Source organism: Hydrogenophaga electricum (assembly GCF_030160815.1).
GTDB lineage: Bacteria > Pseudomonadota > Gammaproteobacteria > Burkholderiales > Burkholderiaceae_C > Hydrogenophaga > Hydrogenophaga electricum.
On the sequence record NZ_BSPB01000013.1, the window covers coordinates 1 to 97,063 of the forward strand.

At 68.2% G+C, this 97,063-nt stretch carries 89 protein-coding genes and 1 riboswitch; of the genes, 25 read left to right on the forward strand and 64 right to left on the reverse strand.

The window, feature by feature from the left end; translation table 11 throughout:
• Positions 1 to 135 precede the first annotated feature (135 nt).
• The 7 genes from QQK43_RS09965 to QQK43_RS09995 all read right to left on the reverse strand — a co-directional run bounded on the left by QQK43_RS09965 (position 136) and on the right by QQK43_RS09995 (position 8,442).
• Entirely contained in the window at positions 136 to 831 is a 696-nt protein-coding gene (locus QQK43_RS09965; RefSeq protein WP_234263700.1) for an ABC transporter ATP-binding protein, read from the reverse strand.
• Between the two features lie 13 nt (positions 832 to 844).
• Entirely contained in the window at positions 845 to 1,639 is a 795-nt protein-coding gene (locus tag QQK43_RS09970; protein WP_284307705.1) for an ABC transporter ATP-binding protein, read from the reverse strand.
• 47 nt (positions 1,640 to 1,686) lie between these two features.
• Positions 1,687 to 2,973 carry a branched-chain amino acid ABC transporter permease gene (locus tag QQK43_RS09975; protein WP_284307637.1) on the reverse strand — a complete coding sequence of 429 codons (1,287 nt, stop codon included), beginning with the start codon at positions 2,971 to 2,973 and terminating at the stop codon, positions 1,687 to 1,689.
• A gap of 5 nt (positions 2,974 to 2,978) precedes the next feature.
• Positions 2,979 to 3,998 (reverse strand): branched-chain amino acid ABC transporter permease, encoded by a 1,020-nt coding sequence (locus QQK43_RS09980; protein ID WP_284307639.1) that lies wholly within the window; start codon positions 3,996 to 3,998, stop codon positions 2,979 to 2,981.
• Between the two features lie 141 nt (positions 3,999 to 4,139).
• A complete protein-coding gene (locus QQK43_RS09985; RefSeq protein WP_284307640.1) occupies positions 4,140 to 5,372 on the reverse strand; it encodes a branched-chain amino acid ABC transporter substrate-binding protein in 1,233 nt (410 codons plus the stop codon).
• Positions 5,373 to 5,513: 141 nt separating this feature from the next.
• Entirely contained in the window at positions 5,514 to 6,794 is a 1,281-nt protein-coding gene (locus QQK43_RS09990; RefSeq protein WP_284307641.1) for an ABC transporter substrate-binding protein, read from the reverse strand.
• Between the two features lie 4 nt (positions 6,795 to 6,798).
• Positions 6,799 to 8,442: a 3-(methylthio)propionyl-CoA ligase gene (locus tag QQK43_RS09995; protein ID WP_284307642.1), complete on the reverse strand. Its 1,644-nt coding sequence runs from the start codon at positions 8,440 to 8,442 to the stop codon at positions 6,799 to 6,801.
• Positions 8,443 to 8,648: 206 nt separating this feature from the next.
• On the opposite strand from QQK43_RS09995, the gene msrB reads away from it, so the two are divergent.
• The gene (gene msrB / locus QQK43_RS10000) at positions 8,649 to 9,059 is read left to right on the forward strand and encodes a peptide-methionine (R)-S-oxide reductase MsrB (protein ID WP_234263707.1); all 411 of its coding nucleotides are present in this window, start codon (positions 8,649 to 8,651) and stop codon (positions 9,057 to 9,059) included.
• Between the two features lie 23 nt (positions 9,060 to 9,082).
• Here the strand turns inward: msrB and QQK43_RS10005 are convergent, their stop codons facing one another.
• Positions 9,083 to 9,931 carry a helix-turn-helix domain-containing protein gene (locus tag QQK43_RS10005; RefSeq protein WP_284307643.1) on the reverse strand — a complete coding sequence of 283 codons (849 nt, stop codon included), beginning with the start codon at positions 9,929 to 9,931 and terminating at the stop codon, positions 9,083 to 9,085.
• Between the two features lie 204 nt (positions 9,932 to 10,135).
• On the opposite strand from QQK43_RS10005, the gene QQK43_RS10010 reads away from it, so the two are divergent.
• The 3 genes from QQK43_RS10010 to QQK43_RS10020 all read left to right on the forward strand — a co-directional run bounded on the left by QQK43_RS10010 (position 10,136) and on the right by QQK43_RS10020 (position 13,413).
• Complete coding sequence (locus QQK43_RS10010) at positions 10,136 to 10,870, forward strand: aspartate/glutamate racemase family protein (protein ID WP_234263709.1); 735 nt, start codon at positions 10,136 to 10,138, stop codon at positions 10,868 to 10,870.
• Complete coding sequence (locus QQK43_RS10015; protein ID WP_284307644.1) at positions 10,867 to 11,895, forward strand: asparaginase domain-containing protein; 1,029 nt, start codon at positions 10,867 to 10,869, stop codon at positions 11,893 to 11,895. Before QQK43_RS10010 ends, QQK43_RS10015 begins: the two co-directional genes overlap by 4 nt.
• Before the next feature lie 69 nt (positions 11,896 to 11,964).
• A complete protein-coding gene (locus tag QQK43_RS10020) occupies positions 11,965 to 13,413 on the forward strand; it encodes an alanine/glycine:cation symporter family protein (protein ID WP_284307645.1) in 1,449 nt (482 codons plus the stop codon).
• Positions 13,414 to 13,470: 57 nt separating this feature from the next.
• Here the strand turns inward: QQK43_RS10020 and QQK43_RS10025 are convergent, their stop codons facing one another.
• On the reverse strand, positions 13,471 to 14,292 hold the full coding sequence (locus QQK43_RS10025; RefSeq protein ID WP_284307646.1) for a hypothetical protein: 822 nt from the start codon (positions 14,290 to 14,292) through the stop codon (positions 13,471 to 13,473).
• Between the two features lie 49 nt (positions 14,293 to 14,341).
• Here QQK43_RS10025 and QQK43_RS10030 point away from each other — a divergent pair, with 49 nt between their 5' ends.
• From QQK43_RS10030 to QQK43_RS10055, 6 genes are all read left to right on the forward strand, one after another.
• Entirely contained in the window at positions 14,342 to 16,693 is a 2,352-nt protein-coding gene (locus QQK43_RS10030; protein ID WP_284307647.1) for an ATP-dependent DNA helicase, read from the forward strand.
• Positions 16,694 to 16,729: 36 nt separating this feature from the next.
• Positions 16,730 to 17,449 carry a two-component system response regulator CreB gene (creB, locus tag QQK43_RS10035; protein WP_284307648.1) on the forward strand — a complete coding sequence of 240 codons (720 nt, stop codon included), beginning with the start codon at positions 16,730 to 16,732 and terminating at the stop codon, positions 17,447 to 17,449.
• Positions 17,450 to 17,459: 10 nt separating this feature from the next.
• Positions 17,460 to 18,917 (forward strand): two-component system sensor histidine kinase CreC, encoded by a 1,458-nt coding sequence (gene creC / locus QQK43_RS10040; RefSeq protein WP_284307649.1) that lies wholly within the window; start codon positions 17,460 to 17,462, stop codon positions 18,915 to 18,917.
• Positions 18,918 to 19,019: 102 nt separating this feature from the next.
• The gene (creD, locus tag QQK43_RS10045; protein ID WP_284307650.1) at positions 19,020 to 20,381 is read left to right on the forward strand and encodes a cell envelope integrity protein CreD; all 1,362 of its coding nucleotides are present in this window, start codon (positions 19,020 to 19,022) and stop codon (positions 20,379 to 20,381) included.
• A gap of 146 nt (positions 20,382 to 20,527) precedes the next feature.
• Positions 20,528 to 21,010 carry a MarR family winged helix-turn-helix transcriptional regulator gene (locus tag QQK43_RS10050; RefSeq protein WP_370465255.1) on the forward strand — a complete coding sequence of 161 codons (483 nt, stop codon included), beginning with the start codon at positions 20,528 to 20,530 and terminating at the stop codon, positions 21,008 to 21,010.
• Between the two features lie 126 nt (positions 21,011 to 21,136).
• A complete protein-coding gene (locus QQK43_RS10055) occupies positions 21,137 to 22,180 on the forward strand; it encodes an aromatic ring-hydroxylating dioxygenase subunit alpha (protein WP_284307651.1) in 1,044 nt (347 codons plus the stop codon).
• 68 nt (positions 22,181 to 22,248) lie between these two features.
• Here the strand turns inward: QQK43_RS10055 and QQK43_RS10060 are convergent, their stop codons facing one another.
• The 4 genes from QQK43_RS10060 to QQK43_RS10075 form a co-directional block, all read right to left on the reverse strand.
• Positions 22,249 to 24,606: a nitric oxide reductase activation protein NorD gene (locus QQK43_RS10060; protein WP_284307652.1), complete on the reverse strand. Its 2,358-nt coding sequence runs from the start codon at positions 24,604 to 24,606 to the stop codon at positions 22,249 to 22,251.
• 133 nt (positions 24,607 to 24,739) lie between these two features.
• Complete coding sequence (locus tag QQK43_RS10065) at positions 24,740 to 25,543, reverse strand: CbbQ/NirQ/NorQ/GpvN family protein (protein ID WP_284307653.1); 804 nt, start codon at positions 25,541 to 25,543, stop codon at positions 24,740 to 24,742.
• A gap of 283 nt (positions 25,544 to 25,826) precedes the next feature.
• On the reverse strand, positions 25,827 to 26,180 hold the full coding sequence (locus QQK43_RS10070; RefSeq protein ID WP_234263722.1) for a ribulose bisphosphate carboxylase small subunit: 354 nt from the start codon (positions 26,178 to 26,180) through the stop codon (positions 25,827 to 25,829).
• A gap of 130 nt (positions 26,181 to 26,310) precedes the next feature.
• Positions 26,311 to 27,732, reverse strand: a complete 1,422-nt coding sequence (locus QQK43_RS10075; RefSeq protein WP_234263723.1) for a form I ribulose bisphosphate carboxylase large subunit — start codon at positions 27,730 to 27,732, stop codon at positions 26,311 to 26,313.
• Between the two features lie 113 nt (positions 27,733 to 27,845).
• Here QQK43_RS10075 and QQK43_RS10080 point away from each other — a divergent pair, with 113 nt between their 5' ends.
• Together QQK43_RS10080 and QQK43_RS10085 are read left to right on the forward strand one after the other, a co-directional pair.
• Complete coding sequence (locus tag QQK43_RS10080) at positions 27,846 to 28,808, forward strand: LysR family transcriptional regulator (RefSeq protein ID WP_234263724.1); 963 nt, start codon at positions 27,846 to 27,848, stop codon at positions 28,806 to 28,808.
• 7 nt (positions 28,809 to 28,815) lie between these two features.
• Complete coding sequence (locus QQK43_RS10085; RefSeq protein ID WP_284307654.1) at positions 28,816 to 29,646, forward strand: symmetrical bis(5'-nucleosyl)-tetraphosphatase; 831 nt, start codon at positions 28,816 to 28,818, stop codon at positions 29,644 to 29,646.
• 39 nt (positions 29,647 to 29,685) lie between these two features.
• On the opposite strand, the gene QQK43_RS10090 is transcribed toward QQK43_RS10085, so the two are convergent.
• The 4 genes from QQK43_RS10090 to dcd all read right to left on the reverse strand — a co-directional run bounded on the left by QQK43_RS10090 (position 29,686) and on the right by dcd (position 33,886).
• The gene (locus QQK43_RS10090; protein ID WP_234263726.1) at positions 29,686 to 31,155 is read right to left on the reverse strand and encodes a DEAD/DEAH box helicase; all 1,470 of its coding nucleotides are present in this window, start codon (positions 31,153 to 31,155) and stop codon (positions 29,686 to 29,688) included.
• A gap of 125 nt (positions 31,156 to 31,280) precedes the next feature.
• Positions 31,281 to 32,177 (reverse strand): KPN_02809 family neutral zinc metallopeptidase, encoded by an 897-nt coding sequence (ypfJ, locus tag QQK43_RS10095; RefSeq protein ID WP_284307655.1) that lies wholly within the window; start codon positions 32,175 to 32,177, stop codon positions 31,281 to 31,283.
• Positions 32,178 to 32,364: 187 nt separating this feature from the next.
• Positions 32,365 to 33,297 carry an STING domain-containing protein gene (locus tag QQK43_RS10100; RefSeq protein WP_284307656.1) on the reverse strand — a complete coding sequence of 311 codons (933 nt, stop codon included), beginning with the start codon at positions 33,295 to 33,297 and terminating at the stop codon, positions 32,365 to 32,367.
• A gap of 19 nt (positions 33,298 to 33,316) precedes the next feature.
• Positions 33,317 to 33,886, reverse strand: coding sequence for a dCTP deaminase (gene dcd, locus QQK43_RS10105; protein ID WP_234263731.1), 570 nt, complete (start codon positions 33,884 to 33,886; stop codon positions 33,317 to 33,319).
• 145 nt (positions 33,887 to 34,031) lie between these two features.
• Here dcd and QQK43_RS10110 point away from each other — a divergent pair, with 145 nt between their 5' ends.
• Positions 34,032 to 34,316, forward strand: a complete 285-nt coding sequence (locus tag QQK43_RS10110; protein ID WP_234263732.1) for a hypothetical protein — start codon at positions 34,032 to 34,034, stop codon at positions 34,314 to 34,316.
• A gap of 33 nt (positions 34,317 to 34,349) precedes the next feature.
• On the opposite strand, the gene QQK43_RS10115 is transcribed toward QQK43_RS10110, so the two are convergent.
• Both QQK43_RS10115 and QQK43_RS10120 read right to left on the reverse strand, forming a co-directional pair.
• The gene (locus QQK43_RS10115; RefSeq protein WP_234263733.1) at positions 34,350 to 35,309 is read right to left on the reverse strand and encodes a Bug family tripartite tricarboxylate transporter substrate binding protein; all 960 of its coding nucleotides are present in this window, start codon (positions 35,307 to 35,309) and stop codon (positions 34,350 to 34,352) included.
• Between the two features lie 31 nt (positions 35,310 to 35,340).
• Entirely contained in the window at positions 35,341 to 37,113 is a 1,773-nt protein-coding gene (locus QQK43_RS10120) for a CocE/NonD family hydrolase (RefSeq protein ID WP_284307658.1), read from the reverse strand.
• A gap of 149 nt (positions 37,114 to 37,262) precedes the next feature.
• Between QQK43_RS10120 and QQK43_RS10125 the strand changes: the two genes are divergently transcribed.
• The gene (locus QQK43_RS10125) at positions 37,263 to 37,943 is read left to right on the forward strand and encodes a GntR family transcriptional regulator (RefSeq protein ID WP_284307660.1); all 681 of its coding nucleotides are present in this window, start codon (positions 37,263 to 37,265) and stop codon (positions 37,941 to 37,943) included.
• A gap of 48 nt (positions 37,944 to 37,991) precedes the next feature.
• On the opposite strand, the gene guaD is transcribed toward QQK43_RS10125, so the two are convergent.
• The 9 genes from guaD to QQK43_RS10170 form a co-directional block, all read right to left on the reverse strand.
• Positions 37,992 to 39,272 carry a guanine deaminase gene (guaD, locus tag QQK43_RS10130; RefSeq protein WP_284307662.1) on the reverse strand — a complete coding sequence of 427 codons (1,281 nt, stop codon included), beginning with the start codon at positions 39,270 to 39,272 and terminating at the stop codon, positions 37,992 to 37,994.
• Between the two features lie 97 nt (positions 39,273 to 39,369).
• Complete coding sequence (locus QQK43_RS10135; protein WP_284307663.1) at positions 39,370 to 40,482, reverse strand: BMP family ABC transporter substrate-binding protein; 1,113 nt, start codon at positions 40,480 to 40,482, stop codon at positions 39,370 to 39,372.
• 96 nt (positions 40,483 to 40,578) lie between these two features.
• A complete protein-coding gene (locus QQK43_RS10140; RefSeq protein WP_234263739.1) occupies positions 40,579 to 41,586 on the reverse strand; it encodes an adenosine deaminase in 1,008 nt (335 codons plus the stop codon).
• A 126-nt stretch (positions 41,587 to 41,712) separates the two neighbouring features.
• Positions 41,713 to 42,780 (reverse strand): Rieske 2Fe-2S domain-containing protein, encoded by a 1,068-nt coding sequence (locus QQK43_RS10145; protein ID WP_234263740.1) that lies wholly within the window; start codon positions 42,778 to 42,780, stop codon positions 41,713 to 41,715.
• A gap of 157 nt (positions 42,781 to 42,937) precedes the next feature.
• The gene (locus QQK43_RS10150) at positions 42,938 to 44,083 is read right to left on the reverse strand and encodes a BMP family ABC transporter substrate-binding protein (protein ID WP_234263741.1); all 1,146 of its coding nucleotides are present in this window, start codon (positions 44,081 to 44,083) and stop codon (positions 42,938 to 42,940) included.
• A 52-nt stretch (positions 44,084 to 44,135) separates the two neighbouring features.
• Entirely contained in the window at positions 44,136 to 45,056 is a 921-nt protein-coding gene (locus QQK43_RS10155) for an ABC transporter permease (protein WP_234263742.1), read from the reverse strand.
• Positions 45,057 to 45,068: 12 nt separating this feature from the next.
• Complete coding sequence (locus QQK43_RS10160) at positions 45,069 to 46,124, reverse strand: ABC transporter permease (protein ID WP_284307664.1); 1,056 nt, start codon at positions 46,122 to 46,124, stop codon at positions 45,069 to 45,071.
• Positions 46,111 to 47,652 (reverse strand): ABC transporter ATP-binding protein, encoded by a 1,542-nt coding sequence (locus tag QQK43_RS10165; RefSeq protein WP_284307665.1) that lies wholly within the window; start codon positions 47,650 to 47,652, stop codon positions 46,111 to 46,113. The genes QQK43_RS10160 and QQK43_RS10165 overlap by 14 nt, the downstream gene beginning before the upstream one ends.
• A 34-nt stretch (positions 47,653 to 47,686) precedes the next feature.
• A complete protein-coding gene (locus tag QQK43_RS10170) occupies positions 47,687 to 48,640 on the reverse strand; it encodes a LysR family transcriptional regulator (RefSeq protein WP_284307666.1) in 954 nt (317 codons plus the stop codon).
• Positions 48,641 to 48,735: 95 nt separating this feature from the next.
• On the opposite strand from QQK43_RS10170, the gene xdhA reads away from it, so the two are divergent.
• From xdhA to QQK43_RS10195, 5 genes are all read left to right on the forward strand, one after another.
• Entirely contained in the window at positions 48,736 to 50,235 is a 1,500-nt protein-coding gene (gene xdhA / locus QQK43_RS10175; RefSeq protein ID WP_370465253.1) for a xanthine dehydrogenase small subunit, read from the forward strand.
• A complete protein-coding gene (gene xdhB, locus QQK43_RS10180) occupies positions 50,232 to 52,553 on the forward strand; it encodes a xanthine dehydrogenase molybdopterin binding subunit (protein ID WP_284307668.1) in 2,322 nt (773 codons plus the stop codon). Before xdhA ends, xdhB begins: the two co-directional genes overlap by 4 nt.
• Before the next feature lie 13 nt (positions 52,554 to 52,566).
• Positions 52,567 to 53,202: a LysE family translocator gene (locus tag QQK43_RS10185; RefSeq protein WP_284307669.1), complete on the forward strand. Its 636-nt coding sequence runs from the start codon at positions 52,567 to 52,569 to the stop codon at positions 53,200 to 53,202.
• Positions 53,203 to 53,265: 63 nt separating this feature from the next.
• Positions 53,266 to 53,604: a zinc ribbon domain-containing protein YjdM gene (locus QQK43_RS10190; RefSeq protein ID WP_234263749.1), complete on the forward strand. Its 339-nt coding sequence runs from the start codon at positions 53,266 to 53,268 to the stop codon at positions 53,602 to 53,604.
• 1 nt (position 53,605) lies between these two features.
• Positions 53,606 to 53,875, forward strand: a complete 270-nt coding sequence (locus QQK43_RS10195; RefSeq protein ID WP_284307670.1) for a DUF167 domain-containing protein — start codon at positions 53,606 to 53,608, stop codon at positions 53,873 to 53,875.
• 18 nt (positions 53,876 to 53,893) lie between these two features.
• On the opposite strand, the gene QQK43_RS10200 is transcribed toward QQK43_RS10195, so the two are convergent.
• The 7 genes from QQK43_RS10200 to QQK43_RS10230 form a co-directional block, all read right to left on the reverse strand.
• Positions 53,894 to 55,261, reverse strand: a complete 1,368-nt coding sequence (locus QQK43_RS10200; protein WP_284307671.1) for a sigma-54-dependent transcriptional regulator — start codon at positions 55,259 to 55,261, stop codon at positions 53,894 to 53,896.
• Positions 55,258 to 57,147 carry a sensor histidine kinase gene (locus QQK43_RS10205; RefSeq protein WP_284307672.1) on the reverse strand — a complete coding sequence of 630 codons (1,890 nt, stop codon included), beginning with the start codon at positions 57,145 to 57,147 and terminating at the stop codon, positions 55,258 to 55,260. Before QQK43_RS10205 ends, QQK43_RS10200 begins: the two co-directional genes overlap by 4 nt.
• A gap of 89 nt (positions 57,148 to 57,236) precedes the next feature.
• A complete protein-coding gene (locus tag QQK43_RS10210; RefSeq protein WP_284307673.1) occupies positions 57,237 to 57,971 on the reverse strand; it encodes an amino acid ABC transporter ATP-binding protein in 735 nt (244 codons plus the stop codon).
• Between the two features lie 12 nt (positions 57,972 to 57,983).
• A complete protein-coding gene (locus QQK43_RS10215) occupies positions 57,984 to 58,649 on the reverse strand; it encodes an amino acid ABC transporter permease (RefSeq protein ID WP_234263754.1) in 666 nt (221 codons plus the stop codon).
• A gap of 150 nt (positions 58,650 to 58,799) precedes the next feature.
• Positions 58,800 to 59,540 (reverse strand): amino acid ABC transporter permease, encoded by a 741-nt coding sequence (locus tag QQK43_RS10220; RefSeq protein ID WP_284307674.1) that lies wholly within the window; start codon positions 59,538 to 59,540, stop codon positions 58,800 to 58,802.
• A 262-nt stretch (positions 59,541 to 59,802) separates the two neighbouring features.
• Positions 59,803 to 60,702 carry an amino acid ABC transporter substrate-binding protein gene (locus tag QQK43_RS10225; RefSeq protein WP_284307675.1) on the reverse strand — a complete coding sequence of 300 codons (900 nt, stop codon included), beginning with the start codon at positions 60,700 to 60,702 and terminating at the stop codon, positions 59,803 to 59,805.
• A gap of 59 nt (positions 60,703 to 60,761) precedes the next feature.
• A complete protein-coding gene (locus QQK43_RS10230) occupies positions 60,762 to 61,652 on the reverse strand; it encodes a transporter substrate-binding domain-containing protein (protein WP_234263757.1) in 891 nt (296 codons plus the stop codon).
• Between the two features lie 217 nt (positions 61,653 to 61,869).
• Here QQK43_RS10230 and QQK43_RS10235 point away from each other — a divergent pair, with 217 nt between their 5' ends.
• Positions 61,870 to 62,817: a ketopantoate reductase family protein gene (locus QQK43_RS10235; RefSeq protein ID WP_284307676.1), complete on the forward strand. Its 948-nt coding sequence runs from the start codon at positions 61,870 to 61,872 to the stop codon at positions 62,815 to 62,817.
• On the opposite strand, the gene QQK43_RS10240 is transcribed toward QQK43_RS10235, so the two are convergent.
• Together QQK43_RS10240 and QQK43_RS10245 are read right to left on the reverse strand one after the other, a co-directional pair.
• Positions 62,789 to 64,294, reverse strand: coding sequence for an ATP-binding protein (locus QQK43_RS10240; RefSeq protein WP_234263759.1), 1,506 nt, complete (start codon positions 64,292 to 64,294; stop codon positions 62,789 to 62,791). The genes QQK43_RS10235 and QQK43_RS10240 overlap by 29 nt on opposite strands.
• Complete coding sequence (locus QQK43_RS10245) at positions 64,291 to 65,544, reverse strand: ABC transporter substrate-binding protein (protein WP_234263760.1); 1,254 nt, start codon at positions 65,542 to 65,544, stop codon at positions 64,291 to 64,293. Before QQK43_RS10245 ends, QQK43_RS10240 begins: the two co-directional genes overlap by 4 nt.
• A gap of 90 nt (positions 65,545 to 65,634) precedes the next feature.
• Between QQK43_RS10245 and QQK43_RS10250 the strand changes: the two genes are divergently transcribed.
• From QQK43_RS10250 to QQK43_RS10265, 4 genes are all read left to right on the forward strand, one after another.
• A complete protein-coding gene (locus QQK43_RS10250; protein ID WP_284307677.1) occupies positions 65,635 to 67,008 on the forward strand; it encodes an ABC transporter substrate-binding protein in 1,374 nt (457 codons plus the stop codon).
• A 68-nt stretch (positions 67,009 to 67,076) separates the two neighbouring features.
• Entirely contained in the window at positions 67,077 to 67,676 is a 600-nt protein-coding gene (locus QQK43_RS10255; protein ID WP_234263763.1) for a TetR/AcrR family transcriptional regulator, read from the forward strand.
• A 70-nt stretch (positions 67,677 to 67,746) separates the two neighbouring features.
• Positions 67,747 to 69,120, forward strand: coding sequence for an MFS transporter (locus QQK43_RS10260; RefSeq protein ID WP_284307678.1), 1,374 nt, complete (start codon positions 67,747 to 67,749; stop codon positions 69,118 to 69,120).
• The gene (locus QQK43_RS10265) at positions 69,120 to 69,968 is read left to right on the forward strand and encodes an alpha/beta fold hydrolase (RefSeq protein ID WP_284307679.1); all 849 of its coding nucleotides are present in this window, start codon (positions 69,120 to 69,122) and stop codon (positions 69,966 to 69,968) included. The genes QQK43_RS10260 and QQK43_RS10265 overlap by 1 nt, the downstream gene beginning before the upstream one ends.
• Here the strand turns inward: QQK43_RS10265 and QQK43_RS10270 are convergent.
• The 13 genes from QQK43_RS10270 to QQK43_RS10330 all read right to left on the reverse strand — a co-directional run bounded on the left by QQK43_RS10270 (position 69,949) and on the right by QQK43_RS10330 (position 81,769).
• Positions 69,949 to 71,229 carry an amidohydrolase family protein gene (locus QQK43_RS10270; protein WP_284307680.1) on the reverse strand — a complete coding sequence of 427 codons (1,281 nt, stop codon included), beginning with the start codon at positions 71,227 to 71,229 and terminating at the stop codon, positions 69,949 to 69,951. The two genes, QQK43_RS10265 and QQK43_RS10270, sit on opposite strands and share 20 nt — an antisense overlap.
• Before the next feature lie 76 nt (positions 71,230 to 71,305).
• Positions 71,306 to 71,533, reverse strand: a complete 228-nt coding sequence (locus QQK43_RS10275; protein WP_326491048.1) for a GNAT family N-acetyltransferase — start codon at positions 71,531 to 71,533, stop codon at positions 71,306 to 71,308.
• A gap of 41 nt (positions 71,534 to 71,574) precedes the next feature.
• Positions 71,575 to 72,024, reverse strand: a complete 450-nt coding sequence (locus QQK43_RS10280) for an HIT family protein (protein ID WP_284307681.1) — start codon at positions 72,022 to 72,024, stop codon at positions 71,575 to 71,577.
• Between the two features lie 106 nt (positions 72,025 to 72,130).
• Positions 72,131 to 72,970, reverse strand: coding sequence for a porin (locus QQK43_RS10285; RefSeq protein ID WP_284307682.1), 840 nt, complete (start codon positions 72,968 to 72,970; stop codon positions 72,131 to 72,133).
• A 72-nt stretch (positions 72,971 to 73,042) separates the two neighbouring features.
• Positions 73,043 to 74,047, reverse strand: a complete 1,005-nt coding sequence (locus QQK43_RS10290) for a 2-dehydropantoate 2-reductase (protein WP_284307683.1) — start codon at positions 74,045 to 74,047, stop codon at positions 73,043 to 73,045.
• The gene (locus QQK43_RS10295; protein WP_284307684.1) at positions 74,044 to 74,811 is read right to left on the reverse strand and encodes a class II aldolase/adducin family protein; all 768 of its coding nucleotides are present in this window, start codon (positions 74,809 to 74,811) and stop codon (positions 74,044 to 74,046) included. Before QQK43_RS10295 ends, QQK43_RS10290 begins: the two co-directional genes overlap by 4 nt.
• The gene (locus QQK43_RS10300) at positions 74,808 to 76,223 is read right to left on the reverse strand and encodes an MmgE/PrpD family protein (protein WP_284307685.1); all 1,416 of its coding nucleotides are present in this window, start codon (positions 76,221 to 76,223) and stop codon (positions 74,808 to 74,810) included. The genes QQK43_RS10295 and QQK43_RS10300 overlap by 4 nt, the downstream gene beginning before the upstream one ends.
• A 29-nt stretch (positions 76,224 to 76,252) precedes the next feature.
• On the reverse strand, positions 76,253 to 77,269 hold the full coding sequence (locus QQK43_RS10305; protein ID WP_284307686.1) for a TauD/TfdA family dioxygenase: 1,017 nt from the start codon (positions 77,267 to 77,269) through the stop codon (positions 76,253 to 76,255).
• Between the two features lie 56 nt (positions 77,270 to 77,325).
• Complete coding sequence (locus QQK43_RS10310; RefSeq protein ID WP_284307687.1) at positions 77,326 to 77,646, reverse strand: DUF4387 domain-containing protein; 321 nt, start codon at positions 77,644 to 77,646, stop codon at positions 77,326 to 77,328.
• A gap of 2 nt (positions 77,647 to 77,648) precedes the next feature.
• A complete protein-coding gene (locus QQK43_RS10315; RefSeq protein ID WP_284307688.1) occupies positions 77,649 to 79,019 on the reverse strand; it encodes an acyclic terpene utilization AtuA family protein in 1,371 nt (456 codons plus the stop codon).
• Between the two features lie 83 nt (positions 79,020 to 79,102).
• Complete coding sequence (locus QQK43_RS10320; RefSeq protein WP_284307689.1) at positions 79,103 to 79,894, reverse strand: amino acid ABC transporter ATP-binding protein; 792 nt, start codon at positions 79,892 to 79,894, stop codon at positions 79,103 to 79,105.
• Positions 79,895 to 79,908: 14 nt separating this feature from the next.
• Positions 79,909 to 80,820: an amino acid ABC transporter permease gene (locus QQK43_RS10325; protein WP_284307690.1), complete on the reverse strand. Its 912-nt coding sequence runs from the start codon at positions 80,818 to 80,820 to the stop codon at positions 79,909 to 79,911.
• A gap of 31 nt (positions 80,821 to 80,851) precedes the next feature.
• Entirely contained in the window at positions 80,852 to 81,769 is a 918-nt protein-coding gene (locus QQK43_RS10330) for a transporter substrate-binding domain-containing protein (RefSeq protein ID WP_284307691.1), read from the reverse strand.
• 147 nt (positions 81,770 to 81,916) lie between these two features.
• Between QQK43_RS10330 and QQK43_RS10335 the strand changes: the two genes are divergently transcribed.
• Positions 81,917 to 82,444 carry a MarR family winged helix-turn-helix transcriptional regulator gene (locus QQK43_RS10335; RefSeq protein WP_284307692.1) on the forward strand — a complete coding sequence of 176 codons (528 nt, stop codon included), beginning with the start codon at positions 81,917 to 81,919 and terminating at the stop codon, positions 82,442 to 82,444.
• 40 nt (positions 82,445 to 82,484) lie between these two features.
• On the opposite strand, the gene QQK43_RS10340 is transcribed toward QQK43_RS10335, so the two are convergent.
• The 14 genes from QQK43_RS10340 to QQK43_RS10405 form a co-directional block, all read right to left on the reverse strand.
• The gene (locus QQK43_RS10340; protein WP_284307693.1) at positions 82,485 to 83,408 is read right to left on the reverse strand and encodes an ABC transporter permease; all 924 of its coding nucleotides are present in this window, start codon (positions 83,406 to 83,408) and stop codon (positions 82,485 to 82,487) included.
• 3 nt (positions 83,409 to 83,411) lie between these two features.
• Positions 83,412 to 84,473, reverse strand: a complete 1,062-nt coding sequence (locus QQK43_RS10345) for an ABC transporter permease (protein WP_284307694.1) — start codon at positions 84,471 to 84,473, stop codon at positions 83,412 to 83,414.
• A complete protein-coding gene (locus QQK43_RS10350) occupies positions 84,463 to 86,208 on the reverse strand; it encodes an ABC transporter ATP-binding protein (RefSeq protein WP_284307695.1) in 1,746 nt (581 codons plus the stop codon). The genes QQK43_RS10345 and QQK43_RS10350 overlap by 11 nt, the downstream gene beginning before the upstream one ends.
• On the reverse strand, positions 86,196 to 87,176 hold the full coding sequence (locus QQK43_RS10355) for a 5'-methylthioadenosine/S-adenosylhomocysteine nucleosidase (protein WP_370465254.1): 981 nt from the start codon (positions 87,174 to 87,176) through the stop codon (positions 86,196 to 86,198). The genes QQK43_RS10350 and QQK43_RS10355 overlap by 13 nt, the downstream gene beginning before the upstream one ends.
• A gap of 39 nt (positions 87,177 to 87,215) precedes the next feature.
• Entirely contained in the window at positions 87,216 to 88,217 is a 1,002-nt protein-coding gene (locus tag QQK43_RS10360; protein WP_234263771.1) for a BMP family protein, read from the reverse strand.
• 73 nt (positions 88,218 to 88,290) lie between these two features.
• Positions 88,291 to 88,920: a uracil phosphoribosyltransferase gene (gene upp, locus QQK43_RS10365; RefSeq protein ID WP_284307696.1), complete on the reverse strand. Its 630-nt coding sequence runs from the start codon at positions 88,918 to 88,920 to the stop codon at positions 88,291 to 88,293.
• A gap of 30 nt (positions 88,921 to 88,950) precedes the next feature.
• On the reverse strand, positions 88,951 to 90,189 hold the full coding sequence (locus QQK43_RS10370; protein ID WP_284307697.1) for a URC4/urg3 family protein: 1,239 nt from the start codon (positions 90,187 to 90,189) through the stop codon (positions 88,951 to 88,953).
• A 2-nt stretch (positions 90,190 to 90,191) separates the two neighbouring features.
• Complete coding sequence (locus QQK43_RS10375) at positions 90,192 to 91,508, reverse strand: GTP cyclohydrolase II (protein ID WP_284307698.1); 1,317 nt, start codon at positions 91,506 to 91,508, stop codon at positions 90,192 to 90,194.
• 152 nt (positions 91,509 to 91,660) lie between these two features.
• Positions 91,661 to 92,134 carry a hypothetical protein gene (locus QQK43_RS10380; protein ID WP_284307699.1) on the reverse strand — a complete coding sequence of 158 codons (474 nt, stop codon included), beginning with the start codon at positions 92,132 to 92,134 and terminating at the stop codon, positions 91,661 to 91,663.
• Between the two features lie 4 nt (positions 92,135 to 92,138).
• Positions 92,139 to 92,918, reverse strand: coding sequence for an acyl-CoA thioesterase (locus QQK43_RS10385; protein WP_284307700.1), 780 nt, complete (start codon positions 92,916 to 92,918; stop codon positions 92,139 to 92,141).
• Positions 92,919 to 93,079: 161 nt separating this feature from the next.
• A riboswitch (cobalamin riboswitch) is annotated at positions 93,080 to 93,286 on the reverse strand.
• Positions 93,287 to 93,329: 43 nt separating this feature from the next.
• Positions 93,330 to 93,449, reverse strand: coding sequence for a cytochrome bd-I oxidase subunit CydX (gene cydX, locus QQK43_RS10390; RefSeq protein WP_284307701.1), 120 nt, complete (start codon positions 93,447 to 93,449; stop codon positions 93,330 to 93,332).
• Positions 93,450 to 93,477: 28 nt separating this feature from the next.
• Positions 93,478 to 94,632, reverse strand: coding sequence for a cytochrome d ubiquinol oxidase subunit II (cydB, locus tag QQK43_RS10395; protein WP_284307702.1), 1,155 nt, complete (start codon positions 94,630 to 94,632; stop codon positions 93,478 to 93,480).
• Positions 94,633 to 94,665: 33 nt separating this feature from the next.
• Complete coding sequence (locus QQK43_RS10400; RefSeq protein WP_284307703.1) at positions 94,666 to 96,249, reverse strand: cytochrome ubiquinol oxidase subunit I; 1,584 nt, start codon at positions 96,247 to 96,249, stop codon at positions 94,666 to 94,668.
• Positions 96,250 to 96,297: 48 nt separating this feature from the next.
• Positions 96,298 to 97,063 (reverse strand): ATP-binding cassette domain-containing protein (locus QQK43_RS10405; RefSeq protein WP_284307704.1); only part of this gene is annotated, 766 nt, incomplete at its 5' end.

Here is a 97,063-nt window from a genome sequence, read left to right on the forward strand (position 1 = left end):
CAACTTGCGTCCTTCGAAGGTGGTTCTGGCATTCTTGTGGCTGTTCATCCGGGGGGATTCCTCTGAGAGTTCTGAAGCGTCGTAACTCCAGTCTCCCAGACCCTTCCGGGTGAACAACCTATTGAGACATCACATCTAGACCTCCAGCCACTCCTTGCGCGTGTAAGGATCGGCGCGCAGGCTGTCGGGCGTGCCCTGGAAGACGATGCTGCCGTGGCCCATGACCAGCGCACGGTCGGAAATGGCCATGGCGATGGTCAGCTTCTGCTCGATCAGCAGCACCGAAATGCCGCGCGCCTTGAGCTTCTGCAGGTATTCGCCCACCAGTTCCACGATCTTCGGCGCCAGCCCTTCGGTCGGCTCGTCGATGATGATCAGGTCCGGGTCCCCCATCAGGGTTCGGCACAGGGTCAGCATCTGCTGCTCGCCGCCCGAGAGCACGCCCGCTTCGGTGTGCTGCCGCTCCTTCAGGCGCGGGAACATGGCGTACATGTCGTCAAAGTTCCAGCGCGAGTCTTTGCCGCTGCCCTTCTGCCCCAGCAGCAGGTTCTGGTGCACCGTGAGCTTGGGAAAGATGTCGCGGTTTTCCGGTACGTAGCCGATGCCCAGGTGCGCCACTTCGAACGGCTTGCGCCCGGCGATGGCCTTGCCCTTCCAGTCGATGGTGCCTTCGCAATCCACCAGCCCCATGATGGCCTTGGCCGTGGTCGATCGGCCCGAGCCGTTGCGTCCCAGCAGGGCCACGATCTCGCCGGAGCCCACGTCGAAGCTCACGCCATGCAGCACGTGGCTCTTGCCGTAGTAGGCATGGAGGTTTTCGATTTTCAGCATCCCCATTCCTCCTTCAATGGCCGGCTTCGGCCGCCTGCTGGTCGGCCAGCACCGAACCCAGGTAGGCCTCCTGGACCTTGGGATTGGCGCGCACGGCTTCCGGCGTGTCGAACGCGATCACCTCGCCGTAGACCACCACCGCGATCTTGTCGGCCAGGCCGAACACCACGCCCATGTCGTGCTCCACGGTCAGCAGCGTCTTGCCCACCGTGACCTCGCGGATCAGCTCGATGAAGCGGCTGGTCTCGCTCTTGCTCATGCCCGCCGTGGGCTCGTCGAGCAGGATCACGTTGGCTCCGCCAGCGATGGTGATGCCGATCTCCAGCGCGCGCTGCTCGGCGTAGGTGAGGTTCATCGCCAGGGTGTCGCGCTTCTTGTCGAGGCGGATCATCTGCATCAGCTCTTCGGCCCGCTGGTTGGCATCGTCCATGCCGGCCAGGAAGCGGAACAGCGTGTAGCGGTAGCCCAGGCTCCAGAGCACGCCGCAGCGCAGGTTCTCGAACACGCTGAGCTTGGGGAAGATGTTGGTGATCTGGAAGCTGCGCGAAAGGCCCAGGCGGTTGATCTCGAAAGGCTTCTTGCCGTTGATGCGCGCACCGTTGAGCAGCACGTCGCCGCTGGTGGGGGCGAAGCGGCCCGAGATCAGGTTGAACAGCGTGGACTTGCCAGCGCCGTTGGGGCCGATGATGGCCACGCGCTCGCCGGAGCGCACCGCCAGATTGGCGCCGCGGATGATCTCGGTCTTGCCGAAGCTCTTGCGCAGGTCGCGCAATTCCAGCGCGAACCCGCCCGCGTGGACGTGGCTCATCGCCTGTTCAAACCGCTGGCTCTCTGCGGTGGGGGGCATTGCCGTGCTCATTCCGTCTCCCGTCGCTTGATTTCTTTCTCGATGTCGGCCTGGATGGCCGACCACTGGGCGCGGAACTGGCGCCGCGCCAGCTCGAACACTCCGAGGCTGGTGAGGGTGGCGAACAGCGCGCCGAACCAGGTGCCCGCCGAGCGCACGTGCAGTTCCATGCCGAGGTACTTGATGGTGTCACCCATCGCGGCGTCGAGCTTGAGGTGGTAGATCATCTCGATCATCGACCCGGCCCCCAGCAGAACGAGCACGGCCCCCACCCCCAGCACCAGGTACGAGACCCACACCTCGCGCAGGCGCCCGAACGAGGCCACGCGCAGGTTCATCATGATCAGGCTGGCGATGCCGCCAGGCGCGTACATCACCATGAACAGGAACACCAGGCCCAGGTAGAGCAGCCAGGCCTTGGTCAGCTCGGAGAGCAGCACCGAAGCCAGCACCATCAGCACGCCGCCGATGATGGGACCGAAGAAGAAGGTGGCACCGCCCAGGAAGGTGAACAGCAGGTAGCCGCCCGAACGCACCGGCCCCACCACTTCGGCGGTCACGATCTCGAAGTTGATGCTCGCCAGACCGCCCGCGATGCCGGCGAAGAAGCCGGCAATCATGAACGCCAGGTAACGCACCATCTGGGTGTTGTAGCCGATGAACTCCACGCGCTCCGGGTTGTCGCGCACCGCGTTCAGGATGCGGCCCAGCGGCGTGCGGGTGAAGGCATACATCAGCGCCACGCACACGAAGGTGTAGACGGCGATGAGGTAGTACACCTGCACGGCCGGGCCGTAGGTGATGCCCATGAAGGGCTGGCCCGCCACCCGGTCGCCGGAAACGCCGGCCTCGCCGCCGAAGAACTCCGAAAACATGAGCGACATGGCGAACACCAGCTCGGCCATGCCGAGCGTGATCATGGCGAAGGTGGTGCCAGCCTTCTTGGTGGTCACGTAGCCGAACAGCATCGAGAAGAACAGCCCCGCCAGACCACCCACGATGGGGATCAGGCTCACCGGGATCGCCAGATCGCCCGCCGAGACGCTGTTGAGCGCGTGGATCGCCATGTACGAGCCCAGGCCCGAATACACCGCATGGCCGAAGCTGAGCATGCCGCCCTGCCCCAGCAGGATGTTGTAGGACAGGCAGGCGATGATGGCGATGCCCATCTGCGACAGCATGGTCACCGACAGGTTGCTGGTGAACAGCTTGGGCGACACCAGCAGCACGAGCGCAAACAGCGACCAGATGACCCAGCGGCCGACGTTCAGGGGTTTGAATTGGTAGTACTTCATGGCGTTCAGGTCTCCCGGGTCCCCAGCAGGCCCTTGGGCCGGAAGATGAGGATGAGCACCAGGAACAGGTAGGGCAGGATGGGCGCCACCTGCGACAACGTCAGTCGCAGCACGGAGTTGTTCTGCAGGCCTTCGGAGAGCTGCACACCCAGTTGCTGCGCGACGCTCACGAACGAATGGTCCATGCCGACCGCGAAGGTCTGGATCACCCCGATCAGCAGCGAAGCCAGGAAGGCGCCGGGCAGCGAGCCCATGCCCCCCACCACCACCACGACGAAGATCACCGAACCGACGGTGGCCGCCATGGCCGGTTCCGTCACGAACGTGCTGCCGCCGATCACCCCCGCCAGGCCGGCCAGCGCCGTCCCCACGCCGAACACCAGCATGAACACACGCGGCACGTTGTGGCCCAGCGCCTCCACCATCTCCGGGTGCGAGAGTGCCGCCTGGATCACCAGGCCGATGCGCGTGCGCGTCAGCAGCAGCCACAGCGCCACCAGCATCAGCACGGCCACCGCCATCATGAAGGCGCGCGTGGCCGGGAACGGCGAGCACAGTGCCCCTTCCACGCTGCACGCATCGCGTGCGGCCCCCCACACCAACTGGATCGAATCGTTGGCGTGGTGGACCAGCGTGAACGCCGGTCCACGCAGCAGCTCGGGCGGCGGGAACTCCACCGCCGTGCGGCCCCAGATGAGCTGCACCAGTTCCAGGATGATGTAGGAAAGGCCGAAGGTCACCAGCAACTCGGGCACATGGCCGAACTTGTGGACCTTGCGCAGGCTCAGCCGCTCGAACAACGCCCCCAGCACCCCCACCGCGACAGGGGCCACCACCAGCGCCGGCCAGAAGCCCAGCGTCTGCGAGGCTGTGTAGCCGATGTACGCGCCCACCATGTAGAAACTGGCGTGGGCGAAGTTGAGCACACCCATCATGCTGAAGATGAGCGTCAACCCCGAGCTCAACATGAACAGCAGCAAGCCGTAGCTCACCCCGTTGAGCATGGAGATGATGAAGAACTCCATGAGCAAAGCCTTTCACGCGCCGGCATCGCCGGCAAAAAAGATGACACCGCTTATCAGACGGTGTCATCGGTATTCGGCGGCCGCCCAGCGGCCCCCTTGACAACGCCCCGACGATAACCCGGGGTCCCTGTCAAACCGCCTTCAGCCCGGACGCTTCATCTGGCAGCTGGTGGGCGTGCTGGACACGTAGGAAGGGAATTCCTTGACCGGTGCCAGCGTCATGCCGGTGTTCTCCGGGCTGTACGGGTACTTGGCATCGGCCTTCTGCCAGACGGTCAGGTACAGCGGCTGCTGCAGTTGGTGGTCGGTCTTGCGCATCTCGACCTCGCCGTTGTAGTTGTTGACCTTCAGGCCTTCCATGGCAGCGGCCACCTTCACCGGGTCGGTGGACTTGGCCTTGGCGATGGCGGCACTGAGCACGTTGAACGCCGAGGGCACGGCGCCGGTGAACATGTCGTCGTTGTACTTGGCCTTGAAGTCAGCCATCCACTGGCCCATCTGGCCACCCATGTTGTAGTGTGAGTAGGCCACCTGATAGACCTTGCCGGCTCCCCCGGTGCCAAGGGCGGTCGGCGTGCCGGTCACCCCCGTGTAGTAGGTGTAGAACTTGCCGTTGTAGCCCCCTTCGTTGGCGGCCTTGATCAGCAGCGCCAGGTCCGAGCCCCAGTTGCCCGTGATCACCGTGTCGGCGCCCGAGGCCTTGATCTTGGCGATGTAGGGTGCGAAATCACGCACCTGGGCCAGCGGGTGCAAGTCCTCGCCGACGATCTGCACGTCGGGCCGCTTGCGCGCCAGATTCTCCTTGGCGAACTTGGCCACCTGATGGCCGTGCGAATAGTTCTGATTGAGCAGATAGACCTTCTGCACATCCTTCTGGTCCTTCATGAAGGTCGTCATCGCTTCGAGCTTCATGGAGGTGTCGGCGTCGAAGCGGAAGTGCCAGTAGCTGCACTTGCTGTTGGTGAAGTCGGGATCGACAGCCGCATAGTTCAGAAACACCACCTCCTTGCCCGGATTGCGCTCGTTGTGCTTGTTGATGGCATCGATCAGAGCGCCAGCCACCGACGACCCGTTGCCCTGGGCCACGTAGCGGATGCCCTGGTCCAGCGCGGCCTTGAAGGCGTTGAGACTCTCGGCCGGACTCAGCTTGTTGTCGAACGCCACGATCTCGAACTTCACACCCGACGGGTTGCTGGCAGTGAACTTGTCGGCGAAGAACTGCCAGCTCTTCATCTGGTTCAGACCCAGCGGCCCCATCAGGCCCGTCTGCGGATCGATCAGCGCGATCTTGACCGTTTCGCCCTTCTGGGCGAAGGCGCTGGAGAGCGTGAGTGCGAGCGCGGCAACGGCGATGGACTTGTAGGCGAATTTCACGGGCTTGTCTCCTGCATCGAGGTTGAGTAAGGAAGCAGTCAGCGTACCGGGAGTCCGCGCAGACCTACTCAGGGATTGCCCCTAGCACCTATCGCGCAGGCGACTGCGCTCGCACATCCGTAGCACTATATGCGCGCCGTTTCAGCCGCGGAGCATGCGGCACGCCGTGCCGACACTGGCCTGCTCGGGCGCCAGATACGCCACCGGTGCAAAGGTGTAGTCCGTGCCTTCGGCCCCCACCGGATGGGCCGCATCGGTGTGCTGCCAGCGCGAGATGAACAGCCCGGTCTGCAACTGGTGATCCTGCGCCCGCATGCGCACCGGCCCGTTGAACCCTTCGAACACCAGGTTCTCCAGCCGCACCCCCACCCTCTCGACATCGGTGGACGCGGCATCGTGCATGGCCTGCAGCAGCATGCGCACACCGTCGTAGGCCGCATGCACCACCAGGTCCTCGCCATAACGCCGCCGGAACTCCGCCGCCAGGGGCCTCATGGGACCGGGCAGGTTGGTGTGCCCGGTGGCCACCTGGTACACCGGCAAGCGCTCGCCGCCTGCGGCCAGCGCGGCGGGTGTGCCGTTGAGTGAGGGGTAGTAGCCGAACAGCGGAATGCAGGCCCCGCGCTGGTGCAGGGCCTTGACCAGGCCCAGCATGTCGACACCCCAGTTGCCGGTCGCCAGCGCCTGGGCCCCCGAGGCCAAGCAGCGGTCCACATAGGGACCGAAATCCTGCCGGGCAAACGGCGGATGCAGCTCGTCGCCGACCACCTCGACATAGGCCGACTGGTGCGCCATCTCGGTGCGGAACCAGCGCGAGAACTGCTGGCCGTGCGCGTAATTCTGGTTGATGAGATAGATGCGCCGCCATTCGGTATGCCCGGCGATGAAGCGGGTCATCGCGCGCATCTTCATCGCGGTGTCGGCATCGACCCGGAAGTGCCAGGGGGTGCACCGTTCGCTGGTCAGGGCCGGGTCCATCGCGGCGTAGTTGATCAGCAGCACCTGTTGCCGGGGAAAGCGCCCGTTGTGCCGGACGATGGCCTCCGACAGGGCCGCCGAGACGCCCGATCCATTGCCCTGCACGATGTAGCGGAAGCCGTGGTCGATGGCGGCCTTCAGGGCGTTCAGGCTCTCCTGCGGCGAGGCCTTGTTGTCGAAACCCGCCACCCGCAGTTGCAGCCCCGCGGGATGGGCGTTGCCGCCCAGTTTTTCGGCCAGAAACTGCCAGCTTCGCAGGCTGTTGCGGCCGATGTCACCAGCGGGCCCCGACAGGGGATCGATGAACGCCAGCCGGACTTCCCGGCGGGCCTGGGCCCTTACCCCCGGCGCCACGCCGCCGAGCCCCGCGATGCCGGCCGCCGGCAGGCCCGATGCCAGCCAGGCCAGCAACCGCCTGCGGCTCAGCGGTGCCGGCAGTGGCATGGTGTCAGAGCCCCGGCAGGCGGTAGTCGGCCAGTTGCTGCCGCAGCGTCATCTTCTGCATCTTGCCGGTTGCGCCCAACGGAATCGCGTCGACGAAGACCACGTCGTCCGGGATCTGCCACTTGGCAATCTTGCCGTCGTAGAAGTGCAGCAACTCCTCGCGCGTGACTTCGGCACCCGGCTTCTTCACCACCACCACGATGGGCCGCTCGTCCCACTTGGGGTGCTTCATGCCGATGCAGGCGGCCATGGCCACGCCCGGGTGCGCCATGGCGATGTTTTCCACGTCGATGGAGCTGATCCATTCGCCGCCGGACTTGATCACGTCCTTGCTGCGGTCGGTGATCTGCATGAAGCCGTCGGCGTCGATGGTGGCCACGTCGCCGGTGGGGAACCAGCCGCGGCCGGCCGCGTCGTACTGTAGCGGATCACCGCCCTCGCCCTTGAAGTAGCTGGCGATGATCCAGGGGCCGCGCACCAGCAGGTCGCCGTAGGCCTTGCCGTCCCAGGGCAGTTCCTCGCCAGCGTCGTTGACGATCTTCATGTCGACACCGTAGACGCTGCGGCCCTGCTTGAGGCGCACCTTCAGTTGCTCTTCGGACGGCAGGGCCAGTTGCGCGTTCTTGAGCGTGCAGACTGTGCCCAGCGGCGACATCTCGGTCATGCCCCAGGCGTGCAGCACCTCGACGCCGTACTGGTCGTTGAAGGCCGAGATCATGGCCGGCGGGCAGGCCGAGCCACCGATCACGGTGCGCTTGAGCGTGCTGAACTTCAGGCCGTTGCCCTGCACGTGGCCGAGCAGCATCTGCCACACGGTGGGCACGCCGGCGGCCATGGACACCTGCTCGCCTTCAATGAGTTCGTACACCGACTTGCCGTCCAGCGCCGGGCCCGGGAACACCAGCTTGCTGCCCACGGCCGCCGCCGAATACGGCAGGCCCCAGGCGTTGACGTGGAACATCGGCACCACCGGCAGGATGGCGTCGCGTGCCGAGCAGCCCAGCGCGTCGGGCAGCGCCGCACCGTAGGCGTGCAGCAGCGTGGAGCGGTGCGAGTACACGGCGCCCTTGGGGTTGCCCGTGGTGCCGCTGGTGTAGCACAGGCTGGAGGCACAGTTTTCGTCGAACTCCGGCCAGGTGTAGGTGTCCGGCTGGGCATCGACCCAGGCCTCGTAGCTCTGCAGACCGGGGATGCCGCTGCCTTCGGGCAGCTTGTCGGCGTCGCACAGCGCGATCCAGTGCTTGACCCCCGGGCACTTGCTCCAGATGGCCTGCACCAGCGGCAGGAAGCTCATGTCGAAACACAGGGCGCGGTCGTCGGCGTGGTTGACGATCCAGGCCAGCTGTTCGGGATGCAGGCGCGGGTTGATGGTGTGCAGCACACGGCCCGAGCCGCTGACACCGAAATACAGCTCCAGGTGGCGGTAGCCGTTCCAGGCCAGCGTGCCGACGCGCTCGCCAAAGCCCAGGTGCAGGGCGTCGAGCGCGTTGGCGATCTGGCGCGCACGCCGGGCCACACCGCCCCAGGTGGTGCGGTGGATGTCACCCTCCACCCGGCGGGACACGATTTCCGTGGTGTGGTGATGGCGATCCGCGTGAACGATCAGGCTCGAAATCAACAACGGCTGGCTTTGCATCTGTCCCAGCATGGGAGCATCTCCTGTGATCTATGAAAAAAGGTGGAAACCGAAAAACGAACGGTCGTTCGCAGAACACCCCACATCATGCCCGATTCGGCCCCGGCTTCCCAGCCGGGGCTCCCCCTATATCCCCGCGGCCACCGCGCCCGGATCACCGGAGAGACAATGCACCGAAGCCACCGGCCGCGGCCGGCGCCCCTTTTCCAGGAGCCCCCATGAGCGACTACCCCATCCAGAAAACCGATGCCGAATGGCAGGCCGTCCTGGCCGAAAAAGGTGCCGAGCCGTCGGCCTTCGCGGTCACCCGCCACGCACACACCGAACGCCCGTTCACGGGCAAGTACGAAGCCGTCTGGGCCGACGGCAGCTACCACTGCATCTGCTGCGGCAACCACCTGTTCGATGCCGGCACCAAGTTCGACGCCGGCTGCGGCTGGCCCAGCTTCTGGAAGGCCGTCCCGGGCGCCATCACCGAGATCGTCGACCGCAGCCACGGCATGGTGCGCACCGAGACCGTGTGCAGCCAGTGCGGCGCCCACCTGGGCCACGTGTTCGAAGACGGCCCCACACCCACCGGCCTGCGCTACTGCATGAACTCGGCAGCGCTGGAGCACCTGCCGGAATGAGCGGCGACGCCGGCCAGCCGCATTCAATAAGGCAGCCCCAGAAAATGGTGCTGGCCGTCGGTGCCGCGGTTGTCGATGCGACTGAGCACGTCGGCCCCGATCAACGCCGGATCGGGCGGCAGCAGACCACACTGCCGCAAGGCCCCGCGCACGTGGATGCGCTGGCCCAGGAACTGCAGCACCACGCGGGCACAGGCCGGCTCGCGACGGTCGGCGGCTGACACCCCGATCTTCAGCCCCGTGAGGCTGTTCACGCGGCTCTTGTAGGTCGGGTACAGGATGGTCTCCGTCACCTCGTTGCTGGTGAGCGATTCGTAGTCAATCAGGATGATGCGTTCGTTCAGCAGCAGCGCCACCCCCAGGTAACGGCAGCGAAAGCCGCTGGCCGGCTGCCCCAGGTGGCTCAGCCGCTCCATGCGGCGGTAGCAGACGTCATCGCCCTGCCGGTACAGCACGAACAGGCTGCGCAGCACGTACCCGGGGAAGGCCATCGAGTGGTAGTACTCGAAGTAGTAGCCCAGGTATTTGTCGAGGCTGCCGCGCGAACGCCGCCGCAGCCCTTCCAGGTGGCGGGCCAGCGGATCGTCCGCCTCGGTCGGCCGGGCGGGCCGCGCCGGACGCAGGCTCAGCAGTTGGGCGAAGCGGCTGTGGGGCAGCAGCATTTCGTGCGACTCCAGCCCGAAAAAGTCGCCGATGCGCAGCAGGGTGTGCGCCGACGGTCTGGCCGCGCCGCTCAGGTACTTGTTGAACTGGGCGCGGTTCAGGTCGAGCCGCCGGCACACCTGCGCGATGGAGGGGTGAAAGCTGCACGCCAGCCGCAGATTGCGGCAGAAGTCGTCGGGGGTGTGGTGGTCGCGAGAACCGGTCTGCATGGCGCTGCTCCCGTGGCCGTGCCACAGCTCTGGGGGACACCCGGGCCGCCATCCGGGCGGCCATGGCGCTACTTGGCGCCAGCTTAGCACCAGTCAGCGCCATTGCTGCGCGGGCAGCGCAATTGCGTCCGCAGAACGGACGCCTTAAATTGCGCCGTCCCCCCCCCCCCGAAACCCGCCTTTTTTTCCCCGGAGCCGCCGCGCATGTCCCTTGCCCCCCGTCCCGCTCGCAGCCGCATCGGCATCATCACCGGCTCCGGCCCCGAGGCCGGTGTGGACCTCTGGAACAAGATCCTGCGCGCCAACCGCCAGTTGCTGGGCGAGGCCTACCGGGGCGACCTCGACGCGCCCGAGGTGGTGATCTTCTCGGTCCCCTCCCTGGGACTGTCCATGGAGCTGGCCACCCACGATGCCGAGGTCTGGGCCGCGATGCGGCGCACCGCCACGGCGCTGGCCGCCCATGTGGACCACTACGGCATTGCCTGCAACACGCTCAACCACTATGCCGAGGCGCTGGCCGGCCTGAACCTGCCCGCGCAACTGGTGTCCATGGCCGACGTGGCCCGCGACTACCTGGTCGAACAGCGCCTGTCGCGGGTGGCCTTGCTGGGCGCCCGGCCGGTGATGGACCTGGGCCCCTGGTCGGCCTACCGGCACCTGCCGCGCACCGCGCAGATCGAGGTGCCGGCCGACCTGGACGCGCTGCACCGGATCATCTACGACGTGAAGCACCGGGGCGGCGACGCCCCCGACATCGTCGAACGCTTCGGCCGGCTGCTCGACGGCCTGGCCGCCGACACCGCGCTGCTGGCCTGTACCGAACTGCCCCTGATCCCTTTCCACAGCGAGCGCCTGCGCACCATCGACGTGACCGACCTGCTGGCGCTGGCGCTGGCCCGCCGCTCCCTGACACCGCCGCCCGGCGGGATGCAGCCATGAGCGCGCGCCGCATCGGGCTGCTCTACACCGGCGGCACGCTGGGCATGGTGCGCTCGGCCGCCGGGTACGTGCCGGATCGTGGGCTGCAGCAGGCCCTGGCCCGGCACCTGCCCGCCACCGGCACGGGCGGGCTGCCGCACTGGACGCTGATCGAAACCGAGCGCCTGATCGACAGCGCCGAAGCCCTGCCCGCCGACTGGCTGGCCATCGCCCAGACCCTCGCCAAGCACTACGACGCTTTCGACGGCTTCGTCGTCATCCACGGCACCGACACGATGGCCTACACCGCGTCCGCGCTGTCGTTCGCGCTGCGGGGCCTGCGCAAGCCCGTCATCCTCACCGGGGCGCAGATCCCGCTGGGCGAAGCCCGCAGCGACGCGCGCAACCACCTGATCGGCGCGCTGCAACTGGCGGCCGACCACCCCCTGCCGGAAGTGATGCTGTTCTTCCATGGCCGTCTGATGCGGGGCAACCGGGCCACCAAGGTCGCGAGCGACGAACTGGACGCCTTCGACTCGCCGCACTACGCCCCGCTGGCGCGCGCCGGCATCGCCCTCGAAACCGGCCCGGGCCAGGCCCTGCCCCTGCCCGATGCCGAAGCGTTCCAGCTCGTGCCGCCAGCGCGCGCCGACGTCGCCGTCCTGCGCCTGTGGCCCGGCCTGCAGGTGGAACGGCTGCGCCGCTTCCTGGCACCGCCCCTGGGCGGCCTGGTGCTGCAGTCCTACGGCGCCGGCAACGGCCCCGTCTCCCTGCCCGGGTTTCTGGAGCTGCTGGCACAGGCCAGCGCCGGGGGCACCGTCATCGTCAACGTCAGCCAGTGTGTGCGCGGTCGCATAAGCGCGGCCTACGCCACCGGCACGGCCTGGGCCCAGGCCGGCGTGATCGGCGGACTGGACCTCACCCTGGAAGCGGCGGTGACCAAGCTGCACCACCTGCTGGCGCTGGGGTTCGATCCCGACCGGATCCGCCAGCAACTCCCCCTCCCCTGGTGCGGTGAATGCACGCCCACGGCCACCCCGGCCTGAAGCCCCCGTCGCACCCGCCGGCCCTGGCGGGCGGGCACCCCGGTTTTTCAACGAAGTAGGAGAAGTGCCATGGAAGTCGTCACCAAACTGTTCACCCTGCTGGAGGACCTGACCTGGGGGTGGTCGCTGATCCCCATTCTGGTCATCTTCGGGGTGTTCATGACCCTCATGAGCGGGTTCGTCCAGTTCCGGTTCTTCGACCGCATGTTCCGCGTGCTGTGGCCCCGCAACGAGACCGCCGACCCCAACCAGATCAGCGCCCGGCAGGCGCTGATGATTTCGGTCGGCGGCCGGGTCGGGGGCGGCAACATCGCCGGCGTCGCCGTGGCCATCACGCTGGGCGGCCCGGGCGCGGTGTTCTGGATGTGGGCGATCGCCCTGGTCGGCATGGCCACCAGCCTGATCGAATGCACGCTGGCCCAGATCTACAAACGGCGCACGCCCGACGGCGCCTTCCGGGGCGGCCCCGCCACCTACATCCGGCACGGCCTGGGTGAGTCCTACCGCTGGCTGGCCGTCGTCTATGTGATCTGCCTGATCGGCTCGTTCGCCTTCGGCTTCAACGCCTTCCAGGGCAACACCATTGCCGGCGCCGTCAACGACAGCCTCGGCATCGACCGCCTGGTCACGGGCTGCGTGCTGGCCATCATCACCGGCTTCATCATCTACGGCGGCATCCACCGCATTGCCAAGGCGGCCGACGTGATCGTGCCCGTGATGGCGCTGAGCTACATCGGCGTGGCCCTGCTGATCATCGCCATGAACCTCGGCGAGCTGCCCCGGGTGCTGGGATCGATCTTTGCCAACGCCTTCGGGTTCGAGGAAGCGGTCAGCGGCGGCGTCGGTGCGGCCGTGGCCCAGGGCCTGCGCCGTGGCCTGTTCTCCAACGAGGCCGGCCTGGGTTCGGCGCCCAACGTGGCCGCCACGGCCGACGTCTACCACCCCATCAGCCAGGGCATCACGCAATCGCTGTCGGTGTTCATCGACACCCTCCTGGTCTGCTCGGCCACGGCCTTCGTCATCCTGCTGGGCGACGTGTACGTGCCCGGGGCCGAAGGTGTCAGCGGCGTGGTCCTGACCCAGCAGTCGCTGGTGCACCACCTGGGCAGCTGGGCCCAGTACTACCTGACCTTCGCCGTCTTCCTGTTTGCGTTCAGCTCGATCATGTACAACTACTACCTCGGCGAAACGGCCCTGGTCGAGTTCGTCAACCGCCCCGCGGCCATCCACGTGCTGCGCGTGCTGGTGATCGGCGTCGTGCTGCTGGGTGCCAGCGCACCGGGCGCGACCTCGGTGTTCTTCTTTTCCGATCCGCTGATGGGCCTGCTCGCCCTGGTGAACCTCGTCGTGATCCTGATGCTGTTCCCGGTGGCGATCCGGGTCCTCAACGACTACCGGGCCCAGTTGAAGGCCGGCAACGAGCGCCCCGTGTTCGACGCCGCCCGCTTTCCCGAGCTGGACCTGGACAAGACCGCCTGGGACCCCGAACGCAACCGCCCGCGCCAGACCTCCCACTGACCCCGCACCAGCCTTGCACCCCCAAGCCCTGCCCATCCGGCAGGGCTTTTTTTGCGCTCAGAAGGTCGCCTGCAGCGGCTCCTCGTCCCGCACGGCGGGGCCGGTCTGGGCCAGCGCCATCCAGACGTGGAACGGCAGACGCTCCAGCGCGCGCCGGGGCGCCTCGCGCGCCACGGTCAGCGCCCCGTCGCGGGCGTACATGACCCCGCACTCGGCCGGGACCTCCTCGGGTTCGGCGATGCGCCGGCCGCGCGCGTCGTGGCCCAGCACATACCAGCAGGTGCCCGCGAGCGCGAGATACGCCGCCCGCTTGGCCGGCTTCTTCAGATCGCCCAGCAAATCGGCGCGGCTGACCTTGATCTCGTGCACCACGGGTTCGAGGTAGGCCTCGACCGAGGTACGGCGGACCGAAAACACATCGGGGCAGGCCATGCACCAGCCGTGCGCCGGTTCGGTGGCCGATGGCGGCTGGCCGGCCTCGAACGCGGGCAACTGCCCGGCCCAGGCCGGCGCGGGTTCGGCCACCACCGGGGCCTGCGCTTCACCGTCCAGCAGCGCGCGCGGCAAGGGCACCCGCAGCATCAGCCCGCGCCAGGCCAGCCGGCCCGCGCGGCTCATGGCCTGCGCCACCTGCTCGACCAGGGTTTCGTGTGGCGAACGCGCCGCCTTGTTGCCGGCAAACACCTGCGCCAGCAGTTGGATGCCGGCATCGGTCACGCGCAGGGTCTCGTGTCCCTGGTCCGAACAGCGCCGCTCCAGCAGGCCGGCCGCCAGCAGCTCGACCTCCAGCATGTCGGCGCAGGGCCAGCCCGCGGAGCGGTAAATCTCGCGCAGGCGGCGGTGGTGCTGGCGGGTCAGAACGGGGGCGACGAACTCCATGGACTGACTATATATCCAGTACCATCCGGGCCACAAGCCGAGAGCCGCCTTGACCGCCACCGCCCCTTCCCTGGTCCCGGAACCCGATGCCGATGCCCCGCTCGGCGCGGTGGCCGTGCGGGCCCTGTGCGAATTCGCTGCCCGCAGCGGCGACCTGGACCTGCGCTTTTCCCCGTCGCCCACCGGCGCCGAAGGCATTGCCGGCCACAGCACGGTCACGGCCCGCCGGGGCGAGGGCTACCAGCGCGAAGTGCCCCTGGCCAGCCACTGGCAGGGGCTGCGCGTACAGGGCCGCGCCGACGGCTGGGACCCGGCGGCGCGGCGGCTCGAAGAGATCAAGACCCACCGGGGCGACGCCCACCTCATCGGCCCGGCGGTGCAGGCCCTGCATTGGGCGCAGGCGCGGGTCTACGGCTGGATGCTGTGCGAACAACTGGGGCTGGCGCAGATCACGCTGGCGCTGATCTACTTCAACATCGACACCGGGGTGGAAACCCCGCTCGTGCAGACCCACGATGCCGCCGCGCTGCAGGCCCACTTTGCCGATCTGTGCCAGCGCTACAGCGGCTGGGCCCGGCAGGAGCAGGCACACCGGCGCGCGCGCGACGCCTGGCTGCAGACCCTGCCCTTTGCCTTCGCCCGCTTCCGGGCCGGCCAGCGCGACCTGGCCGCGGCCGTCTACCGCTGTCACAAGGCCGGCCAGCCGCTGATGGCGCAGGCGCCCACCGGCATCGGCAAGACCGTCGCCACCCTGTTCGGCGCCTTGCGCGCGATGCCGGCCGGCGCGCACGACAAGCTGTTCTACCTGACCGCACGCACCACCGGGCGCCAGCTCGCGCTCGACGCGCTGGCGCACCTGTCGGCGGGCGCCGGACCGGCCGCCGCGCCGCTGCGCGTGATCGAGCGCGTGGCACGCGACAAGGCCTGCGAACACCCCGACAAGGCCTGCCACGGCGACGCCTGCCCGCTGGCCCGCGGCTTCTACGACCGCCTGCCCGCAGCGCGCGAAGCCGCCGTGCGCGTGCCGCACCTGGACCAGGCCGCGCTGCGCGAGACCGCGCTGGCGCACCAGATCTGCCCCTACCACCTGGGGCAGGAAATGCTGCCCGCGGCCGACGTGGCGGTCGGCGACTACAACCACTTCTTCGACCTGGGCGCGCACTGGCACGGGCTGGCGGTGGCGCAGGGCTGGCGCGTGGCCCTGCTGATCGACGAGGCGCACAACCTGATCGAGCGCGCCCGCGGCATGTACAGCGCCGCGCTTGAGCCCGCCGATTTCCAGCTCCTGCGCCCGCTCGCGCCACCAGCCCTGCACAAGGCCTTCGAGCGCCTGCACCGGCCCTGGAACGCCCTGGCCCGGCAGCTTGCGGGCGCCCACACGGTGCTGCCCGGCCTGCCGGCCGACTTCATGGCCGCGCTGCAGGCCCTGTGCGGCGAGATCGCCGACCACCTGGCCACGCACCCGGCCGACGGCCTGGGCGACAGCCCGCTGCAGCGCTGGTACTTCGACGCGCTGCAGTTCCTGCGCGTGAGCGAGACCTTTGGCGACCACGCCCTGTGCGACCTCACCCCCAGCCTGCGGCCGCGCCCGCCGCGCACCCGGGTCGCGCAACCGGTGCTCAGCCTGCGCTGCCTGGTGCCGGCGCCGCTGCTGGCCAGCCGCTGGGAAGCCGCGCCCGCCGCGACGCTGTTTTCGGCCACGCTCTCGCCCATGGACTACGTGGCCGACATGCTGGGCCTGCCGGCCACCACCCGCCGCCTCGACGTGCCGGCCCCGTTCGCGCCCGATCAGCTCGCGGTGCGCGTGGCGCCAGCCATCTCGACCCGCTGGTCGCACCGCCAGGCCTCGCTCACGCCCATCGCCGAGGTTCTCGCCCGCCAGTACCGCGAGGCACCCGGCAACTACCTGGCCTTCTTCAGCAGCTTCGACTATCTGGAACAGGCGCTCGACCGCCTGCGCCAGCGCCACCCGGACGTGCCCACCTGGGCCCAGACCCGCGGCATGAGCGAACCCGACCGCAACGCCTTCATCGCCCGCTTCCAGCCCGACGGCCAGGGCATCGGCTTTGCCGTGCTGGGCGGGGCCTTCGGCGAAGGCATCGACCTGCCCGGCCAGCGCCTGATCGGCGCCTTCGTGGCGACACTGGGGCTGCCGCAGGTCGGCCCCGTCAACGAGCAGTTGCGCCAGCGCCTGCAGGCCCGCTTTGGCCGCGGCCACGACTACACCTACCTGTTCCCCGGCCTGCAGAAGGTGGTGCAGGCGGCCGGCCGCGTGATCCGGACCGAACACGACCACGGCACCGTCTGGCTGCTCGACGACCGCTACACCCGGGCCGAGGTGCGGCGCCTGCTGCCCGCATGGTGGCCACCGGCCGTGACCGAATGCCCCCCGTCGGTATGATCGCCGGCACCGCTTCCGCCCTGCCCCGCTGAACCCATGGCCGCCCAGATCCTGCTGCTCGAAGACGAGCAGGCCATCGCCGACACCCTGCTCTACGTGCTGCGCAGCGAAGGCTTCGGCGTCACGCACGTGCGCCTGGTCCAGGAAGCGCTGGCCGCGTTCCGGCAGCAGCCGCCCGACCTGGCCCTGCTCGACGTAGGCCTGCCCGACGGCAACAGCTTCGACCTGTGCCGCGAGATCCGGCGCCACAGCGAACTGCCCATCGTCTTCCTCACGGCGCGCTCGGAAGAGATCGACCGCGTGCTCGGGCTGGAGCTGGGCGCCGACGACTACGTGACCAAGCCCTTCTCGCCGCGCGAAGTCTGTGCCCGCATCCGCGCCATCCTGCGGCGCACGCGCCGGCCGGCCCCCGATGCCCCGCCGGCCCGGCCGCCCGAACCCGTGCCACCGCCGCCGCCACCCGCCGGCACGCTGGTGCTCGACGAAGCGGCGCAGCGCGTGCACTGCCGCGGCGAACCGCTGGCCCTCACCCGCTACGAATACCTGCTGCTGGCCACGCTCATGCGCCGGCCGCTGCGCATCTTCACGCGCGCCGAACTGATGGACCTGGTCTGGGCCGACGCGCCCGACACCTCCGAGCGCACCATCGATGCGCACATCAAGCTGCTGCGCGCCAAGCTGCGCGAACGCGGGCTGGAGAGCGAGCTGATCCAGACCCACCGCCACATGGGCTACGCGATCCGCCTGCCGGACTGAACGGCCCACCATGCGCATCGGACTGCGGCTGCTGCTGGCCTTCTTCCTGGTGCTGGGCCTGTCGGCCGTGGTGGTGCTGCGCGTCTTCACCGAAGAGATCAAGCCCGGCACGCGCCTGGCCATGGAAGACAGCCTGGTCGACACCGCCCAGGCGCTGGCGCAACTGGCCGCGCCCGACCTGAAGGCCGGCCGCATCGGCGACGGCGCCTTCGCCGACGCGATGACGGCGCTGGCCAGCGCCCGCCCGCAGGCCCGCATCCACGGCTTCGACAAGGACCGGGTCGACCTGCGGATCACGGTCACCGACGCGCAGGGCATCGTGCGCTTCGACTCGCAGGGCCTGACCGTCGGGCAGGACCATTCGCGCTGGAACGACGTCTACCGCACGCTGCGCGGCGAATACGGCGCCCGCTCCAGCCCGGCCAGCGCCGACCGGCCCAACGACACCGTGATGCACGTGGCCGCGCCCGTGCGCGATGGCGATCGCATCATCGGCGCGCTCGCGGTCTCGCGCCCCAACCAGTCGCTGGAGCCCTACATCCGGCGCAGCCAGGACCGCGTGCTGCGCTGGTCGTGGGGCGTGCTCGGCCTGACCCTGGTCATGGGCCTGCTGGTGAGCTGGTGGCTGGCCAGTTCGCTGTCGCGGCTGCGCGGCTACGCGCTGGCGGTGTCGCGCGGCGAGCGCGTGCCGCTGCCGCGCCTGGGCCGGCTCAGCGGCAACACCGAATTCACCGACCTGGCCAGCGCGCTCGAACGCATGCACCTGAAGCTGGAAGACCGGGCCTATGTCGAACACTACGTGCACACGCTGACGCACGAACTCAAGAGCCCGCTGGCCGCCATCCGCGGTGCGGCCGAGCTGCTGCAGGAGCCGCTGCCCGACGCGGAACGCCAGCGCTTCGCCCACCACATCGAGACCCAGACCGGCCGGCTGCAGCAGCTCATCGAACGCCTGCTGACACTGGCCGAGGTCGAGCACATGCGGCAGCTGACCGACGTGGAAGAGGTCGACCTGACCGCCCTCACCCACGACGCGCTGCACGCGCTCGAACCCCGCCTGCGCACCAAGCGGCTGCGGGTCGACGGCGGGCCGTGGGCCGCCGCCCCGCTGCGCGGCAACCGCTTCCTGCTGGCGCAGGCACTGCGCAACCTGCTGGACAACGCCATCGACTTCGCGCCCGAAGACAGTGCGCTGACCCTCGGCATCGCCCGCGACGGCGCACACTGGGTCTGGACGCTCGCCGACAGCGGGCCGGGCATTCCCGACTACGCGCTGGCGCGGGTTTTCGACCGCTTCTACTCGCTGCCGCGCGGCGCCGGCCAGGAACGCAGCTCCGGGCTCGGCCTGTGCCTCGTGCACGAGGTCTGCCAGTTGCACGGCGGCGAGGTGAGCCTGGGCAACCGGCAGCCGCCGCCGGGCTGCCTGGTGCGCTGGCGCCTGCCGCTGCGGCCGCCGGCCGGGCGCTGATTTCACCCCCGCTTCACACGCCTTCGCCCCGGTTTCACACGGCCTCCGCGACGGCTTCGGCGGCGCTTTCCAGAATGGACGCATCCCCTCACAGGAGCTTCCATGAACCGATTTCCCCTTCTGAGCAAACTGCTCGCCATCGGCCTGCTGACGGCGCTGCTGGCGACCGCGCTGGCCACGGTCAGCGGCCTCGTCGACGAGCGCCGGCAGACCCGCCAGGCGGCGGTCGAACAGATCGCCCGCGCGCATGCCGGCGAACAGACGCTGTCCGGCCCGGTGCTGGCCATTCCCTACACCGAAACCTACCCGGTGCGCGTGGACACACCGGGCCTGCCCGGCCAGCCACACACCGAGATGAAAACGCGCGAAGCCGTCGCGATCCAGTTCCCGCAGACCTGGGCGGTGGATGCCAGCCTCGACACCGAGGTGCGCCAGCGCGGCATCTTCCCGGTCACGGTCTACACCAGCGAACAGCAGGCACGCGGTCGCTTCGTCGTCCAGCCCGTGCGGCCGCGCGTCAGCGAGGGCCAGGTCACGCTCGGGCAGCCGCGCCTGCTGCTGGGCACCAGCGACCTGCGCGGCCTGCGCAGCGCCCCGCGTCTGCGGGTCAACGGCCAGGACCTGACCGTGACACCGTCCCCCGCCGACAGCCCGGCCGCCCTGCCGCTGACCGGCCTGCTGCCGGCGGCAGCGGCCACACCCGACACGGTGCTGCAGGTGCAGCTCGACCTGCACCTGGCCGGCACCGGTCGCATCGCCTGGATGCCGCTGGCCCACGAAAACACCGTGCACCTGCGCTCGCCCTGGCCGCACCCCAGCTTCGACGGCGACCTGCTGCCCAGCCAGCGCCAGGTGGGCGAAGGCGGTTTCGAGGCCACCTGGCGCATCCCCTCGCTGTCGACGCGGGCACAGCAGCAGTTCCTCACCCACCAGCGCGAGCCGGCCGGCGCGGTCGAAGCCTTCGGGGTCTCGCTGTCGGACCCGGTCGACCCCTACCGCCTGGCCGACCGCGCCACCAAATACGGCCTGCTGTTCGTGCTGCTGACCTTCGCCGCCTTCTTCGTGCTGGAGATGGTCAAGCGCTGGCGCATCCACCCCATGCAGTACCTGATGGTGGGCTCGGCCATGGTGCTGTTCTTCCTGCTGCTGCTTTCGCTTTCGGAACACATGCCCTTTGCCCTGGCCTACCTGGCCGCCAGCGGCGCCTGCATCACCCTGCTCGGCCACTACCTGCGCCACGTGCTGGGCGGCTGGCACGCCGGCCTCGGGCTCGCAGGCATGCTGGTCGCGCTGTACGGCGTGCTCTACGGCATCCTGGTGTCGGAAGACAACGCGCTCATGATGGGTTCGCTGCTGCTGTTCGGTGTGCTCGCCGCCATCATGGTCGCCACGCGCCGGCTCGACTGGTACAGCGTGATGGGCACAGACGCCCGGCCCGCCGCCACCGCCCACCACCCCGGGTGAACGCCGTGCACACCACCACCCCCGACCTGGCTCCGCGCAGCCCACGCCAGGCGCGGCAGCATCGGCAACGGTTGATGGGCGCGCTGGAACGCGCCTGGCGCATGCAGCGGGGTGGCGCGCCGGCGGGGCTTGATAATCCCTGGCCCATGAGCCTGACACCGCCCGCCCCGATCTCCGACGCCCCCCCGCCCGGCGACCTCGCGCTGCAGGGCGAACCCGGCCACCTGATCCGCCGCGCCCACCAGATGGCCGTTTCGGTATTCCACGACACCCACGGCCGGCAGGTCACCCCGGTGCAGTACGCCATCCTGCGCACACTGCAGGAAGCGCCCGGCATCGACCAGGTGACGCTGGCCGACAAGGTGGCGCTGGACACCTCCACCACCGCCGACATCGCCACCCGGCTCGAAGGCAAGGGCTGGATCGTGCGCGAGCTGCTGCCGCGGCGCCAGCGCGCCCTGCACCTGACACCCGAAGGCGAAGCGGTGCTGGCCGCCATGCTGCCGCGCGTGGCGCCGATGTACCAGCAGCTGCTGCAGCCGCTGACGCCGGCCGAACAGGCCGAGTTCCTGCGCCTGCTGCGCAAGTTCGTGCACCTCGGCGGCACGCCCCCGGCGGATCAGGGTTAACCCCCGTCTTCTTCCCCCCGGAGGGCCTTTTCAGGCGCCTTCCGGGGTTTTAGAATGCCTTCATTCAGCATACTGAATGAAGATCGATACCCCGGTCATCGACACACAAACCCCACGGAGACGCGCATGTTCCCCCTCAACACCTGGTACGTGGCCTGCACGGCCGACGACATCACCGACAAGCCCCTGGGCCGCACCATCTGCAACCAGGCCATCGTGTTCTACCGCCCGCAGCCGGGCCAGGTCGCGGCCGTGGAAGACTTCTGCCCGCACCGCGGCGCGCCGCTGTCGCTGGGCAAGGTCTGCGACGGCAAACTGGTGTGCGGCTACCACGGGCTGGAAATGGGCTGCGACGGCAAGACTGTTTCCATGCCGGGCCAGCGCGTGGGCGGTTTCCCGGCCATCCGCAGCTTCCCGGTGGTGGAGCGCTACGGCTTCATCTGGGTCTGGCCCGGCGACAAGGCGCTGGCCGACCCGGCCAAGGTGCCGCACCTGGAATGGCACGACCACCCCGAATGGGCGTACGGCGGCGGGCTCTACCACGTCAAGGCCGACTACCGGCTCATGATCGATAACCTGATGGACCTCACGCACGAAACCTACGTGCACTCATCCAGCATCGGCCAGAAGGAAATCGACGAAACCCCGTGCAAGACCACGGTGGACGGTGACACCGTGATCACCAGCCGCTTCATGGAGAACATCAGCGCACCGCCCTTCTGGCAGGCCGCCCTGCGCGCCAACGGCCTGGCCGACGACGTGCCGGTCGATCGCTGGCAGGTCTGCCGCTTCTCGCCGCCCAGCCACATCATGATCGAGGTTGGCGTGGCCCACGCCGGCCACGGCGGCTACGAAGCCCCGCCCGAGCACAAGGTCTACAGCGTGGTGGTGGACTTCATCACGCCCGAGACCGACACCAGCATGTGGTACTTCTGGGGCATGGCGCGCAAGTTCAACCCGGGTGATGCCGCGCTGACCGCGCAGATCCGCGAAGGCCAGGGCAAGATCTTCTCGGAAGACTTGGAGATGCTGGAGCGCCAGCAGCGCAACCTGAGCGCCTTCCCCGAACGCAAACTGCTCAAGCTCAACATCGACGCTGGCGGCGTGCAGTCGCGCAAGATCATCGACCGCATCCTCGCCGAAGAGCAGGCGGCACCGGCAGCGGCCTGACGCCAAAGCACCGGCGGCCGCAAGAAGCCGCCGCCCCATTCACGCCGGCGTGGCGGCGGCAGACGCCGTCAGCGCGTCAGCCCGGCGTACAGCACCGGCAACTTCTCCGGCAGCCGTTCCACCTTGTCCACCACCAGGTAATTGCGCGCGCCGAAGATGCGGCTGACGTAGGGGTCGGCGCGCGGGTCCAGGCTCATGCAGTAGGTCATCACGCCGTTCCGGCCGGCCTCTTCCACCGCCTTCCTGGTGTCGTGGCGCAGGTACTGCGGGTCGCGCACATCCACGTCGGCGGGTTCGCCGTCGGTGATGACCAGCAGCAGCTTCTTGCTGCTGCGCTGCGCCTTCAACGCAATGGTGGCGTGGCGGATGGCTGCCCCCATTCGGGTGGACAGCTGCCCCTCCATGCCGGCCAGCCTGGCCTTGGCCAGGTCGTCGTAGGGCTGATCGAAGTCCTTGAAGCGCCAGTAGTTCACGTCGTGCCGGCCATCCGAGCAGAAGCCGTGGATGGCGAAGGGGTCGCCCACTTTCTGGATGGCATCGGCCAGCAGCGCGCAGGCCGAGCGCGTGAGATCGAGCACGGTGTGGTCCTGGCCCGCCACCTTGTCGTTGGTGGACTGGGACAAGTCCAGCAGCACCAGCACGGAAATGTCGCGGATCTTGCGCACGCTGCGCATCATGATGCGCGGGTCGGGCTGGCGGCCCATGCGCATCTCGGTCAGCGAAGCCAGCGCGGCATTCAGGTCGATCTCGTCGCCGTCTTCGAGCTTGCGGATGCGCTGCACGCCCTGCGGCTGCATGGCGTCGAGGATGAACTTCATGCGCCCGATCAGGCGCCGGTGTTCGGTCAGGATGCCGTCAATCAACGTCGCATCACCCGCCTTGGGCCGGCGCTCCTGCACCGTGGCCCAAGCCGGGCGTTCGAGCTGGATCATGTGGTCCCACTCGCCATAGTGCACCGGCGGCAGCACCGGCTCGCGGCCTTCGCTTTCATTGAAGGACACGCCCAGGTCCTCGTAGGGAAAGAGCTCGGTGCCCAGCACCCAGATTTCCTGCGCGTCGTCGCCCGCCGTCTCCACGTCGAGTTCGTTGACGAACGCCATCAGGTTGACCTGCTTGCGCACGGGCTGCGGCGGCTCGTAGCCGGCGGCGATGGAACGCTCGAAGTCGAAGCCCTCGAAGGCCCAGAAGTAGCGGTTGTCGTCGCGGTAGGCCGCGGTCTGCAGGTCGGTGCGCGGCTGGAAGGCCGGGCCCTGCGTCAGCTCGCGGTAGCTGTGCGCCAGGTGCACGCCGATGTCCCAGGACACGGTGTTGTCGTGCGGGTCGACCTGGATGCGCGGCAGCGCCTCGGCCAGCAGCGCGCGGCCCTGGGCGATCCAGGGGTGCGCGTCTTCATACGCCGGATCGATCAGCGCCCGTGCCAGGCGGTTCAGCCAGTCACCCGCGGTGGCCGCCTGCGCGGCGGTCGCGGTGTGCAGGTTCGCCCACAACGGGCGCAGACCGGGAAAGCGCGCCAGCGTCAGCGCTTCGATGCGCGCGTCTTCCACCAGACCGATCACCGCCATCTGCCAGGGGCTCAGCGACTCGGCCGAGATCGGCTGCCGCGTGAACACCACGTGCGCGGCCGCGTGCGCGGCGGCGGCCCGGTAGAGCTCGGTGGCGCCGACCGTGCCGGCGTTGCCGTCGACCGCGTCGACCGCGTCGGGCAAGTGGATGAAGTGGTCCTCGATGAAGGGTCGGTAGCCCTCGCGCGTTTCAAAGTCGCCCGCGGTGGGCCGCATGAAGAAGTCGCGTCCCCAGAGGGCGCGCAAATACATGTTGATGCGCCGCTGCACGTCCACCAGCAGCGTGCCCTTGCGCTCCTTCTGCAGCATCGCCAGCGACTCCTTGGACTGCAGGCCGAAGTAGGCAACCTGCTCTTCGTAGTGGGTGCGGTGCGCCTGCGCGCCCCAGGTGGCCCAGCGCCGCAGTCCGCCGAGCGTGAGCTGGCCGAACAGCGCGTCGAGCTGGCCCAGCATGGGTCGCAGACCACGCGGCGCCTGCGCCACCAGGGTGTTGAGGAACTGCAGGTACTGCAGGAACAACGCGCCATCGGCCAGGCGCCGTGCCGCAGTGGGCGCGGTGGCCAGCACCAGCTCGATCACCGAACCCGAGGTCTTGGACGCGAACATGAGCGCGCTGGTGGCGAGCTCGCCGACCACGTCTTCGCCCACTTCTTTGGCCACCTGCGGCGCAGAGGCTATCCAGGCATTGACGAGTTCGTCACCCCGGCCCAGGCCGCGCAGTGCGGCCGCACCTTTCACGTAGTTGTCCAGCCCGCGGGCCGAGAACACCTTGGTGGCGTCGGACCAGTTGTGCTCCAGCAGCTCGCGCGAGGCATCGCCAAGCTGTTCAACCCACTCGGTGTGATCGTGAAGATGAACGCTCATATCAGACAAGTCCTCGTGAGAAGCTACAAACCACCGCGCTCCAACCCCAAAGCCCAGAACGCCGCGGAACCGGCTTTGCCGGGCCGCCAGCGTTGCCCCCTGGGGGGTGACGCCGAAGGCGGCGCAGGGGGGGTCAAAAAAACGTGGCGACCGCGGCGTCGAGCGCGTCGCGCATGTCCGGGTCGTCCGTGATCGGGCGCACCAGGGCCACGCGGCAGGCGGCCTGCGCAGCCACGCCCTGTGCGATCAGGCTGCCCGCGTAAATCAGCATGCGGGTGGAAATGCCTTCGTCGAGACCGTGGCCCTTGAGGTTGCGGGCGCGCTCGGCAATACCCACCAGTTTGTCGGCCACGTCGGTTCCGACTCCGGTTTCGTGTGCCACGATCTCGGCCTCGATGGCGTGTTCGGGGTAGTTGAAGTCCAGCGCACCGAAGCGCTGCTTGGTGGACTGCTTGAGGTCTTTCATCAGGCTCTGGTAGCCCGGGTTGTAGGAGATGACGATCTGGAAGTCCGGGTGGGCCTTGATCAGCTCACCCTTTTTCTCCAGCGGCAGCACGCGGCGGTTGTCGGTCAGCGGGTGGATGACGACCGTGGTGTCCTGGCGCGCCTCGACCACTTCATCGAGGTAGCAGATGGCGCCGTGGCGCGCGGCAGTGGCCAGCGGGCCGTCCTGCCAGCGGGTGCCGTGGGCGTCGAGCAGGAAGCGGCCGACCAGATCAGAAGCGGTCATGTCTTCGTTGCAGGCCACGGTGATCAGTGGCTTGCTGAGCTTCCAGGCCATGTACTCGACGAAGCGGGTCTTGCCGCATCCGGTGGGGCCTTTGAGCATCATGGGCATGCGCACCGAGTACGCGGCCTCGAACAGCTCGACCTCGTCGGCGACGGGGCGGTAGTAGGGTTGCTGTGCGACGCGGTAGGCGTCCAATGTTTCGCTCATGGGTATCTCCGCTATTTCCAGGCTGGGCATGTGCTCTTTGGCGGTGCACCGCGCAAGCCGGGGCAACCGGCTCCGTTCGTGTCCCCCGCCGGCCTGCGGCCGGCTCCTCCTTTACCTCACTGCGCCGGTCACCCCGACTCGCGCTCGCGGGCGCTCAAAGAAGAAACGCCATCGAGCGTCCAGAGCGCGCGCCTTGTTCGAGAGATGCCGTGGAACTGGCTTTGCCAGGCCACAGGCATCGCCCCCTGGGAGGTAACGCCGCAGGCAGCGCGGGGGGCAACAGTCAAACAGTTTTTCCGCGGTAGATGACCATGCTCGCGCCTTGCGACTGCGAGAAGTTGTCGTAGCCGATCAGGCGCACATGGTTGTCCGGGTTGGCCTTGCGGCAGGCCTCGCACTCGGCCAGCACCTTGTCCACGTCGGTCTCGCCGAACATGGGCAGCTTCCACATGTACCAGTACGAGTCCATCAGGTACTGCGGTTCGGTGTGCTCGATGGCGGGGTTCAGCCCCTTCTTGACCAGGTACTCGACCTGCTTGCGGATCTCGTCGGTGGACATGGCCGGCAGGTAGGAGAAGGTCTCGAACTTGCGGCTGGCGGGGTCGGAAAGGCGGCTGTGGTAGTCCTGCATGCTCATGGTGTTTGTCCTTTGAAGAAGAGACCTTGTGGCGTGGATCCCGGATCGGGTCCGGTATGGCGGTCTGTGGGTTCGTGGATCCCGGAGCGGGCTTTGCCCGTCCGGGATGACCTGGGGCCTGGGCCCCAGGTCACTTGTGGGCGAGGTCGAGCTTGTCCACCGTGTCGAACTCGAACTTGATCTCTTTCCAGGTTTCCATGGCGATCTTGAGTTCGGGCGAGTGCTTGGCGGCTTCGGTCAGCACGGCCTTGCCCTCCTTCTCGACGGCCACGCCTTCGTTGCGGGCCTTGACGCAGGCCTCCAGCGCCACGCGGTTGGCCGCCGCACCGGCGGCGTTGCCCCAGGGGTGGCCCAGCGTGCCGCCGCCGAACTGCAGCACCGAGTCGTCACCGAAGATGTTGACCAGCGCCGGCATGTGCCAGACGTGGATGCCGCCCGAAGCCACGGGCATCACGCCCGGCATGGAGCCCCAGTCCTGGTCAAAGAAGATGCCGCGGCTGCGGTCTTCCTTGATGAAGCTGTCGCGCATGATGTCAATCCAGCCCAGGGTCGAGGCGCGGTCGCCTTCGAGCTTGCCGACCACGGTGCCCGAGTGCAGGTGGTCTCCGCCAGACAGGCGCAACACCTTGGTCAGCACGCGGAAGTGAATGCCGTGGTGCGGGTTGCGGTCGAGCACGGCGTGCATGGCGCGGTGGATGTGCAGCAGCATGCCGTTGTCGCGGCACCAGTTGGCCAGACCCGTGTTGGCGCACAGGCCGCCGGTCAGGTAGTCGTGCATGATGATCGGCGCGCCCAGTTCCTTGGCGTATTCGGCGCGCTTGTACATCTCTTCGGGCGTGGGCGCGGTCACGTTCAGGTAGTGGCCCTTGCGCTCGCCGGTCTCGCGCTGGGCCTTCTCGATGGCTTCCTGCACGAAGTCGAACCGCTGGCGCCAGCGCATGAAGGGCTGGCTGTTGACGTTCTCGTCGTCCTTGGTGAAGTCCAGGCCACCCCGCAGGCACTCGTAAACCGCGCGGCCGTAGTTCTTGCCCGACAGACCCAGCTTGGGCTTGATGGTGCAGCCCAGCAGTGGGCGGCCGTACTTGTTCATGATGTCGCGCTCGACCTGGATGCCATGGGGCGGGCCGCCGCAGGTCTTCACGTAGGCGATCGGGAAGCGCACGTCTTCCAGGCGCAGGGCGCGCAGGGCCTTGAAGCCGAACACGTTGCCCACCAGCGAGGTCAGCACGTTGACCACCGAGCCCTCTTCGAACAGGTCGATCGGGTAGGCCACGAAGGCGTAGAAGCAGGTGTCGTCACCGGGCACGTCCTCGATCTTGTAGGCGCGGCCCTTGTAGTAGTCCAGGTCGGTCAGCAGGTCGGTCCAGACCGTGGTCCAGGTGCCGGTGGACGACTCGGCCGCCACGGCCGCAGCGACTTCCTCGCGGTCGACACCGGGCTGCGGCGTGATCTTGAACACCGCGAGGATGTCGGTGTCTTTGGGGGTGTAGTGGGGTTCCCAGTACGTGCTGCGGTATTCCTTGACGCCCGCGTTGTAGGTTTTGGTGGCCATGCGTTGTGCTCCTTGGGGGTTGAATGGAGCGCATTGTTTGGCTGCCGATAAATAAATAAAAGTAAAATGTTTTTAATGTTACGTTAGACAAAAATCTAACATTAGAGACGCCTATGAACCTTCGGCACGCCACCCTGCACCAGTTGCGCATCTTCCTGGCCGTCGCGCGCCACAACAGCTTCGCCCGCGCCGCCGAAGACCTGCATCTCTCGCCGCCTACGCTCTCGTTGCAGGTCAAGCAACTGTCCGAAACCGTGGGCCAACCCTTGTTCGAGCAACTGGGCAAACGCATCTACCTCACGGCGGCCGGGCGCACGCTGGCCGACGCCTGCCAGGACATCGAACGCCGGCTGGAGCAACTGGGCGAGGACCTGGCCGCCTTGCAGGGCGTGGAGAAAGGCAGCCTGCGGCTGGCCATCCTGACCACCGTGAAATACACCGTGCCCAAGCTCCTGGGCGGCTTTTGCGCCGCCCATCCGGGCATCGACGTGGCGATGGTGGTCGGCAACCGTGAGAACCTGCTGCAGCGCCTGGCGGCGAATCAGGACGACCTCTACATCATGGGCCAGCCGCCTGAGCAGCTCGATCTGGTCTGCGAGGATTTCGCCGACAACCCGTTGGTGCTGGTGGCACCGCCCGGCCACCCGCTGGTGGGCATGGCGGCGGTGCCGCCGGGCCGCCTGGCCAGCGAGCCCTTCATCCTGCGCGAACCCGGCTCGGGCACGCGACTGACCACCGAACGCTTCTTCGCCACCCAGGGTGTGGCGCTGAAGAACCGGCTCGAAGTCGGCAGCAACGAGGCCATCAAACAGACCGTGGCGGGCGGGCTCGGCCTGGCCGTGCTGTCGGCACACACCGTGGTCTCGGAGCTGGCCCTGGGCGAACTGGTGCAGTTGGACGTGCAGGGCTTTCCCCTGATTCGCCGTTGGCACCTGGTCTACCCGCGCGGCAAGCGGCTCTCGGCAGCGGCCGTGGCCTTCCGGGAATGGCTGTTCACGCACCACCAGCCGGCCGCGCTGCCCGAGCCGGGTGCGCGGGCCCGCCGCGCCCAGGCACGCCCCACCCAGCGCCCATAATTCCGCCATGGCCACCTACCTGATCGGCGACGTGCAGGGTTGCGACGATGCGCTCGGCCGCCTGCTCGAACGCATCGATTTCTCCCCCAGCCGCGACACCCTGTACCTGCTCGGAGACCTCGTCAACCGCGGTCCCGATTCGCTCGCCGTGCTGCAGCGCCTGATGGCGCTCGAAGGCAGCGCGCACTGCCTGCTGGGCAACCACGACCTGCACCTGCTCGCTGTGGCGCACGGGGTGCGCAAACCCCACCGCAGCGACACGCTCGACGCCATCCTGCACGCCCCGGACCGCCCGCGCCTGCTGGACTGGCTGCGCCACCGGCCCCTGGCCCTGCAGCACCAGGGCTGGCTGATGGTGCACGCCGGCGTGCTGCCCGCCTGGGATGCGGCGCAGACCCTGTCGCTGGCGCGCGAGGTGGAAGCTGCCCTCCAGAGTGCCGACTGGGGCGTGCTGATGCACAACATGTACGGCAACCAGCCCGACCACTGGGACGACCGCCTGCGCGGCTTCGACCGGCTGCGCGTGATCGTCAACGCACTCACCCGGCTGCGGTTGTGCACGCCCTCGGGCGTGATGGAGTTCGCCACCAAAGACAGCGCCGACGCCGCCCCGCCGGGCTTCCTGCCCTGGTTCGCGGTACCCGGCCGGCGCACCGACGGTCAGCCGGTGGCGTTCGGTCATTGGTCCACGCTGGGTGACACCGGCCGTCCCGATGCCCTGGCTCTGGACACGGGCTGTGTGTGGGGCGGCTGCCTGACAGCCGCCCGGCTGGGTGCGGTGGCGGGAACGGTTGAGCGCATCAGCGTGCGCTGCCCGCAGGCACAGAAACCGGGTTGATGGACCGGCCCGCCCGCAGCGGGCCGAAGACAGCGCGCGTCAGCCTTCGGTGGGCGGCGTGCTCTTGAACAGCGCCGGCACCTTTTTGCGGGTCTTGATGTTCGGCGACAGGCGGCTGGCCGGCTTGGGGCTGGCGGCCTCCCAGTCGGGCTTGGCATCGCCCGCCGGGCTCGGTTCGTACGGGCGGTCGAACAGCGGATCGGCCGGCACCCGCGGTGCGCGCGGCTGGCGCCGCTCTTCGGCACTGCCCCTGGCGGTGCGGCTTTCGCGCGCGGCGCGGATGTCGCGCTGATCGCGATCCCCTTCACCCCCACCTTCGCGCCAGGCGCGCTGGCCGTCGTTGAAGCGGCCTGTGGGTTTGCGATCGGCCTCCAGCTCCACCGCTTCGAGCTCGAACTTCTTGCCGATCAGCTTCTCGATATCGGCCATCAGGCGCGTGTCCTTGCCGCTCACGAACGACACTGCCAGCCCCGAGGCGCCCGCGCGGCCCGTGCGACCGATGCGGTGCACGTAGTCTTCGGCGTTGAACGGGATGTCGAAGTTGAACACCGCCGGCACGTCCTTGATGTCCAGGCCCCGCGCGGCCACGTCGGTGCAGACCAGCAGGTCGACCTGGCCCTGCTTGAAGGCGTCCAGCGCCTTCAGGCGCTCGTCCTGGCTCTTGTCACCGTGCAGCGCCGTGGTCTTGAGGCCGTCGCGCTCCAGCGAGCGCGCCAGCCGGGCGCAGCCGAGCTTGCTGTTGACGAACACGAAGGCCTGCGTCACGCCACGCTCGCGCACGATCTGGCGCAGCACGGCGCGCTTGTCGTCGTCGTCAACGCGGTAGAAATGCTGCTCCACCGTGGAAGCGGTGGCGTTGGAGCGGGCCACTTCGATGGTGATCGGGTCCTGCAGGTAGCTGCTGGCCAGGCGCTTGATTTCGGGCGAAAACGTCGCCGAGAACAGCAGCGTGGTGCGGTTCTTGGGCAGGTAGGACAGGATGCGCTGCAGGTCGGGCAGGAAGCCGATGTCCAGCATGCGGTCGGCCTCGTCGAGCACCACGTACTCGACCTGGTTGAGCACGCAGTTCTTGGCCTCGATGTGGTCCAGCAGCCGGCCCGGCGTGGCCACCAGCACCTCGACACCTTTTTTCAGCTCGGCCGTCTGCGGCTTCATATCCATGCCGCCGAACACCACGGTGCTGCGCAACTGGGTGTACTTTGCGTATTGCTTGACCTGGTCGGCCACCTGGTCGGCCAGCTCGCGCGTGGGCAGCAGCACCAGCGCGCGCACCGGGTGGCGGGCCGGCGAAGTCGAGGCGTTCTCGTGCTTGAGCATGCGCTGCAGCAGCGGCAGCGAGAAGGCGGCCGTCTTGCCGGTGCCGGTCTGGGCCGCGCCCATCACGTCACGCCCTTGCAGCACGACCGGGATGGCCTGCGCCTGGATGGGCGTCATGCTCTCGTAACCCATCTCCGCGATGGCGCGAGCGAGGTTGGGTGAGAGCTGGAGTTCGGAAAAAGATTGGGACATGGCAATACCGGGTGAACCCGTTATTGTCTCACTTCAGGTCTTTTTCGCCCAGAAAGGCCCAGGGGAAGGCACACCACCACCGCGCACCAGCACGATCCCGGCCCCGCCCAGCGCGCGGCAACCGGTCAAAGCGCCCGGGTGTTGAAGGTGTCGCAGGCCTGCACGCTGCCGCTTTCCAGCCCCTTGCGGAACCAGCGCTGGCGCTGCTCGCTCGTGCCGTGGGTGAAGCTGTCGGGCACCACCATGCCCTGGCTCTTGCGCTGCAGCGCGTCGTCGCCGATGGCGGCCGCGGCATTGAGCGCTTCTTCCACGTCGCCCGGCTCCAGCACGCCCTTGCTCTGGTGGTTGTGGCTCGCCCAGATCCCGGCGAAGCAGTCGGCCTGCAGTTCCAGCCGCACCGACAGGGCGTTGTACTCGCGCTCGCTGACCCGGCGGCGCATCTGCTCCATCTGATCGGTGACGCCCATGAGGTTCTGCACGTGGTGCCCCACCTCGTGCGCGATCACATAGGCCTGGGCAAAGTCGCCCGGCGCACCCAACTGGCTGCGCAAGGTGTCGTAGAAGCTCAGGTCGATGTAGACCTTCTGGTCGCCCGGGCAGTAAAACGGCCCCATGGCCGCCTGGCCCGTGCCACAGGCCGTGGGCGTGGCCCCCCGGAACAGCACCAGGCGCGGCTTCTGGTACTGGGAGCCGGCTTTCTGGAAGATGCTCCCCCAGGCGTCCTCGGTGCCCCCGAGCACCGCCGCCACGAACTGCCCCATCTGGTCAGCGGGCTGCCCTGTGCTGCCCGCCGGTGCCGTCGCCACCTGCTCCTGCGATGAAGGCAGCCCACCGCCGCCCAGCGCGCCCAGGATGGTCAACGGGTTGATGCCGAAAATCCAGCCCGCGACCAGCGCGATCACGATGGTGCCCAACCCAAGCCCCCGGCCACCCACGCGGCGGCCGCCAGCGCCCGAAAAGCCCCCGGACGAAGCCCGGCGGTCCTCGATCTGGTCGGACTGGCGGTTGTTTTCCCATTTCATGACGTGCTCTCCTCTCAGCCCTGACCCAGGGCACCACCGGACGGTTTACGTGCCCGGATTATGGGGATGTCCAGGCTTTTGCGCCGGATCGGTGGCACACGCCCCGACCCGCGAGCGTGTCAAGTTGCCAGTGTTGTGGCGCACTTGCACACCCCTGACGCCAGCGGCGCTGGCCACCAACGGCCGCTCAGGAGGTCTGCCCCGCCGAAGCGCCCGGCCGTTGTGCCAGGCGCTGGCGCAATTCGTCCAGCGAAATTTCCACCAAACGGTCGCGGAACAGGCGCTGCAAAGCATCGGCCTGCAGGCCATGCTCGGCCACCGCGTCGACACCCACCGGCACCTCGCCATCCGGGCTGTCCACCAGTTCGTGCAGGTGGCGGAAGAAGTCGTTGATCTGCTGTTGCTGGTAGCTGGCCAGGCGCTGGTCATCGATGTAGGGCCGGTCGTTGCGGCGCGCCCAGCGGTTCCACGAAGCGTAGTAGTCGGCCACGGTGAACAGCGTGGTCGGGAAATCGATGTAGAACGGCTCGGCGGCCTCGCCCCATCCGGCCAGCACGATGACACGGCGGCGCAGCGGTTTGTGCCCGAAACGCGCCACGGCCGCGACCTCCTCTGTGCGGGCATTCAGATCCGGCTGCAGTTGCGGCCAGACCTCGTCCTCCAGCATGCGAAGGTCTTCCACCGAAGCTGGCTTCACCACATGCAACCGGCTGCCCTTGGCTTCCATCACCAGCAGCGCGCCGACCAGGAAATTTTTGAAGTAGCCATAGGCCAGCGCGCGGCCAATGGTGTAGTGGTCGCTGCCGTCCAACTGTCCCAGCAACTGCTGGCGCTTGATCGCGATGCCCACAAACAGCGCCACCAGCAGGGCCAGCAGGGTGAGGAACGGGTCACTGGTCAGTGCCTGCTCGGCCTGGACCACTTTGGCGTGCGCCCCCAGCCACTGGCTCACAGGCTGCCCCAGTGCGGCCGCCGCAGTGCCCAGCACCGCCAGTGCCGCGAGCAAAGCCGTGACCACCCTGGTCGGCCACTGGTAGTCGCGCACCAGCTCCACGAACGCCCGCGCGGTCTGACGCCAGGGCGCCAGGCTGGCCAACGGGCGGGCCCGCGAGGTGGTCATGGCAGCGGTGCCGAAACGCTCAGGTCTTGGGCAGCGTCACGCCCACTTGGCCCTGGTACTTGCCGCCGCGGTCCTTGTAGCTGGTCTCGCAGACCTCGTCGCTTTCGAAGAACAGCACCTGCGCGCAGCCTTCGCCCGCGTAGATCTTGGCCGGCAACGGCGTGGTGTTGGAAAACTCCAGCGTCACGTAGCCTTCCCATTCGGGTTCGAAGGGGGTGACGTTGACGATGATCCCGCAACGGGCATAGGTGCTTTTGCCCAGGCAGACGGTCAGCACATTGCGCGGAATCCGGAAATATTCCACCGTGCGCGCCAACGCAAAGCTGTTGGGCGGAATGATGCAGACATCGGCGTTGATGTCGACGAAGCTCTTTTCGTCGAAGTTCTTCGGGTCCACCACGGTGCTGTGGATGTTGGTGAACACCTTGAATTCGGGTGCGCAGCGGATGTCGTAGCCATAGCTGCTGGTGCCATAGCTCACGATTTTGTGGCCATCGGCCGCGTACCGGACCTGGCCCGGCTCGAACGGCTCGATCATGCCGTGCTGTTCGGCCATGCGCCGGATCCATTTGTCACTCTTGATGCTCATGAAGCGTTTCTCCTGCCGCGATTGTAGGCAGCCAGGCACGCGATCTGCTTGCGCTATCAAAAAGGGAGAATAATGGCCCCGGTACCGCGGGCTGCCGTTCAGGGCCGCGGGAAGGCCTGCCACCCGAGTCTGCCTGTCCGACATCATGAAGACCGCTCTGCTCCGCCTCACCCTGGGCCTCCTGGCCGGCTTGGCCGCGTGGCCTGTCCTGGCCGAGGTCGACCCCAGTCAGGGCCCCAAAGACCCTTGCCGTGCCGAGGTGTCCCGCTTTGAACAGGTCATCGGGTTTGTCCGCCAGAGCCAGGGCAACCAGGCCGCTGCCGCGCTCAAGGAAAGCCTGTTGCCGGCCAAAGTCGAGAACGATATCCTGATGCGCGAAGGCTATTGCGGGCTGGCGCGCTACCTGCGGGAAAAGAAGCTGACGCGCTGAACACGGCTCTGGCGCTTCAGGACCGGGACCCGCTCACTTGTCCCGGACGATGCGGGACCACTGCGCCAAGTCGCGCTTGATGAGATCGTCCATGGCCTTTGGCGTCGAGGCCTGCGGCGTCATGCCCAGCGTCAGCAGCCGCTGGACCACATCGGTCTGCGTCAGGGCGTCGGACACGTCAGCATGAAGCTTGTCTACCAGCGCATCCGGCGTTTTGGCGGGCACGACCACCGCGTACCAGGTTGAAAAATCAAAGTCCTTGAAACCGGCTTCCACCAGGGTCGGCACTTCGGGCGCCAGCTTGGAGCGGGTCTTGGTCGTCACCGCGAGGATCCGCCCGCGCCCTTGCCGTTGGGTCGGCAACAGGCTGGGCAGGTCGGCGATCACCATGTCGATCTGCCCTCCGGCAAGATCCATGAGTGCCGGCTGAGCCCCTTTGTACGGAATGTAGGTCACATCGAGACCGGTCTGCCTCACCAGTTGGGCACCGATCAGGGGCCCCAGCGTGCCCGCCGACCCGTAGGTGAGCGGCTTCTTGCGGGAAAGCTGGACGAGCTCCTCGACCGTTTTCACGGGGGAACCGTTACCCAGCATGACGGCAAAGGGATTGCCCGCCACAAAGCTCACCCCGCGGAAAGCGGTCGCGGCATCGTAGGGCAGCCTCTCCACGGTGGCGGGGGCCAGGGCGAGGTTGCCCATGGTGGCCAGGTACAGGGTGTGGCCATCGGGTGCGGCCTTGGCCACTGCGTCGCTGGCGATGACCCCGTCGGCCCCGGTCTTGTTCTCGACGATGACGGCTGTGCCCCACTTCTTGGCCAGCGCATCCCCCAGAGCCCGGGCAACGATGTCCGGGGCCGCCCCCGGCGTGAATGAAACGATGATCCGTACGGTTTTGCTGGGGAAGTCCGTCGCCTGGGCGGCCATGGCGGCCGTCATGCACAGCGCGGCGATCAGATGATGCCGGCAGCGGCGTGTGAAAGTGACAAGGTTCATGCGGGTCTCCTCTTGGGTGGAATGCGTGGATTCAGGGCATGGCGACGGGGATCACCGGCAGCAGGACACTGCTGTCGAACTGGCCACCGGTGTGCAGGGTGATGACACCGTTGAAATCCGGGTGGCTCCGGTCGTCCGGGTCGTCGTGCCGGAACGGTCCGCAACCCTTTGACGGGTAGCGGTGGCGGGCATTGCGCTGCGGGTCCACAGGCCCCGAATACACGTAGTCACGCCCCCGGACCTGGAACTCCAACCGGTAGCCCGCCGGCACGACAATGCTGGTGGGCCAGATTTCGATCTCGAGCGCCACGACCTCCCCCGGCGTCAGGGGTTCGACCCGGTCATGCCGATGGACGGGCCGCTCGGGCCGGCTGAGCACGGGATCAAGCCCGCGGTGTGATGCGCGCAGCCACCCCTGGGCCAGGGGCGTGTAGGCATCCATGGCGCCGCGGAAAGCCACCTCGCTGCCATCCGGATCCCGCATCGTCAACACCACGAAGATGTCCGCATCCCTGGTGCTGCTGCTGATATGCAGCCTCGCCGACAACGGCCCGGTGATTTCGGTGCGCTGGGCCAAGGGCGCCGATACGAAGGTCAGGCCGTCACCCTCCGGCGAAAACCGCAGGGCGCCCGCCCCGCGTGGCTGATCGGGTGCAAAGCGGGTATCCGAGGCGTCCAGGTACCAGCGCATCCACTGGGTGCGGGCCAGCGGCCATTCGTTCTCGGCGCGCAGCTCGAAGCGGTCCACATGGCGGACCTGGAGTTGCACCCGAGGCTGCCGTGCCCACCCGGACGGGTCACCCTTCAGGTAGCAGTCGAAAAAGCGCTTCTGCAGGTCCATGCCATACCGCGTGTAGAAATGGGTCCAGTGCTCCAGGCCATGGACCTCCAGGTACTTGTGAGCCGACGCCGAACGCGTGAAACCTTCCAGATTGCCCCGCAGGTGCAGCCCCTGCCCGCCCCAGTTGGCGCTGGAGAGCAAGGGCACCTCGACCCGGTCGAAGTCCGTGATGACCGGCCGGTAGTAGTCGTCCAGCAACGGGTGCGCCTTGACCTCGGCACGCTTGTCCACACGCTGCGCCGCCAGCTCGGCCTCACTCAGGGTGACGTCGCCACCACAGGGTTCACCGGTCACCGGGTGGCGGCGCGAGCGCTCGCCCTGCCCGTACTGCATGGCTTCCTGGCGGGGCAGCCAGGAATCGAGGAAGGTGCAGCGAATGCCACCGTGGTGATACAGCTCGCGATAGCAGTCGGACGCCCCCTCCCAGGGAATGATGGCCTTGAGATACCGGGGCTGGGCCGCGGCGGCCAGCCACTGGTTGGCGGCGTAGTAGGAAATGCCCAGCAGGCCCACGCTGCCATTGCACCAGTCCTGCGAACCCGCCCATTCGATGCAGGCGCAGTAGTCCTGGATCTCGCGCGCCGACCACAGGTCCTGCACACCCGGCGACCAGCCGGCCCCCCGCGAATCGACGCGAAGTACGGCATAGCCATGCGGCACCCACTGCTCGGGATCGGTCAGTTCCCAGCACTGGTACCGGTTGGTGCTGCCCTCGGCGATCTCGGGAAACTCTTCCAGCATGGCGTTCCACTGGGGCGCATACGCCTCCTGAAACGCCTGCCCCTTGGCGTAGCAGCCATAACTCATGATGACCGGCACCTGGGCCGCACCCACTGGACGGAAGAGGTCTGCGCGCAGCACGACCCCATCGTCCATTCGGATCGGCAGCTGCCAGGTGATCAGCATGCCGTCCCGCACTTCGGTGCGGGGATGCGAGTCGAGGATTTGGGTGGGCGAAGTCATTTTTAACGATAAAAATCAAATTAACGATAAATAGATTGTGTATCGTATCACCTTCGTTTTTGCGAAAAATATCGGGGTTTACGCTGGGGTGCGATCGCTTACCCAGGCCCGCCCCCCACCATCCAGCCACGTCCCTCCCCGACGACACCGTGACGGCCAACACCACCCCAAAAGGCCGCGGAACGGCCACCCGGGCCACCGTGATCGGCAACCGCATCAAGGCTGACATCCTTCAGGGCACCCTGCGCCCAGGCACCTGGTTGCGGCTGGAAGATCTCCGAACAGAGTTCGACGTCAGCTGGAGCCCGCTTCGGGAAAGCCTGTCCGCGCTGGTGGCTGAAGGGCTGGTCGTCAGCGATGGCAGCCGGGGCTACCACGTCGCCCCCATTTCCCGCCACGAACTGAGCGACGTGCTGGACATGCGCCTGCTGCTGGAACCCAAGGCGCTGCGCCGCGCCATCGAACTGGGCGACGACGTCTGGGAGCGGGAGTTGGTGGCCACGCACCACCAGTTGCGCAAACTGGAGTCGCAGCGATGGCTGCCCGATCAGTTGGGCGACTGGGAGCACTGGCATCGCCAGTTCCACACCGCACTGATCCAGGCCTGTGCGTCCCCTTTGCTGATGCAGTACTGCCTGAACCTGTACGACATCAGCGATCGCTACCGCCGACTGTTCCTGTCATTGCACCCCCGTGACCGGGACATCAACGGGGAACATCAGGCCATCGTGACCGCAGCCTTGAACCGGAACGCGGACGAGGCATCGCAACTCATGCAGACGCACGTCCGGCGCACCCTGGAAACGATCCTGGCCGCCATGCCCGCATAGCCAGAATGCGCTGCGCGCGCACCGGCGAAGGCCGTGGCGCCCTGGCTGTCAGCGCCCACCGATCACCGTGCGCGCCACCAGCCGATCGTCACCGAGCACGATCAGGGCAAACAGCAGTTCATCCAGGTTTTCGGCCTGGGCCGTCTTGCGCTCCAGCAGCGGCGTGGCCTTGGGGTTGAGCACCACGAAATCGGCCTCGCAACCGGGCTGCAGGTTGCCCACCACGCCCTCCAGGTCCAGCGCGCGCGCGGCACCGGCGGTGTGCTGCCACCACAGCTGCGCCGGGGTCAGGCTCAGGCCCGGCTTGGTGTGCCCTTCGCGCCCCACGTAGTAGGCGGCCAGCATGGTGTGGAACGGCGAGAAGCTGGTGCCCCCGCCCACATCGCTGGCCAGGCCGTAGCCCATGCCGGCCGCGTCGGCCGCCTGGTAGTCGAAAAAACCGCTGCCCAGGAACAGGTTGCTCGTGGGGCTGATCGCCGCCGCGGTGCCAGACTCGGCCATGAGCCGGCGATCGCCATCGTCCAGATGGATGCAGTGCGCGTAGACCGCCCGCCGGCGCAGCAGGCCAAAGTCATCGTAGACGCCCAGGTAGCTGCGCGAGGCGGGGAACAGCTCGGCCGCCCACTTCACCTCGTCGCGGTTTTCGGCCACGTGCGACTGGATCCACACATCGGTGTAGCGCGCGGCCAGTTCCCCGGCACCGTGCAGCTGGGCCGAGGTGCTGGTGGGCGCGAAACGCGGCGTGATGGCATAACCCAGGCGGTCCACCCCGTGCCAGCGGCGGATCAGGGCTTCGGTATCGATCAGGCTCTGCTCGGTGTCATCGCGCACGCCGTCCGGGCTGTGGCGGTCCTGCAGCACCTTGCCGGTGATGAAACGCAGCCCCCGCGCCTGGGCGGCTTCGAAAGCCGCATCGACCGAGGTCGGGTGGGAGGTGGCAAAGGTCAGTGCGGTGGTCACGCCATGGCGCGCCAGCTCGTCGAAGAAGAAGTCGGCCACGCCCCGGGCATAGGCCTTGTCGGCAAAGCGCGACTCGTGCGGGAACGTGTAGTGCTCCAGCCAGGGCAGCAGACCCGCAGCCGGCGCGCCGATCACGTCGGTCTGCGGGTAGTGCACGTGCAGATCGACGAAGCCCGGTGCGATGAGCAGGCCACGCAGGTCTTCGACCGCCACGCCCGGAAAGCGCCCAGCCAGGTCGGCGTGGGTGCCGGCAGCGCGCACCACCTGGCGCCCGTGGGCATCCGGGCCGATCACCAGCAGACCATCGGCATCGTAGAGCGGATGCTGGTGTTCATCGAAACGGAGCAGAGCGGCGCGGTAGGCTTTCATCCCCTCAAGGATAGCGGGACCACCGCCAGCGCGCATACCGGGTGCAGCATAGTCTCCATGCAGCCACCCGCGCCGGCCCCGGCGCCGAAGGTCGCCCCTAGCGGGTGATGCGGCCGATCACGCCGTCGGCGAGCCAGTTCATGCCCAGGATCGCCGCGTCGTCCAGCGACTGGCCCGCTGCAACGGCCATGCGGCCCTCGTTGTCCCGGACCCCGTGCGCACCGCCACCGAACACGGTCAGGCGCCCGCTGGCCAGATCGGCCTGCCGGGCTTCCACCTCGGCCTGCACCGCCTTGGGCACGCGGGAGCCGAAGCCTTCGACACGGATCATGCCTTCGCGCACGCCGCCCCATAGGCTGGTGCTGGCCCAGGTGCCGTCGATCACGGCACGCACGCGCCGGGTGTAGTAATCGCCCCAGCGGTGGGTGACCGCCACCACCTGGGCATCGGGCGCGACCTTGCGCATGTCGGAGTGGTAGGCCACGGCCAGCTTGCCACGCTCCTGCGCAGCCACCATCACCGCGTTGGAGCCGGTGTGGAAGGCCAGCACCTCGGCGCTCTGGTTGATCAGCGTCATCGCCGCCTCGCGTTCTCGCGCGGGGTTGAACCACTCGCCGAGGAACACCACCCGCACCGTGGCCTGCGGATTGACCGAGCGCATGCCGAGCAGAAACGCATTGATGCCCTGCACCACTTCGGGAATCGGGAAACCCGCCACGTAGCCGGCCTGCGTCGCCAGGCGCCCGGCCGCCACCCCGGCCAGGTAGCGGCCTTCGTAGTAGCGCGCGTTGGCCGTGGCCACGTTCGGGGTGGTCTTGTAGCCAGTGATGGACTCGAACTTCACCTGGGGAAATTCGCGCGCCACCTTGAGCGTCGGCTCCATGTAGCCGAAGCTGGGGGTGAAGATGATCTGGTGGCCCTGCTGGGCCAGGTCGCGGATCACGCGCTCGGCGTCGGGGCCTTCGGCGACGTTCTCCACATAGGTGGTCTGCACCTTGGTCCCCAGCGCGGCTTCGACGGCCTTGCGACCCTCGTCGTGCTGACGCACCCAGCCCGCCTCGGTGAGCGGCGCCACATAGACGAAAGCGGCCTTGACCGGAGCAGAAGGTGCGGTCTGGGCGCGGGTGGAGATCGGAGAAAACAAGGTGGCGACGGCCAGGCTGCTGACCGCCAGGGCACAGCCGGCCCGGGCCACGAGGTTTTTGTACATGGTGTTCCTCTACATGGCTTCCGAAAGACAAAAAAAGCGAGCCGGGGAAGCACCGGCTCGCTGGCGGTCATTGTAGCGCCGGGGGGCCGAACGCGCTCAGCCCGCCGCCACGCGGTCCACCGCAGCCAGAAAGGCGCTGCGCTGCGCCGGATCGATGAAGCTGGCCTCGAAGCTGTTTTTGGCCAGCGCCACCACGTCGGCCCGCGACAGCGACAAGGCCTCGGTGGTCTGCACATAGTTGGCGTTCAGGTAGCCACCGAAGTAGGCAGGATCGTCCGAATTGACGGTCACGCACAGGCCCGCGTCGAGCATGCGTTTGAGCGGGTGATCGCGCAGGTCGTCCACCACGCACAGCTTGAGGTTGGAGAGCGGGCACACGGTCAGCGGCAGGCGCGTGTGTGCCAGCTCGGCCATGAGCAGCGGGTCCTGCATCGCGGCCACGCCGTGATCGATGCGGTCGACCTTGAGCAGGTCGATGGCCTGCCACATGTATTCGGGCGGCCCCTCTTCGCCCGCGTGCGCCACCACCCGCAGCCCCAGGTCGCGGCAGCGCGCGAACACGCGCTGAAACTTTTCGGGCGGATGCCCGACCTCGCTCGAATCGAGGCCCACGCCGATGAAATGCTGTCGGTACGGCAGGGCCGCTTCCAGCGTGGCAAAGGCGTCGGCTTCGCTGAGGTGGCGCAGGAAACAGAGGATGAGCGCGGCGCTGATGCCCAGCTCCTGCTCCGCGCGCCGGCACGCGCCCGCGAGCCCCTCGATCACCGCCGCCATGGGCACACCGCGGGCGGTGTGGGTCTGCGGATCGAAGAACAGCTCGGCGTGCACCACGTGATCGGCCTGGGCGCGCAGGAAGTAGGCCCAGGCCATGTCGTGAAAGTCCTGCGCCGTGAGCAGCACGCTGGCACCCGCGTAGTAGATATCGAGAAAGCTCTGCAGGTCGGTGAAGGCATAGGCCGCACGCAGTGCCTCGACACTGGAGTACGCCAGCGCGACGCCGTTGCGCTGCGCCAGCGCAAAAATCAGCTCGGGCTCCAACGAGCCTTCGATGTGGATGTGCAGCTCGGCCTTGGGGATGGCGCGGGCGAGTTCGGTGGGGTTCATGTCACAGGTCTTTCTTGTCCAGGGGTACCGCAGAACCGGCTCTGCCGGGCCACAGGTGCCGTCCGCTCTCGAAGCGCCGCAGGCGCGCTACGGAGAGGGGAAGCCGCAAAGCGGCGCAGGGGAGCGTCAGGATACCCCCAGCGCAATGCCGGTGCGCGCCAGGTAGCGGCGGTAGGCGCTGGACATGCGGTCGGCCGGCCCGTGCACCTCGGCCATCCGGCCCGACAGGCCGATCGGCAGCGTCTTGGGCATCTGGGATTCGACGATGGGTTTGTCCTGCCCGAACACCGTGTCCTGAAACCGGCGCAACTCTTCGTCGTCCGAGAGATCGCCCAGCGTCGCCATGGCAAACCAGGCGGTGCAGGCCTCGGGGCCGTCGGGACGGATGAACAGGGCGATGGCGTTGCTCACCGGGTCGCCATCGGCCGCGTCCTTGCGCAGGATCGCGGCAAACGGGTGGGGCACGCTGTAGCGGTAGGCGATCCAGGCGCCGTCCTGTGCGCCCGCATAGGCACGCGGCTGCCAGGCCTTGCATTCGCGCGCCAGCACGCCGTCCACGCCCTCCTCGACCCGCCCCGTGTCCACCTGCGCATGGCTGCGCGCACCCAGCCAGCCTTCGTGCACAAAACCGAAATGGCTCAGATCGAGAAAGTTTTCCACCAGGCGCGGCGCACTGGTGGCGACCTCGTAGGGCCCGCACAGCACCTGGCGCCACAGCGGATCGGCCCAGGGCTCGAACGCGGGCGGCTGCGACAGGGAAGCCGGCAGTTGCGACAGGTCTGGCCGCTCCAGGCGCACCCAGACCAGTCCGTGCCGTTCCTGGGCGTCAAACACCTGCGCGCAGTGGGCAGCCGGTGGCTCGAAGGCCGGCGCCGCAGGCACGTGCACGCAGCGACCCACCGCCACCGGCGTGCCCTGGTGCCCCTGCGCCGCCGCAGCATCGCCAGCGAACTGCCAGCCATGGTAGGGACACTCCAGCCGCGCGCCGTGCAGGTGGGTGAGCACCCGCCCCAGGGACAGTTGGGCCCCGCGGTGCGGGCAGCGGTCGGCCCAGGCGTGCACCACGCCGGGTTGGCCCTCGTGCCCGTGCTCGCGCCACAGGACCAGCGGCTGCCCCAGCAGCGTGACCGCCAACGGCGCGTCGCGCAGGTGCATGCCCGCAATGACCGGGTGCCAGAGTTGTTGTTCGATCATGCGACCTCCAAAGAAAAACGCCGCTGTGGGAGCAGCGGCGTTGAGGTGTTTCCGGCGCGCGGGTCTTCGCTCCAGGATGCCGTGGAACCGGCTTTGCCGGGCCACTGGCATCGCCCCCCTTTCAGGGGGGTGACGCGAAGCGGCGCGGTGGGTGAACTCAGTTCGGCAGCTTGCCTTCCACGCCCTTGACGTAGAACTTGATCCCGCCCAGGAATGCGTCGTCGGCCACCGCATCGGCCGCCAGAACTTCCTTGCCGTCCTGACCGGCGATCGGGCCCTTCCAGATGTGGAAGCTGCCGTCCTTCAGGCCGGCCTTGATCTCGTCGATCTTGGCCTTGGTTTCGGCCGGCACGTCTTCGGCCACGGACACCATGTCGATGGCGCCTTCCTTGTGGCCCCACCACACGCCGCTGTTGCCGGCCCAGGTGCCGTCCAGCGCATCCTTGACGGCCTTGATGTAGTACGGCCCCCAGTTGATCACGGCCGAACCCAGGTGGGCCTTGGGACCATAAGCGGTCATGTCGGAATCCCAGCCGAAGGCACGCTTGCCCATTTTTTCGGCGGTCTGCAGCACGGCCGACGAGTCGGTGTTCTGCATCAGCACGTCGGCACCGCCGTTGATCAGCGAGGTGGCGGCTTCGGTTTCCTTCGGTGGGTCGAACCAGCCGTTGACCCACACCACCTTGGTCTTGACCTTCGGGTTCACCGACTGCGCACCCAGCGTGAAGCTGTTGATGTTGCGGATCACTTCAGGGATTGGGATCGAAGCCACCACACCCAGGGTGTTGGTCTTGGTCATGGCGCCGGCAATCACGCCCGCCATGTAGGCACCTTCGTAGGTGCGGCTGTCGTAGGTGCGCATGTTCTCGGCCTGCTTGTAGCCGGTGGCGTGCTCGAACTTCACGTCCTTGAAGTCGGCAGCGACCTTGAGCATGGGCTCCATGTAGCCGAAGGTGGTGCCGAAAATGACCTTGTTGCCCTGGCTGGCCAGATCGCGCAGCACGCGCTCGGCGTCGGCGCTCTCGGGCACGTTCTCGACGAAGCTGGTCACGATCTTGTCGCCGAACTCGGCTTCCAGCGCCTTGCGACCGTTGTCGTGCGCGAAGGTCCAGCCGCCGTCACCCACCGGGCCGACATAGGCAAACGCCACCTTCAGCGGCTCGGCCTTGGGGGCTTCGGCGGCAGGGGCCGGGGCGGGCGCCGGTGCCGGCTCTTCCTTCTTGCCGCAGCCGATCAGGGCGGCGCTGGCCACGGCCGTCAGGGCCGCAAGCTTCATGAGGGAGCGCTTGTTCAGGTCAGTCATGGAAACCTCTTGGTGGGTAGAAAAAGGAGAAAAGGAAACCGGAAGCCAAAGATTATGCGCCCGGGTAGAACGGTTTTCCGATCGATGCGGGCATGTTGATGCGAATCCAAGTCGGGTTGCGCGAAATCAGCACCAGCACCACGATCGTGGCCACGTAAGGCATCATGGTCAGGAACTGGCTGGGCACGTTCACGCCCATGCCTTGCAGGTGGAACTGCAGCATCGTCACGCCGCCGAACAGGTAGGCGCCCAGCAGCACACGCGCCGGCCGCCAGGTGGCGAAAGTGGTCAGGGCCAGGGCGATCCAGCCCTTGCCAGCGATCATGCCTTCCACCCACAGCGGGGTGTAGACCGTGGACACATAGGCGCCCGCCAGCCCGCACAGCGCGCCGCCGGCCATCACCGCCATGAGCCGGATGCGGCGCACCGGGTAACCCAGGGCATGGGCCGATTCCGGGCTTTCGCCCACGCTGCGCAGCACCAGACCGGCGCGGGTGCGCCACAGGAACCAGATCAGCCCCAGCACCAGCGCCACACAGACGTAGACCATGGGGTGGTGCCTGAACAGCGCCGGTCCCACGAACGGAATGTCGGACAGCACCGGCACGGCGAAGCGCATCTGCTCGGGCAGCTTTTCCTGCACGTAGGCGGTGCCGGCGAAGGCCGAGAAGCCGGCCCCGAACAGCGAGAGCGCCAGCCCGGTGGCGTACTGGTTGGTGTTGAGCCAGATCACCAGCACGCCGAACAGCGCGGCCAGCAAGGCGCCGGCCAGCATGCCGGCGCCCAGGCCCGCCACGGTGCTGCCGGTGTGCACGACGGTGGCGAAGCCCGCCAGGGCGGCGCAGAGCATCATGCCCTCGGCGCCCAGGTTGACGATGCCGGCCTTTTCGTTGATCAGCAGGCCCAGCGAGGCGATGGCCAGCACGGTGCCGGCATTGAGCGAGGCGGCGATGAGGAGTGCGGTGGATTCCATGTCAGCGACTCCTTATTTTTTCCAGACCAGGCGATACGCGATCAAGGTGTCACAAGCCAGCAGCGCGAACAGCAGCAGGCCCTGGAACACGCCGGTGATCGACTTGGGCAGGCCCAGGCGCGACTGCGCGAGTTCACCGCCGATGTAGAACATGCTCATCAGGATCGCCGAGAACACGATGCCCACCGGGTGCAGTCGGCCGACGAAGGCCACGATGATGGCCGCGAATCCGTAGCCCGCCGGCACATAGGGCGTGAGCTGGCCGATGGGGCCGGCCACTTCCAGCGCGCCGGCCATGCCGGCCATGCCCCCGGAAGTGAGCAACGCGATCCACAACGCCTTGCGCGACGAAAACCCGGCGTAACGAGCCGCGGCCGGGGCCAGCCCGCCCACCTGCTGGGCGAAGCCCGAATAGGTGCGGAACAGGAACACCCACACCGCCGCCACGCCCGCCAGCGCCAGCAGCAGCCCCATGTTCAGGCGCGAGCCGGGCACCAGGCGCGGGATCTGGGTGACCGTCTCGAAAGTCTTGGTCTGCGGAAAGTTGTAGCCGCCGGGGTCCTTCCAGGGGCCGTAGACCAGGTAGTTGAGCACCTGCACCGCCACGTAGACCAGCATCAGGCTGACCAGGATTTCGTTGGCGTTGAAGCGGTCGCGCAGCAGGGCCGTGATGCCGGCCCAGACCATGCCCCCCACCACCCCTGCGGCGATGATGGCCGGCACGATCCAGCCGCCGGTGGTCTTGTCGGCGGTGAGCGCGACGCCGGCCGCGAAGATGGCGCCAATCAGGTACTGTCCCTCGGCGCCGATGTTCCACACGTTGGAGCGGAAGCAGACCGCCAGCCCCAGCGCGATGATCAGCAGCGGCGTGGCCTTGACCATCAGTTCGGACAGTGCGTAGGTGCTCTTGATGGGCTCCCAGAAGAACACCTGCAGCCCGCGCACCGGGTCTTTGCCGAGCACGGCGAACAGGATCACCCCGATCACGACGGTGATCGCCAGCGCCAGCAGCGGCGAGGCATAACCCCAGCGCCTCGAAGGCTGGGGACGGACTTCAAGCCGCAGCATGGGCGGACTCCTCGGACGGTTGTTGTGCGCCGGTGCCCCACAGGCCCGACATCCATTCCCCGATGCGCTCCACCGTGGCGTCGACACGGTCGACGCTGGGCGACAGGCGCCCCTTGGCGATCACGTGCAGGCGGTCGCTGATCTCGAACAGCTCGTCCAGTTCTTCACTGACCACCAGCACCGCGCAGCCGGCATCGCGCAGCTTCAGGATTTCGCCGCGGATCTGGGCCGAGGCGCCAACGTCCACCCCCCAGGTGGGCTGGCTGACGATGAGCAGCTTGGGCTTGGCCTCGATCTCGCGCCCCACGATGAACTTCTGCAGATTGCCGCCCGAGAGCGACTTGGCCGCCGCGTCGGGCCCGTTGGCTTTGACCCGGTAGCGCGCAATGATGTCTTCGGCCTGGGCCTTGAGCGCCCCCAGCCGAAGCCAGCCGCCGGCGCCGACCGCGTCGCGGCGCGACAGCAACAGGTTCTGCGACAGCGACAGCGTGGGCACGGCGCCCCGGCCCAGCCGCTCTTCCGGCACGAAATGCAGGCCCAGCGCGCGGCGCCGGCCGGGGCCCATGCGCGCAGCGTCCTTGCCCAGCACCCGGATGCTGCCGGCCGGCGCGCGCCGGTCTTCGCCCGACAGCGCGTACAGCAGTTCGCCCTGCCCGTTGCCCGAAACACCGGCAATGCCGACCACTTCGCCCGCGCGCACCGTCAGGGCGATGTCGGCCAGGTGGGTGCCGAACGGATCGTCGCTGGCCAGCGTCAGGCCCTGGACCTGGAGCACGTCGGCCCCGGGGTTCTGCGCGCGCTCGGCCAGCGCAGGCGGTTCGGCCCCGATCATCAGACGCGACAGCGAGGCGTTGCTTTCCTGGCGCGGGTCGCACACGCCGGTGACCTGCCCGCCGCGCAGCACCGTGCAGGCGTTGCACAGCTCGCGGATTTCATGCAGCTTGTGGCTGATATAGAGGATGCTGCAACCCTCGGACGCCAGCTTGCGCAGCACCACGAACAGGCGCTCGACCGCCTGCGGCGTCAGCACCGAGGTGGGCTCGTCCAGGATCAGCAGTTGCGGATTGGTCAGCAGCGCCCGGATGATCTCCACGCGCTGCATCTCGCCCACACTGAGCGTGTGCACCGGCCGCGCCGGGTCGATGTCCAGACCGTACTCGGCCGCCTTGGCCGAGATGCTGGCCTTGACCTCGGCGAGGGTGAGCGACTTGTCCAGCCCGAGCCAGACGTTTTCGGCCACGGTGATGGTGTCGAACAAGCTGAAATGCTGGAACACCATGCTGATGCCCAGCGCGCGCGCTTCCTGCGGGTTGCGGATGTGCACCGGCCGGCCGTTGAACATCACCGAGCCCTCGTCAGGTTTGACCGAGCCGTAGATGATCTTCATCAGCGTGGACTTGCCGGCGCCGTTCTCGCCCAGCACGGCATGCACCTCGCCCGGGGCGACGGACAGCGACACGTTGCTGTTGGCCACCACGCCGGGATAGCGCTTGGTGATGCCGGACAGCTGCAATCGGGGGGTCGTCAAGGCGATCTCCTTCTCGTTATCGGGTTGGGGGGGGTCAGGCGGCCGCGGCCTCGGGCAGGGTGCCGCGCAAGGCGGCAGCCACGCTCTTGATCTGCTCGCGCAGCCAGCGACCGGCGTTGGACGAGTGGGTGCGCTCGTGCCAGAGCTGGTAATACATCATGCGGGGAAACACCGGCGGGCACGGCAGGATCTGCACCGGCAGCGCGCCGACGAAACGCTCGCAATACTGCCGGCCCGTGGTCAGCACCAGAAGGCTGCCAGCCACCATGGACGGGATCAGCCCGAAATGCGGGCAGCGCGCGGTGATGTTGCGGGTCAGGCCCTGGGCCGCGAGGTGGTCGTCGATCACGCCCCGGGCGCCCGGGTGCGTGGGGGTCGGCGCGATGTGTTCCGCCGCCAGCCAGGCCTCCAGATCCCAGCCCCGGCGCACCGCCGGATGGTGGCTGGCCACGAGGCTGACCACCTCGTCGCCGAACAAGCGCCCCAGATGCAGGTCGTCCGGGGGTTTGAGCCAGTTGCCGATCACGACCTCGTACTGGCCCTGGGCCAGGTGGCTGCGGTAGTCGGCGTCGGCCGACAGCGGGTGGATCTCGATGTGGCAGTTGGGCGCTGCCGCCTTCACCTGCGACACCAGCTGCGGCAGAAACAGCGGGTCCAGATAGTCGCTGGCGGCCAGGCTGAAGGTGTGGTGCGCGGTGGCCGGATCGAAGGCCCGGGCCTCGGAAAACAGGGTCTCGGCGCTGCGCAGGATGTCGGCCGCCGGCTCGATCATGCGCAGGCCCGCCACCGTGGGCACCATGTTGGAGCCGGAGCGCACCAAAAGCGGATCGCCGGCCAGTTCGCGCAGGCGCTTGAGCGCCGCGCTGACCGCCGGCTGGTACATGCCCAGCCGCAAGGCTGCCCGCGACACGCTGCGCTCCGTGAGCACGGTGTGCAGCACGCGAATCAGGTGCAGGTCAATCTTGTCGAACATGGGCTCGTATTTCATACCCGCCGACTGTATGCGCAGATGGGGGTTTGGGCATTTTCGTCATACGTTTGAGCATATGTTGTGCCACGGGGGCGGGCGCTATGCTGGCACGCATGAAACCCCCTGCCCCCGGACAAACCCTGAGATTTTTGCGCCGCGGCGAACCCGTGACGCTTTCGCACGTCGCCCCCGACCGCACGCTGCTGGAGGTGCTGCGCGAAGACCTGCGCCTGACCGCCACCAAGGAAGGCTGCGGCGAAGGCGACTGCGGCGCCTGCACCGTGGTGCTGGGCGAAGTGGTGAACGGCCAGCTCACCTACAAGGCCATCAACAGCTGCATCCGGCTGGCCCATTCGGTCGACGGCATGGCCGTGTGGACGGCGGAGGACCTGGCCTCGCCCGCCGGGGATCTGCACCCGAGCCAGGAAGCCATGGTGCGCTGCCACGGCAGCCAGTGCGGCTTCTGCACCCCCGGGTTCGTGATGAGCCTGTTCGGCATGTACCAGAACACCGGCGGTGGCCAGGGCATCACGCGCGAACAGGCGCAAGCCGACCTTTCGGGCAACCTGTGCCGCTGCACCGGCTACCGCCCCATTCTTGACGCGGCACAGAGCATGGGCGCCCTGCCGTTGCCCGCCGGTTGTGGCGTGGACGAAGCCGACACCGTGACCGCGCTCAAGGCACTGAAAAAGAAGCCGGCCACCGACACGCCCTACCTGCGCCCCGGCACCCTGGCCGCACTGCTGCAAGCCCGCGCGGCCCACCCCAAGGCCCAGATCGTGGCGGGCTGCACCGACGTCGGCCTGTGGGTCACCAAGATGCACAAGCGTTTCGAGCGCGTGCTCGACGTGACCGGCGCCCGCGAGTTGCAGCGCATCGAGACCTACCCGCACCACATCGCCATCGGCGCGGGCGTCACCCTGACCGACGCGTTCGCCGCCCTGGTGAAAGAACGTCCCCAGCTCAAGACCTTCGGCCAGCGTTTCGCCGGGCTGCCGGTGCGCAACTCGGGCACGCTGGGCGGCAACGTGGCCAACGGCTCGCCCATCGGCGACTCGATGCCGCTGCTGATTGCGCTGGGCGCCAGCATCGTGCTGATGCGCTGGAAGAAGACCGCGGCCGGCGGCGAGATCGCCCATCGCGAGCTGCCCCTGGAAGACCTGTACACCGGCTACCGCACGAACGTCATGCGGCCAGACGAAATCCTGGCCTGGATCAAGGTGCCGCGACCGACCGCGCAAGAACAGGTGCGGGTCTACAAGATCAGCAAGCGTTTCGACGACGACATTTCGGCCGTGTGCCTGGCGATCCGCCTCGGCATCACCGATGGCCGCGTGACCATGGCGTCGATCGGCGCCGGCGGCGTTGCCGCCACCCCCGTGCGGGCGCGCCGGACCGAAGCGGCCCTGACCGGCCAAGCCTGGTCCGAAGACACCATCATGGCCGCCGCCGCGACCTTGCGCGACGAGTTCCAGCCCATCTCCGACATGCGCGCCAGCGCCCACTACCGCACCACCGTGCTGGGCAACCTGCTGCGACGGCTCTGGCTGGAAAGCCAGGGGGCTGCCGTCATCCAGCTGGACAGCCTCCAGAACGTAGAGGCCCTGACATGAACGCTCCCGACCTGAAACTCGTGGTGGACAACAAGGCCCCCCTTGGTGGCACCAACGCCGCTGCCGGCGTTTCGCGCTTCCACGAAAGTGCCCGCGCCCAGGTGGCCGGCGCCGCGACCTACATCGACGACATCCCCGAGGTGCGCGGCACCCTGCACGCCGCGCCGGTGTGTTCCCCGGTGGCGCATGGCCGCCTGAAGGGGCTCGACGCCAGCGCGGCCCTGGCGGTGCCGGGCGTGCGTGGCTTCATCGGCCCTGAGCACATTCCGGGCGACCGCATGCTGGCCGCCTTCGCCCACGACGAGCCCGTGTTCGCCGAAGGCACGGTGCAGTTCCTCGGCCAGGTCGGCGGGCTGATCGTGGCCGACGACGTGATGACCGCACGCCGCGCCGCCCGGCTGGTGAAGTGGGACATCGAAGCGCTGGAGCCCGTGCTGACGCCGCAGCAGGCACACGCCCAACAGAGCTACGTGCTGCCGCCGGTGCACGTGACCCGCGGCGACGCGGCCGCCGCCTTGCAGCGCGCGGCGCACACGCTGACCGGCGCCTTCGAGGTTGGTGGCCAGGAACACTTCTATCTGGAAGGCCAGATCGCCTACGTGCTGCCGCTGGAGCAGAACCAGTGGTGGGTCTACAGCAGCACCCAGCACCCGGGTGAGGTGCAGCACTGGGTGTCGCACGCGCTCGGCCTGGCCAACCATTCGGTCACGGTGGAATGCCGGCGCATGGGCGGCGGTTTCGGCGGCAAGGAAACGCAGGCCGGCCACCTGGCCGTGTGGGCCGCCGTGGCGGCACAGACCTTCCGCTGCCCGGTCAAGCTGCGGCTGGACCGCGACGACGACTTCATGATCACCGGCAAGCGCCACCCGTTTGCCTACCAGTACCAGGTGGGTTTCGATCACACCGGCCGGCTCTGCGGGCTGGAACTGGACATGCTGGCCAACTGCGGTTTTTCCGCCGACCTGTCGGGCCCGGTCGCCGACCGCGCCATCTTCCACGCCGACAACGCCTATTACCTGGAAGATGTCGCCATCCACTCCTACCGCTGCAAGACGAACACGCAGAGCCACACCGCCTACCGCGGTTTCGGCGGACCTCAAGGTGTGATCGTCATCGAGCGCATCATGGGCGACATCGCGCGCCACCTGGGCATCGACGCACTGGACGTGCGGCTGGCCAACCTGTACGGCATCGAAGAGCGCAACGTCACGCATTACCAGATGGCGGTGGAGGACAACATCCTGCAGCCGCTGATCACCACGCTGGCGCAGACCGCGAACTACCGCGAACGCGCCGAGCAGATCGCGGAGTGGAATGCCGGCAGCCCGGTCATCAAGCGCGGCATCGCGCTCACGCCGGTCAAGTTCGGCATCAGCTTCACCGCCACCCTGTTCAACCAGGCGGGCGCGCTGGTGCACGTCTACACCGACGGCAGCGTGCAGGTGAACCACGGCGGCACCGAGATGGGCCAGGGCCTGAACACCAAGGTCGCGGCCATCGTGGCCGACGAACTGGGCGTGCCCTTCGAGCGTGTGCTGTCCACCGCCAGCGACACCAGCAAGGTGCCCAACGCCAGCGCCACCGCCGCCAGCAGCGGCACCGACCTGAACGGCCGCGCAGCCCAGTTCGCGGCGCGCCAGGTGCGCCAGAACCTGGCGGCCTTCGTCGCCGGGCTCGACGGCGTGGGCGCGGGCGCGGTGCGTTTTGAAGGTGGACAGGTCATCACCGAGAAGACCACGCGGACCTGGGAAGCGGTGGTCGGCGCGGCCTATGCCAACCGCATCCAGCTCTGGAGCGACGGCTTCTACCGCACGCCCAAGATCCACTACGACAAGGTGACCATGCTGGGCCGGCCGTTCTACTACTTCGCCTACGGCGCGGCGGTGACCGAAGTCGCCATCGACACGCTGACCGGCGAGAGCCGTGTGCTGAAGGTGGACATCCTGCACGACGTGGGCCGCAGCATCAACCCGGCCATCGACATCGGCCAGATCGAGGGCGGCTTCGTGCAGGGCATGGGCTGGCTGACGACGGAGCAGTTGGTCTGGAACGGCAAGGGCTATCTGCAGACCCACGCGCCCAGCACCTACAAGATCCCGGCCACGGGCGACATTCCCGCGCATTTCAACGTGGCCCTGTGGCCCGAGCCCAACCGCGAGGACAACGTGCACGGCAGCAAGGCTGTGGGCGAGCCGCCCTTCATGCTGGGCATCAGCGTGTTCGAGGCGCTGCGCGACGCGGTCGCGCAGGCCGGCGGGCGGCCGCAGGCGATGAACGCCCCCGCCACAGCCGAAGAGGTGCTGCGGGCCTGCAGCTGACTAACATCCGCGCATGCCGCTCGATCTCGACACCCTCTGGCTTTTCATCCCGGCCTGCTTCGCGCTGAACATGGCCCCGGGGCCCAACAACCTGCTGTCCGTCAGCTACGGCACGCAGCACGGTTTTGCCACCGCCTGCGCCGCCGGGGCGGGCCGCATCCTGGCCTTCGTGGGCATGATTGCGATCGCGGCCACCGGCCTGGCCGTGGCATTGCAGGCGTCGGAAAAGCTGTTCCTGGTGGTCAAGGTCACCGGCGCGCTGTACCTGTTCTGGCTGGCGGTCCAGCTCTGGCGCGCGGCGCCCGCTGCACAAACCGTGGCCACCCCGGCCCGCACGTGCAGCCTGTTTGCGCTGGCCCGGCAGGAATGCCTGGTGGCGGCCGGCAACCCCAAGGCCATCCTGATCTTCACCGCATTCCTGCCGCAGTTTGTCGATCCGGCGCGCCCATCGCTGCCCCAGTTTGCCGTGCTGGGGGCCTTGTTCCTGCTGCTGGAGTGGGTGGCCATTGCTGCCTACGCCTACATCGGCAGCCACCTGCGCCGCTGGTTCTCGGCACCGCACCGCCAGCGTCTGTTCAACCGCCTCTGTGGCAGCCTGCTCGGCGTGGCCGGCGTGGGGCTGCTGGCGGCGCGGCGCGGCAGCGCCTGAGGCCGGCCAGCCAGCCCCTCGGGGCGTCGGGGCCGCCCTGGAGACGCTGTTTATGATCGGCGCATGAGTCTGCCTCCCTGTCCCCAATGCCATTCCGACCTCACCTATGAAGACGGTGCGCTGCTGATCTGCCCCGAATGCGCGCACGAGTGGAGCCCGGATGCGGCCCCCGCCGGCGCCGAAGAGGCCCGGGTCTGGAAAGACGCCTTCGGCAACGTGCTCGCCGACGGCGACAGCGTGACCTTGGTCAAAGACCTCAAACTCAAGGGTTCGTCGGCCGTCATCAAGGTCGGCACCAAGGTCAAGAACATCCGCCTGGTCGAGGGCGACCACGACATCGACTGCAAGATCGACGGCTTCGGCGCGATGCAGCTCAAGTCGGCATTCGTGCGCAAAAGCTGACGTGGCGCGCATCGTCGTCTACTGCCAGCCCGGCGCCAAGCAGACGCAACTGGTCGGCCTGCACGACGGCAAACCCAAGATACAGCTCAAGGCGCCGCCGGTGGATGGCGCGGCCAACCAGGCGCTGATCGGCTTTCTGGCCGGGCTGTGTGGCGTTCCCAAGTCGGCCGTCACGATCGAGCTGGGCAGTTCGGGCCGCACCAAACGCGTGAACGTGGACGGCCTCACCGACGACCGGTTGCGCGCACTGCTGAGCCTGCCACCGTCCTGAGTCGGCGGCCGGGGCCGCTCAGCCGTCCGCACCGAGCTCGCCTTTGCCCAGGCCGTGTTTGCGGATCTTGTCGGCCAGCGTGGTCTTGGCCACCCGCAGCGACTTGGCGGTCTGCATCACGTTGCCGCCGTGGCGCTCCAGCGCGTCGGCGATCAGGCCGCGTTCAAACTGGTTGACCGTGTCGGTCAGCGAGGGAGCGTCGTCACCGGCCGAAGCATCCGCCGGCACCGCGCCCGGCGTGACCCATTGCGGCCCCACGCCAAGCACCATCGCATCGGCCACGTTGCGCAGCTCGCGCACATTGCCCGGCCATTCGCGGGCGATGAGCTGCTGCATCTGCAGCGCCGACAGCACGGGCTGGGGGCGGCCGTAGCGGCTCGCGGCGAGCAGCATGAAGTGCTCCATCAGCATCGGGATGTCGTCGCGCCGTTCGCGCAACGGCGGCAGTTCGATGTTGACCACGTTCAGGCGGTACACCAGATCGGCCCGGAAGCTGCCCTGCTGCGCGCGGGCAAGCAGGTCGTCCTTGGTCGCCGCCACCACGCGCACGTCCACCGGCACGCTCTGGTTGGAGCCCAGGCGCTCGATGCTGCGCTCCTGCAAGACGCGCAGCAGCTTGACCTGCACGCCCTGCGGCATGCTCTCCAGCTCGTCCAGGAACAGGGTGCCCCCATGGGCATGTTCGATGCGTCCGATGCGCCGCTTCTGTGCGCCGGTGAAGGCGCCGGGTTCGTGCCCGAACAGCTCGCTGTCGAGCAGCGTGTCGGGCAGGCCGCCGCAGTTGAGCGCCACGTAGGGCGCCTGGCTGCGCCGCGAATGGTCGTGCAGTGCCCGGGCCACGACCTCCTTGCCGGTCCCGGTTTCGCCACGGATGAGCACGTCGACCGGCGAATCGGCCACCTCCATGACGAGCTGGCGCACGCGCCGGATGGCCGGCGAATCGCCCACGAGCTGCCCTTCGAGCCCTTCGCGCAGCGACAGCGCCCGGCGCAGGTGCGCCACTTCCAGCGTGAGGCGGCGCTTTTCCAGCGCGCGCTGCACCACCTCGATAAGTTGCTCGGGCGAAAACGGCTTGGGAATGAAGTCGTAGGCACCGCTGCGCATGGCCTCGACCGCCAGGGTCACGTCGCCGTGGCCGGTGATCATGATGACCGGCAGATCGGGGTCGATCCCGTGGGCCTGCCGGATCACCGCGAGGCCGTCGGCACCGGGCAGGCGCATGTCGGTCACGACCACGCCGGGCAGGCCGGGCACCAAGCGCGGCAGCAGTTCCTCGGCGCTGCCGAAAGCCTGCACCGCCATGTCGGACAGCTGCAGGGCCTGCACGCAACCGAGTTGCACGGCGGCATCGTCTTCCACCAGGTAGACGGTCAGGGAAGGGCTCATGGGGACGGCGGGGTCGGGGCAGGCGCGGCGGGATGCCACAGCGGGATGGTCAGCGAAAAGACGGCGCCGCCACCCGCCGCGTTGCGGGCCTGGAGGCTGCCCCCGAATTCTGCGGCAATATCCTGACAGATCACCAGGCCCAGTCCCAGGCCGGCGCCGCTGGCCTTGGTGGTGTAGAAGGGCTGGAACAGGTGCGCCAGGTCGGTCTCGCTCAGGCCCTTGCCGCTGTCCTGCACGTGCACCACCAGCCAGTCGGTGTCGGGCGCGGCGTCGATGGTCAGCCGCCGCTCGGGCGACTCGCGCATGGCGTCGAGCGCGTTGCCGAACAGATTGATCAGCACCTGCTCCAGCCGGTTGGCGTCGCACCACACGGTCCAGCGGCCGGGCGGGCAGCGGTTGTCGATCGACACCTTGTCCTGCCGCAGGCGCAGCTGGAACAGGAACAGCGCCTGTTCCACCACCCGGCCGGGGTCGGTGGGCTCGGGGCTGGCCACCGACTTGCGCGAGAAACTTTTGAGCGGCTCGATGATGCGCGCCATCTGTTCCACCAGGCGCGACATGATCGACAGGTTCTCCTGCGCCTGCCCGGCATTGCCGCGCCGCAGGAATTCGGCCGCGTTGCCGGAGAGCGTGCGGATCGCGCCCAGTGGCTGGGTCAGCTCGTGCGTGATGCTGGCGGCCAGTTGTCCGAGCACCGCCATCTTGCCGGCGTGCACCAGTTCGTCTTGCGCCGAGCGCAGGGTCTTTTCGGTCTGTTCGCGTTCGGCCACTTCGCGGCGCAACTGCACGTTGGTGTCGGTGAGCTCCTGGGTGCGCCGACCGACTTCCAGCTCCAGCTCGGCGTTGATCTTCTCCAGCAGCTGTTTGGCGACGATCTTCTGGCGCTCGATCCGCCGCCGCTGCGACCCGTACAGCAGCAGCAACAGCAGGAAAGCGGCCGCCACCGCCCCGCCCACCCCGTCGAGCAAGGCCTGCTGATGCACCGACGCCAGGCTGGTGAAGATCAGCACCCGCCAGTCCATGCCGTCCAGCGAACGCCCCAGCACCAGGTACCCCGCAGGGCTGGGCGGCAGGCCCGGGTCGGGCTGGCGTGCGATGTCGCCGGCCGAGATGAAGCCCTTGGCTTCCTGGCGCTCTTCGTCCACCGACAGCGGCACACGCAACGGAAACTGCGGCAGGTGCAAAGCGCCGTAGATGCGGGTGAGGTGCAGGTCGACCCGGCGGTCGGGCGTCAGCGGCACCATCGTGGTGTAGCGCCACGGCGCCTGCGAAGACAGGATGACGACCTGGTTCGCGTCGGCCACCAGCGCGGGTGCGCCGAGCATGCCCCAGGTCTGCTCCAGCGCCGCCAGGCCGATCTTGATCACGGCCACGCCCATGACGCGCGAGCCATCGTAGATCGGGTGCGAGACGAAGTAACCCGGGCGCCCACCGGTGCCGATGGCGAAATGGCGCGTGGCGCGGCCGGCCAGCGCTTCGAGGTAATACGGGCGGAAGGCCACGTCCTCGCCCAGCCTGCTGTCGTCGGGCAGCCGCGCATTGCTCGACGCCAGCACGGTCCCGCGCACGTCGAGCACGAACACCGCTTCGCTGCCCAGGTGGGCGTTCAGGCGGGTCAGGTAGTCGCTGGCCGGGCGGGCCTGGGCCACCCCGGGGTCCTGCAACAGGCGCACCACCACCGGGTTGAGCTGGATGGTCGCGGGCACGGGCTCCAGCCGCCGCACCCGCCCTTCGACCACCGAAGCGAACAGGTCGAGCCGCCCGTTGCTGGCCGCCTTCAGGCTGGCGGTGCCGCGATCAAAGCTGCGCCCGTAGACCAGGGCCCCCACCACGCCGATGAGCGCGATCGCCGCCAGCGCCAGCAGCACGCGCCGCAGCGCCGGCACCGGCGGGCGGGCGGGAGCCAGGGCAGCGGTTTCCAGGGATGCGGCAGAACGGATGGCAGCCTCTCGGAGGGACGCGGCCCTTCAGGGCCTCAATGGGCGAGGATTTTCGACAAAAAGTCCTTCGCCCGGGGCGAACGGGCGTCGGGATTGCCGAAAAACTCGTCCTTGGGGCAGTCTTCGATGATCTTGCCCGCGTCCATGAAGATCACGCGGTGGCTCACCTTGCGCGCAAAGCCCATCTCGTGCGTCACGCACATCATGGTCATGCCCTCGTGGGCCAGTTGCACCATCACGTCCAGCACCTCGCCCACCATCTCCGGGTCCAGCGCCGAGGTCGGCTCGTCGAACAGCATGACGATCGGGTCCATGCTCAGCGCGCGGGCGATGGCCACGCGCTGCTGCTGACCGCCCGAGAGCTGGCCCGGGAACTTGTCCTTGTGCGCCATCAGGCCCACGCGGTCGAGCATCTTCAGGCCGCGGGTCTTGGCCTCGTCGGCGTTGCGGCCCAGCACCTTGATCTGCGCCAGCGTCAGGTTCTCGGTCACCGACAGGTGCGGGAACAGCTCGAAGTGCTGGAACACCATGCCCACGCGGCTGCGCAGCTTGGGCAGGTTGGTCTTGGGGTTGGCGATGCTGGTGCCGTCCACGACGATGTCGCCCTTCTGGAAGGGCTCCAAGGCATTGACGGTCTTGATCAGTGTGGACTTGCCCGACCCCGAGGGGCCGCAGACCACCACCACCTCCCCCTTCTGGATGGCGGTGGTGCAGTCGGTCAGCACCTGGAAGCTGCCATACCACTTGGAAACGTTCTGGATATCGATCATGGGAATGGCTCCTCAGCGGATGATGGCGATCTTCTTCTGCAGGCGGCGCACCAGCATCGACAGCGAGAAGCAGATGATGAAATAGACGGCGGCGGCGATGAGGTAGGTTTCGACCGGGCGGTTGAAGTTCTTGCCCGCCACCTCGAAGCCCTTGAGCAGGTCGTAGGCGCCGATGGCGTACACCAGCGAGGTGTCCTGGAACAGGATGATGGTCTGGGTCATCAGCACCGGCAGCATGTTGCGGAAGGCCTGCGGCAGCACGATCAGCTGCATGGTCTGGCCGTAGGTCATGCCCACCGCGTAGCCCGCGTGGACCTGTCCCCTGGGCACGCTCTGGATGCCGGCGCGCATGATCTCGGAGTAGTAAGCCGCTTCGAACACCGTGAAGGTGATGATGGCCGACAGCTCCGCCCCCATGGGCTTGCCGATGAGCATCGGGATCAGCAGGAAGAACCACAGAATCACCATCACCAGCGGGACGGAGCGCAGCGTGTTGACGTAGGCTGCCGCCGGCAGCACCAACCACTTCTTGCCCGACAGGCGCATCAGCGCGAGCACCGTGCCCAGCGCGATGCCGCCGATCATGGCCACCAGGGTCAGTTGCACCGAAAAGACCAGGCCCTTGAGCACGAAGCTCGAAAACACCGACCAGTCAAAAAAAGCAAAGTCGAGATTCATCGCGGTTCTCCAGCAGGCAGGCCCACAGCGATGGGACGCCCATGGCCAGAGGCACCGTGGAACGGGTTTTGCCCGGCCACAGATGCCGTTCCCTTCCCGCCGCGGGCGAGAGAGGAGGAAGCCGCGAAGCGGCGCAGGGGGTGCTTCATGTCAATGCCCTCCGATCATGCCGGGCACCTGCACGCGGTGCTCGATGAACAGCGCAATGCGGTTGATGACAAACGCCGAGACAAAGTACAGCCCGGTTACGGCCAGGTAGATTTCGATGCCGCGCGAGGTCTCTTCCTGCGCCTGCATCGCGAACATGGTGAGTTCGGCGATCGACACCGCGAAGGCCACCGACGAGTTTTTGACGATGTTCATGCTCTCGCTGGTCAGCGGCGGGATGACGATGCGGAACGCCATCGGCAGCAGCACGTAGCGGTAGGTCTGCGGCAGCGTCAGCCCCATGGCCAGCCCCGCATAACGCTGGCCCTTCGGCAGGCTCTGGATGCCCGCCCGCACCTGCTCGGCAACCCGCGCCGACGTGAAGAAACCCAGGGCGATCACCACCAGGATGAAGCTGGGCACGTCCTTGAGCGGCGGCACCAGCGCCGGCACCACGTGGTACCAGAGAAACACCTGGACCAGCAGAGGGATGTTGCGGAACAGCTCGGTCCAGGCATTGCCAAGGGCCACCAACCATTTGTTGGGCGTGGTGCGGAAGATGCCCATCACCGCGCCGACCGCCAGCGCCACCACCAGCGCCAGCAGCGCCACGGACAGGGTCCAGCCCCAGGCCGAGAGCATCCAGTCCAGGTAGGTGATGTCGCCGCCGTCGCCGAAGCAGCGCGGGCGGACCTCACCGTCAATGGTGTCCTTGCAGAACACCTGCCAATCCCATGAACTCATGGCGATTCCCCAAAGTCAACAGAAGAACAAACGAAATCGGCGCCAAAGGCCGACAGCCCCAAAGCCTGCACGCAAGCCCGATGCCACACCCCGCGCAGCGTGGAGGCCGCGTGACATGGCCGGATTCCCGCCTGCGCGGGAATGACGGTGCCTGCACGCCAGCGCCCGCACAGCGGGGGAGCGGGCCAGCCGCCGGGCCGCCCCAAGGCAGGCCCAGCCCCCTCGGGGACAGCGACCCGCGCAGCGGCGGAGCGTGGGGGCATCACTTCTTCGCGTAGTCTTCCATCGGCTTGTCGTTGGGGTTGGTCCAGGCCGCCTTGGTGGCGTCGTTGACGGGCATGCCGACCTTGGTGTTGGCCGGCGGAATCGGCTGCTCGAACCACTTGTTCCAGATCGAGGCGATCTCGCCCGACTTCATCACCGCCTTGAGGCTGTCGTCCACGGCCTTCTTGAACGCCGGGTCGTCCTTGCGGATCATGATGGCGATCGGCTCCACCGACAGCACCTCACCCACGATCTTGAAGTCGGCCGGGTTCTTGGCCTTGGCGATGTTGCCGGCCAGGATGGCGCCGTCCATCACGAAGGCGTCGGCACGACCGCTTTCGAGCAGCAGGAAGCTGTCGGCGTGGTCCTTGCCGAAGACCTCCTTGAAGTCCACACCGTTGGCACGTTCGTGCTTGCGCAGGGTCTGCACGGAGGTGGTGCCGGTGGTGGTGGCGATGGTCTTGCCGGCCAGTTGGGCAATGCTGGTGATGCCGGAGTTGGCCTTGACGGCAATGCGCACCTCTTCCACGAAGGTGGTCACGGCAAAGGCCACGTCCTTCTGGCGGGTGGCGTTGTTGGTGGTCGAACCGCACTCGATGTCGACGGTGCCGTTCTGCACCAGCGGGATGCGGTTCTGCGACGTCACGGGCTGGTACTTGATGTCCAGCTTGGTCAGGCCGAGCTGTTTCTGCACGTCGGCCAGCACGCGCTGGCACAGCTCCACGTGGTAGCCCACGTACTTGCCGTCACCCAGCGTGTAGGACAGCGCGCCGGAGCTTTCGCGCACCCCCATCGTCACGGCGCCCGAGTCCTTGATCTTCTTCAGGGTGTCGTTGGCCTGGGCCATGACCGTCGAGCTGGCCAGAACAGCCGCGGCTACAAACAATGCTTTTTTCATAAGGGCACCTTCATGTGGTGGGTTGGGAAAGAAGGACTTGCGCGCCGCAGAAGGCGCGCTCATCCCAGAGGAACATCGTTGGGCGCGCGGAACAGCTCCAGCAGCGCATCCGGTGGCGGCAGATCGAGGTTCAGGCCCCTGGGCGGGATGGGGCTCTGGAACCAGCGGCGGTACATCTTCAGGGCCTCGCCCGACTGCATCACGCGGGTGAGGCTGCGGTCCACGACGGCCTTGAAATCCGCGTCGTCCTTGCGCAGCATGCAGCCGTAGACCTCGGTCGCCATCGGTTGCCCGACCACCACCCAGTCATCGGGGCGGTCGGCTTTGGCGCGCAGGCCATAGAGCATGGCTTCGTCCATCAGGAACGCATCGGCGCGGCCGGCCTGCACCATGGCAAAGGCCTCACCGTGGTCGCGCGCGCGCAGGATTTCGGTGCGCAGGCCCGTGGCCTCGATCAGCAGCAGCAACTGGCGTTCGCTGGTCGTGCCGCCGGTGACCATGACGCGGCGCCCGCGCAGGTCTTCCAGGCGTTCAATGCCCGAGCTGCGCCGGGTGATCAGGCGCGAACTGGTCACGAAGATCGACACCGAAAAGCCGACCCGGCTGGCGCGGGCCAGGTTGTGGGTGGTGGAGCCGCATTCCAGGTCGACCGATCCGTTCTGCAACAACGGGATGCGGTTCTGCGAGGTCACGGGCACCAGCTTCACGGCCAGTGCCGGCAGCCGCAGCTCGGCCCGGATGTCGTCGACCACCCGCAGCATCAGCTCGTGCGAATAGCCCACCACCTGCCGGCGGTCGTCGTAATAGGAAAAAGGCACCGACGACTCGCGGTGCCCCAGGCTGATGGTGGCGGTCTGCGAAATCTTGTGCAGCGTGCCGGGCGGCGGCGGCTCCGCATGCGCCACCAGAGCGCACGCCACGGACATCAGACAGAAGGGGATGAAACGCATGAAAAGGGCTGACTTTGGACGCCCTCAGTGCAAGCCGTGTGCCACTCCGGGCAAACCCTGTGCTTTTCCTGCCGCTGGTGCAGCTTTTCCCTTCCCCGGTGCACCAAACACCACTTTGGGCCGGGCTGGCGGCCGGTTTTCCGTCGCCTCCCAAAACCCTTTCGACGGAATTCCGTCCATGCCATCCGGAAAGCCATGCCCTCCTAGAATGGGCCGCATGAACCCTCCCTCTTCCCCTTCCCTGCGGATCGCCGTCATGGGGGCAGGCGCTGTCGGCTGCTTCTACGGCGGCATGCTGGCGCGCGCCGGCCATGCGGTCACCCTCATCGGCCGTGCCGCCCACGTCCAGGCCGTCCGGGCCCATGGCCTGCGCATGGACACCCGGCAGTTCGACGAGGCCGTCGCGATGGCGGCCAGCACCGAAGCCGCCGCCGTGGCGGGCGCCGATGTGGTGCTGTTCTGCGTGAAGTCGCCCGACACCGAAACCGCTGGCGCCCAGATCCGCCCGCACCTGGCGCCGGGCGCCCTGGTGCTGTGCCTGCAGAACGGTGTGGACAACGCCGACCGTTTGCGCACCGTGCTGCCGGACCACGAAGTGGCCGCTGCGGTGGTCTATGTGGCTACGGAAATGGCGGGGCCCGGCCACCTGCGCCACCACGGGCGCGGGGAACTGGTGATCGAACCCGCTCACCGCAGCGAGGCCGTGGCCCGTGCGCTGATCGCCGCCGGCGTGTCGGCCGAGGTCAGCGACAACGTGCGCGGGGCCCTGTGGGCCAAGCTGATCCTCAACTGCGCCTACAACGCGATGTCGGCCCTGGGCCGCATCGTCTACGGCGAACTGGTGCAGCAGCCGGGTGCGACGGCGGTGATGCGCGATGTGGTGGCCGAGTGCCTGGCCGTCGCCGACGCCGACGGCGTGGTGGTGCCCGGCGATGTGAATCTGGCGGTGCGACGCATCGCCGAGACCATGCCGGGCCAGTATTCGTCGACCGCGCAGGACCTGATGCGCGGCAAGCCCAGCGAGATCGATCACCTCAACGGTTACGTCGTGCAGCGCGGCGACGCGCTGGGAGTGCCCACGCCGGCCAACCGCACGCTCTGGACCCTGGTCAAGCTGGCGGAACGCCACGCGGCGATCAGCCCGCCCCCCGCGCTTCCAGCCTGAGGGTCACCCGCGCCAGCAGCCCCCCGTCCGGGTGGTTGCTCAGCACGATGTCGCCGCCGTGGCGGCGCACGGCATTGCGCGCGATCCACAACCCCAGGCCGTTGCCCTGGCTGTTGGCCTGCCGGCCGTGCTCCAGGCGCAGATACGGGTCGAATATGCGTTCCAGCGCCGCCTCCGGCAGACCGGGGCCGTGGTCCCGGATGCGGATGACCGCAAAACCCGCTTCTTCGGCCATGTCCACCTCCACGCTGTGGCCATAACGCAGGGCGTTGTCGATCAGGTTGCCCAGCGCCCGCTTGAGCGCCAGCGGTTTGCCCGGCACGGTGAGCGGCAGCGTCTGCAGGCGCAGCGGCGCACCGGCGCCGGTCGCAGCCTCGGTGAGCGAGCGCAGCAAAGCGTCCAGCGGCACCGCGACGGTCGCCTCGGGCAGCTCGGCCCCCTGCATCGTGGTCAGGGCGCCCTGCAGCATGGTCCCGATCTCCTGCAGATCGCTCTTGAAGCCGGCCCGCAGCTCCGGGTCGTCCAGCAGCTCGGTGCGGAAACCCAGCCGCATGATGGGTGTCTTCAGATCGTGCGACACGCTGCGGAACAGGGTTTCGCGGTCGCCGATGTTGCGCTGGATCTGGGCCTGCATTTCGTTGAAGGAATGGGCCAGCCGGCGCACTTCCAGCGGCCCCCTCTCGGGAATGTGGTCGACCGTGAGATCGCGCGCGAACGCCGAAGCGGCCTGGTCCAGGCGCGCCAGTGAGCGCGTGACCCCGCGCGCCACCACGACCATGACCAGCAACACCGACAGCAGCCCCGCAAACATCAGCAGCAGCCGGTCGGGCGCGTAGGGATTGGCCTGCAGAAACAGGCCGGGATTGGGCAACGCCGATGCGAGCAGCAGCCAGTTGCCCGGCTCCAGACTGGTCTGCACCACCAGCACCGGCTGGCTCTCGTGGCGGGGCAGCCCCGACGCCTCGACCCAGCGCTGCGGCAGATCGGCCAGCGTGGTGCGGTCGTCGCCCACGATCAGGCGGTCGCTGGGCACCAGGTGCACCCGCGCGCCCGAAAGCCCTTCCCGCGCCAGCTCGCGGCCCAGCTCTTCTTCGACCAGGCCCACCATCATCCCGGGCAGTTCGCCGCTTGCGGCGCCGGGTTGCGGCAGCAAGGTCCGGTTGAACTGCATGAGGAACCGCGATCCGCCCGTGGTGCGCAACTGGTCGACGAGCAAGGGCCGGTACTGCACGGGCAGCGCCTTCATGAAACGCGAAGCCTGCACCACCGCGGGCGTCAGCAAGCCCGCCGTCTGCAGCACCTGCAGGCGGGCCTGATCGCGCAGCTGGTGGGTCCAGATCCCGAGCACCAGCCCCTGGCTCGCCAGCGCGCCCAGCAGCATGAACAGGATGATCCGGTTGCGCAGCGAGGCCGGCAGCAGCCGATGGCCCCAGCGCGCCAGGCGCCCGCCGTCGAACGGTGCGCTCGCCTCGCTCACGCCAGCCCCCATCGGTTGAGTTGGGCCATCTGGCGCCAGACGGTGCGCGCACTCAGCGCTGGCTGCCCCACGTAATCCCTCAGGAGCTGAGCCATCAGATCACTGCGCAGGCCATGGAAACCGATGCGGTGCGCGAGCCCAGCCACCATGCGCAGCCCCGGCTCTGAAAGCGCCATCCAGTGCTGGCGGTGCGCCGGATCGGACGAATAGGCCGTCAGCGCGCGCAGCACCGGCACCGACCCCTTGGCGCTGTTGTAGGCCACTTGCACGGCCGGCGACAGCAGCACCTGCGCGAGCGCCTGCACCTCGGCCTTGCGTTCGGGCGGGGTGTCGAACGCGGCCAGGCTGTCCACCTGGAACAGAAACAGGTCTTCGGTGCCCGGTACTTCGGTCACCACGTAGTCGCGCCCTTCACGCAGCCCCCACGCGGCCAGTTCGCCCCGGCTCCAGTCGGGCATGAACCACAGCCCCGCCCGCCCGAGAAGAAATTCGCGCCCGGCCTGAGCCCACCCGGTCATGCGGCGTTGCGCCACCGGCACCAGCCCGCGCAGCCGGCGCAGGCGTTCCAGCGCGGCCGCCACCCCCGGCTGCTCCCAGCCCCCGGGGCCGGACAGGGCCTCGAACCCCTGCGCCCCCAGCTCCGACAGCAACAGATTTTCAAACAGGTGCAGCAGTTGCCAGCCCTGATCGCTCCACACCAGCGGCGCGATGCCCTCGCGGTCGAGCGCCCGGGCCGCCTCCTGCAACGCGTCCCAACTGGTGGGCTGCGGCAGGCCGAGCCGGTCCCAGTGGCCCTTGTGGCAGACCAGGGTGTTGAGCCGGTGCACGCCCAGCGGAATGCCCATCACCCGGCCACCGACCCGCACCGCGTCCAGGGCCTGCGGCAGCAAACCACCCAGCCAGGCCGGCGCCGCCGCACCGTCCTGCGCCAGTTCGGCCAGGAAATCACCCTCCCCCAGCTGGCGCAGATGGCCCGCCGGCACATGGGCCAGATCGGGGGGGTCGCCCGACAGCAAGCGTGTGCGCAGCACCGTGGCGGCCGAAGGCCGCGCGCCGCCGGGCACGGCCGCATTGCGCCAGACCTTGTGGTCGTGATTGGCGACCGATTCCAGCGCGTCCAGCGCCAGCCGCTCACTCGACGACGTCCACCAGTGCAGCACCTCCAGCGGCCCACTGTCGGCCGCGCGCAGTGCCGATCTGGCAGGGTCTGCCAGACCGGACAGCGCCACTGCCAGATACTTGCACGTCAACCGCCGTTGCCGGCGCCATCTGTCCATAAGCTTTCAACCCCAACGACGGATCGCATCCCATATGTCTGTTTCTTTTTTTCGATGACCAGGATGCCTGTTTCTGCCTTCGCCATTTGCAGCCTGATCCCCGTGCGGCGTCGGGTTCACCGTGCCCTGAACCGCGCCGTCACCGCACTGTACCGCTGGATCGCCGTGGTCCTGCTGGGAACTTGCGCAACAGCGGCAACGGCAACGGCAACGGCCCAGACGCTGATCCTGGAAAGCTGGCGCCCGGAAGACCAGGTGCTGTGGGACAAAACCCTGCTGCCCGCGTTCGAACAGGGGCACCCCGGCATCCGGGTCCGCTTTGCGCCCACCGTGCGCGTGCTCTACGACCAAGCCCTGACCACCCGGCTTGAGCGGCGCATGGCGGGCGACCTCATCAGTTGCCGGCCCTTCGACGCGGCCCAGCGCCTGTTCCGGCAAGGCCATCTGGTCGCGCTCGATGGCCTGCCCGCCCTGAACCAGTTTCCGGCCAACGCCCTGCGCGCCTGGCAGACCGAAGATGGCCGCCACACCTACTGCCTGCCCGTGGCGTCGGTGACACACGGCATCTTCTACAACCGCGCGCTGTTCCGGCATCTGCGCCTGACCCCGCCGCGCGACGAGGCCACATGGCTGGACGCGATGGCACGCCTGCGGGACATCCCCGGACTGACCCCGTTGGCCTTCGGCACCGCCGACCGCTGGGAAGCCCACCAGCTGCTGTTCACCACCCTGGGCCCCAGCCGCTGGGAGGGCGAGGCGGGCCGCCAGCGCCTGCTGGCCGGCAAGGCCCGGCTGACCGATCCGCCCTTCGTCGACACCTGGGCCCTGATGGAGCGCCTCACGGACTACATGCCGCCCGACTACATGACGCTGGGCTACGAAGAAGCCATGGACATCTTCGGCCGCGGCGCAGCCGGCATGCGCCCGGGAGGCTCGTGGGAAATCCAGGCCCTGCGCCGCTACCGCTGGCTGGATCTGGACGCGTTCCCGCCGCCGGCCGTGCAGGCCGGCACTCCCTGCCAGGTCACCGACCACATGGATCTGGGCATCGGCATCAATCCGGCCAGCCCGAACGTGCAGGCCGCCCGGGTCTTTCTGGACTGGCTGGCGTCGCCCGCCTTCAGCCAGCTCTATGCCAACGCGGCCATCGGTTTCTATCCCCTGTCGAAGCACCCGGTCACCATCCGGGATCCGCTGGCCGAACGCATGCGCCAGTGGCGCCAGCAGTGCCAGACCACCATCCGGCTCAACGCCGACCAGATCAATGGCGACGACAGCGGGATGGAAGAGGCCTTCTGGAACGCGGGCGCGATGGTGATGGACCACCACCTCTCGCCAGCGCAGGCGGCTGCGCGCCTGCAGCGGCGCCTGGACCAGCAACGGGCGCAGGAGCGCCCGCCACGCCGCCCGGGCAACGATCGCGCCACCGCGCCGTGAGGCGCACGCCAGACCGGGCCATCACCGAAGCGCTTGCCAGCCGCATTTGCCTACCTTATAGTAGGCAAATGCCTGCCGCCACCGTCTCCCGCCACACGCAGACCGACACCCGCCAACTCATCCTGCGGCTGGCGCGCGAACTGCTGCTCACACGCTCCTACCTGGGCCTGAACTTCCAGGCGCTGGCCGACCAGGTCGGCATCCGCAAGGCCAGCCTTTACCACCACTTTCCGTCCAAAGAAGCGCTCGGCGTGAGCCTGGTGGACGAAGCCCGACAACGCTTCGAACGCTGGCAGGCCGGCGTCACCAGCGAACCCGCTGCGCGCCAGGTGCTGGCCTACATCCGCCTGTTCCGCGACCAGATCGGTGCCGGCACCCGGGTCTGTCCGGTGGGGGCCACCGCCGGCGAATGGAGTTGCCTGGAGCCTTCGCTGCAAAGTGCCGTGCAGGCGCTCTGGCGCACCCAGACCGACTGGCTGACCGGGGTGTTCCAGCGGCTCGATCTGCCGGCCCCGTCGGGGAGCAGCGGCCCGGACGCCGCCCGGCAATGGGCCACCCACGTCAGCGCGGTCTGCCAGGGTGCCCTGATGCACGCCCGCGTCCAGAGCGACCCGAAAGTCTTCGATGCGGCGGTTGCCCCGCTGATCGACCGCCTTCCCCGCGCCTGACCCCTCCTCGCCCGCACAGGCCTGCCTGTGCGTTTTTTTGCCCTTTTAAACTACCTTTTGGTAGGTAGATATGCAAACCTCTTCACCCACCCCATCACCCTGGCCCGTCTTCTTCACCGCCAGCGTGGCGGTGTTCCTGGTCTCGCTCGACGCCACCGTGCTGTTCGCCGCGTTTCCGGCCCTGCGGCAGAGTTTCGCAACCGCCGCGACCACCGACCTGTCCTGGGTGATCAACGCCTACACCGTGGTCTACGCCGCGCTGCTGGTGCCCGCCGGCCGGCTGGCCGACACGCACGGCCGGCGGCGCATGTTCCTGCTCGGCCTGGGCCTGTTCCTGCTGGCCTCGCTGGCCTGCGGTCTGGCGCCCGGGGTGGGGGCACTGGTGGCGACGCGGGCCGTGCAGGCCGCCGGTGCTGCGCTGCTGACGCCCGCTTCCCTGTCCATCGTGCTGGCCGCCTTCCCGGTGGAAAAGCGGGCCGTGGCCGTGAGCCTCTGGGGCGCGGTGAGCGGGCTGGCCGCCGCCGTCGGCCCCAGCCTGGGGTCGTGGCTGGTCGACAGCCTGGGCTGGCGCTGGGCGTTCTTCATCAACCTGCCACCGGCACTGTGGTCGCTGTGGCGCGCCCGATCAAGACTCGCCCCCGATGCGGCGCCGGCCGCGCCACGGCGCGTCGACGCGGTGGGCGTGCTGCTGCTGATCGCTGCCGTGGGTGCGCTCACGGGCGGGGTACTGCACCTGGAATCGCACGCCTGGTACCAGCCGCCGGTGCTGGTGGCCCTGCTGGCCGGCCTGGCCGTGCTGGCGCTGTTCGTGGCCTGGGCCCGCCGCCACCCCGCGCCCGCGGTGGACCTGCGCCTGTTCGCCCACCCCACCTACCGCGCGGTCAACCTGGCCACGCTGGCCTTCGGCACCGCCTTCGCCATGATGTTCTTCGGCTTCTTTTTCTTCATGACCGGGATCTGGCACTACAGCCTGCCGCGCGCCGGCCTGGCCATGACACCGGGCCCGTTGATGGTGGTGCCCACAGCCCTGCTGGCCGGGCGCATCGCCGCGCGTGCCGGGCACCGGCCGGTGCTGATCGCCGGCTGCCTGCTGGTGGCCGCCGGCGGCCTGTGGCAAGCCCATGTGCCCGGCCTGACCCCCGCCTACCTCACGCACTGGCTACCGAGCCAGCTCATGACCGGCATCGGTGTCGGTCTGGCCATGCCCTCGCTGGCGGGCGCCGCCGTGGCCAGCCTGGGGCCGACCCACTTCGGCGTCGGCAGCGCCGTCAACCAGGCGGTGCGCCAGTTCGGCAGCGTGCTCGGCGTGGCTCTAACGGTGGTGATGCTCGGGGGAGCCGTTTTCACCCTGGCCGACTATCAGAAGCTGAGCCACAGCTACGCCGCCCTGTCCCTGCTGGCGGCCGTGTTGTGCCTACCGGTCAACACCCGCCCTGCCCGTTGATGACCAACCTGTCCCCACCCCAGTCCGCCCCGACCGACCCGGTCCTGCAGGCCGCGCAGCAGGTCCTTCGCGTCAAGCCCAGCCCACCCCGCGCCTGGCCCACCGGCACCGTGAGCACCACCTTCGACATCGAGGCCCCGGCCGGTTGGCCCGACGGCCCCCGCGTGCCGGTGACCCTGCATCGCCGTGGTGAGGGCCCAGCGGTCCTGCTGGTGCACGGCTGGCAGAGCCAGGCCGCCGACCTGATGCCCCTGGGCGACGCCCTGATCGCGGCCGGCTTTTCGGTCTGGGCGCCCGACCTGCCCGGCCACGGCCATTCCGGTGGCCAGCACCTGGCCATCCCGCAGGCGGCCAACGCCTTGCGCGAGATCGGCCGGCTCGCCGGGCCGTTCGCGCTGGCCATCGGCCACTCCTACGGCGGCGCCAGTCTGGTGCACGCGCTGGCGCAGGGCCTGGCTGTCCAGCGGGTGGTGCTGCTCGCCGCCCCCACCCACTACGGCCAGTTCGTCCGCCTCGCGGCACGGCAACGCGGCCTCGATGCCGCGCAGACCGAGGCCCTGCTGGCGCGCCTGCACGAAGTCACTGGCGAACACCCGGACCGCATCGACATGGCGCGGCAGGCCGAGGCGCTGAGCGCACCGGCTTTGCTGATGCATTCGGCCGACGACACCGTGGTGCCGGCCGCTGGCCTGCACGCCGTGGCACAGCGTTGGCGCGGCGCGCGCTGGCACCCGCTGGAAGGGCTGGGCCATTTCCGCCTGCTGGACGACCCGGGCGTGCTGCAGACCATCCGGCGATTCGCCGCCGAATCCCCCCCGCCAGCGGCCCTCAGCGCTGCGGCGGCATGAAGGCCGTGCTCGCCGGCCGCCCCGGCACCGACAGCACCGCCTGGGCCGGGGCGCTTTGCGCCAGCAGCGCCCCCCGGCGCCAGACCTTCAGCCGCGTGGCGCGCAGGCGGACCGCCTCCACCGGGTTCCGCGCCTGCAGCAGCACGAAGCTGGCGTCCCTGCCGGTCTCGATGCCGTAACCGCCGAGCCCCATCACCTGCGCGGCGTTCACCGTCACCGCGTCGAAGCACTGGCGCATGCCGGCCTGGCTGGTCATCTGGGCCACGTGCAGGCCCATGTGCGCCACCTCCAGCATGTCGCCGCTGCCCAGGCTGTACCAGGGGTCCATCACACAGTCGTGGCCGAAGGCCACCGTCACACCGGCGGCCATGAGTTCGGGCACGCGCGTCATGCCACGGCGCTTGGGGTACGTGTCGTGCCGCCCCTGCAGGGTGATGTTGATCAGCGGGTTGGCCACCGCGCTCACGCCCGCCTCGGCGATCAGCGGGATCAGCTTGCTCACGTAGTAGTTGTCCATGCTGTGCATGGAAGTCAGGTGCGAGCCGTTGACGCGGCCCTGCAGGCCCAGGCGCTGCGTCTCGCAGGCCAGGGTTTCGATGTGGCGGCTCAGCGGGTCGTCGCTCTCGTCGCAGTGCATGTCGACGCGCAGCCCGCGCTGCGCCGCCAGTTCGCACAGCAGCTTCACGCTGGCGGCGCCGTCGGCCATGGTGCGCTCGAAGTGCGGGATGCCACCGACCACGTCCACACCGAGGTCGAGTGCACGGATCAGGTTCTCCATCCCGCCGGGGCTGCGCAGCACGCCGTCCTGAGGAAAAGCCACCAGTTGCAGTTCCAGGTAGGGCGCAACGCGCCGTTTCACTTCGAGCATCGCGCGCACCGGCAGCAGGCTCGGGTCGCTGGTGTCCACATGGCTGCGAATGGCCAGCAGGCCCTTGGCCACGGCCCAGTCGCAGTAGGCCAGCGCGCGCTCGACCAGGGCCTCTTCGGTCAGCAGTGGCTTCAGCTCGCCCCAGAGCGCGATGCCTTCGAGCAGCGTGCCGCTGGCGTTCACGCGCGGCAGGCCGTAGCTCAGCGTGGCGTCCATGTGGAAATGCGGATCGCAGAACGGCGGCGTCAGCAACTGGCCGGCGGCGTCAACCGTCTCGCGGGCCGGGGCCTCCAGCGCGGGGGCGACGTCGACGATGCGGCCGTCCCGCACGGCCACCGACATGCCGGTGCGGCCGTCGGGCAGGGAAGCCTGGGTGATGAGCAGGTCGAGCATGGTGGTTCCGGTGCGGTTTCGTGGGTGGTTTCGGTGATGGGCAACGGACCTTCATGCAGGAAACGCGCCCGCGTGGTCAAGGCAGCAGGGCGGCTCCGCGTTCAACGGCCCAGAACCCCCAGCCCTGCTGATCGATGAGGGACTGGCAACGCCGCGCCAGTGCATCGCTGGCCTCGCGATCCAGCGGCGCGGGGAAATGGGCCATGGCCCGCGCATCGGCATTCAGCGCAGCGAAAGCGGGCAGGTCCTCCTCGCGCCAAGCACGCAGCCGCACGCGCTCGCCGCGCAGCCAATCCGGCGCCACCGACGACCACCCGGCCGGTGCCTGGCGAGAACGCCCGCCGCTCACACCGCGCCGGGCAGCGCGCCCCGCAAGCGCGCCGCATGGTCCTGCAACACGCTGGCCGGCGGGTCCTTGCGCGGCCAGCTCAGCGCAATGCCGTCGTCCTCGTGGCGGGGCACCACATGCAGATGGAAATGGAACACGGTCTGGTCGCCCTCGCGGCCGTTGGCCTGCAGCAGGGTCAGGCCCGGCGGATCGAACACCGCCTTCACCGCCTGCGCCACCCGCTGCGCGGTCTGCATCACGGCGGCGGCTTCTTCGGGCGTGATCTCCAGCAGGTTGGCCGCGTGGCGGCGCGTGGCCACCAGCACGTGGCCGGGGTTGACCTGACCGAGGTCCATGAAGGCGATGGTGAGCGCGTCTTCGTACACGCGAGCAGCGGGAATTTCACCGGCCACCAGGCGGCAGAAAATGCACTGGCCGGGTGGCGAAGTGTCAACGAACTGGGGCATGGAGGAGCTTCCTGTTGGCAAGGTTCGATCAAGCGTACACGCTCTGCCATTCCCCAGGGGTGCCGGGCCTCTTTGTTCGGCGCCCTGCCCTATGCCCGATCAGCCGTCAGAAGGCACGCACCAGCCCCAGTTCGAGGCCGCGCGAGTCCTGCCTGGCCACACCTGGCTGGGTGGAGCCCACAGTGGCGTTGGAAGCGCCCTTGTTGTGTATCTGCGAGTAGGCGCCATAGAGCATGGTCGCTTGGACAAGCGGTGCAGATACCCCAGCGCGAACTGCCGGGGCATCGTTGCCGTCGGTGCTGGCGCCAGAGGCGTCTTTGGGCACAGAGGAAGCGCACAGCGTGCCATGGGTGCCCACCGGCACGCCACGTGGCCCTCGGGCATAGCCCAGCCGCGCGCCGACGTACCTTTTTCCCGGCATGCCTTCGCTTGGCGCGTACATCACCTGACCGTTGAAGCCACCCAGATCGGCCGGCAGAAAGTAGGAGATGGCATGGTCGGTTCGGCTTGACGTGGTGGCACCACTGCCCAGCGCGTAGCCGCTGCCGCCGAACACGTTCTGTACCGATCCTGCATCGTTGACGGCAAACGGGTCGTAATAGACAAAGCCCTGGAAGCTGGCGGTGAGGTCGGGCCCCACGCGCAACTCACCCCCGGAGCCCTTGAGGCCCGGTGTGGAGCGGCTGTGAAAAACACGCGGCGGTGTGGTCCCCGTGTCGGGGCTGAACGCCGTTTCCAGCCAGAAGCCCGCAGTCAAGCCGCCGCCGAGGTCCTCGGTGCCTCGAAAGCCCAGCCGGCTGCCCACCACAATGCTGTGATGCACCTCCGTTCTCGAGGCCTGGCCGACCTCAATGCGGCGAAGATTGACGTCCAGCAGGCCGAATACCGTGACGTTCGATTGCGCCCAGGCAACGCCCAGCGGCGCAACGGCCGCAGCAAGGGCCACTGCGGATCTTTTTATTGGTTTGTCTCCAGTTCAGGAATGGGTGGTGGAAAACGACGGCGCCACCGGAAGGTGTCAAGTAGCGTCCGGATAGAGCCCGCTCATGCGGGCTTTCAGGCGCGCCAGTCCGAGCAGCGTGTTGATCTCGGGTGTGGCGATCTGAAGCTGTTGCGCGATCTCCACGACAACCGCTACCAGCGCGTCGAGTTCCAGGGGTTTGCCGGATTCGGCATCCTGCAACATGGAGGTGCGGAAAGCACCCAGCTGGCGGGTCATGGCGTGCCGCTGCTCAGGATCGGCGTCAATGGGCAGACCGATGCGCTCGCCAATCGCCGCCGCCTCGCTCATGCAGCGCGACATGAAGGCCCGCACAAAGTCGTCATCGAGGATGCGATCGCCGGTGGCGCCGGTGAGCGCCGAGACCGGGTTCACCGTCATGTTGCCCCACAGCTTGAACCAGATCTCGCGCTGGATGGATTCGGCGGGTTCCACATCAAAGCCGCCGCTGCGCAGCAGCCGGATCAGGTGCTGGCTGCGCGCAGAGTCGGCGCCGCCGCCGGACTCACCCACGATGAGGCGTTGGCCCGCAACGTGCTGCACCACACCCGCCGCTGGCGAGGTGGCGGACAAGTGCGTCACGCAGCCGATCACCCGTTCGGGTGGAATGGCGCGCGAAATCGCGCCTCCCCGGTCGACGCTCGCCAGCGTCAGGGACGCCAGCGCCGGGGCCATGCCGTGGAAGAACCACCAGGGCACGCCATTCATGGCCGAGAGCACGGTGGTGCGCGCGCCCATCAGCGGTGCGATGGCGGCCGCCACGTCGGCCAGCCCGGTGGTCTTCACGGCCACCACCACGATGTCCTGCACGCCCAGGTCGGCGGGACGGTCCGTGACACGGATGGCATGGTGCGAGGTGACGGGCTGCCCTTGCACGGTCTCGCGCAAGACCAGGCCGTGCGCACGGACGGCCGACAGCGTGGCACCGCGCGCCACGGCGTTCACCACCACGCCCGAGCGCGCCAGCCGGGCGGCCAGCAGGCCGCCGACGGCGCCGAGCCCGTAAATGCACAGCGTCGTCATGCCCGGTCCTGCGCAGGGTCGAGATCGCGGTAGGACGGATCGATGCGGTCGACCTGCCGCATCAGCGCAGCGAACACGTCGCGGCCCGCGCCATGCGCCGGGTCGAACTGCAGTGCGTCGGCGCTGGCCTTGATCTGTATGACTTCGGAAATGGGCAGCGTCGGCCCAAGCGCAGCGCCCGCCACCTGGATTTCGCACGCGCGCTGCAAAGTCCACAGGTAGGCAAACGCCTGCGCAAGGTTGCTGCCCCAGGTCAGCAGGCCGTGATTGCGCAGCACCACGGCCTGGCGGTCACCGATGGAGCGAACCACCCGAGGCCCCTCCTCCGCGTGCACCGTGATGCCCTCGAAGTCGTGGTAAGCCACCCGGTCATGGAGCTGCGCGGCGTAGAAGTTGTCCATCGTCAGCCCCTGGCGACTGCCGGCGACAGCACAGCCTGCCGTGGTGTGCGTGTGCATCACGCAATGCGCTTCAGCAATGCCCTGGTGAATCGCCGCGTGGAGGGTGAAGCCGGCCGGATTCACCGGCCAGCGGGACGGCTCCACGATGCGGCCTGAGAGATCCACGCGCACCAGGTTGGACGCCGTGACCTCGCTGTAGTGCAGGCCGAACGGGTTGATCAGGAAGTGCTTCTCAGGACCGGGAAGGCGCACCGTGATGTGGTTGTAGATCAGCTCGGTCCAGCCGAGCAGGTGAAAGATGCGGTAGCAAGCGGCAAGCTCGTTGCGCAACGCGTGCTCTTCGGCGGTCATGGCGGGGTTCATGGCGTTTTGATGGCAACAGGTGGAATGAACAGGGAACTCACGGGCCGACCCTGCTCCATGGCCTGGATCGCGCTGAACAGTGCGGACTCACCCTGATCGCCCAGCGCGTCGCGCACCAACAGGCTGAACTTGGCCCGCAGCTCGGTGGGGGTCAGCATGGTCTCGGGTTCGCCGCGCGGCTGGTAGACGAACTCGCGCCACATCTGCCCGTCGGCGCCGCGAATCTCCACCACACCGGAGAAGGCGGTCGGGAAATTCGCCTCGCATTCGGCGTCCTCGTACACGTCGATGCGCTGCATCAGCGCACGGATATCCGGATCGGCAAGCGCGGCTTCGTAGTCGTCCCAGCCCATGCGCCGGTGCTTGAGCGCGATGGACAGGCACAGGTGGGTGGAGAACTGGCAGTCGACGACGTTCTGTGGCTCGCGCCGCCGCGCCTGGGGTTCGCCCACCACGAACACGCTGCGCCGGGCCAGGCCGACACGCACCGATTCGATCTGGTCGATGCGGATGTCGTGACGGGCGTGCAGCGCCATGACCGCGTCCAGCGGGGCATGGATGCCGCGGCAGCAGGGGTAGGGCTTGAGGCCCGAGCGCAGGATTTCCCAGTCGGTTCCCAGCCCCTGCACGGCCTTTTCGGGCTGCGGTTCGGGCGAATAGAGCTTGAAGAAACCTTCCCGTCCTTCGAAGGCCTGTGTCGCTCCGGTGTAGCCCCGGCGCGCCAGGGATGCCGCCAGCACGCCACCAGCGGCGGCATTGCCCACGTGAAACCGCTTGGTCCAGGCACCGTTCACCACGAACTGCCCCGTGCCGGCCGATTCGCTGAGCGCAGTGCCGAAGGCGTGCTCCATCTGCAACGGATCGAGGCCGAGCAGATGACCAGCCGCCGCAGTGGCCCCGAACACGCCCACCGTGGCGCTGGGGTGGAAACCCCGTTCGCCATGCTTGAGCACCGGCAGGCCGAGAGCCACCCGGATCATGACCTCATAGCCGGCCACGATGGCGGTGAGCAGCGCCCGGGTATCGGCATCGACCATCTGCGCCGCAGCGAGGGCCGCCGCGATGACCGGCGCACCCGGGTGCAGCTGGGCCGGCGCATGGGTATCGTCGAAATCCAGGCTGTGCGCAGCGGCGCCCGCGAGCAGCGCGGCCGCCTGCGGTCGCCAGCGCTCGGCGCTGCCCTGCACCAGGGTTCGACCTCCGTCCAGGTCGAGGTCGCGCAGCGCCGCTTTCAGCACCAGGGTGGAATCGAGCGCCTGCGATCGGATGATGATGCCGCTCAGGTCCATGAAGAGCAGCTTGCAACGCTCGACGACGTCGGTCGGGAGGTCCTCGAAGCGCAGGCCGGCGGCGAAGCAGGCCAGGGTCCGGGTGACGGCGATGTCGGGGGTGTCGGAAGCAACAGGGGTCATGCGGGTGTCCGGTGGCAAAGGGGCGAGGCTCAGGCTGTCTGCTTGATGGCCGGGATACCCCGGCGCACGAAGGCAGCGAAGTCCGGCGAGAGCTGGAAGCTGTCCTCGAGGTTGATCCACATGCGCAGCAGGTAGCGTTTGCGACCGTCTTCGTGGTCGAAGTAGTTGCTGCGTGAGTGCAGCGTGATGTAGTTGTTGATGATCTGGATGTCGCCGGGCTCCAGCATCATGTCCACCCGCATGTCCTCGCGGGTGCCGAGCTCGTGCACGTAGTCGATCGCCGCCTGCTGCAGCGGCGTCAGCGGCACGCCCCGCTTCTGGGCGCCAGTCTCGATGATCTTGCGGGCAAAGGCGCAGTTCACCCGGCCGTTGTTGTATTCGAAGACCGGGATCGGCGTGGCCGTGACCTCGTTGGGATCGGCGCTCGGGCCATAGCCGCGGTAGTCGTGGTAGAAGCCCTCGTACAGCACCTCCAGGTATTCGGGGTGGTGCTGCAGGATTTCGTTGTGGATGGCGACGGTGCTGACCAGGCTGCTCATGCCACCCTCCTTCGCCTTCTCCACGCACAGCAGCGACACCACGTCGGCCAGGTCGGTGTGCGGGTCCAGCAACTGGTTGGTGGTGTTGTTGCGGCGGTTGGGGTCCTTGGAGTCCAGCGCCAGATCGGTCACCGCCGCCACGAAATCGCCCGCGACGTTGTGGGAGATCACCTGCCCCATGTGCGTGCCCAGGCCCCAGTAGAGGGTCTTGATCTCGTCGAGCGAGTAGCGCTCGACGGGAAAGCCCTTGAGCAGCACGAAACCACGGCCATTGCGGATCTGGTAATCGATCTGCTTGAGCTTGACGCCGAGCAGCGGCAGCTCGAACGCCTCCTGGCCAAACTCGCCCCAGCTCAGGCCTTCGGCCCGGACCCGACGAAAGGCGGCGTCGAGCTCGTCGAGTTCGGCGGCGGTGAATTGGTAGATCCAGGAGCTGTCGTTGCGCACGTCGGCGCCCTTCCAGGCGGTGGCGTCCTGGACGATGCTGCGGAGAATGGTCTTGGTCATGCAATGGCCCTTGCTTCAGAGAGAGGTAACGTTCGGAGGGTGTGTGGTGCGCCGGCTCAGGGATCGAGCGGCGGCACTTCGAGGTCGACCAGCGGGCCGAACTGCTGACCGCCGAACAGGTCGGTGTCGGCCGGATCGCCGGAGGTGACGAGGCGCGGCACGGTCACCTTGATGGCATTGCCCGGCGCGTAGTTGAAGAGCCGCACCTTCGATGCGTCGACCTTGAAGAAGGCTGCCATCGCAGCCGGGTTGATCACGCCGCTGTCCACCACGTGCGCATAGCTGCGCGCGTCGGGGAACATGATGTCCAGCGTGAGCTGGAACGGGCCGGCGTTCTTGGTGCGGATAAGTTTGGCGATGTCGCGCAGTCGGGTCATGGTCAGGCCTCCTCGTAGCGGATGTGGTGCAGTTCGAGCGGGTCGTCGAGCTCCACCACGTGGTTGAGCACGAACTGGTAGGCCTCGCCCAGGTTCCAGAAATGCGGCGCGATGGGAAACGCCAGGTTCGACAGCAGGCCCTGCCATTGCGGCACGGCGTGGTGCAGCACCATGTGCGCCGCCTGACCGGCGATGGCATACGCCACCTCCTGCGTCTGCGCCAGGGTGACCATGAGCAGGCCGATTTCGTTGCCGATCCGCTCCGGGTACGGCTCGCGATCCCCCATCACGCCCGACTTGCCGTAGAGCTTGTAGTGGATCTGGTACTGCCCGCGGATCGAGGGACCGTAGACCGCCTCGACGTTCTCGGCAATGTGGTCTTTGAGGCCGTCAAACCAGCTGTCGAACTGCTCCAGGATCACCGGGTCACGCACGCCGCCGAGCACCATGGCGCGGTAGCCGATGCGGCTCGCGCCTTCGAGCTTGACGGTGTAGGGCATGGGGTTGAACGCGCTGCCGCTGACGCGCACCACACGCTCGTTGACGGCCTCGTAACGCGCGCCGGTGAGATCCATCTCGCCGCCGGGCTCCAGCATCCGGTACGGGTCGGCGGTCTCGTAGAGCGCGTGCGCCGCCACGCTGAGCGGCGAACACTGCTGCACCGGGCTCACCGGCTCCAGCGTGAAGTGCTCGTCGGTGATCGTGCAGATCATGCCCTCGGGCTTCTCCATCGTGACGACGGCGGCGCCGCCGCACTCCATGATCTTGGCCGCATGCCAGCACAGACCGGGCGGGAAGCCGCGCGCCACCGGGATGGCGGCGAAGATGGCGGCGTCGGTCGAGCGCCCCGCCAGCACCACATCGGCACCGCCCTCGAGCGCCGCCACGTAGGCCTCGGCGCCCATCATGGCAACGATGTGGTCGGCCTCCGTCAACACCGCCTCACTGATCTCCGGCGCCGGATCGAGCGCCCGGATCCTGCCTTCGCGGTACTTCTTCAGCAACAGTTCGCGCGGTGTCTCTGACTCGATCACCGCCAGGCGGAAATGCAGCCCCTCCTCCTGAGCGATCTCCAACACGATCTCGCGCACCCAGTTCAGGTTCCAGTTGCCGCCGCTGCCCCCGCACGAACCGATCAGCAGTGGCACGCCGATGGAGCGTGCGCCGGTGACCAGGATGCGCAGATCGCGCTTGACCGCGGCCCGCGAGAAGAAGGGCTTGTTGCCGCCGAGGTTGGCCGGACCGCCATCGGTCGACCCGGCGTCGCAGCCGATGAAGGCCAGATCGCGGGAGAGCGCGGCGCGGAAATGGTTTTCCGAGAAGCCAACCCCCAGCACACCGGTCGGTGAGAGGTAGCGAATGTGGCGGGTCATGTCTGTGTTTCCCATGGGTCGTTTGTCTTGTCTTGGTTATCGATACCAAAAGTTATTGAAAAGATAAAGAAAAGGCCACCACCTCACATCACCCGCGACAGGAAGCTGCGCAGGCGGTCGGTCCGGGGGTTGGACAGGGTTTCCCGTGCATCGCCCTGTTCGAGAATGCGCCCCCCTTCCATGAACACCACGCGGGTGGCGACCTCGCGTGCGAACGCGATCTCGTGCGTGACGATCACCATGGTCTTGCCGGCCTTGGCCAGGTCGGACACCACCGAAAGCACCTCGCCCACCAGTTCGGGGTCCAGGGCACTGGTCGGCTCGTCGAACAGCATGACCTTGGGCCGCATGGCCAATGCACGGGCAATTGCCACGCGCTGTTGCTGGCCGCCCGAAAGCATCTGGGGATAGGCCGTCACCTTCTCGGCCAGGCCCACCCGACCCAGCAGGTGGCGAGCACGGGTGCGGGCGTCGGCAGTGCTGTCGCCCAGAACCTGGACGGGCCCCTCCATCACGTTCTCCTCCACCGTCATGTGGGGAAACAAGCCGAACTGCTGGAACACCATGCCGAGCTGCTGGCGCTGCCGCGCCAGCTCGCGGGGGCCGAGCGCCCGCAGGTGGGCACCGTCCTGCCGGTAGCCCAGCAACTCGCCGTTCAGGTAGATCGATCCGCCTTCGATGGTTTCGAGCTGGTGGATGCAACGCACCAGCGTCGACTTGCCCGAGCCCGAGGGCCCGATGACGGCAACCACTTCGCCCTCGTCGATGTCCAGCGAGACCTCGTTGAGAACCTGGAAGCTGCCGTAGCGCTTGACGACCTTGTGCAGTCGCAGCACGTGCCCCTTGGGGCTGTTGGTGGTGGAGAGGTTGTCCATGGCGCGTCCTGTCTTCACACCTGTTCAGAGGCCAGCGGCACCTGCGTCGCATCGCGACGATGCCCTCGGGAGTAGTAGCGCTCCAGGCGCGACTGGCAGCCATACATCAGGGTGATGACCACGAGGTACCAGAACACGGCAACCATCAGCAGCGGCACGATCTCGTAGGTGCGGTTGTAGATGATCTGGACCGAGTGCAACAGGTCGTTCATGGCAATGACGCTCACCAGCGCAGTCGCCTTGGCCATGCCAATAACCTGGTTGCCCGTGGGCGGAATGATGAAGCGCATGGCCTGCGGAAAGATGATCCGGAAGAACGCCTTGGTCGGCGTCATGCCCAGGGCCTTGGCGGCATCGTGCTGGCGCGGGTCCACCGACGTCAGGCCGGCCCGCACGATCTCGGTCATGTAGGCCCCTTCGGCCAGACCCAGCCCCAGCAGGGCAGCCAGGAACGGTGTGATCACGGCGTTGGTCGGCCACTGGGCCAGCGGCGGCAGGAAGGGCAGCCCGACCGAGATGTCCGGGATCAGGTACGCCAGGTTGTACCAAAAGATCAGCTGGATCAGCAGCGGCGTGCCCCGGAACGCCCACAGGTAGGTCTGCGCCGCCCAGCGTCCCGGCCCGAAGTCGGACAACAGTGCCACCGCGACGATGGTCCCGATCACAATACCGATGACCATGGCGACGACGGTGAGCATCAGCGTCACCCCCAGACCGGTCAGGATGTTGGCCGAGAACAGGTATTTCCCCACCACGTTCCATTCGAACCGCGGGTTCGTGAACAGGAAATAGACGATCTGCAAAGCCGCCACCGTCAGCAACAGCGTCAGCCCCCAGCGCAGCGGGCTGGTGCGATGACGGGCCGCCGAAACGTCCACGGGCACGAACGCTCCGATGCCCGGCGAAGCGTCGGTGGAGGAAGACATGGGCATGGTTCCGCTGGTCAGCGTATTCATGTCACTTGCCGCTGGAAGGGTTCAACCGGGGCTCGGGCGCCTTGGCCAGGGCAAGGCCCCACTTTTCCATGATGCGGCCGTATTCGCCGGACGCCCAGAGCTGCTTGAGCGCATCGAGCAGCACGGGACTGATCTCCGACCCCTTCTTGAGCACAAAGCCCTGGAGCAGGATGCCCAGACCGTCGGTTTCATCGGTCTGGATCGTGAACCGGCCCGGGTTGCGCTGCTGCAGATAGAGCGCCGCCGCCAATTGCATGCCGGACACATCGGCCCGGCCGGACTGCACCGCCAGAATCGTTGCATTCTGATCGGACAGCGGAACCATCTGCACGGGTTGAGCCTTGTTGCCCAGGCAGCGTTCGCTCACCTTGTTGGCGTAGGCTTCCTGCGCGGAGCCCGCCGGAAACGCGATCCGCAAACCGCACAGGTCCTCCAGCCGCGACGTCTTGCGCCCACCGCTCACCGGCAAGACGAAGGCCGGTTTGCTCAGCAACCAGGTCAGGATGTCGTAGCGCTCTTCGCGCGGCTTGGTGGACAGCAGCGGCCCCGCCGACAGGTCGTAGCGCCCCGTGTCGATGCCCGCCAGCATGGCCGGCAGGTTGCTGACGATGCTCAGCTCGATCTTCACGCCCAGCAGCGGCTCCAGCGCCTTGGCCATGTCCGCATCGATGCCCGTGACGGTCTTGCCGTCGTCGCCCACGATGCGATAGGGTGCGAACGAGTCCCCGACCATCCTGAGCACCTTGGCGTTGCGCACCGACTCGGGCAGCCGGCCGAACAGCGGCGCGGACTGCGCGAACGCCCCAGGGCCGGCACTCCAGGCCAGCGCAGCCAATGCGCCCAGCACGAGGGAACGGCGCAGGGCTCGAACACGGCCTGCGCCTGCAAGGGGCAGGAATCGGGAAAGTCTTGATGGCATCGGGTGTCTCCTGTTGGGTACGCTTGCTCATGCAAGCCATTTGATTTGCATCAAATGTTATCGATATCATTTGTTATAGAAATCCGTGTTTACCCTTGACCCTTGGTGCCTCCCGAGAATGGCGCTCAACGTTCAGAATCCGACGCCATGAAAGCCCTGTCCCGATCTGTCGCCCCTGCCTCCACCGCTGCCCGCTCCGCCACGCGCCAGGGCAAACCCCTGGAGGACGCCAACACCCTGGCACCTGAGATGGCAGGCTTTCGCTTGCTCAAGCTCACCAATCTGATGACCCGCCCGTTCTTCGGGCAATTCGCAAAGCAGCATTCGCTGACCCTCAACGAATGGCGCTCCATCGTGGTACTGGCCAGCCGGCCTGGCAGCGCCGCCCAGGACATCAGCGCCTCCACCGGACTGCACCCGATGAACATCAGCCGTGCCGTGATCGCGCTGCGAAAACGGGGCCTGGTCGAGGAAGCCCGCGACCCCGACAACCATCGCCGCATGCTGCTGTGGCTGACCACCGCAGGCGATGCCTTGTTCAGGACCATTGCGCCGCATTCCGAAGCCCAGAACAAGCTGTTGTTCGACGTGCTCGAAGCGGAGGAACTGGCGGCCTTCGCACGCACACTGGAAAAACTCACCACGCGCGCGGAAGAGATCACCCGGGACGAATGAGCAGGGAATGGTCACAACGCCCGCAGTGGCGGAGGACGACTCAGCGTTCGCCCTGGCGATAAGGCTTCATCAGCGCCTGCGGATAGGCCGCCTTGCGGGCCACCAGCACCAGCGCCAGGATGGACAGCACATACGGCAGCATCAGGTAGACCTGATAGGGAATGGTGCTCGCGCCCGCTTGCTGCAGGCGCAGTTGCAGCGCGTCGAAGAAGGCGAACAGCAGGGCCCCCAGCAGCGCCTTGCCCGGCCGCCACGAGGCAAACACCACCAGCGCCACGCAGATCCAGCCACGGCCGTTGACCATGTTGAAGAAGAAGGCGTTGAACGCCGAAAGCGTGAGGAAGCTGCCAGCCACCCCCATCAGCGCAGAACCGGCCACGATGGCGCCCGTGCGCACCGCCGCCACCGACACGCCCTGCCCTTCGGCGGCCTGCGGGTTCTCGCCCACCATGCGCACCGCCAGCCCCACGGGCGTGCGGAACAGCACCCAGGCCGACAGCGGCACCAGGAGGATGGCCAGCAGCGTCAGCGGCGTTTGCGCCGACAGCACCGGAATGCCCAGCCCTTCCATGGGTGCGAACGGCGCGATGGTCGGCGGCGTGCTCACCTTCGGAAACGCCACCCGGTAGCCGTAGTACGAGAGCGCCGTCGCCAGCAGCGTGATGCCCAGACCCGCCACGTGTTGCGACAGCGCCAGGCCCACGGTGAGCAGCGCGTGCAGCAGGCCGAAGGCCGCGCCCGCCAGCGCGGCCACCGCCACACCGCCCCACAGCGGCAGGCCCTGGTAGACCGCGAGCCAGCCCGCGAACGCGCCGGCGACCATGATGCCCTCGATGCCCAGGTTGAGCACCCCGGCGCGTTCGCACCACAACACGCCCAGCGTGCCCAGGATCAAGGGCGTGGCGATGCGCAGCACCGCGACCCAGAACGCGGGGTTGAGCAGGATCTCGATCATTTCGGTCATGCCCTACCTCCACCTCAGGCGGTACTGCGCCAGCAGCGTGGCCACCAGCACCGACAGCAGCGCCACGGCCACGATCACGTCGGCCAGGTAGGTGGGCACGCCGATGGCGCGGCTCATGCTGTCGGCGCCCACCAGCACGCCGGCCACGAACACCCCGGCCGCGATCACGCCCAGCGGGTTCAGCCCGGCGAGCATCGCGATCACGATGCCGCTGTAGCCGTAGCCCGGCGACATGTCCAGGGTCACGTAGCTGGCGCGGCCCGCGACCTCGATGGCCCCGGCCAGCCCGGCCAGCGCGCCCGAAAGCAAGGCCACCAGCACCACGGTGCGGGTGACCGGCACGCCCGCGAACGCGGCAGCACGCGGGTTGGCACCCACGGCCCGGATGTCGAACCCCAGCACGGTGTACTTGAACAGCGCCCAGACCAGCAGTGCCAGCAGCACCGCCCCGATCAGGCCGCTGTGCACGCGCGTGCCTTCGACCAGGCGCGACAGTTCCAGCTCGGACACCAGCGACACGCTCTGCGGCCAGCCCATGGCCATCGGGTCCTTCATCACGCCGTCGAGCAAGGCCGAGACCAGCAGCAGCACGATGAAGTTGAGCAGCAGCGTGGTCACCACCTCGTCCACGCCCAGGCGTTGCTTCATGAGCGCGGGCCCGAGCAGCAGCAGCGCCCCGGCCAGCGCGGCGGCCAGCATCATCAGCGGGAACAGCAACCACAGCGGCAGCGCCAGCCCCTCGCCGCCGTGCAGGCCGCCCACGGCCACGGCGGCCAGTGCCCCGGCATACAACTGGCCTTCGGCGCCGATGTTGAACAGCCGTGCCCGGAAGGCCACCGTGGCCGCCAGCCCGGTGAGGATGAGCGGGATCGCGCGCGTGAGCGTTTCGCTCCACGCAAACAGCGAACCGAAAGCACCCTGCAGCAGCAAACCGTAGGTCTGCCCGACCGGGGCACCGGCCCACAGCACGAGCAGGCTGCTCACCAGCAGCGTGAAAGCGACCGCACCCAGCGGCGCCAGCACCAGGGCGGCGGCAGAGGCCTGGCTGCGCCGCTCAAGCCGCATGTCCGCTCCCGTGCCCGGCCATGGCCAGGCCAATGCTTTCGCGCGTCCAGACCTCGGCCGGCAGCGCCTGGGTGAGTCGGCCGTGGTGCATGACCGCGATGCGGTCGCCCAGCGTCATCACCTCTTCCAGATCGTCGGAGATCACGAGCACGGCGGCACCGGCATCGCGCGCGGCAATGAGTTGCTGCTGCACATAGGCCACGGCGCCGATGTCGAGCCCCCAGGTGGGCTGGTGGGCCACGATGAGGAAGGGGGCGCCCCTGTTCCGCTGCTGGCACGGCTCGCTGCCTCCCGAGGGGGCAGACGGCGCACACGCCACCGCTGCGTTGGGCGCAGACACCCCAACACCGACATTCCCGCGCAGGCGGGAATCCACCCAAGTCACGGGCTCCCCCGCGCTCCCCGGCTGCGCGACGGGGTCTTCGTTCATCGTCTCGTCCGCCTCCGGCGCCATCAGCGCCCGGCCCAGAATCAGTTTTTGCATGTTCCCCCCCGAGAGCGAACGCGCGGCGGCGAGCGGGCCGCCGCCGCGCACGTCGAAGGCATCGATGACCCGCTGGGCGTGCCGGCGCGCAGCGTCGCGGCGGACCCACGGTCCGCGCGAAAACGCGGGCGTGCGCAGGCGCTCGGACACGGCGTTCTCCCACACCGGCAGATCGCCCACCACGCCCACGGCATGGCGGTCTTCGGGGATGCGGGCCACGCCATGCGCCACCAGCCAGGCGGGCGAAGCCGGCAGCCCCTGATCACCCAGGCGCACGTCGCCCTCGCTGGCGCTGCGCACACCGCACAGCAGCTCGGCCAGGGCCACCTGCCCGTTGCCGGAGACACCGGCAACGGCAACGATCTCGCCCGCGTGCAGACGCAATGACACGTTGTCGAGCCGGTCGCGCACGCCGGCCGGCGTGCTCACACCCGCGAGCTCGCACACCACCTCACCCACGCGTTGCGAAGGGTGGCGTTCGGGCGCGGCCACCGCATGGCCCACCATCCATTGCGCCAGCTGCGCGGGCGTGGTGCCGGCGGCCGGTGCTTCGGCCACGAGCCGGCCCTGGCGCAGCACGGCCACGCGGTGCGACACCCGCAGCACCTCGGCCAGCTTGTGGCTGATGAAGATGATCGACAGCCCCTGCGCCACCATCTGCGACAGCGTGTCGAACAGCCCTTCGCTCTCCTGCGGTGTGAGCACCGCGGTGGGCTCATCAAGAATGAGGATGCGTGCGCCCCGGTACAGCGCCTTGAGAATTTCCACCCGCTGGCGCTCGCCCACCGAGAGGCTGCCCACCAGGGCGTCGGGCACCACCGGCAGGCCAAAGCGGCCGGCCACGGCCAGCAGGCGCGCCCTGGCTTCGGCACGGCGCGAACGCCAGCGCCAGAGCGGTTCGGTGCCCATCAGCACGTTGTCGAGCACCGACAGGTTGTCGGCCAGCGTGAAGTGCTGGTGCACCATGCCAATGCCGGCGGCCAGCGCCGCACGCGGGTTGCCGGGGGGCAGCGGCTGACCGAAGACCTCGATCTGCCCTTCATCGGCCACGTAATGCCCGAACAGGATCGACACCAGCGTCGATTTGCCCGCCCCGTTTTCGCCCAGCAGCGCCAGCACCTCACCTTCGCGCAGCGTCAGCGAAATGCCGTCGTTCGCCACCAGGGCGCCGAAGCGTTTGGTGATGCCGTCCAGGCGCAGCACCGTGGGACGCTCGCCCGGCGCGGGCGGCGCTGGGTTCACGGCTGCCACGCGCGCAGGAAGGCCAGCAGCACCTTGGCGGAGTTGTCGGCCGCCAGCCCGAAGAAGGTGCCCATTTCGTTTTCACCGTCGCCGCCACCGGCCAGGTCGCTCAGCGAGCGGAAGGCGATGTACGGCACGCCGTTGCTGTAGGCCACCTGGCCCACGGCCGCGGTTTCCATGTCGAGCACGTTGGCTTCAAACGTCTTGAAGGTGTATTCGCGGAAGGCCGCGTTGTCCATGAAGGCCTGGCCCGAAACGCCGTTGCCGCCCACCACCAGCTTGGGCGGGTTCGACAGGCACTTGCCCGGCGCGGTACAGGCCGACAGCGGCACCTTCAACTGGCGCGCTGCGGCCAGCATGCCGGGGTCGACCTCGAACCAGAACTTGCGGTGCACCTGGGGCTGCTGCACCGTCACCACCTCGACCGTGCGCGGGAAGAACATGCCGTAGTTGGGATGCATGGCGTCCTTCATGAAGGGCGGCGCCGTATAGCGGCCCGGCGCGGTTTCGCGCGCGATCAGCACCTCCAGGTACTGGCCCCATTGCTGCGGCACCGACACGTCGCCGATGTGCAGGCCCGGGTTCACGCCGCCGGCGATGCCGCTGAACACCAGCGCCTGCACGTTGAAGCGGTCGAGCACACGCTGCGTGTTCATGGCGGCGTTGACCATGCTGATGCCCGAGAGGAACAGCACCACCGGCCGACCGGCCAGCACGCCGGTGGTGAATTCCACGCCCTGCACCTGGTGGGTGACCGGATCGGCCAGTTGGCGGCGCAGCAGCGTCAGCTCGGGCGCAAAGGCCGAGAGCACCGCCACACGCGGGGTGTTGTCCAGGCGGGCGGCCGCGGTGGCGGCCTTGGCAGGCATCGCGGCCGTGGCCGACTGCGGCCCGGGGCCGGCACAGCCCCCGAGCAACAGCCCAACCCCGAGGGCGCAGGCCGCGCCTGCGGTGCGGCAGTGTTTCCAGACATTCATGGGCAGTTCCCTTCCTGGCGACCGGTCAGGTCGGTCAGGTCATTTGGTTGTGGACTTGGGCTGGGTGTCGTCCACCTTCACGGTGAACTTGCCCGCCAGGATGTCGGCTTCCTTGGCCTTGACCTTGGCCACGATGTCGGCCGGCACCTTCTTCTCGAACGTGCCCAGCGGCGCCAGGCTGCTGCCCTTGTGCTTCATCATCGAATACGGGCCGTAGTCCTCGGCCTTGAAAGCGCCGGCCTTGACCGCCTTGATGGCCGCGTCGATGCTGGGCTCCATGTGCCACAGGGCCGAGGCCACCACGGTGTCGGGGTAGTCGGCCTGGGTGTCGATCACGTTGCCGATGGCCAGCACCTTGCGCTCCTTGGCCGCGTCGCTGACGCCAAAACGTTCGGCGTACAGCACGTCGGCCCCCTTGTCGATCATGGCGAACGCCGCTTCCTTGGCCTTGGGCGGGTCGAACCAGCTGTTGATGAAGGTCACCGTGAACTCGACCTTCGGGTTGGTTTCCTTGGCGCCGGCCATGAAGGCGTGCATCAGGCGGTTGACCTCGGGGATCGGGAAGCCGCCGACCATGCCGATCTTGCCGCTCTTGGTCATGCCGCCGGCGATCATGCCGCTGAGGTAGGCCGGCTCCTGGATGTAGTTGTCGAAGACGCTGAAGTTGGGCGCCTGCGGCTTGCCCGAGGAACCCAGCAGGAACGAGGTCTTGGGGAAGTCCTTGGCGACCTTGCGCGCCGCCGTCTCCACCGCGAAGGCCTCGCCGACGATGAGCTGGTTGCCGCCCGTGGCGTACTCGCGCATGACGCGCTCGTAGTCGGCGTTGGCCACGTTCTCGCTGGCCTTGTATTCGATCTCGCCCCGCGCCTCGGCGGCCTTGAGCGCCTTGTGGATGCGGCTGACCCACTGCTGCTCGAACGGCACGGTGTAGATGGCGGCCACCTTGAGCTTGGCCTGGGCCTGGGCGAAGCCGGGCGCGGCAACCGCCAGGGCGGCGGCCAGGGCCATCAGGTGACGGCGTGGGAGAGCGGGGAACGGCATGGCGGGAACTCCTGCGAAGGGGTGGAGGATGGCGGGACGGAAAACCGGAAAACGCTGGCCGGGAACGCAGCCCTCATTGGGTGCCGAAGATGCGGTCGCCCGCGTCGCCCAGGCCCGGCAGGATGTAGCCGTGGCTGTCGAGTTCGCGGTCGATCGCGGCGGTGTAGATCGGCACGTCGGGGTGGGCCTGCTGCAGCGTGGCCACGCCTTCGGGTGCGGCCAGCAGGCAGACGAACTTGATGGATTTCGGGCCCAGTTCCTTGAGCCGGTCCACCGCCGCCACGGCCGAATTGCCGGTGGCCAGCATCGGGTCGACCACGACGATGTCGCGCTCCTGCATCTCGCCAGGCATCTTGAAGTAGTACTCGACGGCGGTCAACGTCTTGGGGTCGCGGTACAGGCCGATGTGGCCCACGCGCGCGCCGGGCACCACGCTGAGCATGCCGTCCAGGATGCCGGTGCCCGCACGCAGGATGGACACGAAGACCAGCTTCTTGCCGTCCATGACCTTGCCGGTGGTGAGTTCCAGCGGGGTTTCGACCTCGATGTCCTGCAGCGGCAGGTCGCGCGTGACCTCGTAGGTCATGAGCATGGCCAGCTCGCCCAGCAGGCGGCGGAAGCTGTTGGTGCTGGCGTCCCTGCGGCGCATGAGCGTGAGCTTGTGCTGCACCAGGGGATGATCGATGACGTGGACATTGCTCATGGTGAAGGCCTCTCGGGTCGGGAGAAATGTTCAGAAAACCGTGCCATCGCTGTCGATGGCCAGAGGCGGCAGACCGCCTCGCAAACGTTGTGCCAGCACGCGGCCGGCCGCCCAGGTGCCGCCTTCGAGCACGCAGGCCAGGGGCAGGCGGTCCGGGGTCAGCCGCAGTTCGCCGCGCACCAGCGGGGCCAGCTCGTCGAGCAGGGCCACCGTGAGCGCGCGCCATTCCACGATGAAGGGATCGCCCACCTGCCAGGTGCGGGTGGTGGCATCGGGCGGCAGGGGCTGAAGCACGCCGGCGTCGAGCAGCAGACCGCCGTTGCGGTATTCGGGCAGGCCGGTCAGGGCATCGAGCCCCTGCACCGCCACGCCCGCCCATTCGAAGGGCTCCAGCAGCGAATAGGTCAGCCACTGCGACAGCTTGTGGAACGGCATCCAGCCGCGCGTGAGCCCCGGGCCCTGCACGGCCGGGTGCGGCCAGCAATCGCCCAGCGACACGCCGTCGATGGCGTTCTGCGCCGGCCAGATGTCCGACAGCGTGTCCAGCAGCGCCTGCAGCACGTCGTGCGCCTCGATGGCCCGCCGCTCGGTCCCCACCAGCGCATCGAACAGCCCGCCCGGCCGGCCCAGCGGGCCGAAGCTGCCGGGCTGCGCCGCCAGCACCTCGCCCAGGCGGCGCAGCAGCGCGGCGCGCCCTTCCAGCCCGATCAGCGGGTTGTCGGCCCCCACCTGGAAAGCCGCCCCGAGCCGTTCGGCGGTCACGGCGCGCAAGCCGGCCGCATCCGCGCGCAGCGGCTGTTCGGGATCGCTGGAGAACAGCCCTGCCACGAAGGCGTGGAAGCTGGCCACGCCCAGGCCTTCGGAGCGGGTAAAGCGCTGGCCGCTGCCGGCCTCCTGGTAGCCCCAGGCCGCGCCCGCACCGGCATCGAGCAGCACGCTCACCAGCGCCAGGTCGATCTGTGCCCGCGCGCGCGCCGCAGCCGGCACCGCACCCAGCAGCACATCCAGCTGGCCGGCGCGGTCCACCCCGCCGGCCTCGAAGTGGCGCCAGCGGCTGTGGTACGGAATGCGCAGGTCCGGGTAGCGCGAACGCGTGACCTCGGCCACGGTGCGCGCCGCCTCCGGCAGGGCGCCGTCGTGGATGGCAAAAAACGCCGATTCGCCGCGCCGCGCCAGCGCCAGCAAGGCATGGGCGCGTTCGCGGATGGCGGTGGTGGCACGCAGCGCCTGCGCCGCGCCCGCCGCAGTGGTGGTGTCGGTGTCGGCCATGCTCACGCGTCCAGCCCCCGGCCCTTGGCCTTCTTGAGCTCCTCGGCATCGGGCACGGCGCCGGGGGTGAAGTAGCCGGCCGCCATCTTGGCGTCCATCTCCACGCGCGCATCGGCCGGGATGAGTTCGTCCGGGATGTTCACGCGCACGCCGACCTCGATGCCCGAGCCGGTGATCGCGTCGTACTTCATGTTGCTCATCGACACCAGCCGGTGGATCTTGCGGATGCCCAGCCAGTGCAGCACGTCGGGCATGAGCTCCTGGAAGCGCATGTCCTGCACGCCGGCCACGCATTCGGTGCGGGCGAAGTACTGGTCGGCCGTGTCGCCGCCGACCTGGCGCTTGCGCGCGTTGTAGACCAGGAACTTGGTCACCTCGCCCAGCGCCCGGCCTTCCTTGCGCGAATAGGCCACCAGGCCCACGCCGCCACGGCCACCAGCCTCCTGGGCCTGCGCGCCCAGAATGCACTCTTCGATGGCGTGCGTGAGGTAGGGCCGGCAGGTGCAGATGTCGGAGCCGAACACGTCGGAGCCGTTGCACTCGTCGTGCACGCGTGCGGTCAGTTCCACCTCGGGGTTGGCCAGATCGCGCGGGTCGCCAAAGATGTAGACGGTCTGCCCGCCGATGGGCGGCAGGAACACGTCCAGGTCGGACCGCGTGACGAGTTCGGGGTACATGCCGCCGGTTTCTTCGAACAGCACGCGGCGCAGATCGGTTTCGGAACAGCCGAAACGTTTGGCGACCTCGGGCAGGTACCACACGGGCTCGACCGCCACCTTGGTCACCAGCGCCGCGCCGCCTTCGAGCAGCAGCTTGCCGTCGGGCTTGAGGCGCCCTTTCTGCACCGCCTCGATCACCTCGGGCAGGATCACGTGCGCCTTGGTCACCGCGATGGTGGGGCGGATGTCGTAGCCCGCCGCCAGTTCGGTGGCGTATTCGCGCGCCACCTCGGCGCCCCAGGGGTCCATGCTGACGATCTTGCCCGGGTCGGCCCACTGCGGGTAGGGCCCGATCACGTCGGTCGGCGCGGTGTTCGTCAGGTCGGCCTTGTGCTCGCGACTGAGCGCGCCCGCCGCCACGGCCAGCGCCCGGTAGACGCTGTAGCTGCCACTGTGCGTGCCGATCACGTTGCGGTGCGCGCGGTTGGTGGTGGTGCCCACCAGCGGCCCGCGCTCGCGCGCCGTCACCGCGCCCCACCGGATGGGCAGGGCGCCGAAGCCGCCCGAATGCGAGGTGAGCCGGATGTGGCGCGGGTGCGGCGACTGGGCCGATGGCGGCAGCGCGGCCGGGGCCACGGCGGGAGCGGCGTCTTCAGACATGAAAGGCCTCCTCAGAAAAAGGCGCAGGGGGACACGGGGTGCCGGTATGAGCCGGTTTTTTGGACCAACTGGTCAAAACCGTAACAAAAACCATGCCACACGTCGACAGCGGATTTGCCCCAATGCGGTGCACCTTGCGCGGAGCGACCGTTTCAGCCCTGCCCCATTTCAGCTTCCCCTGGCGCCCCCCGGGTACCCACCTGCAGGCGGACACGGGGCGGCTGTCCGGACAGCTGCACGCCATACCCCAGCCGCCGCCCCATCGCCACCAGTGCCCCATGCCCGTGGTGGCCCAGCAGGCAGTGCAGTTCGGTGTCGGCCCGGCAGACCGCGGCCGACAGCAAGGCCGTGCCGAGCCCGAGGCGGCGCACGGGCCGCTGCACGCTCAGCGCCAGCTCCCAGGCCCCGGGTTCGGCCGTGGGCACCAGTTGCAGGGCGGCCAGCAGGCCTGCTCCGGTTCGCCGGCGCCAGCCCCACCAGCGCTGGGCCGGCCAGGAAATGCCGCGCACCCAGTTCCGCAGCGCGGCGTCGCCCAGCGTGCAACCGAAGCGGGCGTACCGGTCGTCGGTGTCCAGGGCCAGCAGGTGCACCGCCAGCGCGCGGCGGTCCTCCGCTGACAGCGGCACGAGCTCAAGCGTCGACCGCCACATAGACCAGCTCCGCCGATGTGCAGCGGTGGCGCGCCCCGGTGACCGGCGACTCGGCCCAGAGCTCGACCTGCACCCGCACCGAACGCTGGCCGGTGCCCGTCACGCGCGCCGTGACCTCGACCACATCGCCAACGACGGCGGGGGCGACGAAGTCCATGCGTTCGCTCGCGGCCATCACCACGCTGCGCCGCACCTGCCGCGTGGCCGCAACGAACCCGGCCTTGGCCATCCAGGCCATGGCCGGCCCGCCGTGCAGCACGCCACGGTGGTTGGCATGGCCCGGGAACACGATTTCGGCCACCCGTGCCCAGCCCGCCGGCGAGGCGCCATCGGCCGGACCGTCCGCCGCCTCCGGCGCGATGGCGGTGGCCGGTTCGGTCCCGGCCTGGCGCACCATCACGAATTCGCCGCGCAGGCAGTGCACCCGCTCGCCGCTGAGCAGGTCTTCGGCCGTCAGACTGGCTTCCACGGTGGCCGACCGGCGGCCGCGCTGCAGCACGCGGGCCTGGCATTCGACCGCAAAACCGGCCGGCGCGGGCGACGCGAAGTCCAGGCGCCCCACGGCGGCGGTGACCACCGCGCCGCGCAGCGCCTTGCTGCCCATGATGAACGCCAGGCGGTCGAGCATGGCCAGCGCCGCACCGCCGAACAGCGTGCCGTGGTGGTTGGATTGGTCGGGCCACACCAGGTCGACCACGACCAGGGGGGTGGGCAGCGCCGCCGCGGATGCGGGCGCCGGGAAAACGACAGATTCGGACAAGACAGACCTCCGTTGAAGGAGGCGAAGCGCACACCGATCGCAAGACGGCCTCCGCGCGCGAGCCCGCCCGGATGCCCGCGGCACGGAGCGCCACGGCAGCGGTAGACAAGGGTTTGCCACGCGGAACGGTCCCGCTCCGGGACACCCCGCCCAGGCACAGACACACACACCGCCCCGTGGCAGGTCTCCTGGCTCTCGGGTCGTCATCCGCTGCCAGCCTTCCCGGCACGAAGCCAGTGGCGTGGAGGGCAGCGGACTCGCCGATCACAGTTGCGGGGGCAGCCACAGACTGGGTTGGTGATCAACCGTTCTGTCGTTCCCTTTTCATTCTTGCGGTGGGGCAAGAAACCGCGGGGCCGGCGCAGTATACGGCCGCCCTGTGCCGCCGGGCGGGCCGGCCCCGGGGGTCGGTCAGCGCTGCGGCGCGCGCTTTTTCGCGGCCTCGTCGTCGATCAGTTCGTACCACATGGCGTTGAGCACGGCAAAAGCGGCGGCCAGCAACAGGCCGAGGATCCAGGCGAAGTACCACATGAGGATGTCCTTTCAGGGTCTGGTGGAATCAGTAGGCGTGGTCGCCATGGGTGATGTCGCGGGTGCGCACCTTGCCCCACATGACGCGGTACACCCAGCTCGTGTAAGCCAGGATCAGCGGCACGAAGATCACCGCGCACACCAGCATGATGAACAGGGTCTTGTGGCTCGACGAAGCGTCCCAGACCATCAGCGCCGAGCGCAGGTCGATCGACGAAGGCACGATGAAGGGGAACATCGACGCGCCCACGCTCAGGATGATGCCGGCGATGCCCAGCCCGCTGAACACCACCGTGAGGCCTTCCCAGCGCGCGCGCAGACCCAGCAGCGCCGCCAGCGTGCCGGCAAAGCCCAGCGCCGGAGCCAGCAGGGTCCAGGGGTGCTGCTGGTAGTTGCTGAACCAGGCGCCCGCCACGCCGGCGGTCACGGTCTTGAGCAGCGGATTGGACGGGCCATTGGCCAGGTGCGGGCTGCTCAACTGGTAGCCGGCCACGAAGGCCCACAGCAGCCACCCGGCCAGCGCGTACAGCACCAGGGTGCCCAGGGCCGCCAGCGAGGCGAAGCGGCGTGCCCGCTCGGCCACGGTGCCTTCGGTCTTGAGCGTCAGCCAGGCGCCGCCGTGCATGACCAGCATCGTCACCGACACCAGACCGCACAGCACCGCATACGGGTTGAGCAGGCCGAAGAACGTGCCTTCGTAGATCATCCGCATGTCGTCGGTGAAGCGGAACGGCACGCCCTGCAGCACGTTGCCGATGGCCACGCCGAAGATCAGCGCCGGCACGAAGCCGCCGACGAACAGCGCCCAGTCCCAGGCGCTGCGCCAGGTCGCGCTTTCGCGCTTGCTGCGGTACTTGAAGCCCACCGGCCGCAGGATGAGCGCGAACAGCGCCGCAAACATGGCGAGGTAGAAGCCCGAGAAAGACATGGCGTAGATGTGGGGCCAGGCCGCGAAGATCGCGCCGCCGCCGAGCACCAGCCACACCTGGTTGCCTTCCCACACCGGGCCGATGGTGTTGATGACGACACGCCGCTCCAGATCGGTGCGGGCGACGAAGGGCAGCAGCGCACCGACCCCGAGGTCGAAGCCGTCGGTGACGGCAAAGCCGATCAGCAGCACACCGAGCAGCAGCCACCAGATGACACGCAGGACGTCGTAGTCCAGAAGGGTATGAAGAATCATGGAATTTCTCCGCAGTGAGCGTGGGTGGGGCGGTCAGGCGGTATGCACCTTGCCGATGAGGGGCACGTCGGCGCCGGCAGCCGGCGGGGCGTCCGGCTCGGGGCCTTTGCGGATGGCCTTGAGCATGAGCTTCATCTCCACCACGATCAGCACCGTGTAGATGGCCACGAAGCCCAGCAGCGTGAACAGCACGGTGCTGGCGCCGAGTTCGGACACGGCCACGGCCGTGGGCAGAACACCTTCCACCGCCCAGGGCTGGCGGCCCAGTTCGGCCACGATCCAGCCGGCTTCGGCGGCGATCCAGGGCAAGGGAATCGACCACACCGCCAGCCTGAGCAGCCAGGGGTGGGCATCCAGGCGGCGGCGCGCCGACAGCCAGAAGAACGTGGCCGTGAGCACGATGAAGAACAACCCCAGGCCGACCATCAGGCGGAAGGACCAGAACAGCGGCGCCACCTGGGGCACGGTGTCCCAGGCCGCCTTCTCGATCTGCGCCTCCGTGGCCTGGCGCGGGTCGTCCACATAGGGCTTGAGCAGCAGGGCGTAGCCCAGCGAACGCCCTTGTGCGTCAAACGCCTGTTGCAGGTCCGACGGGATGGGCACGCCCGCGCCCAGCGCGCGGATCTTCTGCAAGGTGTCGTAGGCCTGCTGGCCTTCGCGGATGCGGCCCTTGGCGGCCGTCACCAGGTCTTCGATGCCGGTGATCTCTTCGGTCAGCGAGCGCGTGCCGATGAGGCCCATGACCCAGGGAATGTGCACCGCGTAGTGGGTCTGGCGCGCGGCCTGGTCGGGCAGACCGATGGCGGTGAACGAAGCCGGTGCCGGCTCGGTCTTCCACATGGCTTCGATGGCCGCCAGCTTCATCTTCTGGTGTTCGCTCGTGGCGTAACCGCTTTCATCGCCCAGCACCACCACCGACAGCGCAGCGGCCAGGCCGAACGAAGCCGCCACCGTCATCGAGCGCTTGGCCAGTTCGGTGTGCCGGCCCTTGAGCACGTACCAGGCCGACACGCCCAGCACGAACAGCGCGGCCACGGTGTAGCCGGCCGACACCGTGTGCACGAACTTGGCCTGCGCCACCGGGTTGAACAGCACCTCGTAGAAGCTGTCCACCTCCATGCGCAGGGTCTGCGGGTTGAGCTTGGCGCCCACGGGGTTCTGCATCCAGCCGTTGGCGATCAGGATCCACAGGGCCGAGAAGTTGGTGCCCAGCGCGACCAGCCAGGTCACCACGCAGTGCGCCACCTTGGACATGCGCTCCCAGCCGAAGAAGAACATGCCGACAAAGGTGGCTTCCAGGAAGAAGGCCATCAGCCCTTCGATGGCCAGCGGTGCGCCGAAGATGTCGCCCACGTAGTGGCTGTAGTAGCTCCAGTTCATGCCGAACTGGAACTCCATGACGATGCCGGTGGAGACACCGAGCGCGAAGTTGATGCCGAACAGAACGCCCCAGAATTTGGTCATCTGCCGCCAGATGGGGCGGCCGGTCATCACGTAGACGGTCTCCATGATGGCCAGCAGGATCGACAGCCCGAGCGTGAGCGGTACGAACAGAAAGTGGTAGAGCGCAGTCATCGCGAACTGCAGCCTTGACAGGCCGACGATGTCGAGATCCATGGCAGGTTTCCTTTCGAGGGGATCAGATCGAGAACACAAAAAAATCAGTCAATCAGGCCGCAAGGCCTGCAAGGCAGCGGCAAATCCGGCCGAGCCCCGGCGCAGGTCGTCGACCAGACGGCCCTGCCGGAACACCAGCAGGCGGTCGGCCAGCGCGGCCTCGCGCCGCAGATGGGTGGCGATCAGCAGCGTCCGCCCCTGGGCGTGGGACCGCAGCCGCTGCAACACGTCGCGCGCAATGGGTGGGTCCAGGCCTTCGGTCGGTTCGTCCAGCAACCACAGCGGGGTCGGGCGCAGCAGCAGCCGGGCCAGCGCCAGGCGGCGCATCTGCCCACCCGACAGCCCCAGCCCGCCTTCGCCCAGCGGCGTGTCCAGCCCGTTGGGCAGCGCCCGCACGTCGGCCGCCAGGCCGGCCGCGTCGAGCACCGCCCACAGCCGCTCATCATGGGCCTGCGGATCGGCCAGCCGCAGGTTGTCGCGCAGGCTGTCCTGAAACAGTTCGGTCCGCTGGGTGAGCCAGGTGCTGGGCAGCGCGCGCGCCGTGCCCGCAGACGGCCGCAGCTCGGCCGCGGCCAGCGCCAGCAGGGTGGACTTGCCCGCCCCGCTGGGGCCGATCACCGCCACCTGCTCGCCCACCGCGATGTGCAGGCTCAAGAGGTGCAGCGTGGGCTGGTGCACACCGGGGTAGGTGGCGCTGGCCTCGTGCACCACGAGTGCCGCACCGTCGGCAGGCACCGGTTCCGGCGTGGCCGGTGCGCCCTCGCCCGCCTGCAGACGGGGGGCCAGCCGGCGTGCCGCCAGCCAGCTGCGCCCG

Bases quoted from the DNA above. Each gene is read 5' to 3' on its own strand.
- creB (WP_284307648.1), top strand. From the start codon at position 16,730: ATGGCCGCCCAGATCCTGCTGCTCGAAGACGAGCAGGCCATCGCCGAC.
- QQK43_RS10070 (WP_234263722.1), bottom strand. From the start codon at position 26,180: ATGAGCATGCAGGACTACCACAGCCGCCTTTCCGACCCCGCCAGCCGC.
- QQK43_RS10250 (WP_284307677.1), top strand. From the start codon at position 65,635: ATGCCTGTTTCTGCCTTCGCCATTTGCAGCCTGATCCCCGTGCGGCGT.
- QQK43_RS10015 (WP_284307644.1), top strand. From the start codon at position 10,867: ATGAGCGCGCGCCGCATCGGGCTGCTCTACACCGGCGGCACGCTGGGC.
- QQK43_RS10370 (WP_284307697.1), bottom strand. From the start codon at position 90,189: ATGGCCGACACCGACACCACCACTGCGGCGGGCGCGGCGCAGGCGCTG.
- QQK43_RS10135 (WP_284307663.1), bottom strand. From the start codon at position 40,482: ATGTACAAAAACCTCGTGGCCCGGGCCGGCTGTGCCCTGGCGGTCAGC.
- QQK43_RS09965 (WP_234263700.1), bottom strand. From the start codon at position 831: ATGCTGAAAATCGAAAACCTCCATGCCTACTACGGCAAGAGCCACGTG.
- QQK43_RS10055 (WP_284307651.1), top strand. From the start codon at position 21,137: ATGTTCCCCCTCAACACCTGGTACGTGGCCTGCACGGCCGACGACATC.
- QQK43_RS10210 (WP_284307673.1), bottom strand. From the start codon at position 57,971: ATGATCGATATCCAGAACGTTTCCAAGTGGTATGGCAGCTTCCAGGTG.
- QQK43_RS10050 (WP_370465255.1), top strand. From the start codon at position 20,528: ATGAGCCTGACACCGCCCGCCCCGATCTCCGACGCCCCCCCGCCCGGC.
- QQK43_RS10345 (WP_284307694.1), bottom strand. From the start codon at position 84,473: ATGCGGCTTGAGCGGCGCAGCCAGGCCTCTGCCGCCGCCCTGGTGCTG.
- upp (WP_284307696.1), bottom strand. From the start codon at position 88,920: ATGAGCAATGTCCACGTCATCGATCATCCCCTGGTGCAGCACAAGCTC.
- msrB (WP_234263707.1), top strand. From the start codon at position 8,649: ATGAGCGACTACCCCATCCAGAAAACCGATGCCGAATGGCAGGCCGTC.
- QQK43_RS10330 (WP_284307691.1), bottom strand. From the start codon at position 81,769: ATGCCATCAAGACTTTCCCGATTCCTGCCCCTTGCAGGCGCAGGCCGT.
- QQK43_RS10010 (WP_234263709.1), top strand. From the start codon at position 10,136: ATGTCCCTTGCCCCCCGTCCCGCTCGCAGCCGCATCGGCATCATCACC.
- creC (WP_284307649.1), top strand. From the start codon at position 17,460: ATGCGCATCGGACTGCGGCTGCTGCTGGCCTTCTTCCTGGTGCTGGGC.
- QQK43_RS10065 (WP_284307653.1), bottom strand. From the start codon at position 25,543: ATGAGCGAAACATTGGACGCCTACCGCGTCGCACAGCAACCCTACTAC.
- QQK43_RS10075 (WP_234263723.1), bottom strand. From the start codon at position 27,732: ATGGCCACCAAAACCTACAACGCGGGCGTCAAGGAATACCGCAGCACG.
- QQK43_RS10190 (WP_234263749.1), top strand. From the start codon at position 53,266: ATGAGTCTGCCTCCCTGTCCCCAATGCCATTCCGACCTCACCTATGAA.
- QQK43_RS10140 (WP_234263739.1), bottom strand. From the start codon at position 41,586: ATGAACCCCACCGAACTCGCCCGCGCCATCCCCAAGGCCGAGCTGCAC.
- QQK43_RS10090 (WP_234263726.1), bottom strand. From the start codon at position 31,155: ATGTCCCAATCTTTTTCCGAACTCCAGCTCTCACCCAACCTCGCTCGC.
- QQK43_RS10270 (WP_284307680.1), bottom strand. From the start codon at position 71,229: ATGCTCGACCTGCTCATCACCCAGGCTTCCCTGCCCGACGGCCGCACC.
- QQK43_RS10335 (WP_284307692.1), top strand. From the start codon at position 81,917: ATGAAAGCCCTGTCCCGATCTGTCGCCCCTGCCTCCACCGCTGCCCGC.
- QQK43_RS10280 (WP_284307681.1), bottom strand. From the start codon at position 72,024: ATGCCCCAGTTCGTTGACACTTCGCCACCCGGCCAGTGCATTTTCTGC.
- cydB (WP_284307702.1), bottom strand. From the start codon at position 94,632: ATGATTCTTCATACCCTTCTGGACTACGACGTCCTGCGTGTCATCTGG.
- QQK43_RS10005 (WP_284307643.1), bottom strand. From the start codon at position 9,931: ATGCAGACCGGTTCTCGCGACCACCACACCCCCGACGACTTCTGCCGC.
- QQK43_RS10145 (WP_234263740.1), bottom strand. From the start codon at position 42,780: ATGATCGAACAACAACTCTGGCACCCGGTCATTGCGGGCATGCACCTG.
- QQK43_RS09990 (WP_284307641.1), bottom strand. From the start codon at position 6,794: ATGCCACTGCCGGCACCGCTGAGCCGCAGGCGGTTGCTGGCCTGGCTG.
- QQK43_RS10295 (WP_284307684.1), bottom strand. From the start codon at position 74,811: ATGAACCCCGCCATGACCGCCGAAGAGCACGCGTTGCGCAACGAGCTT.
- QQK43_RS10100 (WP_284307656.1), bottom strand. From the start codon at position 33,297: ATGACCACCTCGCGGGCCCGCCCGTTGGCCAGCCTGGCGCCCTGGCGT.
- xdhB (WP_284307668.1), top strand. From the start codon at position 50,232: ATGAACGCTCCCGACCTGAAACTCGTGGTGGACAACAAGGCCCCCCTT.
- QQK43_RS10290 (WP_284307683.1), bottom strand. From the start codon at position 74,047: ATGACGACGCTGTGCATTTACGGGCTCGGCGCCGTCGGCGGCCTGCTG.
- QQK43_RS09970 (WP_284307705.1), bottom strand. From the start codon at position 1,639: ATGAGCCACGTCCACGCGGGCGGGTTCGCGCTGGAATTGCGCGACCTG.
- QQK43_RS10080 (WP_234263724.1), top strand. From the start codon at position 27,846: ATGAACCTTCGGCACGCCACCCTGCACCAGTTGCGCATCTTCCTGGCC.
- QQK43_RS10360 (WP_234263771.1), bottom strand. From the start codon at position 88,217: ATGCCGTTCCCCGCTCTCCCACGCCGTCACCTGATGGCCCTGGCCGCC.
- QQK43_RS10155 (WP_234263742.1), bottom strand. From the start codon at position 45,056: ATGGAATCCACCGCACTCCTCATCGCCGCCTCGCTCAATGCCGGCACC.
- QQK43_RS10110 (WP_234263732.1), top strand. From the start codon at position 34,032: ATGAAGACCGCTCTGCTCCGCCTCACCCTGGGCCTCCTGGCCGGCTTG.
- guaD (WP_284307662.1), bottom strand. From the start codon at position 39,272: ATGAAAGCCTACCGCGCCGCTCTGCTCCGTTTCGATGAACACCAGCAT.
- cydX (WP_284307701.1), bottom strand. From the start codon at position 93,449: ATGTGGTACTTCGCCTGGATCCTCGGCCTGTTGCTGGCCGCCGCTTTT.
- QQK43_RS10185 (WP_284307669.1), top strand. From the start codon at position 52,567: ATGCCGCTCGATCTCGACACCCTCTGGCTTTTCATCCCGGCCTGCTTC.
- QQK43_RS10310 (WP_284307687.1), bottom strand. From the start codon at position 77,646: ATGACCCGACTGCGCGACATCGCCAAACTTATCCGCACCAAGAACGCC.
- QQK43_RS10305 (WP_284307686.1), bottom strand. From the start codon at position 77,269: ATGACCAAGACCATTCTCCGCAGCATCGTCCAGGACGCCACCGCCTGG.
- QQK43_RS10025 (WP_284307646.1), bottom strand. From the start codon at position 14,292: ATGGAGTTCGTCGCCCCCGTTCTGACCCGCCAGCACCACCGCCGCCTG.
- QQK43_RS10320 (WP_284307689.1), bottom strand. From the start codon at position 79,894: ATGGACAACCTCTCCACCACCAACAGCCCCAAGGGGCACGTGCTGCGA.
- QQK43_RS10170 (WP_284307666.1), bottom strand. From the start codon at position 48,640: ATGAAATACGAGCCCATGTTCGACAAGATTGACCTGCACCTGATTCGC.
- QQK43_RS10020 (WP_284307645.1), top strand. From the start codon at position 11,965: ATGGAAGTCGTCACCAAACTGTTCACCCTGCTGGAGGACCTGACCTGG.
- QQK43_RS10400 (WP_284307703.1), bottom strand. From the start codon at position 96,249: ATGGATCTCGACATCGTCGGCCTGTCAAGGCTGCAGTTCGCGATGACT.
- QQK43_RS10120 (WP_284307658.1), bottom strand. From the start codon at position 37,113: ATGACTTCGCCCACCCAAATCCTCGACTCGCATCCCCGCACCGAAGTG.
- QQK43_RS10060 (WP_284307652.1), bottom strand. From the start codon at position 24,606: ATGAGCGTTCATCTTCACGATCACACCGAGTGGGTTGAACAGCTTGGC.
- QQK43_RS09995 (WP_284307642.1), bottom strand. From the start codon at position 8,442: ATGCTGGGACAGATGCAAAGCCAGCCGTTGTTGATTTCGAGCCTGATC.
- QQK43_RS10265 (WP_284307679.1), top strand. From the start codon at position 69,120: ATGACCAACCTGTCCCCACCCCAGTCCGCCCCGACCGACCCGGTCCTG.
- QQK43_RS10200 (WP_284307671.1), bottom strand. From the start codon at position 55,261: ATGAGCCCTTCCCTGACCGTCTACCTGGTGGAAGACGATGCCGCCGTG.
- QQK43_RS10160 (WP_284307664.1), bottom strand. From the start codon at position 46,124: ATGCTGCGGCTTGAAGTCCGTCCCCAGCCTTCGAGGCGCTGGGGTTAT.
- QQK43_RS10300 (WP_284307685.1), bottom strand. From the start codon at position 76,223: ATGACCCCTGTTGCTTCCGACACCCCCGACATCGCCGTCACCCGGACC.
- creD (WP_284307650.1), top strand. From the start codon at position 19,020: ATGAACCGATTTCCCCTTCTGAGCAAACTGCTCGCCATCGGCCTGCTG.
- QQK43_RS10150 (WP_234263741.1), bottom strand. From the start codon at position 44,083: ATGACTGACCTGAACAAGCGCTCCCTCATGAAGCTTGCGGCCCTGACG.
- QQK43_RS10215 (WP_234263754.1), bottom strand. From the start codon at position 58,649: ATGAATCTCGACTTTGCTTTTTTTGACTGGTCGGTGTTTTCGAGCTTC.
- QQK43_RS10085 (WP_284307654.1), top strand. From the start codon at position 28,816: ATGGCCACCTACCTGATCGGCGACGTGCAGGGTTGCGACGATGCGCTC.
- QQK43_RS10340 (WP_284307693.1), bottom strand. From the start codon at position 83,408: ATGACCGAAATGATCGAGATCCTGCTCAACCCCGCGTTCTGGGTCGCG.
- QQK43_RS10235 (WP_284307676.1), top strand. From the start codon at position 61,870: ATGAACCCTCCCTCTTCCCCTTCCCTGCGGATCGCCGTCATGGGGGCA.
- QQK43_RS10355 (WP_370465254.1), bottom strand. From the start codon at position 87,176: ATGAATGTCTGGAAACACTGCCGCACCGCAGGCGCGGCCTGCGCCCTC.
- QQK43_RS10230 (WP_234263757.1), bottom strand. From the start codon at position 61,652: ATGCGTTTCATCCCCTTCTGTCTGATGTCCGTGGCGTGCGCTCTGGTG.
- QQK43_RS10315 (WP_284307688.1), bottom strand. From the start codon at position 79,019: ATGACCCGCCACATTCGCTACCTCTCACCGACCGGTGTGCTGGGGGTT.
- QQK43_RS10325 (WP_284307690.1), bottom strand. From the start codon at position 80,820: ATGTCTTCCTCCACCGACGCTTCGCCGGGCATCGGAGCGTTCGTGCCC.
- dcd (WP_234263731.1), bottom strand. From the start codon at position 33,886: ATGAGCATCAAGAGTGACAAATGGATCCGGCGCATGGCCGAACAGCAC.
- QQK43_RS09980 (WP_284307639.1), bottom strand. From the start codon at position 3,998: ATGGAGTTCTTCATCATCTCCATGCTCAACGGGGTGAGCTACGGCTTG.
- QQK43_RS10260 (WP_284307678.1), top strand. From the start codon at position 67,747: ATGCAAACCTCTTCACCCACCCCATCACCCTGGCCCGTCTTCTTCACC.
- QQK43_RS10220 (WP_284307674.1), bottom strand. From the start codon at position 59,540: ATGAGTTCATGGGATTGGCAGGTGTTCTGCAAGGACACCATTGACGGT.
- QQK43_RS09975 (WP_284307637.1), bottom strand. From the start codon at position 2,973: ATGAAGTACTACCAATTCAAACCCCTGAACGTCGGCCGCTGGGTCATC.
- xdhA (WP_370465253.1), top strand. From the start codon at position 48,736: ATGAAACCCCCTGCCCCCGGACAAACCCTGAGATTTTTGCGCCGCGGC.
- QQK43_RS10225 (WP_284307675.1), bottom strand. From the start codon at position 60,702: ATGAAAAAAGCATTGTTTGTAGCCGCGGCTGTTCTGGCCAGCTCGACG.
- ypfJ (WP_284307655.1), bottom strand. From the start codon at position 32,177: ATGAAATGGGAAAACAACCGCCAGTCCGACCAGATCGAGGACCGCCGG.
- QQK43_RS10115 (WP_234263733.1), bottom strand. From the start codon at position 35,309: ATGAACCTTGTCACTTTCACACGCCGCTGCCGGCATCATCTGATCGCC.
- QQK43_RS10375 (WP_284307698.1), bottom strand. From the start codon at position 91,508: ATGTCTGAAGACGCCGCTCCCGCCGTGGCCCCGGCCGCGCTGCCGCCA.
- QQK43_RS10255 (WP_234263763.1), top strand. From the start codon at position 67,077: ATGCCTGCCGCCACCGTCTCCCGCCACACGCAGACCGACACCCGCCAA.